Consider the following 111,185-nt stretch of genomic DNA (forward strand, 5'->3'; position numbering starts at 1 on the left):
GAGCTGCGCATAGACCTTTCCGGCGAGGCCGGGAATGCGCATCTTCAGGCCCTTGAAGTCCTCGACCTTCTCGATCGGCTTGCGGAACCAGCCCGACATCTGCACGCCGGTATTGCCGAGCGGCATCGGCACGAGATTGAACGGGGCGTAGAGCTCCTCCCAGAGCTGGAGGCCGCCGCCATGGTAGATCCACGCGTTCTGGCCCTGGAAATTCAGGCCGAACGGCACGCAGGTGAAGAACTGCGCGGCCGGCACCTTGCCGGCCCAGAAATAGGAATTGGCCGCGTTCATCTCGACCGTGCCGGCGGACACCGCGTCGAAGCCTTCCAGCGCCGGGATCAGCTCGCCGGCGGCGAAATGCTGGATGTTCAGCCGCCCGCCGGACATCTTGCCGACCAGCTCGCAGAAATAGGTCGGGCTGCCGGGACCCGCGACGTAGAACGGCGCGCCGGGGCCATAGGCGTTGGTCATCTTCCAGTTGAAGGTCTGCTGGGCGCGGGCGACATGCGGCGCGGCGAGAGTGGCGACGGCGGCCGTGCCGGCGAGGCCGGCCCCCAGAAATCCACGACGATCCATGATGTTCCCCTTTGTTCGGACGGGTGGCCGCTGGCCTGCGGCGCGCCCTGTTGGGGCTAGATATTCCGCCGCCGCGCGGCGGGGGCAATGCCTTCTATGGGGCAATGGACCGGAAACCGGCGGTGTCGTTGAGGGGCGTTCATCGATAAAAATTGTTACAAATCAAGTTATTATATATGATTGACGCGAATTTGTGCGCCTCTTGCGGCAAAGGTCGCGACAAGTTTTTGTGCGCCGTTCGTCAAAGTGCTTCACTGGCGCGGACCGGCCGTCGGGGCCTAGAGCAGCGTCATGATGAACCGAACCGTTCCCATCTCGATCAACGCCTTTCCCGCGAGCAAGCAGGAAGCGGCCTGGCGCGAGACTCTGGCCTCGCTCGCGCTGTCCGCGCGGCTGCCGAAAGCGGTCGATTTCCATTTCGGCGAGGTGTCGATCAAGCGCTCGCCGACGCTGGCGACCTTCGCGCTGCTGCGCTCCAGCGCACAGGATCTCTCGGCGCTGGCGGGCACGGAGCCGCACATACTGATCGGCTTCGTGAATTACGGGCGCGGCCATCTCACCGATTCCGGCCGGCGCGCCGCGGAGTTCGCCGATGGCGACCTTTGGGTGTGCGACCCGGCCGCGCCGTTCTCGGTGCAGTTCCGCAACGATTTCGAGCTGCTGCTGCTGCGCCTGCCCCGCGAGCGGCTGGTGGGGCGGCTGGGCCGGGCCTCCTGCGTGCCGACGCTGGTGCTGGGCGAATCGGTCTCCGCCTCCGCCGCGCGGCCGATGATGCGGGCTTTGGCGGCGAATTTCGCGGCGATGGAGGATGGCGACGTCATGGCCGCCGAGCCGGCGATCACCGAGCTGGTGCTCTCCGCGCTGCTGGCCGAGGCGCGGCCTGAGGAAGACAACGCCACGCAGGTGCAGGCCGCGCATTTCGCCCGCGTCTGCGCGCAGATCGAGGCGCGGCTGCGCGAGCCCGAACTGTCCGTCGCCGACATCGCCAAGGCCGAAGGGCTGTCGGCGCGCTACATACAGCGCCTGTTCGAGGGACAGGACCGCTCGTTCTCGGACTATGTGCGCCACCGGCGGCTGGAGCAGTGCCGGCTGGATCTGGTGAACCCGCAGCATGCCGACCGCTCCATCGCCGAGATCGGCTTTCGCTGGGGCTTCGCCGACCAGGCGCATTTCAGCCGGGTGTTCAGCGCCGCCTATGCCATTTCTCCGCGCGACTACCGCAAATCCTCCGGCCCGACGGTCGAGACGCGCTGGACCCGCGGGCGGCCCATGCATTCGGGCTCGCGCCCGGCGCGGCCGGCCCCGGCCCCGGCGGTCTCGCTGCCCGACAAGCGGGAGGTCGTCGCGCCGGAGGCGAGAGCGGCGGAGGCGGGGGAGGGGGCGCTGCTGGAGCCCGGCCACCACCATTTGCCGGTGTCGCGCGACACGGTGCACTGGGGCTATCTCTCGCGCACCATCGCGCCGGCGTTGCGCGTGCGCTCCGGGGCGCGCGTCACCATCGAGACGCTGACCCAGCACGCCTATGACGACCATGAGCGCATGATCGCGGGCGATGCCGGCGCCGAGAGCGTGTTCCACTGGACGCGCGACTACAAGGCGGTCGACCGGCGCGGCGCCGGGCCGGTGAACGCCACCATCTTCGGGCGCGGGGCGGGCGAGGGCTTCGGCGTGCATATCTGCACCGGGCCGATCTTCGTCCATGGCGCGGAGCCCGGCGACGTGCTGGAGGTCGAAATCCTCGACCTGAAGCCGCGCCCCTGCGCCAATCCGGCCCATGCCGGCTCGGCCTTCGGATCCAACGCGGCGGCGGCCTGGGGCTTCCACCATGACGACATTCTCGACGAGCCGCGCAAGCGCGAGGTCATCACCATCTACCGCACCGATGCGGCGGGCGAGAGCGGCGTGGCGGAGGCGGTCTATTCCTATCGCTGGGTGCCGCAGACCGACCCGTTCGGCGTGGTGCACGAGACCATCGATTATCCCGGCGTGCCGGTCGATCATTCCCGCCTCGAAAAGCGCGAGGGCATATTGAAGGGCGCGCGCATTCCGGTACGCCCGCATTTCGGCTTCATCGCGGTGGCGCCGCGCGAGACCGACATCGTGGATTCGGTGCCGCCGGGCTATTTCGGCGGCAATATCGACAATTGGCGCGCCGGGCGCGGCGCCTCGGTCTATCTGCCGGTCGCGGTGCCGGGGGCGCTGCTCTCGGTCGGCGATCCGCATCTGGCGCAGGGCGACGGCGAAATCAGCGGCACGGCGCTGGAATGCTCGCTCACCGGCGAGGTGCGCCTCGTGCTGCACAAGCGCGGCGAGACGCAGAAGACCTACCTCAACGGCCTCGGCGCGCCGCTGATCGAGACGCCGGATGCTTGGCTGCTGCACGGCTTCAGCTACACCAACTATCTGCGCGAGCTGGGCCGCAATGCGCAGTCGGAAGTGTTCAAGCGCTCCTCGCTCAGCCGCGCGCTGCGCAGCGCCTTCCGTGCCGCGCGCAAGTTCCTGATGGAGCGCTACGAGCTGGACGAGGACGAGGCGATCTCGCTCACCTCGGTGGCGGTGGATTTCGGCGTGACGCAGGTGGCGGACGGCAATTGGGGCGTCCATGCCAGGATCGCCAAGTCGATCTTCGAGCCGCGCCCCTAAGCGCGCCAGCTCCGGCTTTTCTCGATAGCGGAGGCGAAGCGCGCGTGATCGGTCGCGGTCACCGAGCCGTCGGGCGTGAACAGGGCGGCGTCGGCGCGGATGGCGCCGACCTCGGCGCCGCAGAACTCGGCGAGGCCGAGCGCGGTCATCTCGTGCAGCGCCGGCACCTTCACCGTGCACCCGCTGGCATTGGCGAGGAACTGCGCGAAATAGCGGCTCTGCGACAGCCCGCCATCGATGGCGATCGTCTCGATCGGCCCGACGATCGCGGCGGCCTCCTGGATCAGCCGGACCGTGAGCAGGGCGATGCCTTCCAGCGCGGCGCGCACCATGTCGGCGCGCCCGGTCGCGGCGTCCATGCCGATGAACAGCGGGGCCGCCTGCCGGTCCCAATAGGGCGCGGCAAGGCCGGACAGCGCCGGCACGAACACCAGCCCGCGCCGCAGCGCCGAAGGGCCTTCGAAGCCGTCCAGTTCGTCATCGGTGCCGAACAGGCCGAGCCGGCGCAGCCACTCCAGCGCCGCGCCGGCATCATAGACCCCGCCCTCGATCGCGAAGGCCGGGGGCTCGCCCTGCCGCTGCCAGCCAATGGTCGGCAACAGGCCGGAGCCACCGCGCGCCACATCCTTCGCCACGGCCAGCAGGAAGGCGCCGGTGCCGAAGGTGATCTTGGCGTCGCCCGGAGCGCGGCAGCCATGGCCGTAGAGCGCGGCCTGCTGGTCGACGATCGAGGCCTTGACCGGGATGCCGTCGATGCAGCCGAAGCCGGCATCCACCGCCACGATCTGCGGCAGGCACTCCAGCGGCACGCCGTGCAGCGCGCACAGCTCCGCGCTCCATGTGCCTGTTGCGAGATCGATGAGCCCGGTGCGCGAGGCGGTGGCGAGGTCGGTGCGGAATTCGCCGGTGAGCCGGTCGAGGAAGAAGGCGTCGGTGGTGCCGAGCCGAAGCCGTCCGGCTTTCAGCGCCTGCGCCACGACCGGAAGGTTGCGCAGCGTCCAGGCGAGCTTGCTGGCGGAGAAATAGGGATCGAGCGGCAGGCCGCAGATCGCCTTCGAGCGCGCCTCCGCCGCCGGTCCCAGCGCGGCCAGCGTGCCGGCGGTGCGGGCATCCTGCCAGACGATGACGGCGGAGAGAGCCTCGCCGGTTTCCGCATCCCAGGCGAGGCAGCTTTCGCCCTGATTGGCGATCGCGATGGCATCGACCGGGCCGGCCGCCGCCAGCACGTCGCGGATATTGGCGAGAAGTTCCTCGGGGTCATGTTCGACCCGGCCCGGAGCGGGGTGAAACTGCGCGTGGCGGCGGCTGGCGACAACACGCGCCCCGGCGCCGCTTTCGACGACGAGGCAGCGGGTCGAGGTCGTGCCCTGATCGATGGCGGCGACGCGCATCATTCACCCTCGCGGAAGCGGAAATGGACGTGTTCCGCGTGGAAGGCCGCGGGCGGAATCGGCACGAGGATACGCCGTTCCGGCCGCCAGTCGCCGCGCTTGTGCCAGACCTCGCGGCCGTCGAGTTCCAGTGAGAGCCGGCCCTGTGCGAGCCGCGTGAAGCGGAGCTGGAAGTCGGGAAAGGCCGGCGCATGGGCCGATCGGCGCAGCAGGCTCGGCACGGCGAGCTTGAGCGGCGCATCGAAGGTGACCGGCACCGCCTCGCTCGCCCCCTCGTCATGCGCCAGGTCCCGCGCGATAGCGCGGCCGACCGCGCGGCCCTCGCGAAACGCCCAGCCGCCGGTTTCCACCGCGCGCAGCACATTGCCGCCGGCGAAGAAGATCGGGTTGGCGCAGCGCCCATCCTGATCGATGGCCGGGCCGCCGCTGCCGGCGTCGACGCCAAGCGCGGATTGCCGGCACAGCGCGGATTCCGGCACGAAGCGCCCGGTGAGCAGCACCCCGTCGCAGGCGACGGTTTCCACCCCGCTATCGGCGCGGCGGAAGCTGACCTCCTCGACGCGCTGGACGCCGCGAATATCGACGATGTCCGCGCCGCGATGGAACGGCACGCCGACCAGCGCCGGGAACCAGCGGAACGGGGCGCGGGCGAGCGGCTCCGGGGCGCTCTCGATCATCGCGACCGGGCGGGCGCCATGGGTCAGGCAGGTGAAGGCGGCGGACAGGCTCACCAGCTCCGAGCCGACGATGAGCGGGCGGCGGAACGGCATCAGCCCGTGAAAGGCGACATAGGTCTGCAGCGTGCCGGTGGTGACCACGCCGAGCGGGCGGTCGCCGGAAATCAACCGGGCCGAGCGCGGCATCTCGCGGGCGCCGGTGGCGAGCAGGACGCGGCGGGCGGTCAGCGTTTCCACCCCGCGTGCGCTGGAGACGGCAATCTCGCCATCGGCCCCGATCTGCGTGACCGAATGGCCCAGCCGCACGTCGACGCCGGCATGGCCGGCCTCGCGTTCGAGCCGCTTTCCATAGGCGGCGCCGAGATAGACCCGGCCGAATTCGCGTATGCCGAAGGGCGAGTGGCTGCAATGGCGGGTCGCCCCGCCCAGATGCGGCTCGCGCTCCAGCAGCACGACGCGGGCGACGCCCTGCCGGCGCAGTTCGACCGCCGCCGCGACCCCGGACGGCCCGCCGCCGATGATGATCACGTCCGCGCGCGTGCTCATGCGTCCTCGGGCTCCTCGATCCCGTCGACGGCGAGCGGCTCGCTGAGCCGACCGCGCGTCATTTCGGCGAGGCGTGCGTTGCAGTAGAAGCCCTGGCAGCGGCCCATGCCGGCGCGGGTGCGGCGCTTCAACCCGCCGAAATCGCCGGGCGGAATGGGGCTCTCAAACGCGGCCTCGATCTCGCGGCGCGTCACCAGTTCGCAATGGCAGACGATCTCGCCATGGTCCGGGCGCTGCCAGTCTCGCTCGCGGGTTTCGGTGAGGTTCGGCATGGAGAGGCCCGGAGCCGTGGGTGCCGGGGTGGCGGGCAGGCCGAAGCCGGCATGGAGGCTGAGCGCGTGCTGGGCGAGGCCGAGCGCGGCCGACAGGCCGGTGGAGCGGATGCCGCCGAGCGTGATGGCGCGCATCTCGGGCCGCGCAAAGATGCGGTAGGCCTTGCTGTCGCTCGCCGGCCGCAGCCCGGCATAGACCGCGGTGACCGGAATGCCTGCCAGCGCCGGCACGATTTCGGCGCCGCGCGCGAGCAGCGCCTTCAGCGTGTCGGTCTCCACCGTCGCCCGCACCCGGTCGTCCTGCTCCTCGGCCGTGGGGCCGATCAGCACATTGCCGAAGGCGGTGGGGCAGACCACGACGCCCTTGGTGATCTCGGTGGGCACCGGCAGCACGATGCGCGGCACATGGGGACAGGCCGCCTTGTCGAGCACCACGAACTGGCCCTTGCGGGGGCGGATGGAGAATTCCGGTGCGAAGCCGAGCCGCTGGTCGACGATGTCGCCGTAAAGGCCGGCGGCGTTGACCACGGCGCGGGCGCGCAGGTCGCCCCTGCGGGTGGAGAGCGTCCAGTCGCCGTCGAAGCGGCCGGCCAGCATTTCGGCCTCGCGGAAAAACGACGCCCCGAGCGCGACCGCCTGAGTGAGATAGGCCAGCGGGGCCGACCACGGATCGATGATGTGCTCGCCCATCACCTCGATGGCGGCGACAAGGTGACCGGACAGGCCGGGCATGGAGCGGCGCGCCTCTTCGCCCGAGACAAGGCGCAGTTCGGCGATGCCGTTCGCGCGGCCCTGCGCGGCGATGTCCTCAAGCTTGCCCGCTTCCAGCGCGCTCCACGCGCAGACCAGCGCGCCGGTTTCCACCAGCGACAGGCCGAGGCCGGCATGGATGTCGAGATATTCGGACCGGCCGGCCTTGATGAGCTCAAGTTCCAGGCTGCCGGGCGGCGCGTCGAAGCCGGTGTGGAGGATGGCGCTGTTGGCCTTGGAGGCGCCGGAGAGGAGGTCGCTGCCCTTCTCGATCACGGCGACCCGCGCCCCGGCCAGCGCGAAGCGGCGGGCAACGGCGCAGCCGACGACGCCGGCGCCGATCACGGCGACGTCGAAAGTTTCGCGAATGTCGGGGGCAGGGTCGTGGAGCATCACCGCTCCTTTCCAATAAATCGTCTCACGCGGCCGGCGCACCGGCCGCGGCACCATGGTCCGGCCCGGCGCGCGGCCGGACCCTCAGGAGGGGCCCCGCCGCCGCGCGGCGGGGAGGCCGACGTCGATGCGCGGCTCAGCGATAGGGGTAGCCGGCCTTCTGCATGGTCTCGTCGTACTTCTTGAAGGCTTCGACCACGCGGGCGGCACGCGGGCTGGCGGCGGCGGTCTCGTCCCAGAAGCCCTTGGAATCGGCGACCACCTTCGCCCATTCCTCGGGCGGAAGCTGGGTCAATTCCATCTTCTGGCCCTCGACGCGCAGCTTGGCCTCGCCGCCCCAGTACCAGACGTCGCGGTAATAATGCGACTGGTCGATGCTCATCAGGAACAGTTCCTTGAGGTGCGGCGGCACCTTGGCCCAGCTCGGCGAATTGGCGAAGTAGCTGCCGAACCACGCGCCGGTGACCGAGTTGGAGAGCGCGTAGTTGCACACATCCGCCCAGCCCACCTCATAGGCCTCGGTGAAGCCGCACCAGGCGACGCCGTCGAGCTCGCCGGTCTGCAGCGCGACTTCGACGTTGTCCCACGGGATCGTCACCGGCACGAGGCCGTACTTGGAGAGGAACTTGCCGGCGGTCGGCACCCCGAACACGCGCAGGCCGCTCATGTCGGCGAGGCTCTTGATCGGCTTGTTGACGGTGAAGATGTGCAGCGGGTCCCAGGCGCCGGTGGAGAGCCAGGTGACGTTCGGCACGTCGGCATAGGCCTCTTCCCAGATTTCCTTGAGGCCGTAATAGCGGAACAGCGCGGGCACATCGAGGCTGTAGCGGGTGGCGAAGGGGAAGTAGCCGCCAAACACCGCGATATCGACCGGGGAGGCCATGGTGGCCTCGTCCGACTGCACCGCGTCGAGCGTGCCGGACTGGAGGGCGCGGAACAGGTCCGAGGTCGGGACGAGCTGGTCGGCGTAGTAGAGTTCGATCACCATCTCGCCATTGGCGGCGGCGTTGAAGGCGTCGATCTGCGGCTTGATGACATGGGCGCCGAGCGGGGCGCCGGAATAGGTCTGCAGGCGCCACTTGATCGGGCCGGTCTGCGCGAGGACCGCCGGGGCGGCCAGCGTGGTGCTCGCCAGCGCCGCGCCCGCGCCCAGACCCGCCTTGCTGAGGAAGTTGCGGCGGGTGGCGAGGATCTTGTCCGCGGCGGGATCCAGCTTTTTCGGAACCGGCTTCTTGGTATCGGTCATTGGTCTCTCCTCTGGTTTTTATGGAAAGGTCGGGAAAGCGGATGCACGTCAGCCCTTGACGTTCATGTGGGCCGGCAGCCAGAGCGCGATCTGCGGGAAGACCATCAGTATGATGATGGTGAAAAACATGATCGCGGCGAAGGGCCAGATCGACTTGTAGATGTCGATCAGCGTGATTTCCTTCGGCGCCAGCGAGCGCATCAGGAACAGGTTGTAGCCGAAGGGTGGGGTTATATAGGCGATCTGGCAGGTAATCGTGTACAGGATGCCGTACCAGATGAGCTGGTGGTCGAAGCCCAGATCGAGCGCCTTCACCAGCGGGATGTAGAGCGGCGCGACGATGACCAGCATCGCGGTGTCGTCGAGGAACATCCCCATCACCAGGAAGCTGAGCTGCATCATGATGATGATGGTCCAGGGATTGAGGTCCCACTGTTTCACGAACAGGAACTCGATCGCCTTCACCGCGCCCAGCCCGTCGAACACGGTGCCGAAGGCCAGCGCCGCGAGGATCAGCCACATGAACATGCAGGACACGTTCAGCGTCTTCATCGAGGAATCGCGCACCACCGCCCAGCTGAACCGCCCCTTGGCGATGGCCGCCAGCGTGGCCGTGGTGGCGCCGACCGCCGAGCTTTCGACGAGGCTGGTGACGCCGAACACGAACAGGCCGGTCATGAAGAAGAAGATGGCGAAGGGAATGATGCCCGCCCGCGCCAGCGCCAGCTTCTCGCGCAGCGGCATGTTCAGCTCTTCGTCCGTCAGCGCGGGCGCGAGCTTCGGATTCAGCTTCACCCGGATGTAGATGTAGAGAATGAACAGCGCGGCCATGAGCAGGCCGGGAAACACGCCGGCGAACCACAGCTTGGAGACCGGCTGGCGCGCGATCATGCCGTAGAGCACCAGCACGACCGACGGCGGAATGAGGATACCGAGCGAGGAGCCGCCCTGCACCACGCCGGAGATCAGCACCTTGTCGTAGCCGCGGCGGATCATCTCCGGCAGGGCGATGGTAGCGCCGATTGCCATGCCGGCGACCGAAAGGCCGTTCATCGCCGAGATGATGACCATCAGGAAGATGGTGCCGATGGCGAGGCCGCCGGTGAAGCGCCCGAACCAGACATGCAGCGCGCGGTACAAATCCTCCGCGATCCCGGATTCCGCCAGGATGTAGCCCATGTAGATGAACATGGGCAGGGTCAGCATGGCGTACCAGTTGAAGAGCTTGAACACCTGGTTGAACGGCAGGTCCATGGCGCCGGGGCCATAGAGCAGCAGCGCGGCGGCCGAGGCGACAAAGCCGATGGCGGCGAAGACGAGCTGCCCGCTGATGAGCGCCACCACCATGGAGGCGAACATCAGCAGCGCGATCATTTCATAGCTCATGCCAGCGTCTCCCCGCGCAGCGTGGCGATGTGCTTGAACACGAGCGAGAAGGCCTGAAGCAGCATCAGTACGAGGCAGACCATCAGCAACGCCTTGATCGGGATCACCGAGGGGTTCCAGATCGAGAAGCGCTTCTCATTGGTGGCGATGGCGTATTGCAGGCTGGAGATCGACCCGGCAAGCATGACCCCGAGATAGAAGATCAGGCACCAGACCGTCGCGAGGTCGACCTTCGCCTTCCCCCGAACCGACAGCGTCGAGTACCAGAGGTCCATGCGCACATGCTCGTTGTTGCGCAGGGTGAACGGCCCGCCCATGAAATAATAGGCGGCGAGGGTGAACTGGGTCAGCTCCACCGCCCAGTGCACCGGCATCTTGAGCAGGTTGCGGGTGACCGCATCGAACATCAGCACGCCGCCCATCATGAAGATGAGCGAGGCGGCGAGGTAACCGACATAGTCCGATATCCGGTCGATGATGCGCACATAGCAGGCAATCCAGCTCCAGGCGCCGGATCGTCCGGGTTCCGCCGTTTCATCCACGTTCAAGCCCTTGCTCCCTGTCCTGCAGCCTGCCGCCCGCCGCGCGCGGCCGCTCCATCCCGGTGCCGCCCCGCCCGCGCCTGCATGGCATTTGAGCCTGCCGAATTTGTTCGCACGGCAGGCACTTTACCGAACCTCAAACGAAAGAGAAGCCCGTTTTTTGACAAATTTGACCATATGAACGGCACAATGACCGTTAGAAATACGAAACGGGCAAATTTCATCGGACAATATTGCCCGAACGGGCATTTCGTGGCAAAAGTGCCGCTGTCATGCCCCGCTCGCTGTCCGATCGTGCAAGCGGCATGCCGGCTGGCCGCCGGGCTTGGCCGTCTGCGCCGAAAGGAGTAGGCGGACGGGCTCAGCGCCGGGTTCCGCCTGATGATGGACGGCGTGAGACTATTGACTTAACCGGACCGGTCCGGGCCTCCGGCCTCCCGGTCCAGCGAGGACGATGCGTGGCCCCCAGCTCGCGACATGACGAGATCGTCGCCCTGCTCGCCCGCTCCGGCGAGCTGAGCGTGGACGCCATTGCCGAGCGGCTCGGCGTCTCGCGCGAGACCGTGCGGCGCGACCTTGCCCGCCTCGATGCCGCCGGCCGGGTCAAGCGGCACCACGGCGGCGCCCGCGCGCTGGCTCAGCCGGGCGCGACGCTGGAGACCGAATGGCCGTTCGCGCAGCGCATGGCGCAGAATGCGGCGGCCAAGCGCGCCATTGCGGTCGCGGCCAGCCGGCGATTCCAGCCCGAGGATTCGCTGTTCATCGACACCGGCAGCACCACCATCGCCTTCGCCGAGGCGCTGACATCGCGCCATTCGCTGGTGATCGTCACCAATGCCCCGCGCATCGCCGCGACGCTGGCGGGCGACCACACCCACAAGGTGTTCCTCATCGGCGGCGCCTATGGGGTGGATGCCGGCGAGAGCCTCGGCCCGCTGGCGCTGGAGCAGATCGCCAAGTTCCGCGTGCGGCACGCGGTGCTGACCGTCGGCGCCATCGACCAGGCGAGCGTGATGGATTTCGACCTCCAGGAGGCCGAAGTCGCCAAGGCGATGATCGAGCGCGCCGATTTCGTCACCGTGCTGGCCGACCATTCCAAGTTCGACCGCCGCGCCGTGTTCGAGGTCGCGCCGCTGTCGCGCGTCCACACGCTGGTCACCGACCTAGCCCCCGGCGAGACCATGGCGCGCGCGATCGCCGCCGCGGGCATCGATCTGGTGATCGCCGGCCCGGGCTGACGGCGGGCTGCGCCCAAAATGCCGCCCGGTGCGCGGTGTCGCATTCGGGGAGGCGCGGCATCCGGCTGAGCGGAACGGGCCCGGTATCGCGCGGGCTGCGCACCGGGCCGGAGGAACCGTCCCAGCGTCGTCCGCGTTGCCCCGCGACAATCGTGGGAGCAGGTGATGGATCAGCGAGAACAGGAAATCCGCGAAAGGGCCTACCGGCTGTGGGAGCAGGAGGGCCGGCCGGACGGGCGCGCAGACCAGCATTGGCGCATGGCGCAGGCCGATGACGAGCCGGCCGCGGCGGGCGCAGCCTCATGGAGCCCGGTCGCGGCGGCGGAAGTGCCGCCGAGCGCGCCGGACGCGCTGGTCTCGCACGACCCCGTCGCCAGGGATCCGGCGGCCGTCATCGAGACCGACCTTGCCATCGAGCGCGGGGATCATGGTCCGGTGAGCGAAATCGACACCATCCGCCGCACGCTTGAGACCTCCGGCAGGCAGGCGGACGGCGCGTCCCCTCTTGGCGCGGCGCAGAGCGCGCTGGGCGGCAATGCCGGCCGACGCGATGACTGAGGCGGCACCCGGCGTCACGACCAAGCGGGCCACTGTCCCGAAGACGATGCCCGGCAGGCAAAGGCGCGGCATGACGGCAGCGATCGCGGCGGACCTGTCCCCGCGACGGTTGCCACCGTCGACCGACCGCTTCGTCGATGCGATACGGAGCCTCTCGCAGTCCATCGGCGCCAATGCCTCCGCCCTCGATCATGACGGTGCCTTTCCGGCGGACGAGGTCGCACGGCTGGCCACCATCGGGGCGCTGACCGCGCCGTTTCCGCTCGATCAGGGCGGGCTGGGCATGACCCGTGGCCCGTTGCTGCGGGAGACGCTCAGTGCGATCGGCCATGGCAGTCTGGTGCTCGGCCGGTTGTTTGAGGGCCATGTCAACGCCATCGCCCTGATCGAGCGCTATGGCACCGCAAGCCAGCTGGCGCGAGCCGCCCGCGACGCCGGCAAGGGCCGGCTGTTCGGAGTCTGGAACACCGAAGCCCCGCCCGGGCTGCGGTTGCTGCGCGGTGCCGATGGCTGGAGGCTGGAGGGAGGCAAGACCTTCGCCTCCGGTGCCGGCTTCGTCGCGCGCCCGCTGGTCACCGCAATGGACGGCGAGCGGCAGTTCATGGTGCTGCCGCGCCTTGAGCCGGAGGATCAGCGCCGGGCTGACCTTTCCAGCTGGCAGGCGCACGGCATGCGGGCCTCCGCTACCGGGAGCTTCGACTTTAGTGGCCTCGCCGTGGACCAGGACGACCTGATCGGTGACGCCGGCGACTACCACCGCCAGCCCGCCTTTTCCGCTGGGGCATGGCGTTTCGCGGCCGTTCAGCTCGGCGGCATCGAGCGGATCGTGGATGAGTTGCGCGGGCATCTGGCGAAAACCGGCAGGGGCGCCGATCCGCACCAGAGGGCCCGCGTCGGGGCGGCGGTGATCGCGGCGCAGTCCGCCCGGCTCTGGGTCGAGCGGGCCTGCGAGATCGCGGAGGAGGATGGCGAGCCCGAGCGGGGTATCGCCTATGTGAACCTGACCCGCCTCGCCGTGGAGCGCGCCGGGCTCGACGTGCTCGAACTCGCCCAGCGTTCCATCGGCCTCGCCGGATTCCACCGCGCGCACCCGATCGAGCAGCTCTATCGCGACCTCGCGACCTATCTGCGCCAGCCGGCGCCGGACCGGGCGCTCGATGAAGCGGCCGGGCATGTGCTCGCGCAAGACGCGCCGCTGGGAGAACTCTGGTGATGATCCGCGTCGCCGACGCCCTGCACGCCATGGAGCACCTGCCGCTTGTCCGCTTCGACCAGATCGGCATGCGCGGTCTCGTGGTGGTGGCGCCTCACCCTGACGATGAAAGCCTGGGCTGCGCCGGGCTGCTGGCCAGCGCGCGCGCGGCGGCGATAGAGACGCGGGTCGTGTTCGTCAGCGATGGCGCGGCCTCGCATCCCCGCTCCCGCATCTTCCCGCGCGACCGGCTGCGCGCGCTTCGCGAGCGCGAGGCGCTGACCGCGCTGGCGCGGATCGGCATCCAGCCGGACGCTGCCCGCTTCCTGCGCCTGCCGGATGCGGCGGTTCCGGAGACGGGGCCGGCGGCGGACGCGGCCATTGCCGCTCTTGTCGACGCACTCGATGCCTGTCACGCCTCGCATATGGCGGTGACCTGGCGCCATGATCCGCATTGCGACCATCGCGCCAGTTTCGCGCTCGCCGCCGCCGCTTGCCGCGAGCGTCCGGAGGTCCGCCTGCTGGCCTACCCGATATGGGGATTCGAACTGCCGCCTCAGGAGGTCATCGACGATGGGCGTCCCGACGGTTTTCGGCTCGACATTGCCGCGCACCTTCCCGCCAAGCGCGCGGCCATCGCGGCGCACGCCTCCCAGGTCACCCGGCTGATCGATGACGATCCGCAGGGCTTCGTGCTGAGCGCCGAACAGCTGGCGCGGTTCGATCGGCCCTTTGAAATCTTCCTGGACGTGCAGCCATGACGCAGCGCGCGAACAACAGCCTGCCCCCGACCTATTTCGACGCGCTGTACGCCGCCGATGCCGACCCCTGGCGGTTCGAGACCAGCGCGTATGAGCGGGCGAAGTATGAGGCGACGCTCGCGGCCCTGCCAATGCCCCGCAGCACCAGCGCGCTGGAGATAGGCTGCTCCATCGGCGTGCTGACGGCGCGGCTGGCGCCGCGCTGCGACCGGCTGCGGGCGGTGGACGTGTCCAGCCGGGCGCTCGACATCGCCCGGCGCCGGTGCGGGGAACTGCCCCAGGTGTCTTTCGAGGAGGTTCGCGTTCCGCAGCAATGGCCGGACGGGACATTCGACCTCATCCTGCTGTCCGAGGTGCTTTATTATCTCGACAGGGACGATCTTGCCCGGCTCGCCGCCCAGGTCAGCGGCGCGCTGCAACCCGGCGGGGCGGTGATGATGGTGCACTGGCTGGGGGAGACCGACTATCCGCTGTCCGGCGATGCCGCCGTGGAGCATTTCATGCGTGAGCTGACACGGCAGCGAAGCGCGCGGGTCGTTCGCCGGAGTCGCGAGGCCGAGTATCGGCTCGATTGCCTGGTTCTGGGGTAAGGGCCGCCTGATCGAACGCGCGCAACATCCGCCGCGCGGCGCGTGCATGTTCCAGCATCGCGCTTGGCGGCAGCGCCTGGCGCACAAGCTGCGGGCTTAACGCCTCGATACGCTGCCAGAAGGCGCCGAAGCACGGCTCCACCTCATCCGCGACACAGGGCGACAGGCCGAGAGGCAGGCTCCAGTGCGGCCGGCTGCCCTCCGGGCGGCCGAGCGTTCCCAGCCGGTGCCAGTGCCGCAGCCGGGCGCGCCAGAGGAAACGGTGCAAGGCGTGCGGCAGTGCCTCCAGCCGGTCGTCGCCCGGCAGGTCCGGCTCCTGCGCCCGCCGGCGCAGCGCCTCGGCGACGCCTCCCGGCGCGCGGCCGGTGAGGCGGGCGGAGGTGGTGACAATGAGCGCGGGATCGTGGCGGATCGCGATATCATGGCGATGGAGCGTCTCGGCCAGCGCGCGATCCTCGCTGCTCGCCACCATCGGCAACCCGCCAATGGCGCGGTAAGCGGCAAGGGACAGCGCGTAACTGGCGCCGGAGGCGGTCCAGTGGTTCGGCCATGGATCGTGAGGCAGCGGATCGATGAGGGCCTGCAGGCGCAGCAATGCCGCCTCATAACCGCTCTCCAGTCGCCCGCGCTGCTTCAGCGCCGGGCTCAGAAGTCGCATTTCGCGGGGTTCAAGGCGCACGCGCCCCGCCACCGCGCCGCAGCCCGCCTCGATCGCCGCGAGGCTTCGGGCCACCCAGTCGGGCGGGACGCGGCTATCGGCATCGGTCGTCAGCAGAACGCCGCTGTCGGGCGAGCGGCGTTCCAGCCAGCGGGCACCAAGCTCAAGCGCCACGCCACGCGCGAAGCCGACATTGGCCAGAGGCGGCGCCAGCCGGGTCTCGACGATGAGCGCCGGAAGTTCAGTCCCGCGCAGAGCGCTTTCCGCCAGCGCGGCTTTAGCGAGGCGGACGGTATCGTCCGTGCAATTATTGGCCAGCAGCACCAGGCCGATGCTTCCCGCCGGCAAGGGCTGCCCCGCCAGCGTGCGCTGACGGCTCAAGGCCCGGAGGCAGGCCGCGATGCGTTCCGCCTCGTTGCGCATCGGAATGGCGACCACGCAGCTCGGCGCGCCGCCGAACGAGGCGGGCAGCCGGCCGATATGGGTCTCGACCATCCGTTCGCGTGCCAGACGACAGTTCGGCATGTCCGCTTTCCGATTTGAAGCGCCGGATCCGCTCATGCGGACGGCGCGCGCAGCTTGAGAACGATGAGGGTCGCGAGCAGCGCCGAGCTTGCGCTGTTGGCGAGGAGGACCACGATGTCGGCCCTCAGCACCCCGTACAGCACCCACAGCAGAAGCCCGGCGAGCAGGAGACAGAGCATCGTCAGCGAAAGATCCCCGGTCTGGCCGGTTCGCCATGCCTTGGTGAGTTGCGGCAGATAGGACATCGTCGTGAGCACCGATGCCACAACGCCGATCAGGGTTGTCAGCACAGCGTTCCCTCGACACGTCAGCCAGCCGTTTCATCAACCGTGAGCAGGGCGTTTCAGTTCCTTGCCGATGCGTCGCGGCGCAATCGAGCTTCGCGCCGACCCGACGAAACGATTGTCGGCCGGGCGGGTTAAGCCATCGACTGCCGGCCGAACACCGCCGGCCTGCGAGGGAGCGCACGCAGATGGCACGGACCACCAAACACAAGAGCTCGACCGCCGCGATCCACGATCAGACCCTGCATCGCGGCGCGGGCGGCGAACTTCACCAGATTGCGGAAGGCGATACGCCGGTGATGACCACGGCACAGGGCGGGCCGGTTTCGGACGACCAGAACACGCTGAAGGCGGGCGCCCGCGGGCCCAGCCTGATCGAGGATTTCCACTTCCGCGAGAAGATCTTCCATTTCGACCATGAGCGCATTCCCGAGCGCGTGGTCCATGCGCGCGGCTATGGCGCGCACGGCTATTTCGAGACCTATGAATCGCTCGCCAAATACACCCGCGCCGACCTGTTCCAGCGCGCCGGGGAGAAGACGCCGGCTTTCGTGCGCTTTTCCACCGTGGCCGGCTCCAAGGGCTCGTTCGACCTTGCCCGCGACGTGCGCGGCTTTGCGGTGAAGATCTACACCAAGGAAGGCAACTGGGACCTCGTGGGCAACAATATCCCGGTGTTCTTCATCCAGGACGCCATCAAGTTTCCCGACCTTATCCACTCGGTGAAGCCGGAACCTGACCGGGCCTTCCCGCAGGCTCAATCGGCGCATGACAATTTCTGGGATTTCATCTCGCTGACCCCGGAATCGATGCACATGATCATGTGGGTCATGTCGGACCGGGCGATCCCGCGCTCCTTCCGCTTCATGGAGGGTTTCGGCGTCCACACCTTCCGCTTCCTGAACGCCAAGGATGAATCCACCTTCGTGAAGTTCATCTGGAAGCCGAAGCTCGGCCTGCAATCGGTGGTGTGGAACGAGGCGGTGAAGATCAACGGCGCCGACCCGGACTTCCATCGCCGCGACCTGTGGGACGCCATCCAGTCCGGCAATTTCCCGGAATGGGAATTGTGCGTGCAACTGTTCGACCAGGACTTCGCCGACAGCTTCGATTTTGACGTGCTCGACCCCACCAAGCTGATCCCCGAGGAGGTGATCAAGCCGGTGCCGGTCGGTCGGCTGGTGCTGGACCGCATGCCGGACAATTTCTTCGCGGAGACCGAGCAGGTCGCCTTCATGACGCAGAACGTGCCGCCGGGCATCGACTTCTCCAATGACCCGCTGCTGCAGGGGCGCAACTTCTCCTATCTCGACACCCAGCTGAAGCGGCTCGGCAGCCCGAACTTCACCCACATCCCGATCAACGCGCCGAAATGCCCGTTCGCGCATTTCCAGCAGGACGGGCATATGGCGATGCGCAACCCGGTGGGGCGCACCAATTACCAGCCAAACTCGCGGGGGGAGGGGCCGCGCGAAGACCCGACGCGCGGCTTCCGTTCCTTCGCCGAGGAGATCGAGGCGCCGAAGGTGCGCCTGCGGGCGGAGAGCTTCGCCGACCACTACAGCCAGGCCCGGCAGTTCTTCAACAGCCAGACGGTGACGGAACAGACGCACATCGCCATGGCGCTGACCTTCGAGCTCAGCAAGGTCGAGGAGCCGGTGATCCGCGAGCGGATGGTGGCGCATCTGCTCAACATCGACGAGGCGCTGGGCGCGGCCGTGGCCGACAAGCTCGGTCTTGAGAAACTGCCGAAACCCGCCGATGCCGCGATTGCCCCGCGCGACGACCTGCCGGCATCGCCCGCGCTCAGCATCATCGAGAATGGCCCGATGAGCTTCGCCGGTCGCAAGCTGGGCGTGCTGGTGAGCGATGGCTGCGACGCGGCCCTGCTGAAGAAGCTTCAGGCCGCCATCGGGAAGGAAGGCGCGACGGTGGAGCTGGTTGCGCCGAAGGTGGGCGGCGTGACCGCCGCCGACGGCACCCGGCTCCCCGCCCACAACATGATCGACGGCGGTCCATCCGTGCTGTTCGACGCGGTGGCGCTGCTGCTGTCGCCCGAAGGCGCCGGGCAGCTTACCGGCGAGGCCGCGGCGCGTGACTTCGTGGCGGACGCCTTTGCCCATTGCAAGTTCATCGGGTTCACCGCGGAAGCGATGCCGCTGCTCGCCAAGGCGGGTGTCGAGGTCGACGAAGGCGTGATGCCGCTCGACGACGCGGGCGCGATTGCCGGTTTCGTCCAGAGCTGCCGGAAACTGAGGCTGTGGGCTCGGGAGCCGAGCGTGAAGAACTGAGGGAGCGCGCCATGGCCGCCCGAGGCCTCGTGCACGGACCGTTGGGCGCGAAGTCTCTTCATCTGTGCGTCGACATGCAGCGGCTGTTCGGGCCCGGCTATCCGTGGGCGGTGCCGTGGATGGAGAAGGTTCAGCCGGCGATCGAGGCGCTGTGCGCTCACCGCCCGTCGCGGACGTTGTTCACCCGGTTCATTCCGGCGGAACGGGCGGGCGAGGGGCACGGCAGCTGGGCGCGCTACTATCACCGCTGGGCGCGCGCCACGCTGGAGGAGATCGGCGCCGATGCCGTCCGGCTGGTGCCGGCGCTGGAACGCTTCGTGCCGCCGGCGCAGCAGCTGGACAAGACGACCTACTCACCCTGGACGGAAGGGCGGCTGGACCGATGGCTGGCGGCGGCCGAGGTCGACGCCATCGTGATCACCGGCGGCGAGACCGATGTCTGCGTGCTGGCGACCGCGCTCGGTGCCATCGACCGGGGCTATCGCGTCGTGCTGGTGGCCGATGCGCTGTGCAGTTCGTCGGACCAGACCCATGACGCGCTCATGGAGCTGTATCTCACCCGCTTCAGCGAGCAGATCGAAGTGGCGACGACCGATGACGTTCTGGAGCACTGGCGCTGACATCTGCACACCGCGCCGACCATGGACGGCGCCCCTTTGCGCGCGCCGCCGCGGAGGGGACGGCCTCCGGCGCTCGTGCGGGAGGCGATGGCACGCCTCCTCGCCCCGCCGCGCCTCTTGGCCGCCGTCGCCTCTTGGCCTGCCGCGCCTCTCGGCCGCCCGTCGCCTCACGCGCTCTGGCTGTGCTCGCCTCCGGGCCGGGAGATGCCGCTGAGGGCCTTGCCGGCGGAGCCGTTGGTGGTGACCAGCGCAATATCGCCCAGAGACAGGATGCCGACGAGCCGCTTGTCGCGGTCCACAACCGGAAGCCGGCGCAACTGCACGTCGCCCATATTGCGCGTCACCTCCTCGATCTCCTGATCATCGAAGCAGTATTTGACGTCCGAGGTCATCACTTCATGAACCTTGGTCTGCGGCCCCTTGCCCTCGCCGATGGCACGCAGGGCGATATCGCGGTCGGTGATCATGCCGACGAGACGGTTGTTATCGCCCACGGGCAGCGCCCCGGCGTCGAGGCCCGCCATCAGCTTGGCAGCCTGTTCGATGGTCTCATGCGCGTTGGCAACGCGCACGTCGCGGGTCATCGCATCACGTACCTGCATGTCGACATCCTTCATGTGAGTTTCAACGGAGCGGAGACGGCCGGCTTCATCGGCCATCAATGCCGGTAGGGCAACGAAGAGAGCGGCGCCGGGTTCCGGGAGCCTTGATGTCGATCGGCTTGCCCAAGCCCCGAACTCGCCGCCATCAGGCGGCGGAGGAGCATTTCGTGCTTCTCAGAAGGGATGACAGCCGCTGTGCGGGAGACCGGTGCGCGCCCATGCTGCCGAGGTCCCCGCGCTCGAACGCGGTGACGATGCTGTCATGGACATAGCTGCTGCGGCAGACGGCAAGGGTGTTGGCGAGTTCATCGGCGAGCGGGGCGACTGCTTCCCGGATCTGCCGGTTGCGCCCTCGCGCGCTGGCTTCGGGCGTGAGGCGTTCGAGGCGATGCAGCACGCCGAGCGAGGCGGTCAGCGTGCGGAAGTCCTTCAGCGAAATGGGCTGGCCGCTGATTTCCTTGAGGAAACCGTTCACCTCGGCGGTGCGCACCGGGTGGATCGTGCCCGTCGGGTCGCGATATTTGAAGAGCCGGCGTCCGGGCAGATCCTTGAGCCGCGCGAGCGCGCCGGCGAGGCGGGCATCCCGCACCTGCTTGCGTATGGCCTTGCCGCCCTTGCCGGTGAAGGCGAGGAGGATCGTGTCGTTCTCGATCCTCACATGGGACTTGAGCAGGGTGGTTGCTCCGCGCGTGCCGTTCTGCTCGGCATATTGCTCGCTGCCGGCCCGGATGGCGGTCGACGCCACCAGTTCCACCGCCGCCGCCAGCGCGAAGCGCCGGTCGCAGGCCGGACGGGCGAGAAGCCGCCGCACCGCGCGCCGGATCGTGGGCAGCGCTTCGGCAAGTGCCGACAGGCGCCGCGCCTTCAGCATCTCGCGTACCCGCGTCCAGTCGGGATGGTAGCGATACTGGAGGCGGCCGGCATCGTCCGTGCCGACGGCCTGAAGATGGGCCCTGGCATCGGCGGCCAGCCGCACATGACTATAGGCAGGAGGGACCGCGAGCGAGGCGAGGCGGGCGAGCGTTTCGGGATCGCGCACGCGCGCGCCCTCGCTGGTCTCATAGACGAAGCCCCGCCCGCGCCGCTTGCGGCAGAGGGTCAACTCGGCACGGCTGGCGATCCGCAGCCCGACACCGCGCGCCAGACGCCTGAGTTCCCTGCTGTCCGTCATCGGCTCCACTCCCTGCAGCGTGCCTCAACGCCGCCGTGCCGGCCTGCGTTCCCGCGAGGAACGGCAGCCTCGCCCCGGCGTTGTTTCGGCAACCAAGGAGGAAGCGATGAACCCTGACGAGACCGCCATCCGCGAACGCGCCTATCGCCTCTGGGAACAGGAGGGGCGGCCCGAAGGGCGCGCCGAGAGCCATTGGTCACAGGCCAAGGAGATGATTGCTATCGAAGAGGGATTGCCCGAGACGCTGAAGCCGGTGAAGGCACGGGGTGAGCCGGTCGAACCGATCGAGGCGCTCACCAATGCCGGCGAATTCCCGACCCTGACCGATGAGGGCGAGATGACGATACCCGGCAAGGCGGATGCGGGAGGGGTGCCCCCGAGGAAGGCCGGCTAGGTCGCGTGGCGGATCACATCACGGGTCGCGCCGGTCCGCCGCAGGGCGCTGGCGGGAATAGAATTCCGCCACGGCCTCTATGGCTTCCTCCGGGAGTCGGGACGCGATGGTGTGCATCACGCGCGCGGCCGGCAGGGGGGCGGTGCCTTCCTTCATGAGACGGAGCCGCGCGGCGATATAGCCGGCATCCTGCCCGGCGAGGACCGGGTAGGTGTCCCGCCGCCTGGCGGAATCGCCATGGCAGCTCTCGCAGGCGGGCACGTCGCTGGCGGGGATCCCGTGAAAAGCGATCCGGCTGCCGTCGCTGTCGTCCGGTTCGCTGTGTCGGCCGAGGCCGGGCCGGGAGGCGTAGTAGGCGGCGAGGCGTTGGAGTTCCGAGGCGGGGACGGCATTTGCCGCGAACTGCATGAAGCCGCTCGGCCGCAATCCTTTCGCGTAGGCGTCGAGCGTGGCGCGGAGATAGGCTTCGCTCTGTCCGCCGATGACCGGGAAGGCGCCGCCGGCGGAATTGCCGTCGAGGCCATGGCAGCGGGCGCAGCTTTCTAGCGGGTTGTTCCGGAGCGGCCGGTTTTCCGCGTGATCATCGCCGAAGGCGAGGCGACGATAGTCGTCGGCCGACATGTCCGGCAGGGCGCGCAGGAACGCGACCATGGCCCACACCTCATCGTCCCGCTCCGGCGCGATCCAGGCCGGCATGCCGGTATATTTGACCCCGTGCCTCACGATGCGCGCGAGCTGGCGCGGTGTCCATTTCGACGCCGCGCCGTCCAGCGCCGGAGGCACGGGGGTCATGACGGTGGCGAGGATGGGCGCGGGATGGCTCGGCGAGCCATGGCAGAACGCACAGGCGGTCTCGAAATGCCCGGCGGCGCGCCGGATATGGGCGGGGCTGTCGAGATCGGCCGGCGGAGGCGGCTCGAACAGCGCGTAGGTGCGGACCGAGTTCTGCATCACCGCGTGCAGCGCCCAGGCCGTGACGCGCCAATGGCCGGCGCTGGCGCCGATATTGACGAGGCCCGACCACGCGACCAGAAGGCCGAGCAGGCCGACTCCGGCAAGGAGATAAAGCAGGCGGCGGCCGGTGATGCGGAAGGACAGCTTCATGGCGACGCCTCCCTGGCCGGCGGCGCCAGCACCACCCGCGCCATCAGGCCGAGGCCGCCCACGAGATAGACCAGCCCGCCGGCCAGCAGCATGATGACGCCGCCAAGCTGCTGGTCGGCCACGGCCGAGGCCGGGTCGGCACCGCAGATCGGCACGCCGTTCTGGACATAGAGCGGCCGGTTGGCAAAGGCGATCAGCGCGCCGAGCAGCGTCATGTGCATGGAGGTGAGCAGCAGGCCGAGCGTGCCGAGCATCGCCCCCGCCGCCGCGCCGCCGGCCGCACGGCCGAGGCAGGACAGCCAGAGCAGCAGCCCGCCAACGAGGAAGCTCGCCTGTTCGGCCATGGTGACGAGGCCGCTCTGCCGGGCTGCGACATGCAGCAGCGGCAGGTGCCAGCCCCAGACGATGGCGAATTCCAGCATGGCGGCGAGCACCGGCGAGAACAGCCAGGGCAGATGCGCGGAAGGGTCGAGCCGTGTGCCGGAGAGGCCGATGGCGATCAGCGGCGCGGCGAGCGCGACCACGCTCATATGCATGACCATATGCGCGCTGAACGAGATGGCCGCGATGCCGGGCAGCGGCCCGCCCCACGCCAGCACCAGCACAACGAGACCGGCGATCAGGCAGGCCGCCTTCATCGCACGCACTCCGCGATGAACAGCGCCGGCATGGCGCCGAACAGCACCGCCACCGCACTCAGCGCGCAGAGCAGCAGCGTGGCGAAGCCGAGGAAATGCTGCTGGTCGTCTTCGGTCGGCTCATTATGCGGCGGCAGGTCGGAGCCGAAGCCCCAGTGCCGGTAGGCCTGCGCGCCGGCCGCCAGGATCAGGCCGAGCGCGAGCACGGTGCCGGCGGCGATGGACAGGCGCAATTCACCGAGCGCGCCGGGATATCTGGCGCAGATGATCGCCCCGGCGACATAGCAGAACAGGAAATGCAGCGCCCACACCGTGGGCGGGGTGATCAGGGTCCAGAGGTTCGGCGTTGCGCGGCGGAACAGCATGGGCGCCTCACATCGCAAGCGGTGCGAGGGCGAGCACGGCGAGCGTGGTCGCCGCGGTGAGCGCCGCGAAGTGCCAGTACAGCACCACGTTGCGCAGATCGATGTCGTGGGTCGCTGTCAGCCGGCCGGCAAGGCTGCCGGCGAGGCAATAGCCCTGCATGAGCACGCCGACCGCCAGATGCACCGCCGTCCAGATCACGATCACCCATACGGTCGCGGGATAGACATGGGTGGTGGGCGCCAGCCCGGCCTGCCACGGCGACAGCACCAGCAGCGCGCCGCCGGCCAGCGCCAGCACCGCCGCGCCGGCGAGAGTGGCGCGGACCTGCTGCGGCCGGTCTGCCCCGTTCGCGCGGCGGGCGAGCAGCATCAGGCCCCATGAAGCCAGCGCGGCCATGCCGCCGGTCACCATCAGCGCGGTGTCGGGTGCGGGATCGCCCGCGGGCGGGAAGGCCGGATGGATGGTCCAGTAGTAGAAATAGGCGAAGATCAGGCTGAGGAAGGCGGTGCCATCACCGACCATGGTGATGAACATCGCCCACCAGCCGACCGAGGCGGAGCCGGAGGCATAGAGTGGCAGCGTCACACCCATGCCGGCATCGGTCTCCGGCTTCTCGGGAATCCGCGCCGTGCCGGTCCACAGCCACACCATGATCGCGGCGATGCCGAGTGCGCCGGACAGGGCGGCCGCGACCCACCAGTGGAAGGTGGTGGCGATGAAACTGCCGCCGATGAGAACCGCGGCTACCATCGGCTTGAAGCTGTTGCCGGGAACGCGCAGCACCTGCTGGGGCTCGGCATCCAGCACGCCGGTCACCAGCGTCTCACGTTTTCCTTCCGGCGCGCCGGGCAGGAAGAACCGGCCGGCATCGATATCCGCCATCAGGTTCTTCTGGTCCCAGAGCGGGTAGCGGCTGGTGACGGGCGGCACGGAACGGATACCCCAGGGCTCGGACGGATCGCCCGCCACCCATTCCAGCGTGCCCGCGTTCCACGGGTTGCGCGGCGCGCGCTCCTTGCCGGGGCGCAGCACGTCCCACACCAGCACGACGACGCCGGCCGCCATGGTGAAGGCGCCGAAGGTGGAGACGAGGTTCAGCTCGTCCCAGCCATGGTCGGCCGGATAGGTAAACACCCGGCGCGGCATGCCGCGAAGCCCGGTGATGTGCATCGGCAGGAAGGCGATGTTGAAGCCGGCGAACATCAGCCAGAACGACCAGCGTCCCAGCCGTGCGGAGAGCATTTTCCCCGTGACGAAGGGGTGGAAATAATACACCCCGGCGATCAGCGGGAAGAACATGCCGCCGATCAGCGTGTAGTGCAGGTGGGCGACCACGAAATAGCTGTCATGGGCCTGCCAGTCGAACGGCGCCAGCGCCACCATCACGCCGGTCAACCCACCGAAGACGAAGATGGCCAGCGCCCCGGTGGCGAACAGCATCGGGATCGAGAAGATCACCCTTCCCGCCAGCAGCGTCGCCACGAAGACGAAGATCTGCACGCCGGTGGGGATCGCCACCGCCTCGGAAGCCGCCGAGAAGAAGCCGATCGACAGCGACGGCAGGCCGATGGTGAACATGTGGTGCGCCCACAGCCCGAAGCTGAGGAAGCCGGTGCCCACCGCCGCCAGCACGATCCAGCCATAACCCAGGATCGGGCGCTGCGCGAAGGTCGGCACGATCATCGCGAGCAGCGCGATGGAGGGCAGGAAGATGATGTAGACCTCCGGGTGGCCGAAGATCCAGAACAGGTGCTGCCATAGCACCGGATCGCCGCCGCGCGCGGCATCGAAGAACGGCCAGTCGAACAGCCGCTGCATCTCGAACAGGATGTCGCCGGCGATCAGCGGCGGGAAGGCGAACAGGATCATGCCGCCCACGATCAGCACGTACCAGCAATAGAGCGGCATCATGTGGATGCGCATGCCGGGCGGCCGGCATTTCAGCACGCCGACGATCAGCTCCACCGCCGCCGCGATCGACGCGACCTCGATGAAGGAGAGGCCGAGCAGCCAGATGTCGGCGCCGATGCCGGTCTGGGTGGTGTCGGTGGCGAGCGGCGGGTACATGAACCAGCCGCTATCCGGCGCGGCATCAAAGAATATCGACCCGCCGACGAACACGCCGCCGATCAGGAAGCACCAGAAGCCGAAGGCGGACAGGCGCGGGAAAGGCAGGTCCCGCGCGGCCAGCATCTGCGGCAGGATGAGGATCGCCACCGCCTCGAAGATCGGGACGGCGAACAGGAACATCATCATCGTGCCGTGCAGCGTGTAGAGCTGGTTGTAGGTGCCGGCCGAGACCAGATCATTGTCGGGCACGGCAAGCTGGGTGCGCATGATGAGGGCGAGCACGCCAGCGAACAAAAAGAAGACGAACGCCGTGCCGGTATACCAGAGGCCGACGACCTGGTTGTTGCAGTTCGACAGGTAGCGCCAGCCTCGGGGGATTTCCCAGACCCGCCTGAGTTCGGCTTCCTGGCGGCGCCGGCGCTCGGTATCGTCCTCGCTCATCGCAGGCTCCCGAGATAGGCGGTGATGGCGTCGAGATCCTGCGGCGGGAGCATGCCGAAGGACGGCATGCGGGAGCCGGGCTTCACCTCCTCCGCTTCAGCGACGAAACGACGGAGGTTCTCGGGCGTGTTGGCGAAGAGGCCGGCGCCCAGCATCGCCCGGTCGGCAAGATGGGTCAGGTCGGGGCCGATGGTGCCCGTGGCCGGCGTGCCGCGCACGCTGTGGCACCCCCCGCAGCCATTGGCGAGAAAGGCTCCCTCGTCGGCGGCCGTAGCAGCCGGCGCCGCCTGACGCGCCAGCCATGCCTCGAACGCCGCCGGCTCCATGACGATCACCGTGAAGGCCATGAAGGTATGAGAGCGGCCGCAGAATTCGGCGCAGACGCCGCGATAGGTGCCGATGCGTTCGGGATGCAGCACCAGCCGGTTGGTTCGTCCGGGGATCATGTCGAGTTTGCCGGCCAGCGAGGGAATCCAGAAGGAATGGATGACATCGGCGCTGGTGAGCAGGATTTCGGCGGCGTGTCCGGCCGGCAGCCTCAGCTCATTCCCGCTCTCGATGGCCGCGCCGTCCGGACCCCGATAACTCACGCGCCACCAATATTGCTCGCCCGTCACCTCGACGGTCAGCGCCGGTTCACCCGCCCGCAGCGCCGGCATCAGACGCAGCCCGTAGGCGAGGAGCGCGGCGAGAACCAAGGTGGGCACGATGGCGCCGCCCCACAGCACCAGCCGGAGGCCGGCGCGCTCGCTGACCGGGCGTCCCTGCCAGCGGCTGGCGAACACCGCCGTGCCAATGACGGCGAGCCAGATGACCGCAGCCCCGACCAGCATCACCCAGAACAGCGTCGCGACCTCGCCGGCTTCCCGCCCGGCGGGGTCGAGAGCCGATTGGGTGCCCGAGCAGGCGCCAAGCATCATGCCGGCGCCCGCGAGCCCGGCGGTGCGGGGAAACGCCCGAAATCCGGGCCGGCTGCCGCGCATCGCGGGGCCGTGGGTCAAGGCAGACGGCTGAGAGGCACGCTGTCGTCGCTGTCGACGCCGTGATCGGTATCCTCGACACCCAGCATCGTGCTGGAGGCGCCGGGCACCACGATCACCACATCATAGCCGTCGCGAATGGCGTTGGACGCGGCCGAGACCGCGCTCTCGAATGCGGCTTCCTTGCTGGCATAGGCCATGCCGGCCCGCTCGTCGGTCTCGACCCGCCATTGCCCTTCGGTGCCGCGCAGGCGGTAGGTGACGGATCGTGTGGAGGTTTCGGTCTGCATCATGTCCTCCTGCCTCATGGGTCGGTGACGACGCGTCGCTCCGAGGTCCGCGAACGGAAGCGTCTACTGCAAACCGCCGGGCTCCGGCTTGGTTCCGAGAAGAACCGCGCCATGGCACCGCGCCGACACTCCCGGATTGGCGATCGGAGCCGATGCGATCCGGCGCCTCAGGGGATCGAGGGGCCGAGGCGCGGCCCTGCGGCCAGCAGCGCTTTGACCGCGGATCAGGGTCTGCGTCGGAGCGGCGCGGCGGCGCTCGCGCGCGTTTCGTCGTCAAGGGCGCGGCTCGATGGAACGGTATATGCGCCTGCGCGATTATCGCAGCGCCGGCGAGGCGGTCGGACGTTCCGCGGCCGGATATGCCGCGACCAGTGGCGGGCGACCATCTCGATGTTTCGGAGGGCGGAATGGCTCCGCGTGCGACCTGGAAAGGCTATCTCAAGCTCGGCGAGTTGGTGTGCGGCGTCGCGCTTCACACCGCCGTCTCCGCCAGCGAGCGCGTCAGCCTCTCCATGGTGAACCGGAAAACCGGCCATCGCCTGCTGCGCCGTTTCATCGACCCGGAAACCGGCGAGGAGGTGGAGCGCGAGGCGCAGGTGAAGGGCTACGAGGTCGGCTCCGACGACTACGTGGTGCTCGAACCGGACGAGGTCGCGGCAGCGGTCCCGGAGGGCGACAAGACGCTGCATGTCGACGCCTTCATCGCCTGCCGCGAGGTCGACGACCTGTATTTCGATCGCTCCTATTTCCTGCGTCCGGTCGACGAGGTGTCTCAGCCCACCTTCGCGGTGATCCGCGAGGGCATGCGCCGCGGCAAGGTCGCCGCCGTTGCGTCCGCCGTGCTGTTCCGCCGACCGCGCAGCCTGCTGATCCGCGCTTATGACGAGGGCATCGTCGCCACGACGCTCAACTATGATTACGAGGTCCGTTCAGCGGCGGAGGCGTTTGAGGACGTGCCCAGTATGACCATCAAGGGCGAGATGCTCGACCTTGCGCGGCACATCATCGAGACCAAATCCGGCACGTTCCAGCCCGAGACCTTCGACGACGCATATGACAATGCGCTGGCGGAACTGGTGCGCGCCAAGATCGAGGGCCGCAAGATCAAGCCTCCGAAGGAACCGGCGCGCGCCAAGGTGGTCGACCTGATGGATGTCCTGCGCCGCAGCGCGGGGCAGGGGGCGCCCGCGTCGAAGGACGGCGGCAAGGCCCGCCCGAGGACAGGTTCAAGGGCGGGCTCGAAGGGGCGCCGCAAGGCGGCTCCCGCGCGCAAGGCGGGGTAGCGCGCCATGCCGCTCGACCTGTACCGCCGCAAGCGCGACTTCTCCCGCACCTCCGAGCCCAGCGGCGAGACCGCCGGCGCCGCCGGCCATGCCTATCTCATCCAGAAACACGCCGCGCGGCGGCTTCACTATGACCTGCGGCTGGAAATGGACGGCGTGCTGAAAAGCTGGGCGGTCACGCGCGGCCCGAGCCTCGTGCCGGGCGAAAAACGCCTCGCGGTTCATGTCGAGGATCACCCGCTGGACTATGGCAGCTTCGAGGGCACGATCCCCAAGGGCCAGTATGGCGGCGGCACGGTGATGCTCTGGGACACCGGAAGCTGGACGCCGGTCGGCGATCCCCATCATGGCTATGAAAAGGGACATCTGGAGTTCGATCTGCACGGCGAGAAGCTCTCCGGACGCTGGCATCTGGTGCGCATGCAGCGGCGGCGTGGCGAGAAGGCCGACAACTGGCTGCTGATCAAGGGCGAGGATGACGCCGCGCGGCCGGAAGGCGGCGACGATATTCTCGACGAGCGGCCGGAGTCGGTGAAGACCGGGCGCTCACTGGACGAAATCGCGGCAGGCGCGCCCACGCGGACGGGCCCGACGCCCAAGCCCCGCAAACCGGTGGCGAAGACGGCGTCCGACGAGCCGATGCCGGATTTCGTGCCCCCGCAACTGGCGAGCCTTGCCCGCAAGGCTCCGGGTGGCAAGGGGTGGCTGCATGAGATCAAGTTCGACGGCTACCGCCTTCAGGCTCGCCTCGACTCCAAGGCCGCGCCGACATCGCGGGTCCGGCTGCTCACGCGTTCCGGGCTGGACTGGACCGGGCGCTTTGGCAAGGCTCTCGCCGAAGCGCTCGCGACACTCCCGGCCGAGACCGCGCTGATCGACGGCGAGGTGGTGGTCGAGGACGGAAACGGCGCCTCGAATTACTCCCTGCTCCAGCAGGACCTTGCCGAGGAGCGACGCGATCGCTTCGTTTTCTACCTGTTCGATCTGCTCTATCTCGACGGCCGCGACCTGCGCGGATTGCCGCTCAAGGCCCGCAAGGCCGAGCTGGTCCGGCTGGCCGAAAAGGCGGTGCCGCCGCTGCGGCTCAGCGAGCCGTTCGACGTGGATGGCGCCACCCTGCTGCGCCATGCCTGTCGGCTGAGCCTTGAAGGCTTGGTCTCGAAACGCGCCTCCGCACCCTATCGCTCCGGCCGCAACAAGGACTGGATCAAGTCGAAATGCGCGCTTCGGCAGGAATTCGTGATCGGCGGCTTCGTGCCCTCCACCGCGATAAAGGGCGCCATCGGCTCGCTGCTGCTTGGCGTCTATGAGGGCGGAAAACTGCGCCATGTCGGGCGCGTCGGCACCGGCTTCTCGCAGCGCGTGGCGCGCGATCTGCACCAGCGTCTCGACGCGCTTGAGCGCAAGACCAGTCCGTTCTCCGGCACGCTGTCCGCCGAGGAGCGGCGGGGTGCCCGCTTCGTTACTCCCGAACGGGTCGCGGAAGTCGAGTTCCGAGGCTGGACCGGCGACCAGCATGTGCGCCATGCCGCATTTCGCGGCCTGCGCGAGGACAAGCCGGCGCTGGAGATCGTCCGCGAGGACGTGGCCACGCAGGACGCCGTTCGGGCGCCGCGCAGCGATGTGAGGCTCACCCATCCCGACCGGCTGTACTGGCCGGAAGACGGCATCACCAAGCAGGGGCTGGTCGATTATTACGCCGAGGCGTGGCGCTTCATCGCGCCCTTCATCGTCGCCCGCCCGCTGGCGCTGCTGCGCTGCCCGGACGGCATCGCCAAGGCCTGCTTCTTCCAGAAACATGCCTGGCGCGGCATCAACCGCGCCATCAGGGTCCAGCGTGACGCCGATGGCGAGGAACTGCTGGCGGTGGAGGAATTCGACGGCCTCGTCGCCCTCGCGCAGGCCGGGGCACTGGAGATCCATCCGTGGGGCGCGCCGCTGGCGGATATCGACCGGCCGGACACGCTGATCTTCGACCTCGACCCCGGCGAGGACGTGTCATGGACGGATGTGGTCGCCGGGGCGCGCGAGGTGCGGGCGCGGCTTGAGGCGGTGGGGCTGCCCGCCTTCGTGAAGACCTCCGGCGGCAAGGGGCTCCATGTCGTGGTGCCGCTGGCGCCGAAGGCCGGCTGGGCAGAGGCCAAGGCTTTCGCCAAGGAGATCGCCAACGCCATGGCCGCCGACGCGCCGGAACGCTTCATCGCGGTGGCCACCAAGGCGCGGCGCAGGGGAAGGATTTTCATCGACTATTTGCGCAACGGGCGCGGCGCCACCGCGATTGCCGCCTACGGCACCCGTGCCCGGCCCGGAGCGGCGGTTTCCATGCCGGTCGGCTGGGAGGAACTCGACCAGATCTCCAGCGCCGCACAGTTCACCATCGATAATGCGCCGGTGCGCCTCGCCAATCTCGCCGCCGATCCCTGGGAGGGTTTTCGCGCGGCCGCGACGCCGCTGCCCGCCGCGCCGCGCCGGGAACGCAAACGTGGTCGCGCGGCGGCCGATGGCGCCGGGAGGTAACGATGTGGGACATTCTCTCGCCGGATGATCGCGAGGCGTTGCTGCGCCTGTGCGCGGCCGTCGCCTGCGGCATGCTGATCGGGATCAATCGCGACCTGCGCGGCAAGCCCACCGGCATGCGCACGCTCGGTCTGGTCTGCATGGGCGCGGCGCTGATTTCGCTCACCGCGATGCGGGTCGATGGCATTGCCGGCCATCCGGACGCCACCAGCCGCGTGGTGCAGGGCATCGTGCAGGGCGTGATGACCGGCATCGGCTTTCTCGGCGCCGGCGTCGTGCTGCGCAACCATCGCGCGCTCGAAGTGCACGGCCTGACTACAGCCGCCACGGTCTGGGTGACGGCGGCGCTCGGGGTCGCCTGCGCCATCGCGTCCTGGCACCTCATCGTTCTGGCGCTGCTGGTCACGCTGATCCTGCTCGCGCTCGCCTTGCCGCTTGAGCGGCTGGTCGAGGGCTATGGCGAGGATGCGGGCCCGCGTCTGAACGGGCATCGGCCGGCCGATGCCGAGACATCGCAGGACAGCGAGCCTCCCCGGTGATCAGCGGCGCGGGCGCGCCGGCTTTTCTTCCGCCGCAAGGCTCTTCTTCAGCGCGTCCATAATGTTCACGACGTTGGTCGGCTCGTCCTTCGCGGCCCGCTTGCGCGTCGGGGGCGGCCGTTTCTTCTTCTTGGCCTCGATGAGTTTGCGCAGATTGGCCTGCATCGGGTCCCGGACCAGTTCGTCGTCCCATTTGCGGGTGCGCTTCTCGATCAACTGGCCGATCATCTTCAGCAGCGCCGGATCGGCCGCGCCGTCGATCTCCTCGAAATAGCGCTCGGCCGGGCGCACCTCGTCGGCATAATGCAGGGTCCACAGCACAATGCCGCGTCCGCGCGGCTCCAGCATCACCGGCCGCTCGCGCCGATAGAGCACGAGGCGCGACAGCCCTACCGTCCCGGTCGCGGCCATGGCCTCCCGGATCACCGCGAACGCCTCTTCGCCCACCGGATCGTTCGGCGTCAGGAAATGCGGCGTGTCGTACCACAGCCACCCGACACTATCGGCGGGGACGAAACTTTCGATCTCGATGGTGCGCGTGCTTTTCAGCGCCACCGCGCGCAGATCGTCGTCCTCCAGCACGACAAAGCTGCCGGTCTCCTTCTCATAGCCGCGCGCCTGATCGTCGTCCTCGACCTTCCGGCCGGTTTCGGCGTCGACATACACCGCCTCGACCCGATTTCCGGTTGCCTTGTTGAGCGTGTGGAAACGGATCTTTTCGGCCTCGCTCGTTGCCGGGGCCATCGCCACCGGGCAGGTGACGAGCGACAGCTTCAGATATCCCTTCCAGAAACTGCGCGCGGCCATGGCCCGGCCCTTCCTCTCGTTGCGTTCGGCGTTCTGGAACAATCGGCGCGGCGCCGGCGTGTTCCCTCGGCACCGAGAAATCGACGAACCATCCGGCGGGCCGCGCGTTCACCCACTGTCATCGCTTTTGAGCATCGCACTGCCGCCCACGGGGCCGGAACGCCGGTCCGCGTGGCCCTACCTCCCTGCGGAAGGAAACTGCCATGTCGATCTGTTCACGGCACCGATCCCGCTGCTGGTTCGCCTTGCCCTGCGCCCTGCTGCTCTCCGTATCGCTTGCCGGCTGCGACCGAGCCCCGGAATTGCCCGAGAATGCGGGCTATGGCCCCGACCCGCAACTCCCTGAGCCGGCACCTTCCTGGATTCCTACGCTGAAGATCGCGAAAGCGGTCGGCTGGCCGGAGGGCGCCAGCCCGAAGCCGGCGGCGGGCATGCAGGTGACGGCGTTCGCCTCCGGCCTGGCCCATCCGCGCTGGCTCTACGAACTGCCGAACGGCGACATCCTCGTGGCCGAGTCCGACGCGCCGCCGAAGCCTGAGGACGCCTCGGGCGGGGTGCGCGGCTGGGTGCAGGGACTGTTCATGAAGCGTGCCGGCTCCCGCACCGAAAGTGCCAATCGCATCACGCTGCTGCGCGATGCCGACAATGACGGCGTGGCCGAGACCCGGAGCGCCTTTCTGGAGCAACTGAACTCGCCGTTCGGGATGGCGTTGATCGGCGACCGTCTCTATGTCGCCAATGCCGATGCGATCATGAGCTTTCCCTATGAGGAAGGGGCGACCCGCATCACGGCCGAGGGCGTGAAGCTCACCGATCTGCCGGCGGGGCGCAACCATCACTGGACCAAGAGCCTGCTCGCCAGCCCCGACGGGACCAAGCTTTATGTCGGCGTCGGCTCCAATTCCAATGTCGGCGAGAACGGCATGGAAGAAGAGGAGAACCGCGCCGCCGTGCTGGAAGTGGACGTGGCGAGCGGTGCCTCGCGCGTCTTCGCCTCGGGTCTGCGCAATCCGGTCGGCATCGACTGGAACCCCGCGAACGGCGAATTGTGGGTCTCGGTGAATGAGCGCGACGAGATCGGCGACGATCTGGTGCCGGACTACATGACCTCGGTGAAGGAGGGCGGCTTCTATGGCTGGCCCTATTCCTATTACGGCCAGCATGTCGACACGCGCATCGAGCCGCAGCGGCCGGAACTCGTGGCGAAGGCGATCAGGCCGGACTATGCGCTGGGATCGCACAGCGCTTCGCTGGGCCTGACCTTCGTCAACGGCACGGGCCTTGGCGAGCGCTTCGAGAATGGCGCGGTTATCGGCCAGCACGGCTCCTGGAACCGCAGCCGCCCGGTCGGCTATCGCGTGATCTTCGTGCCGTTTGCCGACGGCCGCCCCGCCGGGCCGCCCGAGGTGCTGCTTGGGGGCTTCCTGAACGCGGATGGCGAAGCGCAGGGGCGTCCGGTCGGTGTCCGGGTGGACCAGCACGGCGGCCTCCTGGTGGCCGATGACGTCGGCAATGTGGTCTGGCGGGTCAGTCCTGTCGAGGCGCGCTCGTCCCTTCCCGGCGACACGGGCGGCGAAGGGGGCTGAGATGGCCGCCGATCGCCGAGGATGAGGCCGCGGTGAGGCGCCGACGCGGGGCGGACGTCGGTGCCGGTGCCGATCTTGCGCGCTCAGATCTTTACGGCGATAGTCACCGGGCTCAGAGCGACGGTTGAAGCCCTAGCGGAGTACATTCCTATTTCAGAGCGCCTCCCGTGGTCACGCTCATGCGCATGGCGGCCGAGCCGTGGCGGTTGATGTGACGAGCCTCATGTCGAAGCCATCACCCTCGTTGGCTTCCGTCGCGTGAGATGCCCCGCAGGCCGGCGCCCGCTAAGTCGAAGGCAGTTATACCAATGACATCCAGGAACGGCCCCCTCCGCGTCGGCATTGGCGGCCCTGTCGGCTCGGGCAAGACGGCGCTGACGGAAAAGCTCTGCAAGGCGATGCGCGATCACTACTCCCTCGCGGTCGTCACCAATGACATCTACACCAAGGAGGACGCCATGATGCTGGCGCGCCTCCAGGCGTTGCCGGAGGACCGCATCGTCGGCGTCGAAACCGGCGGCTGCCCGCACACCGCCATTCGCGAGGATGCCTCGATCAATCTGCAGGCCATTGCCGAGATCAGTCGGCGGATTCCGGATCTGGATGTCGTCTTCATCGAATCCGGCGGCGACAATCTGGCGGCAACCTTCTCGCCAGACCTCGCGGACCTGACGCTCTACGTCATCTCCGTCTGCCAGGGCGAGGAAATCCCCCGCAAAGGCGGGCCGGGCATTACCCGGTCGGACTTTCTGATCATCAACAAGACCGACCTCGCGCCTTACGTGAATGTCGATCTTGGCGTGATGCAGAAAGACGCCGCACGGATGCGCGGGGCGCGCCCCTTCGGTTTCACCGATGTCTCGCGCGGTCGGGGGGTCGACAGCGTCGTCGATTTCATCGTCACGCAGGGCGGGCTGCTTGAACGCCGCTCCCCCGATATGTCCACGGCCAAGGCGTGAGGATGGCCGTCCCCCCGATGCCGCCTCATCCAATCTCAGCTCACGATTGAGCCCGACACCCTCCAACGCCGACCGAGGGGCTCATTGAGCCGAAAGGTCGGCGTCGTTTGAGCGCCGCTTTTTCCGGCCTCCGGGCGGCACGGGAGCTTTGCTTTCCTTGCGTGGGCACGCCGCCGCTTTCCGGTCAGGCCTCATTTGACGCGCTGCCATTCGATCCTGATTTCGGTGCCTTCCGGTCGCCGAAAGTTCTCGGTCATCCGGTCGTCGGCGACGATCAGCGTGAGATCATCACGGGTCCGAACGCTGCCAATCCAGTTCGGAAATGTCGCCCCTTCCACGCGATTTCCGCTGAATTCGCCCTTCCCATCGACGGTGTAGGTGCCGAAGAACCCGATATTTCGTGACATCGCCATGCGATTTTCGTCATCGGTTCCCTCGCCGCGCGCGTTGGACGCAAATCGCGGAACGTCGGCGTCGGTCAGAACTTCGACGAAATGCATGTCGGGCGTGAAGACGAGAAGACCATTGGGTTTCTCGCCATAGGCGGGGATGTTCTTTCCGCCGGGGTCGATCGTCGCCGAAATCATCCGCCAGGTGCCCACGATCTGGTTAGGTGCGGCGGGCTGCGCCATGGCGGAAGACGAGATGCTGAAGGCGAGAGCCAATATAATGGGCCGAATAGACATGGAGTTTCCTTTCCTCTTCATGAGGCTGCTGTGTCCAAACCGCTGCCACGGCTCACGGATTCTGCCGGTCCGCGGAATGGGCCACGTCCCGCTGCGCCTCAAGGGCGGACAGGCGTGCGGAAAGCGCCTGTGAGATCGAGGAATAGGCCGTGCTGCCCAGCGTCAGTCGCAAGGGCGGGCTCTTGCTCCCGGCGGCCGAGATGATGGCGGCCACGGTGCGCGCCGCATCGCCCTTGATTTCGAAACTTCCGTCGCCGATCGCGCGGCGAACAGTGCCGGCAGGTGTTTCCTCGTAGGCAGCCAAGGGTTCGGCTCGGTCGAGGTTGGCGCCGAAATTCGTGGCCGTCGGACCCGGCTGGGCTATGATGACGTCGATGCCGAAAGGTGCCACCTCCTGCGCGACGGCTTCGACGAAGCCCTCGATGCCCCATTTGGTCGCGTGATAGAGGCTGAAGCCCGGATAGGCGATCTGGCCGCCTTCGGACGACACCTGGACGATCCGTCCGCCGCCCTGCCTGCGAAGAAAGGGTAGTGCGGTACGGATCAGATGAATGGACCCGGCAAGGTTGATGGCGATCTGCCGGTCGATCTGCGCCTTGCTCAGTTCTTCCGCCGCTCCGAACAGGCCATAGCCCGCATTGCTGACGATCACGTCTATCCGTTCGTGTCGCCCGAAAGCTTTCTCGACAGCCGGGGCAATGCTGTCCGGCGCCATCAGATCGAGTTCAATGACCTCGAGGCGCGCCGGGTGATCCTGCACCAGCTTTGCCAGGGCCTCCGGACGGCGGGCTGTCGCGATCACTGTGTGACCTTCGGCAAGCAGTTGCTGCGCCATCTCAAGGCCGAGGCCCGAGGTGGCGCCGGTAATGAACCATGTCTTCGGCATAGGAACCTCCGTCTGAACATCCTGCGATGTAGAGGGCGGAGATTGGTGATATAAGGCTCTCAAAATGGGATGAGCTGGTGAGGAAAGATCACGAATGGTCCGTCCGAGCCTGAACGATCTGGCCGCTTTTGCAGCCGTGGCCAGCCACCTGAGTTTCCGTCGCGCCGCCGATGTGATGGGCGTTTCACGCTCCGCACTCAGCCACGCGATCATCGGGCTGGAAGAAAAGCTGGGCGTCCGGCTGTTCAACCGAACGACGCGAAGCGTGTCGCTCACCCAGGCCGGCGCACGCCTGCTCGCACGCCTCGACCCGGTTCTGCAGGATCTCGATCAGGCGCTCGATACCCTCTCAGAAGACCGTGGTTCTCCCAGCGGTGCGCTGCGGATCAATGCGAACAAGAGCGGGGCCCGCATCCTGCTCGCAGACGTGGTGCCGCGATTTCTCGATCTCTATCCCGACGTCGAGCTCGATCTGGTGTCGGAGGGGCGGCTCGTCGATATCGTGGAACAGGGTTTCGATGCCGGCGTGCGCCTGCTGGAGGCCGTGCCGCGCGACATGATCGCGATCAAGTTCGGGGGCGAAGTCCGTTTCATCGCCGTGGCCGCTCCGGCCTATCTGGAGGGCGGCGCGACACCGAAGACGCCCGACGACCTGCAGGCGCATCGCTGCATCCGTCAGCGTTTGCCCAGCGGGAAGCGCTATCGCTGGGAATTTGCCAAGCGCGGCGCCGAGATCGCGGTCGATGTGCCCGGTAACCTCACACTCGACGACAATGATCTGCTCGTGCAGGCAGCGGCGGCCGGGCGTGGCATCGCTTATGTCCCCGAGCATTTCGCCCGGCCATTCCTGAAATCGGGTCAGCTTGTGACCGTTCTTGAGGACTGGTGCCCACTGATGCCGGGCCTTGCGCTCTACTATCCGCGCAGCCGGCACATGCCGTCGCCGCTCCGGGCCTTCATCGACCTGCTGAAGCAATGGGACAGGGCGGGATGACGCCGCGAGGGCGCGCCGCCGCTGCCCATCGAGGCTTCACGGCGTTGTGGGGGGACCCATCCGACGGCGCAACACCATCCCGCCGTGATGCAAGGTGTGGGCGTCCACGAAGTCGCCATCGGCGGTAAAGCCGGTGTCGTCCCAATAGTCGATATGCGTGCCGGTCACTTCGTAGCGGCCTTCATAGGCGCGCTCGCGTGTGCCGCGCGCCTCGACATAGCGACCGTTGGGCAGGAGTTCGTGGCGGACGCGGCCATCGTCGGTGACCCACATGCCGGCATAGGGATGGTTGGGCTGCAATGCGGGCTCCTCGGCATGTGCGGGCTGGCTCAAGAGTGTGGCGGTCATCAGGACCGCAAAGGCATGACGCATGATGGGGCTCCTCAACATCGGCGGGGGCTGTCGGCCGCGAAGGCCGAACGGGGCGCTGCAGGGGTTCAGGGACCGGCGGCCCCGCGCGCACGGCGCGAGGCTTGTCGTGGCAGGGCCAGACGCTGCCGGCTATTGCGGGCGCGGCTCGTTGTTTTCGACCACCTGCTGGTAGGCCGCGAGATCCAGAAACGCCTCAGCCTCGATGACCAACCCGTCCTTCATCCGGAACATCCAGAGGAACCGGTTGCGATAGGGCGCGCCCGAGGTCGTCGTCGCCGCACCGTCGAAGCGGATGAGGACGGTGTCTCCAACGGCGTAGATGCTGCGAACCTCCGGCACGACCGGGGTGGCGAGACGGCTGGTCAGGGGGCGCGATGCCCGTTCGACGAAGTCGTCCTGGCTGCGATACGTGCCGGCGACCGGGCCGGAGCCGTGGATCGTCCAGACGACATCGGGGGCGAGAAGCGCGGCGAAGACGTAGGTTCCTTCGCGCCATTTCTCGAAAGCCCCATAGACGATGGCCCTGTTACGACTTTCGATGGCCGTGTCATGGGTTTCCGCGCCCGGGTCGGATGCCGTGATCTCGGCATGTGCCGGAGCGATGACGGTGAGGAAGGCGGACGCGATGAGCAGCCTGTGGCCCGCGCCTGCAAGGCGGGCGCTCAATGAAAAGCGTGTCATGGGATCGTTCCTTTCGTTGGCATGCGGGGGGCAGGGAAGTCTTGTCTCGTCGGCGCGCCGTTGTGTTCGCGGAGGATCTTTCAGACGCCGCCGGCGACATGAGCGGCGCCGCGAATTCCGGCGTCGACGTCGCCAGGTCGCCCCCGGCGATCGTCTCCGGGCCGTTCAGGTGCGGCCGGCCACGGCAGCTCCGCCGAAGATGAGCTGCTGGACCAAGGGGCGCTCCACAAAACGGGCCGGGAATATCGGATCGGGGGCGCTGGCCCGGTTCAGGCGATCGAGCTGCTCCGGCGACAGGGCCACGTCCAGCGCGCCCAGATTCTCCTCCGCCTGGGCGAGGGTGCGCGCGCCCATGACGGGCGAGACGACCGCCGGGTTCGCGAGCGTCCATGCCAGCGCGATCTGGGACGGTGTCGATCCCACTTCCTCGGCCACGGCGCGAACTTCCTGCGCGATCTCGATCGAGCGCTGGTTGAGATGCCCCGACGAGGCGATCACGCCCTTGCGGCTGGCAGACACAGCGGCATCGCGTGAATCCTGGACGTCGGCCCTGCCGTATTTGCCGGCCAGCACGCCGCCGCCCAGCGGCGACCACGGGAGCACGCCGAGCCCCATCGCTGCGGCCATCGGCATGAGTTCGTGCTCGACGGTGCGCTCCACCAGGCTGTATTCGATCTGGAGCGCGACGAAGGGCGACCATCCCCGCATGTCCGCGAGGGTCTGCATTTCGGCGATCCGCCAGGCGGGTGTATTGCAGATGCCGAGATAGATGATCTTGCCGGACCGGACGAGGTCGTCGAGCGCCCGCATCACTTCATCCGGCCGGGTCGTCATGTCCCACGCGTGGAGATAGAAGAGGTCGATCCGGTCGGTGGCGAGCTGCCTCAGGCTTTGCTCGACGGAACGCACCATGTTGAGGCGGTGGTTGCCGCCCGAATTGGGGTTGCCGGGCTCACGGGCCATCGTGAACTTCGTGGCGAGGACGAGCCGCTCCCGCTTGTCACCCGTGAACGCGCCGAGGAAGCGTTCGGCTGCCCCGTTGGTGTAGTTCACCGCGGTATCGATGAAATTTCCGCCACGATCGATGTAAAGATCGAAGATGCGTCGAGACTCGTTACTATCCGCGCCCCAGCCCCAATCTGATCCGAACGTCATGGTGCCTAGGCTCAACGGTGAAACACGCAAACCCGAGCGTCCCAGAAGCTTGTAGTCGGTGAGCGTCATTTTTCCGCACCTCTCGTTTCACTGACCGAAAACTAGAGGTCACCGACCAAACGGACAACTTGCCCAATCGTAACCAGGCTGGTAACGTCAGATTACCAATGGCTGTCGATCTCACTGGAATTTCTGTCTTTCTCGCCGTCGCGGAGATGCGGAGCTTCCGCGCGGCCGCCGATCATCTGGGCGTGACGCGGCCGGCGGTAAGCCAGACCATCCGTCGGCTGGAAGATCGCCTCGGCGTCGCGCTGGTGCAGCGCACGACGCGAAGCGTCAGCCTGACGGAGGCCGGCGAGCAGCTTTTCCAGCGCGTGGCGCCGGCCATCGCCGAGGTCGGCCTCGCCCTGGACGCCGCAGCGGATCGGGACATGGCGCCGAGCGGGCTTTTGCGGCTGGCGGTGTCCTCGATCGCGGAACGGTTCATCTCAGGGCCGCTGCTTGCGGGCTTCGCGGACGCCTATCCGGCCGTTCAGATCGACGTGACCGTCACCGATGAGGAATTCGACATCGTGGCGGAGGGCTATGATGCCGGGGTGCGGCTTGGCGAGGTGATCGACCAGGACATGATCGCTATTCCCGTCTCGGGCGAGCAGCGCCAAACCGTGGTCGCGGCGCCAGCCTATATCGAGCGCTTCGGCAAGCCTTCGCATCCGTCCGAGCTGGCGCAGCATCGCTGCATCGGCTGGCGTCTCGCACCCCAGACGGCGCCTTACCGCTGGGAATTCGGCGAAGAAGGGCGCGAGTACGACGTCGCCGTCGATCCTGAGATCACCACCAATGACATGTGGCTGATGATCCGCACGGCCTGCGCGGGGGGCGGGATAACCTTTGGCATGGAGGAGACCTTCAGGCCCTATGTTGCTTCCGGCCAGCTGGTGCCTCTCCTCGAAGATTATTGCCCGCCCTTTGCGGGCTTCTTCCTGTATTTCCCCAATCGTCGGAATCTCGCCCCAAAGCTTCGGGCGCTGGTCGACTACGTCAAGCGGTCGCGCTAGCGCCACGTATCGCCCAGGGGCGGGGCTTGCCTACCACTGCGGTGCAGAAGCGTTGCGTTGATGGATCGTGCATATTTCTTTTATTTTTCAATTACTTGATCGAATCTCTAGCTCCGCCATCCTGGATAAAATAGGTCCCGATCAATCCGGAGCCCTCGGCGAGACCTATTGGCGTGATGTGCGTGGACGTTTTTATTCGCCGATCTTTTGAGCCAGCTCTGCGAGCTTTTTCGAGAAATGTTGCGTCACCGCGTCGAAGCGCGCGCTGTCGCGATGAACGATGGTGAGCGTCTGCGCTCCAACATCGGCGTCGCGAAGAGGGATGAAGGCGAGAGTGCCGCGCAGCCTTTCGAGTTCGACGTCCGCACGCGTGAGAACGGTGATGGTATCGGTCAGCATCACGTTGCGCTTCAGGAGGTCGATCGAGTTCGTCTCCATAAGCGGCTCGATGGAGACACGCGCCTTGCGGGCTATGCGATCAAAGAGCAGCCTGAGCGTCACGTCCTCGGTCGGCAGAACGAACGGATAGTCGAGACATTCGCTCAGCCGCAGACTGGCCCGGCCCGCAAGCGGGTGCGACGGACGCACGACAATTCCGACGCGGCAAGAGACTTGAGCGTGGATGGTCAGCCCCGTCTCGGTCGGAAAATCGAAGCCGAGCCCGAAATCGGCATCGCCGCCCGCTACTGCTGCCACGATGCTGTCCGCCGGCATCGCGCGCACGATGATCTTGGTGAGCGGGTATGTCTGCTGGAAGTCGCTGACCACATGAGCGAGCACGTCCGCGGTGAGGGCCTCAAGTGTGGCGATGCTTATCCGCGTACGGCGCAGCGTCTTCACGTCGGCGATGCGCAGCATCGCACGGCCATGATCCTTCATCGTGTTGCGGATATGCTCGACCAGGATCTCGCCGGTGGTGGTCAGTCGTACGCCGCGCGGCAGGCGCTCGAACACCGGCAGGCCAAGCTCTTCCTCGAAGGCGATAATCTGACGGTTGATCGCAGTAGACGCGACATTGAGCCGTTCAGCCGCCTGCCGGATCGAGCCGGCGCGGGCCACCTCGTCGATGTAGCGAATGAGGCGGGAGTGCAGCATGGGTCGGTACCTCGGGGAGCAGTGCCGAAAACGCACCGCTATGCTTCCAAATCTGTGCTTCTCAAGCCGCACTATAATGCAAGAACGTGCTCCGTGCAGATGAACGGGACGGGCGCCCGACACGGATTGGCCGCCGCCTTCTGAAACGGTGAAACTGAGGAGTTGACGATGAGCCTGTTCGGCCTGATCGGTCGCGCGACCTGTGTAACCTTGTTCGTGGCGGCGCTGGGTGCGAGCCAGGCGGCCGCGCTTGAAAAGGTGACCGTTGCCACGGAAGCCGACTTCCCGCCCTTCAACAAGACGGAAGCCGATGGCAGCTTCAGCGGTTTCGAGATCGATCTGGGAAAAGCCATTTGCCAGCGCGCCCAGCTCGACTGCACGTGGGTGAAGCAGGACTTCTCCGGCATGATCCCGGCGCTTCAGGCGAAGAAGTACGACTTCATATTCTCCTACATGTCGATCAACGACGACCGTTCGAAGGTCGGCCTGTTCTCGATCCCCTACATCACCGATCAGTTCCGCTTCTACGGCCCCAAAGGCGCCGCGGTCACGCTACCGGGAGGCCTTGACGGCAAGAATGTCGGCGTGCTCGCCGGCTCCACCGGAGAGCGTTTCGTCAAGGAGAAGTGGGGCAACAAGGTCGAGGTTCGCAGCTACGAGAATCTCGATCAGGTGAATGCCGATCTCGAAGCCGGCCGCATCGATTTCGGCTTCAACGCACAGCTTCCCGTCAGCGTCTTCCTGGCCTCGCCGGCCGGGGCGGGTTTTGACTGGGTCGGCCCGGCCTACAGCGACCCGATCCTCGGGCGAGGGGCGGGCGCCATGTTCCGCAAGGACGAGACCGCGCTGCGCGATAAGGTCGACGCCGCCATCCGCAGCGTCTATGCCGACGGCACGTTCAAGGCGATTGCCGCCCGCTATTTCAAGCCGGGCGTGGATGTGAGCGCCGAGCCGCTCTGGAAGTGAGCCGCTGAAGGCCCGGCCGGGGAGAGACCATGGACTTGTCCATTCTGGCCTTCGGGTCCGGTTGGGGAAATGCGCTGGCGCGGGGGTTATTCGTGACCCTCGCACTGGCCGCGGCGTCGGTCGTTCTCGGCACAGGGCTGGGTCTGGTGGGCGCCCTGGTGGCGACCTCGCGCTTTCGCATCGCTGCCGTGATCGTCGGTGGCTATGAAGTGGTGATGCGAAGCGTGCCCGAACTGCTGGTGATCTTCGCGGTCTATTACGGTTTCTCCTTCGCCCTCCAACCCTTTTTGCAGATGGTCGGCATCGAGGGCTTCGTCGCCATCAATGCCTTCTGGTCGGGCGTGCTCGCGATCGGCATGGTGCACGGCTCCTATTGTTCGGAAGTGTTCCGCGGGGCGTTCCTGGCGGTTCCCGCCGGACCGCTGGAGGCGGCGCGCGCGCTCGGGCTGCGGCCCTTTCCGGTTTTCATCGCCGTCAAGCTGCCGCTCGCCCTGCGCTTTGCCCTGCCGGGGCTCATCAATCTCGTGGTGGTGACGCTGAAGGCGACGCCGCTGGTCGCCGCCGTCGGCCTTCAGGACCTGCTGCGCGTGGCGGGCGATGCCGGCAAGAACACCAAGCAATATCTCACCTTCTACCTCGTAGCGCTGGCGATCTATCTGGTCCTCGCGGTTCTCATCTGGGTGGTGGAAAGCCGCATCGAGCGGCGGGCCTCCCGGTTTCTCGGGGCGTAACCCATGATCGAGGCCTTCGCTTCCCTTGGCCCCTATGTGCCGCTGCTCATGGAAGGCGCAGGCACGACGCTGCTGCTGTTCGTGCTGACCCTGCCGATCGGCCTGCTCATCGCGCTGCCCTTCGCCTTCGCGCGCAATGCGAGCCTGCCTGTGCTGCGCGGCGTGGGGCACGGATTCGTTCTCTTGTTCCGGGGAGCGCCGCTGCTGGTGATCCTGTTTCTGGTCTATTACGGCCTGCCGCAGGTGCCTGGCATTCGCCAGAGCGCGATCTGGTTTCTGCTGCGCGATCCGTTTCCGGTGGCGCTGGTCGCGCTGTCGCTGAATTCGGCGGGCTTCCAGACGCACATCATCGCCGGGGCGCTGCGCAATGTTCCCGCCAATGAGATCGAGGCGGCGCGCGCGGCGGGGTTCTCGCGGATGCAGCTCTTGCGGTTCATCATCGTGCCCCATGCCATTCGGCTCGGCATACGCAGCTTCGGCAATGAGGCCGTGTTTGTGCTGAAGGGAACGGCCGTGGTAAGCTTCATCACGGTGCGCGACCTGATGAGCGCGGCGAACCAGGTCTATTTCCGCACCTTCGAGCCGGTGCCCCCGCTGCTGGTCGCCGCGCTGGTCTATCTCGTGATCGTCCTCGCGGTGTCGCGCATCGTCCGCAGGGTGGAGTTGCGGCTGACGCCCGAACTCAGGATGACGCGCTCGCGCCGAGAAATGCCGCAAGCCGCGCGCTGACAGGATTGGCGATCATCGCCTTCGGCGCTCCCTGCTCGACGATCTGGCCCTCGCACAGGAAGACAAGACGGTCGGCGTGCTCGCGGGCAAAGCCGAGTTCGTGTGTCACCGTCACGGTGGTGATGCCTTTGGCCGTTGCCTCGACGATCGCCGCCATGACGCTGCGGACGAGTTCGGGATCGAGCGCGGATGTCGGCTCGTCGAGCAGCAGGATGTCCGGCCCCTTGGCCAGCGCCCGGGCGAGCGCGACGCGCTGTTGCTGCCCCCCGGAAAGCTCGAACGGATAACGCGCCGCGAAGCGGTCCATTTCCAAGGCGGCAAGGTGCTCCAACGCCTTCTGACGCGCCGTCGAGGCTGGAAGCTTGAGAACGTGACGCAGCGCCAGCATCACATTCTCCAGTACGGTCATCTGGGAATAGAGATTGAATGACTGAAAGATCATATCGGTGCGCTGGCGGCATTCGGCGAGGCCGACAGCGCTGGAAATGTCTTCGCCGAGCACGATGATGCGCCCGCTTTGCGGCTGCGCGAGGCCGTTCATGCAGCGTATCAGGCTCGATTTGCCGGAGCCCGACGGCCCGATGATCGCGACGCGCTCGCCGCAATGGATGGTCAGGTCAATGCCGCGCAGAATGTCGGTCGAACCGAAGGCCAGCCGCACCCCGGTCATCTCGATCACCGGCATTCCCGGGCTGAAGCGCTTCATCCCTCAATTCCGCGCGCGGAGGACCCGGCCCGCTCGATGAGGAACTGGACCAGCAGCCGCGTGCCGCTCGCGGTCGGCCCTTTCGGCAAATGCGGATGCTCCGCCTCGTTCCAGGCCGTGTTGTAGATGTCGAGATGGACCCATGGCTCGGTGCCGATGAAGGCGTGCAGAAAGCTGGCGGCGGTCATCATGCTGCCTTGCTGCACCGTGGTCGAGATGTTGCGCAGATCCGCGACATGGCTGCGCAGCAGATCGCGATATTCCGGCCACAGCGGCAGCCGCCACACCCGCTCGCCCGCCGTCGCCTCGGCGTGGCCGAACGCATCGGCAAGAGCGGTGTCGGTGGCAAACATGCCGATCCCGACGGGGCCGAACACGATGGAGCTCGCGCCGGTGAGGGTTGCGAGATCAATGATCGCGCACGGGTTGAGCGAACGCGCATAGCTAAGCGCATCGGCAAGGATCAGGCGGCCCTCGGCATCGGTGTTCAGGATTTCCACCGTCTGGCCGGAGCGGGTGCTGACCACATCGCCCGGCCGGGTAGCGCCGCCGCCGGGCATGTTTTCGACAATCGGAAACAGCGCCGTGACCGCAAGCGGCAGATCGAGCGCCAGCAGCGCGGTGAGCGCGCCGAACACCGCCGCGCCGCCGCCCATGTCGGCCTTCTGGCGCTCCATGTCGAGCGCCGGCTTCAGCGAGATGCCGCCGGTATCGAAGGTCACGGACTTGCCGACAAGAACCAGCGGCGGCGCGTCCTTCGCCACCCCGGCGGGACGATAATCGGCGCGCACGAAGCGCGGCTCGGCATGGGAGCCCTGCGCCACGGCGAGCAGCGCTCCCATGCCTTCCGCGGCGATGGCCGCACGATCGAGAGTGGTGACGGTCAGGCGCCGATCAGATGCCAGCGCCTCGATGCGCGCGGCGAAATCCACTGGCGTCAGGCGATTGGGCGGCTCGTTGCACAGGTCGCGTGCCGCGTTCACCGCCTGCGCCACAGCCCTGCCCCGCCGGGCGGCCGTCGTCGCGACCGCCGAAAGCCCTGGCGGAGCGACAAGGCGGAGTTGAGCCAGCGGCGTGTGGCGCGCCCGCCGCGTCCGGTAGCGGTCGAAATCGTAATCGGCGGAAAGGGCGCCCTCGACGAGCGCCTGGACCTGGGCCGCCAGCATGTCGTCCGTCGGGCTTGAAAGGCCGGACGCATCGACGACGAGACGGCCGACCTCCCGCTCCCGCACCGCCTTGACCGCAGCACCTGCCGCGCGGCGGCAGGTTTCCGCATCGACCGGCCCGTCACCCAGGCCGGCGAGAACCAGCCAGCGCGCCGCCACGAGGCCATGACCGGCAAGCAGCGTGACCGCCTCCCGGCGCCACGCGTCTTCAGCCAGGATCGAGGTTCGCGACAACAGGTCAGGGATTTGTTTCGAGCCCACGAGCAGCAGGAGCGCGTCGCCCTCCTGCGCAGTAGCGGCCCCTTCGACGACGTCCAGCTCCATCATGCCGGCTGGCCCGCGAGAAAAACGCCGTCGCGCCCGGCGCCGATCACGGCGATGGCCTCGATCTCGACAAGCAGGCCATATTGCCCGAGCGGCGCTCCGACCACGGTACGCGCGGGGTAGTGCCCGGTGAAGCAGCCAGCGTAGGCGGCATCGAATTCGTCAAACAACCGCATGTCGGAAAGCGTGACGGTGGTGCGCACGACATCCGCAAGGCTCGCCCCCAGCGCCTCGAGCGACATGCGCACATTCTCCATAGTCTGCACGGTCTGCGCGGCGATATCGCCGGGGCCGACCAGCCGATCCTGCGCATCGTAGGGGCACTCACCGGCGATGAAGACCATCTCTCCGACGCGTGCGCCGTGGGAATGGGGGCCTTTGCATGGCCCGAGCTCCGGCAGATAGACGGTGTCTTCCCGGCGCTGGAAGCCGGTCCGCCCGACGCCGCTCTGGGTCGAATCCACGAAACGATAAGGCCCGCCGCGCGCCGCGACCGCCTCCACCTCGATGAGCGCCAGCGGGTGCTCCAGCATGCCGCCCACCGAACAGCGGGCCGCGTTGGCGCCCGTCAGGCGCTCATTATAGACGGCGTTATAGAGCGCGTAATTGTGCCAGCAGGCGGCGGTATTGTTGATCTTCAGCACATCCGCCGGTCCGGCGCCATAAGGGGCCAGCGCCGCGAGAATACCGTCGAGCACATGTTGCGCCTGCACGGTGAGATCGCCCGCGCCGGCAAGGCTGCCGCTCAGGCCTGGGCGCGCACCGTCCGCGAACAGAAGGTCGCCGATAATCGTCACGCCAATGCCGCCGCCGCCCGCCTGGCGAACGGGCTCCACACCCGTGCCGGCAATCACCTCGATCACGGCTTCCACCCCGTCCGGCAGCATGGCACCAACCATGGAGGTCGCCGCCGGCCCGTCCGGCAACTGGCGACGCAGGGACGGGGCGCGGCGGATGTCCGACAGATAAGCCTTGAGCTTTGCCGCCAGCGGGAGTCCGGTTCCCACCGCCTTGAGCACGGCCTCAATCGGCGCGAGCGCGAGGCCGCTTGTGAAGACGAGGCCTCCGGCCTGCACCGCAAGACTCGCCGATCCACGGACCGGCAGCGGAAGATGACGTATCTCGGCCACGACCCGGCTCCCTCAGACCTGTTCCGGCGGGAATATCTCGACCCGCAGCGGCGTCAGCTTGTAGCCGTTGCAAGGCCCCTGATCGGACGGGCAGTTCGAGATGCCGACGATGAGGTCCATATCGGCGCGCAACTCCACGAAATCACCGGCCCTGGAGGTCGGCGTGGTCGTCCTGATCGAGCCGTCCGCCTGCAGATCGACATTCATGAACACGTTGAAACTGTAGGGGATTTCTTTCATCGGCAGGGCGTAGGGGCGCAGGGCGGCTTCCAGATTGCAGCGGCAGTTCGGCGTGTGGCGCAGGCCGTAGCGCTTGAAGTTGGCGCCCTCATTGCAGGAGCCGGCGAGCAGGTCATGGACGCCGCACGTATCCTCGATCAACGTCATGAGGCTGTTGCAGTCATTGGACAGCAGGCTCTTGCCTTTCTTCATGTAGATGGAGCCCTGATCCATCATCGTCACGTGCACCGAGAGCTTCTCCGATGTCTTGTCACGGTTGAAGCAAACAAGATCGGCAACCTGTTGCCCCTCAACGTCGGTGATACGAAGAACCTCGCCAGTGCTCATCTCGAAGCCGATATAGGCTCGAGGCGCCAATATCTGGTCGATTCTCGCCACGCCGCGCGCGGAAGTTTTTGCCGGTGCATCCATGACCGCTGACTCCCCACTCTCCAGTCGACGCACTTGTGCGAGGTGGAGCGCAGACTGAGAAGCATCATTTTCGTCCCGATACGGTGCCTGAAGGGCACCGCTCCTCCGCGAACGGCGCGTGATTTTGAGGGATCACCGTGACGCTCGCAGACGAGCGGACGGCATCATCTCAGCAATGCCGCTTGTCCCCTCGCGCGTCGCAAAGCTTCAGTTCGGGCGCCTCATCCGCGGCGACGACGGCGACATTGGAGCCTCATCGATCAGGAAAGCTGCGGCTGCTTACTCCCCCGTCCCCGATCTGCTGAATGACATCGGCGAGCTTCTCGGCAAAGCGCATGGTGAGACCAGAGAGTTGGGCGGTGTTTCTATGTAAGATGACGAGCGTCTGCCAGCTGATCTCCTCCGAGATGATCGGAACGAACGTCAATGTGCCGCCAAGGCGTTCCAGTTCCACATCCGCGCGGGTCAGCACGGTGGCGAGGCCGCTCAGGCGGGCGAGGCGCTTGAGAAGGTCGATCGAATTGCTCTCGACCATCGGCTCGATGGCGAGGCGCGAGCGCCGCGTCAGCCGGTCGAAGATGGTCCGCAAGGTGAGGCCCGGTGCCGGCAGGGCGAAGGGGTGGCCGGCGAGATCGCTGGCTCGCACGCTGCTGCGGCTGGCAAGCGGATGATCCGGGCCGACCACGAGGCCGACGCTGCAGCGGGTGGAACTGTAGACCTTGAGGTTCGGTTGCGGCGGCAGGTCGAAACCCAGGCCGAACTGCGCCTCGCCCCCACCCACCGCCAGCGCGATGCTGTCCGCCGGCATCGCCATCAGCGTGATGTGCGTTAGCGGATAGGCCATGTGCCAGGCGCTCACGACGGGCGCCAGCACATCCGCGGTCAGTGCCTCCAGCGTCGCGACGTTGATGCGCGTGCGCCGCAGCGTCTTCAGGTCGCTGATGCGGCTGATCGTGCGCGAATGGTCCTTCATCGTCGCCCGGATGTGCTCGACCAGCAACTCGCCGGCGGCGGTGAGGCGCACTCCGTTCGACAGGCGCTCGAACACGGCGACACCCAGCTCCTCCTCGAAGGCGAGGATCTGGCGGTTGATAGCCGAGGAGGCAATGCCAAGCCGCTCGGCCGCCTGCCGCATCGAGCCCGCGCGGGCGACCTCGTCGATGTAGCGCATGAGACGGGAATGCAGCATCGGCGCCTCCAGTAGCCGCTGCCAAAAAGGCAGCGCTTGATTGAGTTAATGATGCTAGCGGGCGGACGCACGCGCTCCTAGCCTGTTCGCACCTGCACAATTCACGACGGGCCCAAAGGAGACTGGGATGATCAAAAGGAGCTGCTGGCGGCTGGCCAGCGTCACCGCGCTTGCCCTCACCGCCCTGTGCTCGGGCTGGTCGGCGAAGGCGGATACGCTGGCGACCATTCTGGCGCAGAAGAAGGTGACCGTCGGGACCGAAGCGGCCTTCCCGCCGTTCGAATTCATCGAGGACGGCAAGATCGTCGGTTATGGCAAGGATATTCTCGACGTGGTGATCGCCGATCTCGGCGTCGAGCTGGTCCAGCTCGACGTACCCTTCCAGGGCATTCTTCCGGGCCTCGACGCGAAGAAGTTCGACTTCGTGGCCACCTCCGTCGGCATCACCCCGGAGCGCGCGGCAAAATACGCCTTCACCATGCCAATCGCGGTGAGCAGCGAAGTCATCCTCAAGCGGGCGGACAGCCCGATCTCAAGCATCAAGGACCTTGAAGGCAAGGTGGTGGGCACCCAGCTCGGCACCACCACCGAGCAGGAGGCCCGCAAGGCCGATGCCGCGCTCAAGGCCGCGGGCGGCAAGGGTTTCAAGGAACTGAAGCTCTACCCCTCCTTCCCGGAAGTCTATGTCGCCCTCGCCAGCGGCGAGCTGGACGCCGTGGTTCAGAGCGGGCCGAATGTCGCCACGCTCATCAAGGAAAAGCCGGGCGTCTTTGCCGTCGGCGAAACCATCAGCCAGACACCGCGCTACATCGCTTGGGTCACGCGCCCGGCCGATCCTGACCTGCGGGCGCGGATTTCCGCGGTCATCAAGAAACTGCGCGACAGCGGCAAGCTCGCCGAACTCCAGAAGAAGTGGTTCGGCTTCACGATGGAGATTCCCGATACCGGCTACCTTCCCCCCGGCGCGCTGTGACGCCACGGTGACGGTACGGGTCGGGTGAGAGGAGCGAGCGATGGGGTTCGACGGGACCGCCTATGTCGACGCGCTGCCAAGGCTGCTCGCCGTCAGCTGGATCAGTCTCGCCATCGCCAGCTTCGCCATGGTGGCGGCGCTTATCGGCGCGGTCGGGCTGCTGTTGCTGCGCGTGCTGAAATGGCGCCCGCTCAGCCTCCTGCTCGCCGCGCTGCGCAGCATCGTCTTCGGCGTACCGGTGCTGTTGCTCATCCTCTTTGCCTATTACGTGCTGCCGGCGGCGGGGGTGAACCTGTCGCCGGCCGTTGCCGGAACGCTGGCTCTGGCGCTGTGCAGCGCGTTCTTCATGAACGAGATCTTCGCGGGGGCGCTGAGTGCCATCCCTCCCGGCCAGATCGAGGCCAGCGCCGCGCTGGGGCTGCGCCCCTTCTGCGTGTGGACGCGGGTGCTGCTTCCGCAGATCCTGCGCGTCAGTATCGGGCCCCTCGTGAACGAGTTCACCATCCTGCTGAAGGCGACGGCGCTGCTCTCGGTCATCACCGTCACCGACATGATGCGGACCGCCCAGCAGATCTACGCGGTGAACTACCGTCCCTTCGAGACCCTGCTGGCTGCGGCGACCATCTATGTCGCGCTCAACCTGCTCGCCAGCCGCGTCGGCGGCGCGCTCCAGTCGCTGGCGCGCGAAGGGAGCCGTTGAGCCTTGGCGACGTTTGATCTCGCGCTCCGCTACTGGCCGCTGCTGGCAGACGGACTGCTGCTCACCGTGTGGGTGTCGCTCGCCGGCATCGCGCTCGCGCTCGTGGCCGCGATTCCGCTGGCGGCGTGCAAGCATTCCCGCCGGAGGCTGCGGCGGCTGCCGGCCGCCGGGCTTATCGAGGCGCTGCGCAATGCGCCCTTCATCGTGGTGCTCTTCCTGGTTCATTTCGGCCTGCCGAGGCTAGGGGTGCGCCTCGCCGCCTGGGAGAGCGGCATTCTCGCGCTCGCGCTTTACGGCTCGGCCTATTTCGCGGAAGTGCTGCTCGCCGCCTACCGCTCGGTGCCGATTGGCCAGACCGAAGCCGCCCGAAGCCTCGGATTGTCGCAATGGGCCGTTCTGCGCCTCGTCGTGGGCCCGCAGATGATGGGGGTAGGTCTGCCGCCCGCGCGGGTCATCGCGATCATGCTGCTCAAGGATTCCGCGATCCTGTCCGTTATCGCCGTCCCGGAACTGACCCATGCGACACTGCGCATCCAAGCCGAGACCTTCGACACGCTCGGCACCTTCATCATTACCGCGGCGCTCTACTGGCTGCTGGCAACAGCGCTCGGCGGCCTGCTTGGCCGGTTTGATCTCGGCGCGAGCGAGCGTCGCCGGAACACACTTCGCGGCAGCGCCGTGGCGCGCCGTTACCTCGCGCTCGATGGCTTCCGGCGCTGACCGCCAGCAAGCCCACACTTCAACAAGAAAGGAACAAACGCCATGGAACAGTCGCTCGACGCGCCCGGCAGCCTCTCCGAGCTAAGTGGCCTTCCCGGCGAGCCCGGCGCGCGCCGGTGGGAGCGCGTTCTGGAGCCGAAGGGGCGGATCGCTTTCGAGCTCGATCGGGGCGATACGCTGCGCATCGTCGACCTCGACGGGCAGCAGGTGGCGGATTTCATCTGCTTTAACCGCCACAACCTCGTCGAGAAGATCTCCCACAGCACCACCGTCATGGTGAAGGGCAACATCCACCTCACCACCGGCGACTATATCCGTTCGGTCGACGCCTATCCCATGCTGAAGATCACGCAGGACACGGTGGGCCGGCACGACATCCTCGCCGGCTCCTGCTGCCCCGGCCTCAACCGGCTGCGTTATGGCGACAAGGCGGCGCATCAGCCCAACTGCCGTGAGAACCTCGCTGCCGTCATGGAGCCCTATGGCGTTCGGCTGAGCGAAATTCCTTACACCTTCAACATCTTCATGAATGTTCCCGTAAGCCCCACCGGCGACATCGAGGTGATCGCGCCGATCTCGAAGCCCGGCGACTTCATCGATCTGCGGGCCGAGATGGATCTGGTCGTGGCGATCTCGAACTGCCCGCAGGAGCGCAATATCTGTAACGGGTTCAAGGCGACCCGGCTCGGCCTCGTCATTTACGACACCCGGGCCGCGTCATGAGCAACCCGGCGCTGGACGATCTGTTTCGCGGTCTCGTTTTCTACGGCACCGGCGGCGGAGGGCGCGCCGAGCCCGGCCTTGCGCTGCTGCGCGCCCATTTCGGCACGGGCTGGACTCCGCGCTTCGCCGCGCCCGCGGATCTGCCGGCGGACGCCTATGCCTGCGCGACCATCGTGATCGGCGGACGCGACCCCGCCGATGACATGCCGGCCGCCCTGCGCACCGCGCTGGGTAGGCCCGAGGCCGACCTGTCCATGCCGCTGCGTTTCGCGCGCGCCATTCAGGCGCTTGAACGGGCGACAGGCACGGAGATCGCTGCCCTGGCGGTCGTGGAACTGGGCAGCCTCGCCATGGCCGCGACCCTGGTGGCGGCGGACCTTCTCGGCAAAGCCGTACTCGACTGCGATGGAACCGGCCGTTCCATTCCCGAACTCGGTCTCGCCAAGCTCGATCTCGCCGGCCTCGCGCCCGCGCCGGCGGCGCTTGTCGACCGCTTCGGCAACGAGACCGTGCTACTGAAAACGCAGGGCGCGGCCATGACCGATCGGCTGGCGCGGCAGATCAATGCCGCCGTCTACGGCCGAGGCCTCGCTTGCGCCGCCTATTTCGCGCCCATCCGCTCATTCGCCGCCGGGCTCGTGCCGGGCAGCGTCGCCCTGGCGCAGGAGGTGGGGGCGATCCTCGGCGGAACCGGCCCCGTGGCGGAACGGCTCGCGACCCTGCTCGCGCGAACGGGGGGACGCCAGCTCTTCACCGGTTGCACGACGGAAGTGCGCTGGCGCAGCGCCGAGCCCTACCGTTTCCGCGATCTTGATTACTACTTTGCGGGCACGGAAATGGAGGCCGGCGAGACGTTCCGCATCTGGGTGAAGAACGAGCACCACCTTGTCTGGCAGGGAGACCGGATCGTCGCCTCCAGCCCCGACCCGATCGCCGTGCTGGATGCGCGCACTCTCGAACCTCTAACAACCCTCGGGGATGTCGAGCCGGGCCGGGAGGTGGTGGCTGTCGCTGTGCCTGCGCTTGATCCGATCTGGCGGACACCGCCCGGGCTCGAACTGCTCAGCCCCGCCCGTCTCGGTTTCGACGCGAAGTAGCGCCAGATGCCGGCGAATTCTGGCAAGGGCGCATCCACGGTCGTGACGAGGTCATTTTGCGCCTGTATTCGGCAGTGACGTCGCACCAGGGAGCACGATCGGCGACGATGGCGCGCCGACCAGGGTGGAAGTGCGAACACTTATGTCGTTGAAATTGCCTTCAATTAGACGAGTGGCGACCTGATCTTCTGCGAAGGGATGATGCATAAACGCCGCAGGGTGCCGTCTTGGAGCGGCCGGTTTGCGTCACCGCTGTAGATGACCGACTACAGCACGTCCTCTCCTCGGAGCGACTGTTTGTCCAAGGAGTGATTTTCACCGGCCTCTGAATGTCTGCTCGGCGATCCCCACGAAGCCCGTTTGCAACGCGAAAAGCGAGCCGGAGAGCGGGGCCGCTTCCAGCAGCGGAGCCGTAAGGTCCAGCCGCGCACTGGTCGCGAAAAGAACAGACAGGTCCTGCCCTCCAAAGGCGATGCTCGTAAGGCGCGGTACCGGGAAAGGTATCACAAGCACGCGCTCCCCCTCCGACGAGAAGCGGGTGACCCGCCAGCCATCCCAGTGCGCCACCCAGACGCCCCCGTCGGCGTCGACGGTCAGTCCGTCAGGATATCCCTCGTCGATCGCCATTTCAGCGAAAACCCGGCGATTGCGGACACCGACGACATCGGGCGCGAGATCATAGGCGAGGATCCGCCGTCCAACACTGTCGCTGAGATAGAGCACATCGCCATCCGGCGAGAAGGCCGGTCCGTTGACCACGGTGAAGCCGCTGTCCGCCAAAACGGGAGGCGATCCCGGTGCCCAGCACCACAGTGCCCCTCTCGGGTCGCGTTCGGCGAGATCGCTCGTACCGATCCACAGGCGCCCCCACCGGTCGACCTTGGCATCATTATAGGCAATGCCGCCGCGTCCTGCCTCGGGATGGCAGAGCGGTTCCATGCCGCCACGCTCCCAGTCATACAGCCACAGGCCGTCGGAGGCGCTCAATACGAGGCGGCCGGGCCCGTTCCCGGCGACGATTGCGCCCAGTGGCGGCGGACGATCGATCCGGCGGGTCTCGACCCTCCCTTCGTCGTCCATGCGGTGCAGCCGTGCAAGGGCTAGGTCCAGCCAGTAGAGGTGGGAATCCATGGGATGCCAGAGCGGGGCCTCGCCGAGTGCGTCCCCGGTTTCAGCGGCGACCCGACAGGTCGGGCGCGACGAGATCGGTCTGCGGGTCATCGTCCGCCCCTTTCCAGGCCTCAGGACGCCACGTCCATCGCCGTCATACCGGCCGAGCCGGCATCGTCTCCGGCGCGCGAGGCAAACAGGACCCGGCCCCCGACGGAGATTTCCACCTCAACCCGGTATCGCTCCAGGGCGGCAGGGTCGATCTCGACCCCCAAGCCCGGCGCCTCGGGTGCCGCGATCTCGCCATTGCTGTCGCGCTCGATGTGGTTGGCCGTCAGTTCCACCGCGAGCGGCTGCAGCGCCACCGGAAACTCGCAGAGCGTCGCCTCGGCCACGCCGGCGAAGGGCTGGAGCGAGGCGCTCAGCGCCAGGTTCGACGTGAAGGTATGGTTCACATAGGTGACGCCCTTGGCCCGCGCATGGTCGGCCACCCGCTTGGCCGGGCCGATGCCGCCGATGCGCCCGCAATCGATCTGCACATAGCCGATGCCGCCGAAATCGATGAGGTTGCGGGCCATGTGGAAATTATGGGCGCCTTCGCCGCCGGCCATCTTCACCGTGCTGCGCGCAGCGAGCGCCGCGTATTCGCCATAGGCACTGGCGGCGAACGGCTCTTCCAGCCACGTGGCGCGCGCCGCCTCGAGGGCCGGAAGGCGCTCCGAGGCGCGCTCGACGTCCTCGCCGAAGATCTGGCCGACATCGACGAGGAGGATTCCATCGGCGCCAAGCCCCTCGCGAGCGGCGACGAAATGATCGACATCCACCGCCAGCGCGCCGCGCCCGATCGGCCCCCAGCCGAACTTCACCGCGCGGAATCCCTCGGCGCGCGAGCGCCGGCCGCGCTCCAGCGTCTCCTGCGGCGTGTCGCCGAAAAGTTGCGAGGCGTAAGGCGTCTTGCGGCAGGAACGGTCATAGCCGAGCAACTTCCAGACCGGCTCGCCGCGCACCTTGCCGAGCAGGTCCCACAGCGCCATCTCGATGCCCGACCAGGTGTGCGCGGCCTGCAGCAGGTCCATGCTGTCATATTCGACCTGCGCGGCCATGCGGGCGATGTCCTGCGGCCCGTCGAGCCACTGGCCGAGCACCGCGCTTTGTACCGGCTGGCAGGCGCCATGCGACATCGGGCAGACGAACGCGGCGATGGCGGGCAACGGAGCCGCTTCGCACTCGCCCCAGCCGACATGGCCGGCGGCCGTGACGCGCACGACGAGCGCGTCCTGGCTGCCATCGGCCGCGGTGGTGATCTCGGGCATGGCCAGATAGAAAAAATCGACGGCTTCGATCTTCATGGGACGCGTCTTCTCTCAAAAAAAAGCAGGTGTTGGGTCGGGCGGCGTGGCGTGTCAGACACGCTCGCCGGCGCGTTGCATCAGTCCGATGGCGAAGGTGATGGCGGCGGTGCACAGAAAGATCAGCGTCGCCAGGGCGTTGATCTCCGGGACGAAGCCGACCCGCATCATCGCCCACAGCCGGATTGGCAGCGTGGTCTCGGAGCCGGCGACGAAGAGGGTGATCAGCGTCTCGTCGAAGGAGATGGCGAAGGCCAGCAGCGCGCCGGAAATCAGTGCCGGCCGCATCTGCGGCAGGACCACGTAGCGCAGCGTCTGCACGCGCGAGGCGCCGAGATCGAGCGAGGCCTCAGTGAGGCTGCTGCCCAGCAGTTGCAGGCGCACCAGCACCGTGCGGTACACCACCGGCACGATGAATACGACGTGGGCGATGATGATCGTCACCAGCCCGCGGCCGAGATCGATCTCGCGAAAGGCGATCAGCAGCGAGAGGCCGGTGATGATCGGTGGCAGCAGGAACGGCAGGAACACCATGATCTGCATGGCGATGCCGAGGCCGCGCCGTGCCGAGACGAAATAGAAGGCGAACATCAACGCCAGCACCAGCGCCAGAAGGCTCGACACCGTCGCCACGACGAGCGATGTCGAGAGCGCCGAGAGAATTTCGCCATTGGCGAGCAGGGCGACATAGGGATCGAGCGAGAAGGGCGCAAAGCCGAGCGTGCCGCGCACCCTAACGATCTGGAAGAAGGAGAGCGCGGCCGTCGCCAGCAGCGGCGCATAGAGCGCGATGAGACCGAGGCCGGCGACGAGGCCGAGCAGCGCATCGAGACATGGCGCCTTCTGCTTCATCGCACATGCTCCCGCCGGAGGCTCAGGCCGGCAAGCGCCACCGCAAGCAGCGTGGTGGCGAGCAGGATAACGGCGAGGGCCGAGCCGAGCGGCCAGTTGAGCGCGAGGCCGAACTGGCTGAACACGATGCGCCCGAAGGTGAAGCCCTGGGTGCCGCCCACCATTTGCGGCGTGACGAAATCGCCGAAGGTGAGGATGAAGGTGAACACCGCGCCAGCGGCGATGCCCGGCCGCCCGAGGGGCAGGACGACGTCGCGCAGCGTCTGCAGCGGCGTGGCGCCGAGGTCGGCGCAGGCGGCGAGGTAGTTCGCCGGGATACGATCCAATGCCAGATAGATCGGCAGGATCGCATAGGGCAGATACAGCACCGCGAGAGCGATGAAGATGGCGGTGCGCGAGAACAGCAGCGCCTCGATCGGCTGGTCGATCAGCCCGAGCCCCAGCATGGCCTCGTTCAGCAACCCGCGCTGTCCCAGAATGGAGCGGATCGAATAGACCTTGATGATGTAGCTCATGAACAGCGGCAGCATGAAGCTCATCAGGATCAGGAAGCGCATGCGCGGGGTACGCCGGAAGATGAACAGCGCGATGGCGGTGGAGAGGGCCACATTCACCAGGGTGACCTGCAGCGACAGCCCAACCGTCTGCAGATAGACGGGCAGATAGCTGCCCTCGGTGAAGAAGGCGCGGTAGTTGGCGAGCGTCGGGATGAGAAGGATCTGCCCGTCCTGCAGCGTCCAGAAGCTTACCGCCACGAAGGAGAGTATCGGGATCACCACGAAGAGCAGCGGCAGGCCGAGATTCAGCGCATGGCCAAGGCCGGCGCGCAGGAGGTCCTGGTGATCGCGGCGAGGGGAGATGTTCATCGCCCCCCTCCTCACGGTGCTGCCTGCAGCAGAGCGGCGTCATCGGCCGCCCAGCCAAGCCTGACGGATGCCCCCGGCCGAAGCCCGGCGACCGAGCCATCGGCGAGGCGGCGCACCTTGATCACCGCAGCCGGCAGCGCGGGAGTGAGCAGTTCGATCATCACATTGGCCCTCGGCGCCGACGTGATGTGCGACGAGGCGAACGATGCGCTCGCCGTCAGCGGGCAAGAGCCGCTCACCCGTGGCGGACAGTCCCTCCGAGAGCCGGTCGATCCACAACCGCCCGTCCGGGTTCAGCATCACCTCGACGACGGCCGGGTCTTCCAGATGCCGGGTGATCACCGGACGCAGCGCCGTGCACAGCATCCGTGTGCTGCGGGCAAAACCCTGATGATGTTGTGCTGCCATGCGAACCCCGACGTGCCGGGGTCATGACAATCTCATCCCGGGTGGGGATGATTAAAAGAGCCCGATATTGGGCCGGTTCAACAGGATTCCCTACGCGTCGCAGCGTGGCGTGCAATGACAGGCGAACGGCGGAACTGCTGTGCAGTGATCGGAAGCTTCACAGGAAGCCTCCGCTTCACGGCTTGAAACAAGGCTCCCTGTGCCCGCACAGGAAATAGGATGGAGCCGCTCGATCAGCCTAGGGTGAGCGATGGCGTGGCTCTGCCGTGAGCGATAGGATGGCCATCTATCAATCACGCATATGCTATTGTATGAGCTATAGAAAGGGAGTCTATCGCTCATGGCGTGGAACTGGACGCAGCACGGCTGGCCGCATTTTGCGTATGATCCGGTTGCCCTCGAACCGCTGGAGCGGCGGTTTCTGCTGCTCACCGGCGAGGTGATCGGCGCGGTCCGCCATGTGAGCGAGGACGAGCGGGACCTGCTGCGGATCGAACTCCTGAGCGACGAGGCCGTCAAGACCAGCGCGATCGAAGGGGAGACGCTGGATCGCCTGAGCGTGCAATCCTCCCTGCGCCGTCAACTCGGCCTCGACACCGACAATCGCACCGTGAAGCCGAAGGAGCGGGGCATCGCGGAGATGATGGTCGATCTCTACCGGAGCTGGGCCGATCCCCTCGACGCCGACACGCTATTCCGCTGGCACCGCATGTTGATGGCCGACAGTCGGCATCTGGAGACGATCGGCGGCTACCGTCGCCATGAAGACGCGATGCAGATCGTGTCCGGCCGCCAGGATCGGCCGACCGTGCATTTCGAGGCGCCGCCATCCTCCCGGGTTCCGGACGAGATGGCCGCCTATCTCGCCTGGTTCAATGGCTCGGCCGCCGACGGCGAAACGCCCTTGCCGGCACTCACCCGGGCCGGGATCGGACATCTCTATTTCGAGAGCATCCATCCCTTCGAGGACGGCAACGGCCGCATCGGGCGAACGCTCGCGGAAAAATCCCTCGCCCAGAACATCGGGCAGCCGACGTTGATTGCGCTCGCCCATACCATCGAGCAGCATCGCAAGGCCTATTACGACCAGCTCGAGATCCATCAGCGGACGCTCGATGTCACGGACTGGCTGGTCTATTTCGCGCAAACGATCATCGCGGCCCAGCAGACGACGCTCGGCCGCGTCGCCTTCCACATTGACAAGGCACATTTTTATGGTCGCTTCCGCGACAAGATCAACGAACGACAGGAGAAGGTGATCGCCCGCCTGTTCCGCGAGGGCCCCGGTGGCTTCACGGGCGGCCTGAGCGCGGAGAACTACCTCGCGATCACCGCCACCTCACGCCCCACTGCCACTCGCGACCTGCACGATCTGGTGGAGAAGGGCGCCCTGACGCGAACCGGCGAGCGCCGGTACACGCGCTACTACCTGAACTTGAAGGGTGCGGTTGGATAGTTGTGGGCGGCAATGTCAGTGACGCAAGCGTTCTGTCCTTTCGATCGCCCTCGGGGCATCCGCTTCAAACTGCAGGATGCGCCAGAAGCAGACCCTTGCTGCGCCTCGCAATCCGAACAGTAGCCGAAGGTCAGAGCGCCGCCTTGCCGATCGAGGCACCTCCGTCGACATGCAGCGTCTGTCCGGTGATGAAGGCCGCATCGTCTGACATCAGGAACGCGACGGCGTTGGCGATCTCCTGCGGCGTTCCGAACCGCCCCATCGGCACGCCGGAGAGGTAGCGCGCCTCGCCCGTGCTGCCCGGCGCGTTATTGGCGCGGAACAGCTCGGTCTCGGTCGGCCCGGGCGCAACCGCATTGACCGTGATACCGGTGGTCGCGAGCTCCAGAGCCCAGCTGCGGGTGAAGCTCACCAGCGCCGCCTTCGCCGCGGCATAGGACGTACGCTCCAGAGCGCCGAGGATGGTGAGGCTGGAGATGTTGACGACGCGACCCCAGCTGCGCGCCTTCATGGTCGGTAAGGCGGCCTGGACGGCGGCGAGAGCGGGGTGGAGATTGGTCCGCAGCACCTCGTCGAGCGTCGCGGCCTCGATCGCCCCGAGCGGGGCGGCGCGCACGAGCCCGACATTGTTGACGACGCCGTCGACCGGATGGGTGTTGACGATCTGCGCCAGTCGCCGGCTCGCTTCGGTGGCGCCGAGATCGAGTGTGTGGAGCTCTCCGGGGAAGTCGTCGCTCCGATGTCGCGCGATGCCGATGATGCGATGACCTTGCGCCGCGAGGCGCTGCGAGAGGGCGAGGCCGATGCCCTTGCTGGCGCCGGTGATGAGGAAGGTCCGTTGCATGTGCGTTCTCCGCCCCGCCCGCATCGGACGGGGCATGTCCGGATGGGTCAGGCGGTCGTCGCGCTCCGGGCGCGGAGAAGCGCGGGCAGCATGTCTTCCGGCTCGGGCCGGCGCGTATAGTCGGGATTGACCTCGGCATAGAGGATCGTGCCGTCCTCGCCGACCACGAAGCGGGCCGGCATCGGTAGGGTCCAGCTCGGGTCGCCGTTGAAGGCGGGAAGGTCGTTCTTCAGGGATTTGTAGAGATCGACCAGATAGTCCGGCAGGGCGAAGCGCAGACCGAACGCCGCGGCGACTTCGTTACCGGGGTCCGACAGGATCGGGAACGACAGGTTGTTCTGGCGGATCGATTTGCGGCTGTTGACCGGGTTCTGCGGCGAGATCGCAATGAGGCTCGCGCCCAGTGCCTGGAACTGCGGCAGAACCTCCTGCAGCGCCTGCAGTTCCATGTTGCAATAAGGGCACCAGACGCCGCGATAGAAGGTGATAACCAGCGGCCCTCTGGCGAGAAGGTCGGCCGAGGCAACCGCCTTCCCGTCGGGATCGGCCAGGGTGAAGGCCGGGACCCTGTCGCCGGCCTTGAGCGCCCGCTGCGCTGCGCCGGACGCGATGAGCTCAGCGGTGGCGCGGTGCATCGTCTCGATGACCGAACGGGGCACGTTGTAGGGCGGCCTGCCGGCTTGGAAATCAGCCTTGAAGGCGTCGAGCTTTGCCTGGAGAGACACGGGATTCTCCTTGATGAAGTTTGATGTCGGGTTGGTAGGGGGCTGCGGTCAGCCGGCTGCCGCCATCGAGCGGGCAACCTCGGCGGCGCTGATGCCTTCGAGCGCCAGGCCATAGCCGGCACCCTCGTCGATGATCCGGCGCAGTTTCTGCGTCAGCGCGATGCGGGTGTAGCGGCTGGTGAGCGGGGGCAGGGCGGCGATGCCCTCGGCAATCTCATGGGCGCGGGCGAGCAGTCGGCCGGCGGGGACGATCTCATTGACGACCCCCCACTCCCTCGCTGTTGCGGCGTCGAGCACCTGCCGGGTGAGGATGAAATAGCGGCCGCGGACGCTGCCGATCACTTCCGGCCAGAGCAGGTTGACGCCGTCGCCCGGTACGACGCCGAAGTCGAAATGCGGCTTGTCCTGGAACACGGTTTCCGGCGTCGCGAGGATGATGTCGGTCAGCAGCGCATATTCGCTGTGCAGCAGCACGGGGCCGTTGAGGGCGGTGATCATGGGCACCTCGATGTCGAGGATGTTCATGAGCACCTTCTTGCCCTCGCGATAAATCTTGTCGTAGCCGCGCGGCGAGAAGAAATCGAACCCTTCGGGGCTGATCGCATCCATGAAGGCGTCGTCCGATCCGGTGAGTATGACGACCCGGTTGTCCGGATCCGCGCCGATCTGGTGGAACAGCTCGACGAACTGCTCGTGGGTGTGGCCGTTGAAAACCAGCTTCTGACCATCGGTATGGAGGCGGACCTCAAGCACGCCGTTGTCCGAGCGCGTGAGTTGGGCGTTGGCGAAGGTGGTCTTGTAGGTGTCGAAGTGGGACATGGGATAGCTCCTTCGTGCGTGCGCACGGTTGAGGGGATGGGGAAAGGTCAGGCCGCCGGGACGAGGGCCTCGACGCGGGCGATGGCGCGTTGCACGGCGGGACGGGCGGCAATCGTCTCGTACCAGCGGGAGAGGTTGGGGCGGGCGTCCAACGTCACGCCGGGAAAGGCGCGCCGCCACAGCCAGCCGAAATGGGCGATGTCGGCGATGGTGAAATCGTCGCCGGCGGTGAAGCGCTGGCTGGCCAGCTTTTCCTCGAGAAGACTGAGGATGCGTTCCGCCTCGGTGGAAAAGCGGGCCTCGGCGATGGGCTGTGGCTCTGGCGACGAGCGCTTGAAGAAGCCGGCATTGCCGAAGGTCGGACTCAGGGCGGAGGCGTGGAAGAACAGCTGTTCGAAGACGCGGGCCCGTCCGGGCCCCTGCGTCGGCAGCAGCTGGCCGGTCGTCTCCGCGAGATGGACCAGGATCGCCGCGCTCTCGGTCAGCACGAACGAGGCGTCGCCGTCGCGCTCGACCAGCACCGGAACCTTGCCATTGGGGTTCAGGACCAGGAAGGCGGCGGCCTTCTGCTCGCCGGCGCGGACGTTTACCGACTTCATCTCATAGGCGAGGCCCATTTCCTCCAGCGCGATCGAAACCTTGACGCTGTTGGGCGTGGCGAAGGCGTAGACGTCGATCATGTTCAGCTCCTGAACCGTATTGGCGTGTCGTGAAGCTGTTATCGTCATTCCCCGATTGTTGCGGCAGCCCGCTTGAGGAGATAATGCTCATTCTCAGGAGGAATGAGCATGGATCGTCTTCAGGCCATGCAGGTGTTCGTGACCGTGGTGGAGGCGGGATCGTTCTCCGCTGCAGCGCGGCAGATCGGCGTCGGCCAGCCGGCCATCTCCAAGACCATCGCCCAGCTCGAGGAGCGCCTTCAGGTGCGACTGCTCGTCCGCTCGACGCACAGTCTCGCGCCGACCGATGCGGGGCTTCGGTTCTTCGAGCGGGCGCGATCGGCCATCCGCGAGGCGGATGAGGCCGAACTCGACGCGCGGGGCGCCGGCGCAGGCCTGTCGGGACGCCTGCGCGTCTCGGCGGCGACAACTTTCGCGCGCTTGCTCATCGTTCCACGCCTGCCGGAATTCCTCGCCCGCCATCCCGACATCGAAATCGACGTGCTGCTCGATGACCGCGTCATCGATCTGGTGTCAGAGGGTATCGATCTTGCGCTTCGGATGGGGGAACTAACCGATTCCACCGCCGTTGCCCGGCGGATCGCCCGCGGCCGCCGCTCTGTGATCGCGACCCCGGCCTATCTGTCCCGCGCCGGCACACCGCAGGGCCCCGCCGATCTCGCGATCCACGAGGCGATCGTTTACAGCCAGCTCGGCGACAGCTGGACTTTCCGCCGGAACGGCACGCAGGCCTCCGTCGCCGTCAAGGGTCGCGTGCGCCTGAGTGCGGCGGAGGGGATCCGCGCGGCTGTGCTCGCCGATATGGGGCTGACCGTTAACTCTGACTGGATGTTCGCACCGGAACTCGAGAGCGGCGCGGTGCGGCGCGTGCTGAAGGACTGGGAGTTGCCGCCGGTCGATCTGTGGGCCGTATTCCCGACCGGGCGCCTCGCCAGCGCAAAGGCGCGCACATTTGCCGATTATGTGGAAAGCATCCTGGCCCAATAGAGCTCTTCGCGATGTACCGCGACGCGCCAAAAGCGGATGTTCGCTGCCCGTCGCAAAGCTGACATTGCCAAGGTGAAAACGTTCGTGCTCGGTCAGCTAAGGCGGGCCGTATGGGGCCGCAAAGAGTGGCGTCGCCCTCGGCCGAGTGCCAGTCCGAGAGCCTCCTCTCGGCTCAAAAGTCGTCGGAATATCTGTCCCTCTGCTCGCGAACTGCCCAGAATTGCGGCTGAACGCCGCCTGATTATGCGCACGTTTTATGCAAAATATTAAATTCTATTTTTGAAAATTGTTATTGAAATCAATATGATAATGAGTTGGCATATCGTGCTTTTATCCCTTTGCAATTTCTTACATTCGCAACAGGGGAACAAGCGCATGCCCAACGAAACAGTGCCCACGTTCAGCCCGACGCGTCGCTCCATCCTCAAGGCCGCCTCGGGCCTGGCCGTTCTCGGAACGGGTATCGCGGGCTTTCCGTCCATCGTCCGCGCGCAGACCAAGGAGATGATCATCGGCTGCGCCGGTGGCCATGTCGGCTGGATGAACGAGACCGTCGTCCCGCTTTTCGAGAAGAAGTACGACTGCAAGATCGCGCTCGAAGGCACCCGCTCCAGCGTCAACCTGGAGAAGATGCGCCAGAACAGGGACAAGCCCTATCTGTCGGTCGTGATGATGGACGACCCCGTGCTGATCCAGGCGGTCGGCGAAGGCGTGATCGAGAAGCTCACGCCGGCCGGGGTGCCGAACCTGTCCAGCCTCAAGCCGGGCACCGTCCACATGGATGGCATGTGGGCCAACTACCAGCAGCCCTGGTGCGGCATCGGCTTCAACACCGACAGCGCGAAGGCGGTCGCCAGCTGGGCTGACCTCTGGGACAAGAACCTGCAGGGCAAAGTGATCATCCCCTCGCTGCAGAACACGGAAGGGGTGTGGCCGCTGATCTTCGCCGCGGCGCTCGCCACCGGCAAGCCGCTCGCCGAGGCGCAATACGACATCGATGCGGCCTTCGCCAAGCTCAAGCAGCTGAAGCCGAACATCCTCAACATCTACACCCAGATGCCGGCGAGCTTTAACCTGCTCGAACAGGGCGAGGCGTCGATGCTGGCCGGTGCCTTCTCCGAATTCGCCATTCCGCGCGAGAAGGCGGGCGCCCCGGTTGCGCTCGCCGCGCCGAAGGAAGGGGTCGGCGCCATGCCCTCGGGCATAGCTCGCGTCAAGGGCGGGCCGCAGGACGAGCTCGCGCTCGCCTTCATCAACGAGATGCTCGGGCCGCAATTCCAGGAAGCGATGATCACCAAGACCTTCGCTCTGCCGACCAGCACCAAGGCGCCGCCCAGCGACATCGTGCCCGCCGACATTCCGGTATTCGCGCCGGATTGGGGCAATGTCGCCAAGAACCGCCAGGCCTGGATCGAGCGCTTCGACCGGGAGATCGCGGCATGACCTCGCTGTCTCTCGTCGAAAATGGAAGAGGCGCCCGCGCGCCCTCGCCCGCCGGACATATGCCGGATGCTTATCTGGCGGTCGAGCGGGTCACCAAGTCCTATCGCGGGGTCGACGTGCTCTCGAACCTCGACCTCGCCGTTGGACAGGGAGAATTCGTCTCGCTACTCGGCCCTTCCGGTTGCGGCAAGACCACCTTGCTGCGCCTCATCGCCGGGCTGATCGGCATCGATGGCGGCCAGGTCCTGCTCGGCGGACGGGAGCTGACGCGGCTGCCGGCCCACAGGCGCAATGTCGGGGTGGTGTTCCAGAACTACGCGCCGTTTCCCCATCTCAGCGTGTTCGACAATGTGGCCTTCGGGCTCAGGGCGCAGCGCGCGGCAAGCGAGACCATCCGGCCGACCGTCGAGCGGTTTCTCTCGCTGGTCCAGCTCTCCCACCTTGTCGACCGCAGCGCGAAAGCGTTGTCCGGCGGCCAGCAGCAGCGCGTGGCGGTGGCAAGGGCGCTCGCGGTGAAGCCGGGCCTGCTCCTGCTCGACGAGCCGTTCTCGGCACTCGACCGCAAGCTGCGCGAATCCATGCAGATCGACCTTCGGATGCTGCTGCGCGAGCTCGGCATCACCGCGATCTTCGTGACCCACGATCAGGACGAGGCGCTGGTCATGTCCGACCGGATCGCGGTGATGAATGCCGGCCGGATCGAGCAGTTTGCGGACCCGGCGACGATCTATCGGCGGCCGGCGACCCCTTTCGTGCTCGATTTCGTCGGCTCGTCGACGCGCTTCCCTGGAAAGGTGGTGGATGCGAAGGAAGGCGAAGTCGTCGTCGAGACCGCCCGCGGCCGCTTCCGCGCCCCAGCGAACTTCATCACCGGCGCGTCGGTGTTCGTGGCGGTTCGGCCGGAGAACATCCGCCTCGCGCCGCCCGGCGAGGATGACAGTGGGCTGGAATTGACGCTCGTGGAGCGGATCTTCCTGGGTCCGCGCTCCGTGCTCCAGCTCGCCTTCACCGATGGTGAGCGCCTGTCCATCGATGTGCCCGCCCGGCTCGCCGAACCGCTGGCCATCGGCGGGCCCGTGCCTCTCGCCTGGGCGGTCTCCGACACTCTGGCCCTTCCGGTGCAGTGATGAGCAAGGCGACCCTCGATCCCCACACTGCCGCCGTTGCCCGGCCAGGGCATCGCGGTTTCAAGATCGATCCGACGGCGGCGCTGGCGCTGCCGGCGGTGCTCTATCTCGTCGCGGCCTATGCCATACCGCTCGCCATCCTGCTGTTCGCGGCATTTCGCACGCCCGAAGGGCTCTCGCTGGCGAACTTCGCCGGCTTCTTCGCCGATGCCTATAACTGGCAGGTGACTTACAACACGCTGTGGTCGGCGGGCATGTCGACGCTGGCGTGCCTCGTGATCGGCTATCCGACCGCGGTGGCGCTCGCCCGCTCGCGCGGCGTCGTGCAGATGGCGCTGCTCGTTTCGCTCATCCTGCCGTTGTCGGTCGGCGTGGTCGTCAAGGCCTTCGCCTGGACGATCATGCTGCGCACCAACGGCATCCTTAACCAGGCGCTGCTCGGCATCGGCCTCATCGACGCGCCGCTGCGGCTGCTGTTCACGCCGACCGGCCTCGTCATCGGCGCCGTCAACGTGTTCCTGCCCTTCATGATCCTGCCGATCTACTCGGTACTGCGGCTCGTCGACGCCCGACTGCCGGAGGCTGCCGCGACGCTGGGAGCCGGGCCGGTCTACCGGTTCTTCCACGTGCTGCTGCCGCTCACCTTGCCCGGCATCATCGCCGGGGTGGCCTTCGTCTTCTCGCTCACCGTGTCGATGTATGTCGTGCCCAACCTGCTGATGGGCGAACAGTTCATGACGCTGCCGAGGCTCGTCGCACGCTCCTATCTCTACTTCCGCAACGAGGCGCTCGGCTCGACGATCGCCGTCATCCTGCTCGTCATCGCCGTCGCGGTGGTCATGGGCAGCCAGTATCTCATCCGGTTGACGAGGCACGAGACATGACAGCCATCGAGCGCCTGACCACGATTATCATCTGGACTGTCGCCTGCGCGGTCGCCCTGTTCATGATGGCGCCGCTTGTCGTCGCCGTCATCGTCTCCTTCTCGGCCTCGCCGGTGTTCAACCTGCCGCCGCCCTCCTGGTCGCTGCGCTGGTACACGATCCTCGCCAGCAAGCCGGAACTCCTCGACGCCGTGTCGCTCTCGGTGCAGATCGCTCTCATCTCCACGGCGATCTCGCTGATACTGGGCACGCTCTGCGCCATTGCGGTGGCCCAGGGGCGCTTTCCCGGCCGTGAGGCGATCTCGACCTTCATGATCTCGCCGCTGATGATGCCGGGACTGGTGCTCGGCGTCGCCCTGCTGCAGTTCCTGCGCGGCTACGGCCTGCGCGACGCCTATCTCGGCCTGCTCATCGGCCACGTGGTGATCACCCTGCCGCTGGTCATGCGCAACGTCCAGGCAGCGCTCAGCCTGTTCGACTTCTCGCTGCTGGAAGCGGCGCGCACCCTCGGCATGGCGCCGCCGAAAGCCATCCTGAAGGTGCTCGTGCCGCTGCTGGCGCCCGCCTATCTTACTTCCGGCCTGTTCGCCTTCCTGTCCTCGATCGACAACTACCCGATCTCGATGTTCCTGGTGGACGCGCACCACAAGACGTTACCGATCCAGCTGCTGGTCTATCTGGAATCCTCGCCCGATCCGACGATCGCGGCGATATCGACCTGCCTCATCGTGTTGACCGTCCTGTTCCTCCTGATCGCCGACCGGCTCGTTGGCCTGCGCAGACTGGCGGAGTTCTGATGCCGCGTTCACAGATACCGGTGACGTCGTCCCCTTCCGCGACCGAGATCGCCACCGCGGTCGTGAAAGGGCGCAGGACGGCGGTCGAGATCGCTGAGGCCGCCATCGCGCGGATCGAGACGCTCAATCCTGCGCTTAACGCCATCGTCACTTTCGACCCGGACCGAATGCGGGACGAGGCCCGCACGGTCGACCGGCGCGTCGCTGCGGGCGAGCGACTGCCGCTGGCGGGAGTTCCGGTCGCGGTGAAGGACAATATCTGGGTCGCAGGGCGGCGGGTGACGCAAGGCTCCCGCCTGTTCGCCGATTTCATCGCTCCCGAGGACGCCGTGGCGGTGAAGCGGCTGCGGGAGGCCGGCGCTGTCATCGCCGGCATGGCCAACACCTCCGAATTCGCCGCCAAGGGCGTTACGACCAATCTTCTCTTCGGCCCGACCCGCCATCCGATGGACCCGCGCCTGACGCCGGGCGGCTCGTCCGGCGGGCCGGCCGTCGCCGTCGCTGCGGGGCTGGTGCCGCTGGCGCTCGGCACCGATGCTGGCGGATCGAGCCGGCGCCCGCCGGCTCATGTCGGCATTATCGGCTTCAAGCCGAGCTTCGGGGCCATTCCCTATGGCCCCGGCTTTGCCGAGCCTTTCGTCGGGCTGTCGGTCATGGCGCCCATGGCACGCACGGTTGCCGACGCGGCCCTCATGTTCGAGGTGCTCGCCGGCCGGCCGCCGCGACGGCCGCCGAAGCCGCTTTCGGATCTGCGTATCGCCTTCAGTCCGCGCCTCGGCCTCGAGGTGCCGGTGGACGACGATGTCGCCGAGGCCATCGGGCAGGCCGTCGGGCATCTCGACCGCGCCGGCGCGCGGATCGAGAGGCGCGATCCGCTCTGGCCGGCCGATGCGAGCGAGACTGCGCTCATGGCGCTCCAGCATGCCGGCCTTGCCGCGATCCATGGCGAGACGTGGCGGCGTGATCCCGCCCTGTTCGATCCCGATATCGGGCGTCAGATCGAGCGCGGCCTGTCGTTGTCGGGTGTCGAGGTCGCCCATGCCCTCCAGCTCAGCAGCGCGATCGAGCGGTCGGCGGCGGCGTTCTTCTCGGAGGTCGACCTGCTGATAGGTCCCACGACGCCGTGCGTCTCCTGGCCCTTGACGCAGCTCGGCCCCGAGCGCATCGGCGGCATCGAGGTCGAGCCACGGGCTCATGCGGTATTCACGCCGCTGTTCAACCACGCCAAGGTACCGGCGCTGTCGCTCCCCATCGGGAACGGGCGGGACGACCTGCCTGTCGGGCTGCAAATCATCGGTGCGCGCGGGAGCGATCTCGATGTCCTCGCCTTCGCCGCCTTCGCCGAACATGCGATGGATGGGGAAGATGACGCCCTCGTTGATGAAAGGCTCGGTCGATGACAGCGCCGGACGATATGTCGACCGCCACGACGGACGGCGCGGACACGAAGCCGGGAGAAACGCGGCAGCGTGCGCGCCGGCCCGTGCCGCTGCACAAGGTGCATCGGCCTTCCCTCACCGACATTGCGGTCGAGCAGATCCGGCGCATGATTGTGCGTGGTCACGTCCAGCCCGGGGCCCGTATCGGCGAGCCGGAAATCTGCGAGGCGCTCGGCATTTCGCGGACACCCGTGCGGGAGGCGATCAAGCTGCTCGCCGCCGAGGGGCTCGTGGAGCTCAGGCGCAACCGCAACCCGGTGGTCTCGTTGATCGACGCCCGTGAGCTCGCCCATCTCTTCGAGGTCGAGAGCGGCATCGAGAGCCTCGGCGCGCGGCTTGCCGCGAGGCGGATGACCACCGCCGATATAAGGCGGCTGGAAGCGCTGCAGGTCCGCATGGAGCGCCATCGCACGCGCCGCGAGCTGGAGGATTATTTCGACATCAACCAGCAGATTCACCGGCTGGTCGTCGCCGGAGCGAAGAACCCGGTTCTCATCGAAACTCACGACTGGCTGCTCGGCCGGCTGGAGCGCGCCCGCTTCATGGCGCTGAGCGCGGAAGGCCGGTGGGAGCAATCGGTGATGGAGCACCGGGAAATCCTCGCCGCCCTGAAGGCGGGCGATGCCGAGAACGCCGGAATATTGTTCGCCAAACATGTCGAGCGGACCGGTGCCATTGTCGCCCAGACGGCAACCACGAAGGCGGCTCGCGGCAGCGTCGTCCAGGAGCAGCCCGATGACGACCTTGAGACCAGATCACAGGCAAACTGATGCGTATCCTGATCCTCAATCCCAACACGACCGAAGCCATAACAGCATTGCTGGAGCATGCCGCGGCCGGCGCCGCCGCTCCCGGTACGGAATTCATCACCGCCACCGCGCCGCGGGGATTTCCCTACATCTCGACCAAGGCCGAGGCCCAGATCAGCGGCGCCATCGCTCTCGAAGTATTGGCCGAATGCCATCGCGAGGTTGATGCCGCGATCATTGCCGCTTTCGGCGACCCCGGCCTCTTCGCCGCAAGGGAACTGTTCGACATCCCGGTGGTCGGCATGTCGGAGGCGGCGATGCTCACCGCCTGCATGCTCGGCCAGCGCTTCGCCATCGTCACCTTCGCGGAGGCCCTCGGCAGCTGGTATCGCGACTGCGTCGCCATGCACGGCATGGCAGAACGCTGCGCCGGCATCCGCTTCTCGGACCAGCCGTTCTCCACCCTCGCCACGGTGCAGGAAGAGAAGGAAGAACGTCTGGTCGCTCTGGCCCTCCAGGCCGTGGAGGAGGACGGCGCCGAGGTGGTCATCCTCTCGGGTGCGCCGCTCGCCGGCCTCGCACCCAAGGTGGCGGACCGCATCCCGGTGCCCGTGATCGATCCGATTGCCGCCGCCGTGAAGCAGGTGGAGACCCTGGTCGCGCTCGCGCCGCGCAAGCCGACCGTCGGCGCCTTCCGCCGGCCGGCCGCCAAGTCGACGCTGGGGCTCGATCCGGCGCTGGCGATGCTGTTCGAACATCGTGACGTGCCGCGGGCCGCCGAATGACACGCTCAAGCCGGGAGCCGAGCCGATGCAGCTGGATACCCTCATTCGCGGCGGCACCGTCGCGACAGCGTCGGACACCTTCGCCTGCGATATCGGCATCCGCGATGGCCGCATCGTCGCGCTTGGACATGAGCTCGGCGACGCCCCCGAGGTGACCGACGCCACCGGCCGTCTGGTATTGTCGGGCGGCATCGACAGCCATGTTCATTTCGCCCAGCCTTCCGGGCCGGGCGTGGTGATGGCCGATGATTCCGAGAGCGGCACGCGCTCGGCCGCCTTCGGCGGCAACACCACGGTGCTTCCGTTCTCCTGCAGGAGAAGGGGCAGTCGCTGCGCGAGGCGGTGCTGCTCTATCACGCCAGAGCGGAAGGGCGCTGCTACATCGACGTCGCCTTCCATCTCATCGTCGCCGATCCGACGCCGCAGGTGCTCGGGCAGGAGCTACCGGCCCTCATCAAGGACGGCTATTCTTCCTTCAAGGTGTTCATGACCTATGAGGGGCTCGCGCTTTCGGACCGCGAGATCCTGGAGGTGATGGCGGTCGCCCGCGAGACGGGGGCGATCGTCATGGTGCATGCCGAGAATTACGACGCGATCCGCTTCCTCACCGACCGTCTGGAGCGGCTCGGCCAGACGGCGCCACGCTTCCACGCCACCTCGCGTCCCATCCCCGTCGAGCGCGAGGGGACGCATCGCGCCATCTCGCTGGCCGAGCTCGTCGATGTGCCGGTGGTGATCGTCCATGTATCCAATCGCGAGGCGATGGAGGAGATCCGCCGCGCTCAGGCGAAGGGGCTGAAGGTCCATGCCGAGACCTGCCCACAATATTTCATGCTCACTGAGAGCGATCTCGCGGGCTGGGGATGGAAGGCGCGAAGTATGTCTGCTCTCCGCCCCACGAGATGCGGCGAGCCAGCAGGCCTGCTGGGAGGGGCTGCAGCAGGGCGTGTTCTCGCTGTTCTCCTCCGACCACTGTCCATTCCGCTACAACGATCCGGCGGGTAAGCCCACGCCGAAGGGGCGCACCGGCTTCCGCTGGGTGCCGAACGGCATTCCCGGCGTCTCCACCCGCCTGCCGATCCTGTTCTCGGAAGGCACGGTGAAGGGGCGGATTGATCTCAATCGCTTCGTCGCGCTCACCTTGACAAATCACGCCAGGACCTATGGCCTCTATCCCCGCAACGCACGATCGCCATCGGCGCGGATGCCGATATCGCCATCTGGGATCCGCAGTGAAAGGTCACGATCACCCATGACCTGCTGCATGACGGGTCCGACTACACCCCATATGAGGGACTAGAGGTGACCGGCTGGCCGACACTCACCATGGTGCGCGGACGTACTGTGATGTGCGATAGCGAACTGCTTGGCTCACCGCAGCATGGCGAGTTCCTGCGACGATAGAATTGTAAGCGCTATCCAGAGCCCGCATGGACACTAGCGACCGATCGAGCCCCAGCGGCCTATGCAATAGCGCGACAAAACAGAAGCGCAAAAAGGTCGTGGGGGCATTGCGCCAGGAACAGACATTCCCGTCTTGCCTGGCAGCGGACATTCGACGTGGTGGGCGGCGCATTTTTGCGCCGCTGCTCCCAGATCCAAGAAAGCCATGCCAGTGATGTCTTGTGCGCTTGAAGGGTTTTTGCTGTGCTGCGGCAATACTTGATCGGCACTTTGCTGGCGCGTGCCTAGCGCTTAAATGTGCTTACCAATCCGGCATTCCTGAGCTAGGTCGCGATGATGCTTGGGGTGTGTCTACGTAACACCCTTTTTGCGCGATATGGCCTCCCAAGGAATGTATGCAAGAAGCCGTTCGGGATAAGTCGACTCCCAGTCTCCAGCGTCACAAGCCGGAAGTAACTCGTCGTTCGGAACCGAACGTTATGCGTTTCCTCATTTGCCCGGTCGTTCGAGTATCGCACACAGTTAGTGCATGCGATTTAATCATTCCGCGCATTCTCAATGCACCCGGCGATCTCATTGTCCAGATGCCTCAACGCATAATCCGTTGCATTTGTTAGCCTCAGTGAAAATCGGACTGTTGGCACGCGCCTTGCTTTTCATATCGCATGCAATTGATGCATGCGATATAGTCCAGAAGCAGGAACAGACCCGATGCGCACACCCTTCCTTTCGGGCGACATCAGTCGCCGCTCCTTCCTCAAGGCCGGCGTCGCCGCCGGCGCCCTCACTGCCACCTCGCGCTGGTCGTCGGCCCAGGCTGACGATCCCAAGGTGCTGAACTATCTCTCCTGGCCGGGCAATGCCGATCCCTATCTCGTCGAGCAGTTCGAGAAGGAGAACGGCGTCAAGATCCGCATCAAGGAATATGTCGGCGGCGACCAGATGCTTGCCGTCATCAACCAGTCGCCGCCCGGCTCGTTCGACGTGGTGCTCGCCGATGCCGAGTACATGCACTTACTGCATGCAGCCGACTTCATCGAAGAGATGGACCCGGCGGACTACCCGCTGAAGGACTACTGGCCGGAGTTCCAGAAATTCCCGCTGCACTGGTTCGACGGCAAGCTCTACGGCGTGATGACCGATTTCGGCTATCTCGGCCTGTCCTACAACACCAAGGAATTCACCCCGAAGGAAGTCGCCTCCTACGCCGCGCTGTGGAGCGAGAAGGCCAAAGGCAAGGTCGGCTTCTTCGACTGGTACCTGCCCTCCATGGGCTCGATCAGCCTGTCCAACGGCAACCGCCCGCCCTTCGATATCGACGAGGCGCATTTCGAGGCGGTGAAGGAGAAGCTGTTCTCGCTGAAGCAGCAGGCCTCCGGCTTCTACACCATCGCCGACATCTTCTCCTCGCTCACCAATGGCCGCGCCCAGCTGGTGCCGGGCATCGGCGAATGGATCACGCTCGGCCTGCGCATGAACGGCGTGCCGGTCGACACCATCATCCCCGAGGAAGGCGGTCTGCAGTGGACGGAATCGCTCTCCATCGTGAAGGGCACGCCCAAGCGCGACCTTGCTCGCAAGTTCATCCAGTACACCACCTCGCCCGAGGGCCAGGTGAAGATGGCGACCAAGGTCGATAACAAGAAGTCGATCCCCTCGATTCCCGGCTGGAAGCTGCTCAACGAGACCATGACGAAGGAAGCCGAGATCCTGCGCATGACGCTGACCGGCCCCAACGTGATGGACGAGTACAAGGCGAAGAAGATCCAGTTCCGCCAACTGCCCAATCAGCAGGAAATCGCCGACTGGAACGACGTCTGGAGCGAGTTCAAGAGCCTCTGATTCAACGCGAACAAAGGGGTTCCGCCATAATGGCCGCCTCCATGACGACGCGTGCCAGCGCGCCCCGGCGCTGGTTCTGGATGCCGAGGCCACGCATGGCAGGCTCTCCCAGAGTGCTGCCCGCCGTGCTCGGCATTCCCGTGGTACTCTGGCAGGCGGTGTTCTTTGCGGCGCCGCTGATCTTTCTTGTCGTCGTCACCTTCTGGCAGGTGAAGTCGTTCCGGCTGGAACCGGCCTTCGTGCTGGATAACTGGACGCGCATCCTGTTCTCGACGACGTTCCAGCGTGCGCTGGTGCACACCTTTACGGTGGCAGGCACGACGACGGTGCTCGCCGTCGCCATCGCCTTTCCCGCCGCCTACACCATCGCGTTCCGCTTGAGCACGAGGGCGCGCGATCTTGCGGTCGCCTTCCTCGTGGTGCCGGTGTTCTCCAGCTACATGCTGCGCATCTATGCTTGGCAGATCGTGCTGAGCCCGGAGGGCATCACCAATGCGCTGTTAGGTTCGATCGGCATCGGGCCGCTGCCGCTGCTGGGCGGGGCGTTCTCGCTACAGGTCGGACTGCTCACGCTGACCTTGCCGATCGCGGTACTGACCCTCGTCTTCGCCATGGCCGGCATCGACCGGACGCTGATCGAGGCGGCGGAAAATCTCGGCTGCCGCCGCGCGCGGGTGATCGCTCATGTGATCATCCCCTCGCTGCGCCCGGCCATCGCGCTGACGGCTACCACCAGCTTTCTGCTGGCGTTCGGCGACTATATCAGCCCGCTATTCATGACCGGCTCCAAACCGCCGACGCTCTCCATCCTCATCGTCGACACCGTGAAATCCGGTTCGCAATGGCCGCGCGCCTCGGTGATCGGGGTCTCCATGCTGGTGATGCTGGCGCTGGTGCTGGGCCTCGGCCAGTTCCTGTCGCGCGGCCGCGCGGCACGAAAGGAGGCGACGCGATGAACACGAGCCTTGCCACCCGCCTGTCGCGCCTCGCCCAATACGGCTTTCTCGGCCTGCTGTTCGGCTTCATCGCCACGCCGATGCTGGTCATCGTGGTGTTCTCCTTCGACGCCAACCGCTTCCCGACCATTCCGTGGGGCGGTTTCAGCCTGGAATGGCACCGCGCGATTCTCGACGATGCGATGATCCGCGATGCGTTCCTCAACAGCGTGCTGGTCGGGCTCGGCACGGCGATGCTGTCGACCCTGCTCGGCTTTGCGGCGGCCTATATCGACTTCCGCTATCGCTTCCGCCTCAAGCTGCCCTTCGTGCTGCTGGTGGCGGTGCCGCCCGCGGTTCCGGCGACCATCCTCGGCATGGCGATGCTGGCCTTTCTCTCCCGCATCGGCCTGTTCGGTCGGCTGGAGACGGTTATGGCGTGCCATGTCGCTATCGCCACCTCTTTCGCCATGGCGATCATCCGGCTGCGGCTGAACGATCTCAGTCGCGATCTGGAGCCGGCGGCGTGGAACCTTGGCGCCTCGCCGGCAGCCGCGCTGATCCATGTCGTGCTGCCCTTCTGCAAGCCGGCGCTGGTCGCCTCGTTCTTCCTGTCGGCGGCGGTGTCGTTCGACGAATTCCTGATCGCCTGGTTCGTCGGCGGCGTGCACGAGACACTGCCGGTTCGCATCCTCAACCTCCTGCAGGGGCAGGTGAACCCGAAGATCAATGCCATCGGCACCGTGGTGCTGGTGATCAGCGTGGCGCTGGTGCTGATCGCCCAGCGCTTCACCGGCGTGCGCGCCGGACGTCGCCCCAAACCCGAAGGAGAGTGACATGAAGACCCCGTTCATCGCGCTCGATCAGCTCGACAAGCGCTATCCCGACCACCATGCCGTCAAGTCGATCAATCTCGACATCGATGCCGGCGAGTTCATCGCCATCATGGGTCCTTCCGGCTGCGGCAAGTCGACGACGCTACGGCTGATCGCCGGGCTCGACGAGCCGACCGGCGGCGAGATCCGCATCGGCGGCGACAGCATGCGCGGCGTGCCGGCCTTCCAGCGCAACACGCCGATGGTGTGGCAGAGCCTCGCGCTGTTCCCGTTTCTCACCGTCGCCGAGAATGTCGCCTTTCCCCTACGCATGCAGAAGGTCGGCGCGGCAGAGCGGCGCAAGCGTTCGCTCGAATGGCTGGACCGGCTGGGCCTCGCCAGCATGGCCGAGCGCAACATTGCCCAGCTTTCCGGCGGCCAGCGCCAGCGCGTGGCGATCGCCCGGGCGCTGGTGACCGAACCTTCCGTGCTGCTGCTCGATGAGCCGCTTTCGGCGCTCGACGCACATCTGCGGGTGCGGATGCAGACCGAGCTGTCGCGCCTGCACCGCGAACTCGGCATCACCTTCGTCTATGTGACGCATGCCCAGTCCGAAGCCTTTGCGCTGGCCGACCGTATCGTCATCATGAGCGAGGGGCACATTCAGCAGGTCGGCCGCCCGCAGGATGTCTACCGCGCGCCGGCCAACGCCTTCGTCGCGGAGTTCATGGGGATGAACAATCTGGTACGCGGCGAAGTGCGCAGCACACGCGACGGCGTGCTCGATATTGCCGGCGCGCTCGGCGACTTCCGCGTGCCGTCGGCGACACCGCGCCCGCAGGGCAGCAAGGGCGATTTCGTGATCGCCGCCGACCGCATCGCGCTCAAGCCTGAGGCCGATGGCGAAGGCCTCTCCGGCACCGTTCTCGGGCTGGAATTCGTCGGCTCGACCCAGACCGTGTTCGTCGAAATCGAGGGCGGTGCGGAATTCCGCGTGCAGAAGCAACAGCACGAGATCGAGGCGCTGAACCTCGTGCCGGGCCGTAAGGTCAAGCTGAGCTGGAACCCTGAACACGCCTGGCTGCTGCCGCAAGCCGCCTGACCACATTCAAGGAGGAAACTATGTACCGAGAGAACTTCATGCGCCGCGCCATCGAAATATCGCGGCAGGCGCTCGACACGCCGGGCACCGAGCCGTTCGGCTGCGTGATCGTCAAAGACGATGCCATTGTCGGCGAGGGGCTGAACCACTCGCTCGCCCATTACGACCCGACCTCGCATGGCGAGGTGGAGGCGATCCGCGATGCCTGCCGGCGGCTGGAATGCGTCGATCTCACCGGTTGCGAGCTCTACACATCGTGCGAGCCCTGCGCGATGTGCGTGGCGACCATGGAAGTCGCGGGCATCTCCAAGCTTTATTACGCCGCATCGATGAATCAGGCCGGCGTCGCCTTTGCCTCGCTGAACCGCCGAGAGCGCCATCCGATCGATGTCGACCGATTGCGTGCAGAAGCCGGCGCCCTCGTCGAGGACCGCGCCATGCCCTCGCAACAGGCGATGGAAGGTGAGGCGGTCGCCATCCTCGACAGCTGGGTGAAAGCGCGTAAGGCTGCCACCGCCTCGGCTGGCTGATTCAGTGCATACGAAACACAGAGCACTCGCATGAACATCACGCGCGTAAAGAAGGGCGCCTCGCGCTCGGTCAACGACCCGACCGCGAAGGGGAAAGGTCCTCCTGCCGCCGGCGAAAACGGGGCGATCTCCCGCACCGAGGCGGTTCAGGACGCGCTTCGCCAAGCCATTATCGAGCAGCGCCTCCAGCCGGGGGCCAAGCTCCCGGAGGACGCCATCGGCGACGCCTTCGGTACCAGCCGCACCATTGCGCGCGAGGCGCTCGGGCGGCTCGCCGTGGAAGGACTGGTCGAGTTGAAACAAAATCGGGGCGCCTTCGTCGCCAATCCCAGCCTCGATGAGGGGCGCGATGTGTTCGTCGTCCGCCGAGGCCTTGAGCGGATCGTGACCGAATGCTTGTCGGGCAAGCTGAAGGCTGACGAGATCGCGGTGCTGCGCAACCACGTGGCCCGCGAACGTGAAGTGTCCGGCCATAACGAGGTGGAATCCATCCGCCTAGCCGGCGAGTTCCATCTGCTTCTCGCACGACTGACCGGCAATCATGTGCTGGTGCGCTATGTCACCGAAGTGGTGTCGCGCTGCTCGCTCATCCTCGCCATGTATGGCCGACCGCACTCGTCGGATTGCGGTGTGAGCGAGCATGGCGAGATCGTCGACGCGCTGATCGTGGGCAATGGCGCGCGGGCCGTCGAACTCATGGACCATCATCTCGAAGCCGTCGCTAGCCGCGCCCTGCTCCAGCAGAAGGCGGAACGCGACATTCGCGACGTTCTCGCGCCCTATGCCGCGCGGATCAAAGGGCTTGAGGCATGAGCCTGCACCACGAACCCGACACCGATTCCGTCGCCTTTGACTTCCGCGAGCTTGGCGAGCGCGAGCGCTACAAGCTGATGATCGGCACCATCGTGCCGCGCCCGATCGCGCTGGTGACCACAGTTGACCCAAAAGGCCGGGTGAATGCGGCGCCGTTCAGCTTCTTCAACTGCCTCTCGGCCGATCCGCCGATCGTGGCGCTGGGGGTTGAGAACCATGCCGACATGTCGTTCAAGGACACGGCGCTGAACATCCGGCTCACCGAAGTGTTCACGGTCAACATCGTTTCGCACACCATCGCCGAGGGCATGCATCTGTGCGCGGCGGATTTCCCGCCGGACATGGATGAACTTGCCGCAGCAGGTTTCACCGCCGTCCCGGGCGTGAAGGTGGCCTCGCCCTGGATCAGGGAGGCGCCAGCGGCCTTTGAGTGCCGTCGGCATCTCACGCTGGAACTGGGCAAGTCCCGCCAGATCATTCTCGGCGAGATTGTCTATGCGCACTACCGCTCGGATGTTGTGGACACTGAGCGCCTACGCATTGATCCGGCTCGGCTCGACGCCATCGCTCGGCTTGGTGGCAGCACATGTTCAACGATCCGCGATCGGTTCGACATGCCGACCCCGAGTTTCGCCGAGTGGTCGGTGCAAGCCCAGCAAAGCGAGACTGTCGCGTAGTTCGCCGCATCGACTAGGCGAAAACCGGTCAGGTAGGGGCCAGCGGCACTGGCAATTTCGAGATTTGCCAGTGCCAAACGTTAGATCTCGGTCTGCTCCGATAGGCTCAAGGCGTCATCCACCTCGATCCCGAGATATCGCACGGTGCTTTCGAGCTTCGTGTGACCGAGCAGGAGTTGGCAGGCACGCAGATTTCCGGTCCGCTTGTAAAGGATGGAGACTTTTGTTCGCCGCAGGCTGTGCGTCCCGTAATCCGCAGGGTTAAAGCCGATCAGGCCGACCCATTGGTCGACGAGACGTCCGTACTGCCTGGTGGTTACGTGTCCTCCGCTGTGGCTGCGGCTCGGCCAAAGCCAGTCGCTTCCCTTTGCTCGCCGCACGGCAAGCCAAGCAGCGAGAGCATCCTTCGTCGGTTCGGTGATTTCGAAGGGAACCGGCTGGCCGGTCTTGTGCTGGACGACCACCGATCTCGCGCGAATGCCGTTGCCGGAGAATACGTCGCCGACCTTGAGCGTGACCAGGTCGCAGCCACGCAGCTTGCTGTCGATAGCTAGGTCGAACATGGCGAGGTCGCGCACCCGGTCGGCAATCTGCAGCCGCGTGCGCAAGGCCCATATGTGCTTGGGCTTCAGGGGAGGCTTCGCGCCGACGATCCGGCCGGCGTTCCAAGGCTCGTGCTGTGGATGGCTCTCTTGATTGGCATGCATGGCATCCTCCTTCCGAGGAGCAGCCCCAATAAAGCTAATGCCGTAAGAGCCGGTCGAGAAGAGGTCAGTGTTGCATGCCGGCGGTAGGAGTTGACCTTCGCTACGCGCCAGGAGTGGCCATTCACCCCATGCCGGAAATCGGACATTTGGTGCTCCGATTTCGCCCAAGTGGGACGCGAGCAAGTGGGATGCGAGGGTGTCATCAAGCGGGCCCTGGGTCCGCTTTCCAGCTAGGTGGCAGGCGTCCGAGCGATCTGAACTCGTCGTCGAACCAATGAAGTGTACCCGATCTAGCAAAAAAATACCTTCAGCATAGTATTAAAATGTATGTGATAAGTATTATTTCAGAATAGGTGGAGCCAAAAATAGGCCAACGCTTTCAAGGCGCTATATGGATTGCGTTGGATTCCAGTGAGACGCTATGCGTTCTTGGGTGGAGCGCAAGGATTAATTCGGGCGGCCGGCCCGTCGTAAAGATGGCCCCGTCGGCCCGCTGGGTCGGCGAAGGCGCCGTCAGTTCGACTCGGAGGGCTTCCGAAAGCGCACGCCAACGCCGCCCCCATTCTCCGGAATAAACTCGATGCCGGCGGCCTCAAAGGCGGCACGGATGGTTTCCATCGTACCAGCCCGAAGACGCTCACCGCGCTCCAAACGCGCGATGGTGTCAGGCGAAACGTTCGCCTTTTGCGCCAAGTCGCGGGTACCCCAGCCGAGCGCCACACGTGCCATTTTCGACTGGATGGGCGTCATTTCGTAACGGTGATACGATTATTCATTGAAGGCTGCCGTCGCGAGAGTTATCGTACCAAGGTTACGATTATCGTTTAGGCGGCCGTTCAGAGCGTTGGCCCGCTCAGAACGGCCTGACCACAACCTAAGCTGTCTGGAGCTCGGATCATGGCTGATTCTGAGATTAGCACGACTCTGTCCCGGCCATCGCGGAGAGACATTCTCTCCGCCGCCCTGCTGACGGTCGGCGGCGCTTCCTTTGACAGTTCGTCTGCGGCCGCGCCGCGTGATGGCGGCACGACAGATGCCGCTATTATTGCATGGAAAGCCTGGCGCACCGCGCATCGGCGCACGCTCGCTTTATGCCGGAAACAGCAACGCTTGGAGTCCGAACTTGCGCGGATGATCGGTTTTCCGCAGGTGGTTCTTGCTGCAGCCCAGCTGCCGTCACCAATGCGCATCGGCTCGCTGTGGCAGTTCGATGAGCTTGCGGCGGATCTGCCGTCGCTCTGCTCACAGCGCGAAGAAGTCGCTGCCGCGCTGCGCGCACATCAGCAGCGTTGGGACGAGGCGGATGGCACTATCGGCTACTCCGTCACCCGAGAGGAGGAGGCGGCGGCGTGCACCGACGAAGAGCGTCTGATCGTGAGGCTCTTTGCAGCGGATACCTCCTCTCTGCGCGGTCTCTCCGCGAAGCTCGACGTTCTGATCGCCGTCGGAGCCGAGGGCGCAGAGGGCGACATTTCCCGTGGCCGGAGCTGCGGCGCATCCGTAAGGATGTTGCGCGCTTGATGCAATTGCAGCGTCACGATGCTGTCGGCTTGACTGCTTGGCGCAGTGCTCCCGATGCCGATGCGGAAGCACGGGTGCGGGGGGCTTGAATGCCATCAGGGCAATGGCACATCTGTTCCCGGCCCGGACGCCATCGGGACTGTGGCTGAGAGCTCTAAGAGGTCGAGTTAGTCGATGTAGCGGCGCGGCAGGGTCTTTCCGATCGCGGGAAACAGGTCGTGCGTCGACATCCGCCACTGGTCCGCCAGGTCCTCAAGCTGGATGGCGACATCGCCCGAACGGCCAAGGAGGACCACCTCGTCGCCGACCTGCGCGTCCGGCACATCCGTCAGGTCCACGCGCAGCAGTTCTGAATGCGAGGGGCCGAGCAGCGACACCCGCTTTCCGCGGATCAGCACTGTTGCGTTCTGCGGCATGGATCTCGGGAAGCCATCGCTCCAGCCGAAGGGGATGAGACCGAGGCGCATGTTCGGGCGGAGCGTCAGAAACGGTGCCCGAATGATGTCATCCGTCGGCGCGAGCGCGCGCACCATGACAAGGCGGCTCTTCAATCCCACCAGCGCAGGCCTCCAGCTCGCCTGCCGCTCGGCGACCGACTGGAACGACATGCCGACGACGAGCCGGCCCGGATCCACCGCGTTCAGATCCGCCTCCGGGTGGCCGAGGACGATCGCCGAGCTGGAGACCATGCGGATCGGCACGTCGATGCCCTCCGCTTCGATGGCGGCAAGCGCCCGCTGGATCGCCTCCAGCTGGGCGAGTGTGTAGGGCTCGTCCTCGAAGCCGTAGCTCGTCATCGGGTGGCCATAGACCCCCGCCAGGCGAAGATGACGGCTCTCGGTGATCGCGCGCGCGATCGCCGCCGCCTCATGCGGGAAGGCGCCGGCCCGGAAGCCCCCGCCGTCGATCTTCAGGAAAACCGGCAGGCGGTGGCGGGCCGCGCGATCCCAGAGCGCGACGTCCTCCAGCGTGGAGAGCGTGGGCATCAGTTCTGCCTGTTCCAGCAAGGGCGCGCTGTCGGGCAGGCAGGTGGGATAGAGCAGGATCGGGCGTGTGACGCCGGCGGCGCGGCAGGCGAGGGCGCTGTCGATGTTGCCGAAGGCGAAGCCGTCGACGCCTTCCGCCTCGGCCCGCCGCGCGACTTCCGTGGCGCCGCAGCCGCTCGCGTCGCCCTTCAGGCACATATAGATCGCGACCGCCGGCCCGATGAGGTGGCGAAGCTGGCGCACATTGTGAGCGACGGCGCCGAGATCGATTTCGCACCAGGTCGGGCGCAGGGGGGCGGACATTGACGTGAAATCCCGGATGGATGAGGGCGCGGTCACAGCTGGTTCCCCGCGCGGTAGCGCTGCATGAAGCTGCGCAGACGTTCGTGATCCGGCGCTTCGAAAATGGCCTCGGGCGCGCCGCTTTCGATCAGCCGGCCATCCGCCATGAAGGCGACCGAGGTCGACACCTCGCGTGCGAACGCCATTTCATGGGTCACGATCATCATCGTGATGCCGTCGGCGGCCAGCGAGGTGATGACATCGAGCACCTCGCCCACCAATTCCGGGTCGAGGGCGGAGGTCACCTCGTCGAGCAGAAGCAGGCGCGGCTGCATGGTCAGCGCACGGGCAATCGCCACACGCTGCTGCTGGCCGCCTGAAAGCTCGGAGGGATAGCGGTGACGCTTGTCGGCAAGGCCCACCTGCTCCAGCAGTGCGAGCGCCCGCTCGCGCACCGGACCCGGCGCCTCGCCATGGACGCGGCACGGCGCCACGGTGAGGTTCTCCAGCACATCCAGATGCGGGAACAGGTTGTAATGCTGGAAAACCATGCCGACCTGCGCCCGCAGCGCGGCGATCTGCCTATCCGACTTGCGGCGGCGCCGGCCATCGGGCAGCGGCTCGATGCCGACGGTTTCGCCGGCGATGGTGATCAGGCCCCGCTCATAGGTTTCCAGGTAGTTCACGCAACGCAGCAGCGTCGTCTTGCCCGAGCCGCTGGGGCCGATGAGCGAGAGCACGTCCCCGGCGGCGACGGTGAGGCTGACCTCTTTGAGGACGTCGACAGCGCCAAACGACTTGCCCACCCGGTCGATGACGACCAGCGGCTCGGAGGTGGCGGGGGAGGTGAGATCAGACATAGCGCATCTTCTTTTCGACATGGCGCCCGATCTGCGAGATTGAGAAGCAGATCACGAAATAGAACGCGGCGACGGCGAGATAGGCGGGGAGTATCTCCATGGTCCGCTCGCCGATTTCCCGACCCGCAGCCACCAGTTCCCAGCCGCCGATGGCGGACACCAGAGAGGTGTTCTTCACCGCGACCAGAGCGACGTTCAGGTAGGGCGGGAGGCTGAGACGCCGCGCCTGCGGCAGGATCACGATGGTGAACAGCTGGACGCGCCGCATGCCCAGAGCCCGGCCAGCATCCCACTGCGTGCGCGGGACCGCGGCCAGTGCCGCCCGGAACACCTCCGCCACATAGGCCCCGAAGTACAGGCCGCCAACCAGCACGACGACCAGCCAGAGCGGCAGGTCGAGCCCCAGATAAGGCAGGCTGAAATAGCTACCGATCAGAAGCACCAGCAGCGGCACGCCGCGCGCAACCAGCCCATAGGCTGCGGCCAGGAGGCCAAGAGGCTTCCAGCTGTAAAGTCGGAGCAGGGCCAGCAGCATGCCGGCGACGGTGGCGACGGCGATGATCCCCAGTGACAGGCCGATCGTCACCAGCGCGCCCTGCGCGAGGTACATCCCGGAGGACATCAGCATGGCGGTGGTCATCACGAGGCCCTCACCGGATAGCGCCATTCGGCGAGCTTCAGCACGCCGGCGACGCCGGCGCTGATGGCGAGGTAGATCAGGGCCACCGTCAGGAAGGTCTCGTAGGGCGCGGCGCTGCGATCCAGCAGCAGCTTGCTGGCCTGGGTCAGTTCGGCGACCGCGATGGTCGAGGCGACCGAGGTGTCCTTGATGATGATGATCAACTGGTTGCCCAGCGGCGGCAGGACACGGCGAAGTGCCTGCGGCAGCAGGATGACCCTGAGCGCCATGCCGGGCATCATGCCCAGCGCCAGCGCCGCCTCCCGCTGGCGCGGATGGATCGAGACCAGCCCCGCGCGGTAGATCTCGCCGATATAGGCGCTGTTCTGCAGCGACATCGCCAGCACGGCGGAAGTGAAGGCCGACATGTGCACGCCCAGCGTCGGCAGGCCGAAATACAGCACGAAGATCTGCACGAGGATGGGCGTGTTGCGCATGATCTCGACGAAGCCGGTGGCAACATAGCGGAGCGGCGCATGGCGGCTCATGCGCAGGAAGGCCACCACACCGCCGCCGAGCGTGGCGCCGAGCAGGGCGCCGATGGCGAGGGCGACGGTCATCGCCGCCCCCTCCATCAGCAGGGGTGCGTTGTTGAGGATGAAGGCGAGATTCATGGACGGACGCTCGGGCCGTCAGTTCTGGTTGAACGGCCGCTGCGGCGGCGGCTCCTTGCCGAACCACGTCTTGTAGAGCGCCGCATATTCGCCGTAGCGCGAGCCGTTGACGTATTCCCGCACGATGGTGTCGAGCGCCAGCCAGAGCGGGAAGTCGCCGGGCTTCATGAAGATGGCGTTGTTGTTGATGGTGCCGAGCGAGCCGTCGAGCACCACGAATTCATCGCCATTGTGCCCGACGAAGAAATTGACCGCCGCCGAATCCGCCTGCCAGGCGGTCGAGCGGCCGCTCTTCAGCGCCAGCGCGGCTGCGCTGTCGGTGTCGAAGAAGATGGCATTGGCCTTCGGGGCGTATTTCTTGGCGCGGTCGACCATGGCCGCGCTGTTGGTCGAGCCGAACACCACATTCTCATTGTCGAGGTCCGCCAGCGTCTTGATCGGCGAGCCCTTGGGCACCACGACCAGCGTGCTGGAATCGATGTAGGGCCGGGTGAAGGCGAGGCGCACCGCGCGGTCGGGATAGATGGTGGCGGTGGAGATGCCGAAATCCGCCTTGCCGGACAGCACGGCGGGGAAGCGGCCATCGACGGTGGTGGTCATCAGCTCGATCTTGTCGGGATCGCCGAGCAGCGCCTTGGCCATCAGCCGCGCGACCTCGACCTCGAAGCCGGTCAGCTTGCCATTCTCGTCGATGAAGCCGTTCGGTCGGGCCGTGGACGAGACGGCGACGATCACCTTATCGCGCTTGACGATGGTATCGAGCCGGGATTCCTGCGCGGAGGCGGCGTTGAGGCCAAGGCTCATGGCGAGCGCGACCAGACCTCCCGCGAGGCGGGACATACGATGAAACATGGTTTTTCCCTCTGGTTATGGGGAAAGAAGACCATGTTGCAGTGCGATCGGAAAACGAATAATCCCGTCGCTAAGCATCGACAATTTCGATGCTCGGAATAGTCCTACGGGAGGCGTCAAAGATGCTGCGCGAAATCGAGACCTTCCTGGCGGCCGTTCGCTACGGCACCTTCACCGAGGCCGGCGAGCGCATCGGGCTCACGCAGTCGGCGGTCAGCGAGCAGATCCGCCGGCTGGAGGGCTTTGTCGGCTATCGCCTGTTCTTCCGGACGGGCCGCTCCGCGACGCTGAACGCCGAGGGGCAGGATCTGGTGCCGCTGGCCGATCAGGTCGTGTCGCTGGTCGCGGAGATGCGCCGGCGCCATGCGGTTTCCGAAATCCGCACCACCTTGCGCGTGGGCACAGTCGCCTCGCTGCATAGCGGGCTCGTCGCGCGCAGCATGCTGGCGTTCCATCGGGTATTCCCCAATGTGACCCTGCGCTCCATGCGCGGCGAGGACGACCTGCTCGGGCAGGTCGAGCGCGAGGAGCTGGATTTGGCGGTGATGATCCAGCCTTCCGGTGAGTTGCCCGGCAACGTCGTGTGGCACCATTTGCTGACGAAGCCCTTCGTGCTCATCGCGCCGGCGGCGGTGGAGGCCGCCGACTGGCGCGAGGCGATGGTGGGGCGGCCGCTGCTGCGCTACGACCGATCGACCATCAGTGGTCGCCGGATCGACGCCTTTCTGGAGCGGACGGGCACCGTTGTCGCCGACAATATCTGGATCAACTATCTCGATACGATGATCGCGCTTGTCAGCGAGGGCATGGGAGTCGCGCTCATCCCCCATTCCGATCTTGGTGCGGCGTCAGAGCGTATCCGGGTCTTCTCCCTCGGGGAGGAGGCGTTCCACCGGCACATCGGCGCCTTCACCCGGCGCAGCGGCGCCTCGCGGGAGGCGGACGCCTTCCTCGCCTTGTTGCGGGAGGAGGCGGGGCGGGAGGTCGGTGCGTTGCGTTGACCCCGTCCGCGGCGGAGGAGCAGCAAAGCTGCGCGCCAACTCGTCCGCGAGAAACTGCTGGCGCTCGTTCAGCTTATAGCCGCGCCGCCAGAACACGACGTAATGATAGACCGCGCTCGGCTCGAATGGTCGCGTGATCAGGCCGAAGCGGCGATACTCTCGCGCGATGACCTCATTGGTGACCGACACGCCGATGCCGGCGGCCACAAAACCGGCATCGTGCCCGGTTGCGTCGAACTCCACGGCGATGTTGGGCTCGACGCCCATGTAGCGCAGCGAGTTGACGTTCATCTGATGGGCCGAGAACTGCGGATCGATGTCGATAAGCGCCTCGGAGACCAGATCCTCCGCGACCACCAAGTCCTTCTGCTCGAAGCGATGTCCGGGATAGATCAGGCAGACGTTGCGGGCGGTCGCGACCGGGCGCCACTCGAACACATTTCCGTCGAGCGGGAGGCGGGAGAGGCCGAGATCGGCGCGCCCGTTGAGGACATGCTCGGCGGTCTGCGGATAGCTGCCCGAATGCAGGCGCACCGAGCAGCCGGGATAGTGCGCGCGCAGGGCGCCAAGTGCGCGTGGGAGCAGTTCGAAGCAAAAGATGCCCGGCGCCGCAAGCCCCACCGCCGTGGGTTCTTCGCCCTTCAGAGCCGCAATCGACTTGCCGACCTTGTCTAGGCTGGCAAAGGCGACCTCGATGTCGCGGAGCAGCTCCCATGCCTGATGGGTGGGGATCAGCCGGTTCTTCTCGCGTAGGAACAGCGGAAAGCCCAGCGTCGCTTCCAGCTGCTTGATGTGCTGGCTGACGGCCGGCTGGCTGACCTTCAACAGCCGCGCGGCATAGCGGGCCGATCCGGTCCGCAGAACCTCCCGCAGGATTTGCAACTGACGCAGTTTGACGTCGGCGCTGGGCTGATCCGGCACGTTTGCGACTTTCGCGAGGGACGATTGAAGGCATAATCGTGACTTAAGCAAAAAGCGCAACAAGGCGGCGCTCTGCTGGGCGCGATTTAGGCCTGTCCAGCATTTCCAAGACGCGCGCGCTGTGAGCTGGGCGACGGTTGATAAGCAGCACTTATGGAAATTATTCTCAGCTTATAAATTGACGCCGATATAGGCAGGGTTGTTTTCTGACCACGCCGGCTGCTCACGGGCCTCGTGCCGGCCGCCTCGATCCTTGAGGTGAGCGAACTCGATGCCCGGGCCGGACCCAAGATGCAGACAGCGATCGACATTCATTCGGAAGACGGGCGTCACGGGCGAGGGGCCGCGACCGCCTCCCTGCGCGCCGAGAATGTGCACAAGACGCTGGGGACGCACCCGGTGCTGCGTGGGGTGAGTCTCGCGGCCTATCCCCATGAGGTCATCTCGGTGCTGGGTGCCAGCGGCTCGGGCAAGAGCACCTTGCTGCGCTGTCTCAACCTGCTCGAAGTGCCGGACAGCGGCGAGATCTGGTTCCGCGATGAGAAGCTCGATATCCGGCCGCCGATCGGCCAGAACGGCGCGCGCATCGGCGATGCGCGGCAGGCGCGTCGCGTGCGGGCGTCGCTCGGCATGGTGTTCCAGAGCTTCAATCTCTGGCCGCACAAGACCGCGCTGGAGAACGTCACGGAAGGGCCGGTCCATGTGCGCGGACTGACGCGCCGGGCCGCCACCGAGCGTGCCGAAAACTATCTGCGCAAGGTTGGGCTGATCGAGCGGCGCGACCATTATCCCCGCCACCTGTCCGGCGGCCAGCAGCAACGCGTCGCCATTGCCCGCGCGCTCGCCATGGAGCCGGAGGTGCTGCTGTTCGACGAGCCGACCTCCTCGCTCGACCCGGAGCTGACCGGCGAGGTGCTGCGCACGATCCGCGCGCTGGCGGAAGAAGGGCGGACCATGATCCTCGTCACCCACGAGCTTTCCTTCGCCCGCGAGGTGTCCAGCCGCGTCGCCTTCATGCAGGGCGGGAGGATCGAGGAGGAGGGCCCTCCCGATGAGGTGCTGTCGCGGCCGGCCTCGGCGGGGCTGCGCCGTTTTCTCGATCCGGCCTGCTGAGGAGGCGGAGATGGGCGGTTTTCAGGAACAGTTCCTGCGCGGGTTGGAGACGACGGTGCTGGTGGCGGCCATCAGCGGCACTTTAGGCATGCTGGTGGGGCTTGCCGGCGCGGCGGCGAAGCTGTCGCGCTTCCGGGTGCTGCGGATGATCGCGGATGCCTACACCACCATCGTGCGCGGCGTGCCGGAGCTGCTGGTCATTCTTCTGGTCTATTTCGGGGGCACCGCCGCGCTCACCGCGCTGGTCGGCTCCTATGTCGAGGTCAGTGCGCTCTGGGCGGGGGTCTTCAGCCTCACGGTGGTGTTCGGCGCCTACGCCACGGAGATTTTTCGGGGTGCGATACAGGCCATTCCACGCGGACAGACCGAAGCTGCGCTGTCGATCGGCTTGGCGCCCTGGCAGACATGGCTGCTGGTGATCCTGCCGCAGATGGCGCGGATCGCACTTCCGGCCCTCTGCAATCTCTGGATTTCACTGCTCAAGGACACGTCGCTCATCTCGATCGTCGGCCTCTCCGACATTATGCGCGTCGCGGTCGTCGGTGCCGGGTCGATGCGCGATCCGCTGACCTTCTATCTCGCGGCGTCGGCGCTCTACCTGATGCTCACCAGCGTCTCGCTGCTGACGTTCCGCCTTGTCGAGCGCCGCATGCTCGCCCCGCTGCATTGAGGGTTACGCCATGGATATCGCCCTCATCATCGAGAGTATCCAGACCCTGCTGGGCGGCGTCGTACTGACGCTGGAGCTGACCATCCTGTCGCTCCTCATCGGCTTCGTACTGTCCGTGCCGCTGGCCTTCATGCGGGCCTCGCGCTCGCCATGGCTGTCGTGGCCGGTGCTCGCCTACACCTATGTCTTTCGCGGCACGCCGCTGCTGGTGCAGCTGTTCCTGATCTATTACGGGCTCGGCCAGCTCGCTTTCGTGCGCGAAAGCTTCCTGTGGCTGCTGTTCCGCGATCCGTTCTATTGCGCGCTGCTGGCGTTCTCGCTGAACAGCGCGGCGTACACGATCGAAGTGTTCCGGGGCGGCATCCAGTCCGTGCCGCCGGGCCTCGTCGAGGCGGCGCAGGCAATCGGCCTGTCGCCCACCAAGATCAGCCTGCGGATCGTGTTCCCGCTCGCCTTCCGCACCGTGCTGCCCTCCTATGCCAACGAAGTGGTCGGCATGATCAAGGCAAGCTCCCTCGCCAGCACGGTGACGCTGCTGGAGATCACCGGACTGGCGCGAAAGCTGGTGTCGGAGACCTTCGCGCCCTACGAGGTCTTCATCGCCGCTGGCGCGATCTATCTCGGCCTGACTTTCCTGGCCTCGCGGCTGTTCAACCTCATCGAGCTTCATCTCTCGGGCGCGCCTCCGGACAAGGCGCGCCGTCCGTGGCTGCTGAAGCTGCGGCAGGCACTCTGACCGGCTACGCCGTCGCTGCCACCATCCACCGACACCCACCGCCGCGCGCTCGGCGGCACGCCCCCGCATGCCTTTCCAGAGGAGACACAGATGCAAAAGCTCATGCTTGCCCTTGCCCTTCCCTTTGCCCTCGCCGCCACGATGGGGCTGGCGCCCGCCTTCGCGCAGGAACCGATGAAGGTCACCATTGCGACCGAGGGCTCCTCGCCGCCCTGGAACTCCACCGACTCCACCGGCAAGCTGATCGGTTTCGATGTCGATCTCGGCTATGAGCTGTGCCGCCGCATGGGCGCGACCTGCACCTTCGTCGCGCAGGACTGGGACGGCATCATTCCCGCCCTCACGGTCGGCAAGTACGACGCCATCATGGGCGGCATGTCGATCACCGAGAAACGAAAGAAGACGATCGATTTCTCCATGCCCTATGCGGTGGGCTTCAACCAGATCGTGATGCGCAAGGGTCTCGGCCTGCCGCCGACCGATGCCAAGGCGAAGCTGAACCTCACCCAGATGGCCGCGTCCAAGCAGGCGACCATCGACACGCTGCGCACCGCGCTGAGCGGGCGGACTCTGGGCGTGCTGCGGTCGTCCAACTCCGAGGTCGTGGTGAACGAGTTGTTCGGCAAGGTGGCGACCATACGCAGCTACGACACCAACGAGAACATGACCATGGACGTCGCTGCCGGCCGGGTCGACGGCACGCTGGCGGACTTCTTCGTCCTAAAGACCTTCCTTGAGAGCAAGGATGGCGACGTGGCCGAATTCTACGGACCCATGCTCAATGGTGGCCCGTGGGGGCCTGGTGCCGGCATCGGCATCCGCAAGACCGATCCGCAGTTGAAGGCCGCTTTCGACAAGGCGATCGCGAGTGCCAATGAGGACGGAGCCATCAAGGCCCTGACCGAGAAGTGGTTCGGCATGGACATGTCGCCGCCGAAGTAGCCCTCCGCGGACGAGCGGCGATGCGTCTGCCGGCGGCGCCGCCTTCCTCCCCGCCGTCCTCCTTTGAAAGAACACCGTGTCATGTCCAAGCCGTTCACCCTCGCCGTGACGGGCCAGTCGCTCATCCATCACGATGTGCGGGAAGCTGCCGAGCCCGGTTTCGTCCGCGTGGTCGAAACCCTGCGGCGCGCCGATGTCGCCTTCACCAATTTCGAGGGCTGCATCTACGGCCGGCACCAGGGCTGGCCGCTCAAGGGGTTCTATTTCGGCTCGTCCGGCCCCGACGTGCTCGATGCGTTGAAGGCCATCGGCTTCAACGTGCTGTCGTTGTCGAACAATCACGCCTTCGATCTCGGCCCTTCCGGCATCCTGTCGACGCTGGAAGAGGTCGGCTCGCGCGGATTCCTGCACGCGGGGATCGGCATCAACCGGGCCGACGCCGAGAGCGCCGGCATCGCGCAACTAGGCGGGCGCGAGGTCGCGCTGGTGGCGATGGATGCGGGCCCCGGTCCGGACAACATGTATGCCGACGACGCGGACAGGGATCGCCCGGCGCGCCCCGGCGTGAACCGGCTGCGCGTGAAGCGGATTTTCGAGCTGGACCCCGCCCGGATCGAACCCCTGCGGGAGATCCAGCGCCTGTTCGAGAGTTCATCGCTGGAACGGGCGAATTACGCGCAGCCCAATGACCGTCCCTCGGTCGCGGCGGATGAGATCGACTTCTGGGGCACGATCTTCGGCGAGGCCGCCGCGCCGTGCCGCCGCATCGTCGTGGACGAGGACAGTGCCTGCCTTCAGCTCGACGCGATACGCCGCGCTGCGGCCGGGGGCGCCTTCGTGATCGCCTATCTGCACCAGCATCACTGGGAGCCGAGCTGGCAGAACGTGCCGGCGTGGGTCGTCGATTTCGCGCATCGCTGCGTCGATGCGGGCGCCGGCGCCTTCGTCGGCCATGGCGCTCCCGTGCTGCAGGCGATCGAGATCTACAAGGGCGCGCCGCTGTTCTACGGCCTCGGAAATTTCCTGTTCCACCTGAAGGAGGGGCAGACAGAATGGAGCCCGCCCGAGGTCTGGAAAAGCGTGGTCGCGACCTGCCATTTCGACGGCGATGGGAGGGTAGCGGCCATTGATCTTCTCCCCGTGGTCCTCGGCGGGGAGCAGCGGCTCGGCGCGGACGACTATCACAACCGAGTGCTGCCGATCGCGGCGCAGGGAGATGTTGCGCAATCGATCTTGAACGATCTTAAGCAGCGCTCGGCCCCCTACGGCACCGAGGTCGACGCCAAACGCAGACGGATCATGGCCGCTGCTGCTCTGTCAGCAATATGACCGATGTGGCCTTCACTGGTCCGCTGCCGCGAAACAAGAAACGTCGATCTCGCGCCAAGAGCGGCCGTTAGACCCGGCCCGGGATGGGGACATTGCAACCAGGTTTTGACGCCGGCACTTGCTAGCCAAGTGCCGGCCCAAACAAAATTTCCCGTGCCAGCGATCTCCGCCGGGTTAGGCAATGCCGTCGGCTTCAATCGAGCCGAGCACGCCATCGAGAACATCGAGCGCGTGCGACATCTGTTGAAGCGTGCAATCGAGCGGCGGCTTGACCTTGATCAGGTTGCCGAGCCCCGCATATCGGCTCTCGCCATACAGCACGCCCCTTTTGAGGCCGCGCTTGTAGACCTCGCCGGCCGCCCGGCAGGCCGGCTCCTTGGTGGCGCGGTCTTTGACCAGTTCGAAGGAGACGAACAGTCCCGGCCCGCGGATGTCGCCGATGAGGGGATGGCGGGCGGCCAGCTCGTGCAGGCGCTGGGTGGCGTAGTTGCCGAGCTTTCGCGCATTGTCGCAAAGATTGTCGGAGATGATCGCATCGAGCGTGGCGACCGCCGCGGCCATCGCGACCGGGAACTGGCCGAAGGTCAGCGCATCCTCGCCCGACTGGAAGCCCGCGAGCTTCTCGCTCGCCATGATGCCGGCAAGCGGAAAACCGCCGCCCACGCCCTTACCGAAGGTCATGATGTCGGGAACGATGCCGTAATAATCGGAGGCGAACATGGCGCCGGTCCGGCCGAAGCAGCTCTGGATTTCATCCCAGATCAGCACGATGTCGTAGCGATCGCAAATGTCGCGGATGCCGGCCAGAAAGCTGCGGGGCAGCACGATGTGCCCGCCATTGCCCATGATCGGCTCCAGCATAATGGCCGCGACGCCGCCATCGACGCCGCGCTGGATCGTGTCCTCCAGAAGCTGGAGGCAGAGTTTCGAATCCGTCTCGACATCGAAGTCCAGCCGCGGACGATAGGGATCGGGATGCGGGACACGCACGAAGCGCGGCTGGATCGACAGAAACGGGTTGTTCGGATGCGGCCAGCTTGCCGCCATCGTGGTGATGGACCGGCCGTGATAGGCATCCTGCAGCACGATGAGATTGTGCCGCCCGGGCTTGTTCCGGAAGGCAAGCTTGATCGCCATCTCGACCGCAAGGCTGCCGTGAAGACAGTAGCCGATGCGCGTCAGATCGCCGGGCGCGATGTCACGCAGGCGCGCCGTCAGTTCGAGCAGCGGGAGCGTGTTGAAGTTCGGACGCGCATGGGTGATCTCGCGCATCTGCGCGATGGCCGCGTCGATCACGCGCGGATCGTTGGCGCCGAGATTGTTGGACCATGCCTGCGATGTGCAGTCGAGATATTCCTTCCCCTTATCATCCCAGACGAGGGAGCCGAGGGCACGGACGAGGGTGATTTTGGTATCGTCGCCCTCTACTGGATCGTGAACAAGGGATTTCCTGCCGACATCTATATAATTGCTTTCGTCAGCTACTTTTTGGCGGCCGATGTTCATGGATCACCTCAACGAATTCGAATGAGGCGATTATTCATGCAATGCGATTGACAACAATGACGAATGGCCGAAGGATTAATTCGGCCAGATTATGAATATCCAGTTCCGCCATATCCGCGCCTTTGTCACGGTTGCGATCGAGAAAAGCTTCGCGCGAGCGGCCGCGAGGCTGAACGTCTCGCAGCCTGCCCTTTCGCAGACCATCATTCAGCTGGAGCAGGATGTCGGCTTCCCCCTCTTCGCCCGCACGACCCGCCGGGTCGAGTTGACGGAAGAAGGGCAGCGCCTGTTCGACAAGGCGCGGCGAATCCAGCGCGCGGTCGAGGATTTTGCGGGCGAAGCTCATTCGCTGCAGCTCTCGCTGAAGAACGAGCTGCGGGTCGGCTTCCTGATAGGCACCGCGGTCGAGTACATACCGACGATCGTGCGCGAGTTCGAGCGCCTGCATCCCAATGCGCATCTCGCGCTCAGCGAATTCGACTTCTCCGACCCGACCGCCGGTTTGCGCGACCACAAGGTCGACTGCGGCATCATAAGACCTCCCATCGCGATCGACGACATCCACGTCGTGGAACTGGCGCGGGAGCCCTGCGTGGTCTGTCTGCCGGTCGGTCATCCCCTGGCCGCCCGCACCTCCGTCGTTCTTGCCGATATCCTCGACGAGCCGATCATCAGCGCGCCCGGCGACAGCGTCTGGCGCGACTACTGGCTCGCGATGGAACATCGCGGCGGGCGCATGCCGAAGGTCGTGCTGGAAGCGGCGACGGTCGAATCCGAGCTTCAGGCCGTCGCGACCGGGAAAGGCATCAGCATTTCCGCCGAGAGCACGGCGAAGTTCTATTCGCGGCCCGGTGTCGAGTTCAGGATCATCGATGACATGCCGGCCTGCCGCATCGGCATCGGCTACCGGGACACGTCGCACAGACTGCTCGCGGACTTCATCGCGATCGTGCGCAGCGTGCCATCGCCTTTCTCGGGCGCCGAGAAGGGCTGAGCCCCCGCCCTCTCCGGGCCCGGCCGCGCCGGTTTTATTCATAATCCCAGCGAATGAATGCTTCCAAACATCGTCATTGTTGCCGCGTGCCTGCCATGGGCTAATCGGGAGGAAATCAACCAATAATGGGGAACTGGAATGAAACGTGACGTGCTGGATCGCGGTCTTCTCGCCTCGCGCAAGACGGTCCTCGCCCTGTCGATGGTCCTGATCTCATCGGTCGCGCAGGCGGATACGGTCACGGGGACGCTGAACGTCTACAGCGTCAACGAAGAACCCTTCCTCGCCGAGTTCATGCCGGTGTTCAAGGCCAAGTACCCCGAGCTCAAAGTCAATGTGATCCACGGCTCCGGCGGCCCGGTGCTTGCCCGTGTCCTGGCGGAGAAATCCAATCCGCAAGCGGATGTCATCCTTTCCCTTCCGGGCAGTTCGCTGGTCATTCTGCAGAAGCAGGGCTTGCTCGACACCTACAAGACCACTGAGGCGGAGCATCTCAAGCCTCACATGACGGATCGCGAACCCGGCGGCCCGCAGTGGACGCCCGTCGACGCTTTCGGCAGCGCGATCTGCTTCAACAAGGCGGAAGCCGAGGCGCGGAACGCGCCGACACCGACCAAATGGTCGGACCTGACGTCGCCGGCCTATAAGGGCCAGATCGTCATGCCCAACCCGGCCTCGTCGGGCACCGGCCTCCTGATGGTCGCCAACTGGTTCCAGCTGCTGGGCGAAGAAGGCGCCTGGAGCTACATGGACAAGCTGCACGAGAACGTGGCGCAGTATCTCCATTCCGGCTCGGCGCCGTGCCGGATGGCGGCCAGCGGCGAGGCCATTATCGGTTTATCCTATCCCAATATCGGCGTGCAGTCGATCAACGCAGGCGCGCCGCTGGCGGTGATCCTGCCCGAGGAAGGCAATGGAGCGGAGATCGAGGGCAACGCCATTCTCAAGGGCGCCAAGAACGTCAAGGCGGCCAAGCTTCTGATCGACTTCATGGCGACCGAGGACGCCCAGAAGATCGCGGGAAAATACTATGCGGTGCTCGCCCGCAAGGGGGTGGCCAGCACGACGGCGGCCAACTATCCCACCAACGAAGAAGAGAAGATGAACTTCTTCGACTATAACTGGCTCGCGGCCAACAAGGACCGCATCCTTGCCGAATGGCAGAAGCGCTACGGTGGCAAAAGCGCCCCGAAGAAGTGAACCCGCACGGTCAGTCGCTCGTGGCCCCTGCAGAGCTTTGAATCCGCAGGGGTCCCGCCATATGCCGCCTCAAGGAGTCGGCACTGAACGCTCCACGCCCGATCCCAGAGAGCCTCATGAGCCGATTGAAACCGCCCGATGGGGAAGCGCCCTATCTCACCCTCGCCGGTGTTTCCAAGAATTATGGCGCTATCCGTGTTCTCGACGAGGTCTCCTTTTCGATCCGGAAAGGCGAGTTCGTCTGCTTCCTGGGGCCATCCGGTTGCGGAAAGACCACATTGCTGCGGGTCATTGCCGGGCTTGAGTCCCAGAGCGCCGGCGACATTCAACAGGACGGGCGCGAGATCGCCCGCCTGCCCGCGTCGGAGCGGGACTTCGGCATCGTGTTTCAATCCTATGCCCTGTTTCCCAACCTGACCGCGACCGAGAATGTCGGCTTCGGCCTCAAGGGGCGGGGCCTGAGCCGGACCGATATCGCCCGGCGTTGCGCGGAACTGCTCGAACTGGTCGGGATCGCCGAGCATGCGGCCAAATATCCCTCGCAGCTCTCGGGCGGGCAGCAGCAGCGTGTCGCCATCGCCCGTGCCATCGCCATGCAGCCCGGACTGCTGCTGCTCGACGAACCTCTCTCCGCCCTCGATGCCCGCGTGCGGGCCCGGTTGCGCGAGGAAATGCGCGATCTGCAGCGCAAGCTCGGCATCACCACGATCATGGTGACCCATGACCAGGACGAGGCGCTCTCGATGGCCGACCGCGTGATCGTCATGAACCGGGGGCGCGTCGAGCAATTCGACACGCCGTCCACCATCTACCGCGACCCGAGCACCGCCTTCGTCGCGCATTTCGTCGGCGACATCAACACCACGCAAGCCGTGTTCCAGGACCGCGGGCAGGTGCAAGTCGGCGACCGGCTGATCGCCTGCCGATCCGACCGGAGCTATCTCGCCTCGACCACGGTTCTGGTGTCGATACGGCCGGAAGAGGTCGTGCTGCGCCCTCGGGCGGCGTCGGGCGGCAATGTTTTTTCCGCGACGGTCGAGACCGTTGAGTTCTCCGGCATCCTGTCGCGGATCCGGCTGTCGGTGCCCGATTTTTCGCAGCGGCCGATCCACGCCTGCGTGCTCGGGAACCAGATCGAAGCGCTGAACATCCGGGAAGGCGAAGAATTATCCGTCGCGCTTCCCGCGGAAAAGCTCATGCTGTTTTCCGTCGAGGGAGATGCGGCATGCTGAACTCCCTTACCGGGCACGCTCCCTCACATATCGTGCAGAAATCGGCGCGGGACGAGCGATCCCTGACCCTGCTGCTCGGTGCGATCTTTCTTTTCCAGATCGTCACCATCGTTCTCCCTCTGTGCTTCCTGCTCATCCGCAGCGTGCAAGACAATGATGGCGGCTTCGTCGGTCTCGCCAATTTCCGGCGTTTCATGACCGAGGCCGGACTGGCGCAGGCGGCGATCAACAGCGTCTTTATCTCGTCGATCTCGACGGTCATCACGGTCAGCCTCGGCTTCGCCTTCGCCTACCTTCTGACGCGCACACGGACGCCGTTCCGTTCCACCTTCCGGGCGCTTTCCATGATCCCGCTGCTTGCGCCGTCGCTGCTGCCGGCACTGGCGCTGATCTATCTGTTCGGTCAGAAAGGCGTGCTGCGCGATCTGATGTTCGGGCACAGCATCTATGGTCCCATTGGCATCGTCATGGCGGAGGTGATCTTCGCCTTTCCCCAGGCGGTGCTCATCCTCTCCACCTCCCTCCTGATGGCGGACCAGCGACTTTACGATGCCGCCCTCGCCATGCGCGCCGGGCCGGTACGCAGCTTCCTTGCGATCACCCTGCCGAGTTGCCGCTATGGCCTTGTCAGCGCGACGCTCGCGGTATTCGTGAAGGTATTCACCGATTTCGGCGCGCCGGCCGTGATCGGCGGCTCCTACCCCGTGCTGGCCACGGAAATCTTCAAACAGGTCATCGGCCTGTTCGATTTCAGCATGGGCGCGGTTGTCGGCCTGTGCCTGCTGGTGCCGGCGCTATTGTCCTTCATCATCGAACGCCGGGTGCTCCGGGGCAATGTGTCGATGGTCTCCGCACAGTCGGTTCCGCTGACAATAAAGCCGAACCGGGCTCGCGACCTTGCCTTCCTGATTTTTGGCGGTGTCGTCGGAATCTGCTTCGTGGCCCTCGTTGGCATCACGGCGTTCGGCTCGGTCGTGCGGTACTGGCCATATAATTTGAGCCTGACATGGGCCCACTATAATTTCGAGGCAGTCGATAATACCGGCCTCTCGGTTTACGCCCACAGCATTCTGCTCGCGCTGCTCACCAGTCTCTTTGGCACCGCGCTCGTCTTCCTCGGGGCGTTTCTGGTCGAGACGGTGCGTGGCGCCGCGCAATTGCGGGCGGCGGTTCACTTTCTCAGCATGGTGCCGCTGGCAATCCCCGGACTTGTGCTGGGCCTCTCCTATATTTTCTTCTTCAACAACCCCGACAACCCTCTCAATGTCGTCTACGGGACGATGACCATACTCGTCCTGTCGACAATCGTTCATTTCTACACGGTCCCCCATCTCATCGCGCTGACGGCACTGAAGCAGATCGATAGGGAGTTCAACGCGGTCTGCGCCTCGCTGCGCGTGTCGCGCTACCGCATGCTGCGGAGCATCGTCGCGCCGATCTGCCTGCCAGCCATCGTCGATATCTGGGGCTATCTGTTCGTGAACGCGATGACGACGGTCTCCGCCGTGATCTTCCTGTTCTCGGCCGATACTCAGCTGGCCTCCATCACCATCGTGCGCTGGAACGATGCCGGCAAGATCGCGCCGGCCTCGGCGATGTCCATCGTCATCTTCGTCACCATTGCGGTCTTCATGCTGCTCAAGAACCTGCTGCTCGCGCGCTCTATCCACAGCACGCAGCAATGGCGATCACGGTGAGGCGCCGACATGCGTGATCCCATGGCTTGCGACCCGCGCTATCTGGAAGCCGCTGCCTGCTTTGCCGATGCCGCCCGGGCGACGGCAATGAAATACTTCCGCCAGAACCCCGGCATAACCAGAAAGCCCGACGCCTCGCTGGTGACGGAGGCCGACCTCGCGGTGGAGACCCATCTGCGGGGGATGATTTCGGCCGCCTTCCCGACGCACGACATCATAGGAGAGGAGTTCGAGGCGCTTGGCACCTCCTCGGCCTTACAATGGGTGGTCGATCCGATCGACGGCACCTCACGTTTCGCCGCAGCCCATCCTCAGTTCGCGGTTCTCATTTCCCTCCTGTTCGAAGGCAGTCCCATTCTGGGCCTGCTCGATGCGCCCGCGACGGATGAACGATGGATCGGGGCCCGTGGCCATCCCACCATGTTCTTCGACAAGGAGGGAGGGCACCTTGCCCGGGTTCGTGAATGTGCATCGCTTGGCGACGCTACGGTGTTCCTGGGTGGTGGAATGATGCGCCTGCAAGACCCGATGGCAGTCTGGAATGCCCTGCCGGGTAAGAACCGCCTCATGGAGGGAGAAGCCTATGGTTATGGCCTCCTCGCCTCCGGCTATGCCGATATCGTCACGGACTGCGGCATGAAGATCTGGGACTATCTACCTCTCGTTCCGATCGTCGAAGGTGCGGGCGGCGTTATCACCGACTGGTCGGGGCGCGGACTCCTTCGCGAGCAGAACGTCAACATTATTGCCACCGGCTCCAGTGAGCTTCACCGTGTTTCCATAGCTCGACTGGAAGGGCTGGTCTGACGGCGTCGAATTCATTGGCGGACGAGCCGGCGGCTACACCAGCTGGAGCAGGAGAAGGAGAAGGTGACGCGGCTTCGAGAAAGCGCATGTGGCCCGATCCACTCCCCATCGGAATAGGTGGAAGCTTTGAAACAGTCGATCCGAAGCGGATCGTGTTCTCAGTCATCGCGCGCGCGGCGATCCCTCGGGTGGACGTTGGAGCAGCCTCTCGATCTCGAGCATGACGGGCTCGGGGAGCGGGCCTAACGCCATAGCTCCTGCGTTCTCGGTTGCCTGGGCCGCGGACTTGGCTCCGGGAATTGGCAGAATTCCCGGTCCCTTGGCCAGCAGCCAACACAGCGCGCCCTGCGCCAGCGTCCGGCCGCCGACCGTGAGCAGCTCTCGAACCGCCGCCATCTGCCGTGCCAGATCCGGGCGCGGACGCCCGGCATCGAAATAGCCCTGCCAGTCCGGGGGGCCGACGCGCACGTCTCCTTCTGGCACGACGCGGCCGTCATCGAACTTTCCGGTCAGCACGCCCATGCCGAGCGGCGAGCGAATGAGTTGGGTTAGGCCATGCTCCATCGCCACCCGGCACATGGAAGGCGCATCGAAGAATAGGTTCATGGAATGCTGCACGGTGGAGAAGCCGAGCCGGCGCGCCATGGCCCCGGCGCTCGCCGGGAAATCCGTGCTCCAGCCATAGCTGCCGATGGCGCCGGCCGCCACGAAGGCTTCCAGTGTCTCGAAAGCCGGTTCGGCGTCCGCGACCGGGAGATCGTTCAGATGAAGTAGCATGACGTCGATATGATCCCGCCCGAGGCGCCGCAGGCTCTGCTCGACCGACTCGCGCACATAGGCGGGATCGAAGCGCGGCCCCGTCAACTGCCGGGTCTCGGCATCGATCGAATGGCCGAATTTCGAGACGATCACCGCCTCGCCCCGCCGCGCTAATGCCTCGCCGAGAAGGCGCTCGGAATGGCCGGCGCCATAGACCGCCGAGGTGTCGAATACCCTTATTCCATGATCCCAGGCGGCGTGGATGGCGCGCAGGGACTCGTCGTCGGCGGCCCCCGAATAGCCAGCGGCGATATCGCCGAACCAGAACGGGCCGCCTATAGCCCAGCAGCCCATGCCGATGCGCGGCGCCGTGTGCAGTCTTGATGTCATCTTTCCCGAAGCTCCATTCTGGATCGACCGGGAAAGTGCGATGTTGACGACGATCCGTGCAGTCGCTGGAAATGAAAGGCCGCATTCATGGATGAAACGACGCTCGACTGGTCCGACCTCAGGATCTTTCTGACGGTCGCGCGGGCGGGCGGGCTGGCGGCGGCGGCAAAAGCGATGGGACAGAGCCCGGCGACGCTCGGCCGCCATATCGTCGCTCTGGAGCGTGCCCTCGGCGAGGAGCTCTTCCGCCGCCTGCCGGGCGGCTATGAGCTCACCGAGGCCGGGAAACGACGCCTCTTCCAGGTCGAGGCGGTGGAAGGGCGCATCATCGATATCGTGCGAGCTCCGTCCGAGCGGGACGCAGGATTGCCGATCCGCATTTCAGCCGGAACCTGGATGACTTGGTTCCTGACGAGGCACATTGCCGAACTCGGCACAGCCGGACGGTTTCTCGTCTTCAGCGCCACCGAGGAGCGGCACAATATCGGCCGGCGTGAAACCCTGATCGGCATCCGCAACCAGCGCCCGACCACAGCTGGGCTGGCGGTGCGCCGGACGGCAAAAGTGAGCTTTGCACCCTATGCCTCGAATGACGGATCGGCAGGAGACGGCTGGATCGCCTGCACCGTCGACACGCCGTCGGCCCGGTGGGTTCGCGACCATCGACGGGCGCAGATCCGCATGGAGGTGTCCCATCCGCGCACGCTTCTCGATCTGGCTCTGGCCGGTGCGGGGCAGGTAGTGCTGCCCTGCTTTGTCGGCGCGGCGCACGAAGGTCTGGTCAGGACCGGCCCTGTCATTGAGGAGCTGTCACACGAACAATGGCTGGTCGTTCATGGTGAGGATCGAAACCGGAGTGGCGTCCGCGAGACGATCGACGCCATCTCTAGCCTCATTGTCGCAAATCGATCGATGTTCGCTGCGATGGAAGAGGCGTGACGGTAGAGGCGCGCCAGAAGCCGAAGTTCGCTGCGGCGGCGACGAATGGCCGGTATGGGGCCGGAAGCTGTCTGTCCGCTGTTGGCTGCCGCTAAGCGGATAGCCGCCATCCTGCAGCCGCCCCCAGCCGGTCAAGCGATAAGTCTGCAAGCGTCGCTTACCGCAACCTATTGCATAAATGTTGTTCAACAATAATGAATGTCGGGGAAGCTGCCCTCTGGTAGGGAGCGGATTCGTCAAATCCACGTTTGGGACGAAACGCCCTGATCAAACAGTCGCCATTTGCTTCTCAGCGTGCCGAGGATTTGAGCTTTCCAAATCATTTTGTTCAACAATAATGGCACTTGAACACGGTGGCTGCGCCATACCGAGTGAACAGGAGTCGAACGTGTCGTCTGAAAACCTCGATGCGGTTGAGGCTGCAGCTCTTCGGGTTGCGGACAGCCTGAGAGAGGGCATTCTCTCGGGACAGATGCCTTCCGGCACGCCGCTGAGGGAGGCTGCGCTTTCCACGACGCTTAACGTGTCGCGCAACACGCTGCGAGAGGCGCTGCGTGAGCTGGCATCGGAAGGGCTTATCGAGCAGGAACTCTACAAGGGCGCCAAGGTCCGTGCGATGACCAGCGAGGATGTGCTCGACATCTTCGTCGTCCGCCGTGCCCTCCAGTTCCGCGCTGTGGAGCAGAGCGCCTATGCCTCCCGGGAGAGGCTCGACATGCTCGCCACCCTCGTTGATGTCGCCGAACGGGCGGCGGAGGCGGGAGACTGGCAACAGGTCGGCACGGCAAGCCTGCGCTTCCATCACGGCATTGTCGGCCTCATCGGCAGCCGCCGACTGGATCGCTTCTTCGAGGTAATCATGGCGCAGCTCAGTCTTGCGCTCGCCGATGCTCGTAACGACGAGAACTTCCAGTCACACTGGATCCTCGCCAACCACGAGATTGCCGATCACCTGCTTTCGGGGCGCCGCAAGGAGGCAGCCCATGCACTCGGCGACTTCATCGACGAATCCGAGCGGCTGGTTCTCGACATTGTTCGCAACACGTGGGCGAGCCGGTCGACGGCTCCGCGCAAATGGTCTCCCAAACGCCAATGAACAACGGCCGATCCAAACGGCCGATCGATATCAAGCAACCAAACCAGATTGGGAACGGAGTTGTAGAATGAAGCGCGTTCATATTCCGGCCGCGGCGGCGGTTCTCGCGACCCTCAGTGCCCTTTGCCTGACCTCCGTGGCGGAAGCCGCGCCGGCCTGCGAGCCGGCCAAGCTGGCGGAAAAATATCCGGGCCTCGCCGGCCGGACCATCAAGATCGGCGTCGATCCGCAGACCCCGCCCTATGTCATGCGCCCCGCCAATGATTTCGCGAAGCTGATCGGCGTGGATGCCGATGTGGCACGCGCCGTATTCGACTGCGCCGGCGTGAAGTACGAATTCGTCGCGGGAGCCTGGTCGGGCCTACTGCCGGCGGTGCGAGCCGGCCAGCTCGATGTGCTGTGGGACAACCTCTATTATAACCCGGAGCGCGGCAAGATCCTTGATTTCGTGATCTACATGGAGGCCGGAACCGGCGCGATGACGCAGGCGGGTAATCCGAAGAAGATCATCAGCAAAGACGCCATGTGCGGCGCAGTCGCTGCCGTCACGCTCGGGGGCTTCGAGGAGTCGATCGTCAAGGAGGCGGATGCGACCTGCAAGGCGGCGGGCAAGCCGGGCGTCGAAATGATGTCGTTCCAGGACGTTGCCGCCGGCATCCGCCTCATCGACAACAAGCGCGCAGACATCATGATGTGGGACGCCGGGCTCATCGACACCCTGGTCGCCGAAAACCCCGGCAAGTACGACCGCGCCTTCATGACGCTCAGCGGTATCCAGATCGGACCGGCGGTCCGCAAGGACGATCAGGACCTGCTCAAGGCGATCTTCGACGGCATGACCGTGCTGCAGGCGAAGAAGGAGCAAGCCGCTATCTTCAAGAAGTACAATGTTGACCCGTCTTCGCAGGTCACCGCCGTCATCAAGAACGAGAAGTGACCGTGTCTCATCGGTTTCGGAAGGGGCTCGTTCGGCTCTCTGTTCCCCTGTCGGCGGCTTTGCTGCCGGCAGGTGCTGCGGTCGCGCAGACCGATAGCGCGGTCCCGGGCTCGGCCGTCCTCACCGGCCTGGCCGAACTGTGGGGCTATGCGACTTCAGGCTTCCTGTGGAATGGCGCGCTGATCGCCATCGAGATCACGGCGCTGGCCATGGTGCTCGGGCTGGCCTTCGGGCTTGGCCTCGCCCTCATGCGCCTGTCGGGCATCGCCGCTCTGCGGGGAGCATCGGCTTTTTACATCTGGGTCATGCGCGGCACGCCGCTGCTGCTGCAACTGGTGTTCATCTATGACGCGCTGCCATTGATCGGCGTGCGCTTCGACAGTTTCACCACGGCGGTGATCGGCTTCGCGCTGAACGAGGCCGCCTTCTGCGCCGAAATCATCCGCGGGGGCATCCTCTCGGTGAACAAGAACCAGTCGGTGGCGGCAAGCTCTCTTGGAATGGGGCATTTCCTGTCCCTGCGCCGCATCGTACTGCCGCAAGCTATGCGGGCGATCCTGCCGGGCGTTGGCAATGACGTCATCAACATGCTGAAGATGACCTCGCTCGCGTCGGTCATCTTCGTCTCCGAGCTGACCTACCGCTCGCAGCAGATCGTCGGGCAGAATTTCAAGTTCTTCACAGTGTTCGGCGCGACCGCGCTGATCTACCTGATCATCACCACCCTCATCGCCGTGATGCAGGAGCGGCTGGAGCGCCGGTTCAACTACGAACTGCCGAAGGATTCCGACGGTGGTGCGTTCTCGCGCATGCTGGGGTTCTCACACCGCGCCCAGTCTCCCGCTGTGCCATCAGCTCCGACAGAGGTTAGGGCTCCAGCGAGCGAGGCCGACGGCCGCGAGGAGATGCGGGACTGGCTGCGTACGTTAGTCGACGCCGATCCGCTTCCGGCGGACCAGCCCTTCGTCACCTGTTCCAACGTGCAGAAAGCCTATGGCGAGCGCACCGTGCTGGCCGGCATAGACCTGACCGTGAAGCCAGGCGAAGTGGTCGCCATTCTCGGGCCGAGCGGCTCCGGCAAATCCACCCTGCTGCGCACCGTCAATCATCTCGAAGCGATCGACTGGGGAGAAATCCTGGTTGGCGGAGGGCTTGTGGGCTATCGCCGGTTGCCGGGCGGCGGCCTCGCACCCGAGCGCAACCTCGCTCAGGCGAGGGCGAAGGCGCGCATCGCCATGGTCTTCCAGCACTTCAACCTGTTCAACCACATGACGGCGCTGGAAAACGTGATGGAGGCCCCGGTGCGTGTCCTGGGCGAAAGCCGTCACGAGGCGGAAGCGACCGGCCGGCGACTTCTCGCCGCCGTCGGGCTTGGTGATCATGCCGACCACCTGCCGCACCGGCTTTCCGGCGGGCAGCAGCAGCGCGTCGCCATCGCCCGGGCGCTCGCCATGAAGCCGAAGCTGATGCTCTTCGACGAGCCGACCTCGGCACTCGATCCGGAGCTCGTCGGCGAGGTGCTGCTGGTCATGCGCAAGCTTGCCGAAACCGGCATGACTATGATGGTGGTCACCCACGAGATCCGTTTCGCCCGCGAAGTCGCCGACCGCGTGATCTTCATGGACGAAGGCCGCGTCATCGAGGACGGCCCGCCTTCGCAGGTAATCGACAATCCCCGCAACGAACGCACGCGGCGCTTCCTGCGCCTCGTCGAGAATGCACCGACCGAGACGACGTCGTCCTGAGACGCACGCCGGCGACCCGACATGAAAGGACAGAGAATGCAGTCGCTTAACACCCAGCACGCGTCAGAAGACGCTGGGCAGCTCGGCCGGCACGGCCATTTGTCGGCCAAGGAGAAGCAGGAATTCGACGATGCCGCCCGGCTCATCCCGGGCGGTGTGCTCGGCGGCAACAGCTTTCCGAAGGGCACCGAATTCGTGTTCAGCCATGGCGCGGGGCCGCGGTTCTGGGATACGTCGGGCAACGAGTACATTGACTATGTGCTCGGCTCGGGCGCGATCTTCACCGGCCATGCCCATCCGCGACTCCAGCAGGCGGTAACGGAGCAGGTCGCGCGCGGCACGCACTTCTTCTCCTATCTAAACGAAGGTGCGGTGGAGCTGACGCGGCGTCTGAACGCCATCGTCCCCTGTGCCGAGCGTATCCGGTTGACGACCTCGGGTTCGGAATCCACCTTCCACGCCATGCGGCTCGCCCGTGCCTTCACCGGGCGTGACAAGATCCTCAAATTCGAAGGCGCCTATCACGGCAACCACGACTACACGCAACTCTCCACCACGCCGAAGAAGCTCGCCAACTTCCCGACCCCGGTGGCCGATACCGACGGGATTCCGGAGGTCGTACGCGACCTGATGCTGGTGGCGCCCTACAACGATCCGGACACGCTGGCCTCGATCCTCGCCGAGCACGGCAAGGATATCGCCGCGGTGATCGTCGAGCCGATCCAGCGCATCATCTCGCCGAAGCCCGGCTTCCTGCAGGCTGTGCGTGAACTCACGACGAAGCACGGCATCGTCATGATCATGGACGAGGTGGTGACGGGTTTCCGGTATGGGCTTTCTGGCGCGCAGGGCTATTTCGGTGTGACGCCCGACATGGCGACCTTTGGCAAGATCATCGGTGGCGGCCTCCCGGTCGGTGCGGTTACGGGCCGGGCCGACATCATGGATCAGGCCGATCCGACCCGTAAGGGGTACGCCACCTATGTGTACCAGAACGGCACGCTACAAGGGCATCCGCTCGGCTGCGCCACCGCGCTGGCGACGCTCGACATTCTGGAGGAGCCCGGCATCTACGACCGCACGTTCGCCATGGCCGACAAGCTGCGCGCGGGCATGCAGAAGGTGATGGACAGCCACGATATGGGGCTTCTCGTGTTCGGCGACGGCCCGATGTGGCACATGCTGCTCACCGAGAAGGCGCCGACCAACTGGCGCGACATCGTTGCTACCGATCTGGCCAAGCTCGCGAGCATCGAGGTGGAGCTGATCAACGAGGGGATATTTATCCTGCCGGGCAATCGGCGGTTCATCTCGACGGTTCACACTGACGCCGATCTCGACGCCACCTTTGCGGCGGCCGATCGCGCCTGCGTGGCCTGGAAGAAGAAGTTCGCGGCGTGATGTCGAAAGGGGCGGCAGGAGGGCCACCCCCTTCTCGAAAAGCCCGATTGCTGGAAAGATCATGTTATGCCAAACGTCAGATACTCGCTCGTTTAGCCCGAGCGCGCTAACTAAAGGCTAAAGCTGGGGAATGCCCGCAACGAGCAGCGCGCGGATCCTGGTGATGTTGGCGGCTCGGACGGCGCGGCAGGACCGGATCGCTGACATCCTTTTCTACTGACCGCGGCTCAGGTGCCCGGCGTGAGCCCGCTGAGCGTTTCGGATATCCGCGACCTCGATCGTCCCGAGTGAGGATCTTTTCGCACTAGAATAGACAGATCATGGCGTTAGCGTAACGTTCGCACGCAACTGATCGCTCGTCCGCTTTCAGGCGGAACAGAAGTTACGCCGAACGGCCAAAATCGCGGCGCTTTGCTGACAGACGGCTCCGGGGCCAAGAGTTGACCGGCAGCTTTCGGCGGTACGCAAGTGGAAGCGGTCGTCCGCCACTCCCAATGCGTCGTCTCAGTTTGCCCCTTAGGCGATGGAATGTCCGTTTTCCGGTAGTATGGCGCGGCCCAAAGTGCACCATCTGGAGTTCGCCGGCCGCCACAGTTGGCTCATTGGTGGAGACGTAACCGCATCGGGCGTTGGCAAGCAGCCCGCGCATCGATTCACCCTGCGCGAATGATCGCATCCCATGGCGGGTCGCTCGGGAAGATTTCAGCAAGAAAGCCGACGAAGGCTTTGACATTGGGATTGGCGCGCCGGCTTTCCGGCCACAGTGCTGTGATGGCTGAGCGCGCCACGAAATAGTCCCGCAGAAGCGGCATGAGCAGGCCGCGTTCGACATAAGGGGCGGCGACGAAGGTCGGCGAGATGCCGATGCCTCCTCCCGCCGCCATGGCTGCGGCGACGGCGTCGCTGACATCGGTGGTAATGCCGGCGTCCGGCACGAGTTCTAGCGTGCGATCGCCGAGCCGAAACGACCAGCGCAGCGCCTGCCCGGAACTCTGAAAGCGGAAATTCACGCAGTCGTGCGCGTTCAGCTCGCCGGGATGCCCCGGCACGCCGCGCCGGGCCAGATAGGCCGGCGAGGCGAAGGCGCAGATATTGTGGGGCGCCAAAGTACGTGAGATGAGGCGGGAATCGGCGAGATCGCCCACGCGGATCGCGACATCGATGCCCTCCTCGATCAGGTCGACGAAGCGGTCGCCCAGCCTCAGATCGATCGCCAGCTTCGGATAAAGCTCGCGGAAGCGCGGCAGCGCTGGCGCAAGAATATGTACGCCGATCGGCAGCGGTGCGGCGATCTTCAGCACGCCTGCAGGCTCCGATCGCGCGGCCGCTGCTGCCTGCTCGATGGCTTCGGCTTCCCGCAGCAGGCGCAGCGCCCGCTCGTGCAGATCGCGCCCCTCAGGCGTGAGGGTCAGGGAGCGCGTGGTGCGGCTGAACAACCGGATGCCGAGATTCTGCTCGAGCCGTTGCACGCTCTTGCTGATGGCAGAGGGAGAGACTCCGAGCGCCCGGGCGGCGGCCGTATAGCTGCCGAGCGAGCCGGCGCGCGCGAAGGCGATGAGGCCGGTAAGCCGATCAAGACTGATATGTTCCATCATGGAATAACAAAGCCGAATGTTGGCCTCATTATCAAGACCAACTCTTCTCACTAGGTTCCTCGCAACAGGCCCAAGAGTTCGTGCGGGCCCTTTGAAAGGAACCGTCAAATGATTGATACTCTTACGGATCAGTCGGTTGTGATCTTCGGCGGCACATCGGGCATCGGTCTCGCTGCTGCCCGGCAGGCCAATGCGGCAGGCGCCAGGGTCACAGTGATCGGATTTGATGCCGCCGGCGCCGAGCGCGTTGCCATCGAGAACGGCTTCGCCGGCTGGCGTGCCGCCGATGTCACCAAACCCGAGACCATCGCGACGGCGCTCGCGGATATCGACCATGTCGATCATCTCGTGCTGCTCGCCGGGACCTTTGTCGCCGGCAAAATTTTGGATGCCGATGTCGGCTATCTGCACCGGGCGTTCGACGAGCGCATCTGGGCGGCGGTGCATGCGCTGCGCGCCCTTGGCGACCGACTCGCTGCCGATGGTTCGGTGACCTTCATCTCCGGCGCCCTGTCGGATCGTCCGAGCGCCTTCGGCACGGCTGTGCTCGCCGCCGCCTCCGCCGCGATGGAGGCCTTCGCCCGCGGCCTCGCACTGGAGCTTGCGCCGCGCCGCTTCAATACCGTCTCGCCCGGCACGACCGATACCCCGCTGCTCGCGCGTACCCTGGGCGAAGGCCGCGAGGCCTATGTGGCGGCCCTGAAGGAAAAGCTGCCGCTGCACCGCCTCGGCACGGCCGAAGAGGTGGGGGCCGCCGTCCTGTTCCTCATGAGCAACGGCTTCACCAATGGCGAGACGCTTCATGTCGACGGCGGCGCGCGCCTCGTTTGATGGCCGGGGAAATGACCATGCCCACGCTCTTCGACCCGATCCGGCTCGGGGCCATCATGGCGCCGAACCGCATTCTGATGGCGCCGATGACCCGCGCGCGCGGCACCCGCGACCATCTGCCGACGCCGATCATGGCCACCTATTACGCCCAGCACGCCTCCGCGGGGCTCATCATCAGCGAAGCCATCGGCATCTCGCGTCAGGGTCTCGGCTGGCCCTATGCAACCGGCCTGTGGAGCCGAGAGCAGGTCGCCGGCTGGCGCAAGGTGACCGACGCCGTGCACGAGGCGGGCGGCCGTATCATCGCCCAGCTTTGGCACATGGGCCGCGTGGTCCATCCGAGCTTCCTCGACGGTGCGCAGCCGGTCTCGGCCTCGGTAACCACCGCCCCGGGGCATGCCCACACGTATGGCGGCAAACAGCCCTATGCGGCGGCACGTAGCCTCAGGGCGGATGAGATCCCCGGCATCGTCGCTGACTACGCCGCCGCCGCCCGCAATGCGCGGGAGGCCGGGTTCGACGGGGTGCAGCTTCACGCCTCGAACGGCTATCTGATCGACCAGTTCCTGCGCGACAGCTCCAATTTCCGCGGCGATGCCTATGGCGGCTCGATTGCCAATCGCCTCCTGCTGCTGAGCGAGGCAACACAGGCGGTAGCGGACGCGATCGGCGCGGATCGTACCGGGGTCCGGCTGTCGCCAAATGGCGAAACCCAAGGCGTTCGCGACAGTGACCCGCTGCCACTGTTCATCGCGGCGGCGCAAGCGCTCTCGACGATTGGGATCGCGCATCTCGAACTGCGCGAGCCACCACTCGACGGCACCTTCGGCGTCGGATACCTCGATCCCTTGGCGGCGCAGATCCGCCCCTACTTCGACGGGCCGCTGCTGTTGAACTCGGATTTCGGCCTGGCACGCGCCAACGCCGCGCTGGCGGCCGGCACAGGCGATGCCGTCACCTTCGGCCGGCCCTTCATTGCCAATCCTGACCTGCCGAAACGCCTGGCGGAAGGGCTTCCTCTCGCGCCAGATAACCCTGAGACATGGTTCGCCCAAGGGGCGGAAGGCTATATCGATTACCGACCCTAAAGAGCCCCCTTGAGCCACAGATGGCAGACACGAACTGTGAGACTAGAATGGAAGAGGCAAATGTCGACGACTGAACCTGATTACGACCACCTGCTGCATGCCAACCTTGCGCGCGTGTTCAATGAGCGCGACGACGCGAAGCGCGCGGCGGCGGTTGGCGAGCTCTTCGTCGCCGATCCGGTGATGTACGAGCCGGACAATGTCGTGAACGGCCGGGCGGCGATTGCCGCCGTCGCCGGCCAACTCCTGAAGCAATTCGGCCCTACCTTCCGCTTCACTCCGGCCGGACCGGCCGTTGGGCATCACGGGTTGGCAGTGCTCCGATGGGAGGCGGGTCCCGAGGGTGGCCCCGTCGCTGTCACCGGGTCGGATGCTGCTCAGATCGTGGATGGCCGAATCGCACGCCTCTGGGTGCTATTGAACCCAATGGACGTCTGAAATAACTGGGACCGCGAAGAGACCCTGCCGATTCTGCGTATAAACGGAAGTCAGAGCTTGTTACTGGGGCGGGACGGCATCGCCGACTTCCAAGGCATTATCCGCAAGAAGGCTGTTACCTATCGCTGTTCCTGGCTGGAACGCGCCGGCCCGAGCCTCGTGGCTGCGTTCGGGTTCGGGCGCAACTGCGACCAGCAGCTTAGAGTTCGCAATGTCGGCTTTCAGAGCCCGCAGTGCCACCTTTGGTGACTGAATCGGCGG

General features: G+C 66.0%; 108 protein-coding genes and 3 pseudogenes (1 of these 111 cut by a window edge). 61 read left to right on the plus strand and 50 right to left on the minus strand.

All coding sequences use genetic code 11. The annotated features are described in order from the left end of the window. Window positions 1–576: the 5' portion of a TRAP transporter substrate-binding protein gene (locus MKI84_RS04805; RefSeq protein ID WP_241616963.1), read on the minus strand. 519 nt of this gene lie to the left of the window's left edge; only the first 576 of its 1,095 coding nucleotides appear in the window; it begins with the start codon at window positions 574–576; its stop codon lies off the left edge, out of view. 294 nt (window positions 577–870) lie between these two features. Here MKI84_RS04805 and MKI84_RS04810 point away from each other — a divergent pair, with 294 nt between their 5' ends. Beyond that, window positions 871–3,219, plus strand: a complete 2,349-nt coding sequence (locus MKI84_RS04810; protein ID WP_425353803.1) for an acetamidase/formamidase family protein — start codon at window positions 871–873, stop codon at window positions 3,217–3,219. On the opposite strand, the gene MKI84_RS04815 is transcribed toward MKI84_RS04810, so the two are convergent. From MKI84_RS04815 to MKI84_RS04840, 6 genes are all read right to left on the minus strand, one after another. Further along, on the minus strand, window positions 3,216–4,610 hold the full coding sequence (locus tag MKI84_RS04815; protein WP_241617561.1) for an FGGY family carbohydrate kinase: 1,395 nt from the start codon (window positions 4,608–4,610) through the stop codon (window positions 3,216–3,218). The two genes, MKI84_RS04810 and MKI84_RS04815, sit on opposite strands and share 4 nt — an antisense overlap. Next, window positions 4,610–5,833, minus strand: coding sequence for an NAD(P)/FAD-dependent oxidoreductase (locus tag MKI84_RS04820; RefSeq protein ID WP_241616967.1), 1,224 nt, complete (start codon window positions 5,831–5,833; stop codon window positions 4,610–4,612). The genes MKI84_RS04815 and MKI84_RS04820 overlap by 1 nt, the downstream gene beginning before the upstream one ends. After that, complete coding sequence (locus MKI84_RS04825; protein WP_241616969.1) at window positions 5,830–7,248, minus strand: NAD(P)/FAD-dependent oxidoreductase; 1,419 nt, start codon at window positions 7,246–7,248, stop codon at window positions 5,830–5,832. Before MKI84_RS04825 ends, MKI84_RS04820 begins: the two co-directional genes overlap by 4 nt. Window positions 7,249–7,384: 136 nt before the next feature. Next, window positions 7,385–8,494 (minus strand): type 2 periplasmic-binding domain-containing protein, encoded by a 1,110-nt coding sequence (locus MKI84_RS04830; protein WP_241616971.1) that lies wholly within the window; start codon window positions 8,492–8,494, stop codon window positions 7,385–7,387. A 48-nt stretch (window positions 8,495–8,542) separates the two neighbouring features. Further along, a complete protein-coding gene (locus tag MKI84_RS04835; protein WP_241616973.1) occupies window positions 8,543–9,880 on the minus strand; it encodes a TRAP transporter large permease in 1,338 nt (445 codons plus the stop codon). Further along, entirely contained in the window at window positions 9,877–10,422 is a 546-nt protein-coding gene (locus MKI84_RS04840) for a TRAP transporter small permease subunit (RefSeq protein ID WP_241617563.1), read from the minus strand. The genes MKI84_RS04835 and MKI84_RS04840 overlap by 4 nt, the downstream gene beginning before the upstream one ends. 458 nt (window positions 10,423–10,880) lie before the next feature. Between MKI84_RS04840 and MKI84_RS04845 the strand changes: the two genes are divergently transcribed. The 5 genes from MKI84_RS04845 to MKI84_RS04865 all read left to right on the plus strand — a co-directional run bounded on the left by MKI84_RS04845 (window position 10,881) and on the right by MKI84_RS04865 (window position 14,761). Further along, window positions 10,881–11,660 (plus strand): DeoR/GlpR family DNA-binding transcription regulator, encoded by a 780-nt coding sequence (locus MKI84_RS04845; protein ID WP_241616975.1) that lies wholly within the window; start codon window positions 10,881–10,883, stop codon window positions 11,658–11,660. 165 nt (window positions 11,661–11,825) lie between these two features. Then, window positions 11,826–12,218, plus strand: coding sequence for a DUF2934 domain-containing protein (locus MKI84_RS04850; RefSeq protein WP_241616977.1), 393 nt, complete (start codon window positions 11,826–11,828; stop codon window positions 12,216–12,218). A 70-nt stretch (window positions 12,219–12,288) separates the two neighbouring features. Further along, the gene (locus tag MKI84_RS04855) at window positions 12,289–13,431 is read left to right on the plus strand and encodes an acyl-CoA dehydrogenase family protein (protein ID WP_241616979.1); all 1,143 of its coding nucleotides are present in this window, start codon (window positions 12,289–12,291) and stop codon (window positions 13,429–13,431) included. After that, window positions 13,431–14,171: a PIG-L deacetylase family protein gene (locus tag MKI84_RS04860; RefSeq protein WP_241616981.1), complete on the plus strand. Its 741-nt coding sequence runs from the start codon at window positions 13,431–13,433 to the stop codon at window positions 14,169–14,171. Before MKI84_RS04855 ends, MKI84_RS04860 begins: the two co-directional genes overlap by 1 nt. After that, the gene (locus MKI84_RS04865; RefSeq protein ID WP_241616983.1) at window positions 14,168–14,761 is read left to right on the plus strand and encodes a class I SAM-dependent DNA methyltransferase; all 594 of its coding nucleotides are present in this window, start codon (window positions 14,168–14,170) and stop codon (window positions 14,759–14,761) included. The genes MKI84_RS04860 and MKI84_RS04865 overlap by 4 nt, the downstream gene beginning before the upstream one ends. Here the strand turns inward: MKI84_RS04865 and MKI84_RS04870 are convergent. Next, window positions 14,670–15,944, minus strand: a complete 1,275-nt coding sequence (locus tag MKI84_RS04870; protein ID WP_241616986.1) for a glycosyltransferase family 2 protein — start codon at window positions 15,942–15,944, stop codon at window positions 14,670–14,672. The two genes, MKI84_RS04865 and MKI84_RS04870, sit on opposite strands and share 92 nt — an antisense overlap. Before the next feature lie 32 nt (window positions 15,945–15,976). Next, a complete protein-coding gene (locus tag MKI84_RS04875) occupies window positions 15,977–16,234 on the minus strand; it encodes a SemiSWEET family sugar transporter (RefSeq protein WP_241616989.1) in 258 nt (85 codons plus the stop codon). A 182-nt stretch (window positions 16,235–16,416) separates the two neighbouring features. Here MKI84_RS04875 and katE point away from each other — a divergent pair, with 182 nt between their 5' ends. After that, window positions 16,417–18,519: a catalase gene (katE, locus tag MKI84_RS04880; protein ID WP_241616991.1), complete on the plus strand. Its 2,103-nt coding sequence runs from the start codon at window positions 16,417–16,419 to the stop codon at window positions 18,517–18,519. An 11-nt stretch (window positions 18,520–18,530) separates the two neighbouring features. Beyond that, the gene (locus MKI84_RS04885) at window positions 18,531–19,139 is read left to right on the plus strand and encodes a cysteine hydrolase family protein (protein ID WP_241616993.1); all 609 of its coding nucleotides are present in this window, start codon (window positions 18,531–18,533) and stop codon (window positions 19,137–19,139) included. 167 nt (window positions 19,140–19,306) lie between these two features. On the opposite strand, the gene MKI84_RS04890 is transcribed toward MKI84_RS04885, so the two are convergent. Beyond that, a complete protein-coding gene (locus MKI84_RS04890; protein WP_241617565.1) occupies window positions 19,307–19,741 on the minus strand; it encodes a CBS domain-containing protein in 435 nt (144 codons plus the stop codon). A gap of 145 nt (window positions 19,742–19,886) precedes the next feature. Next, window positions 19,887–20,912 carry a DNA topoisomerase IB gene (locus MKI84_RS04895; RefSeq protein ID WP_241616995.1) on the minus strand — a complete coding sequence of 342 codons (1,026 nt, stop codon included), beginning with the start codon at window positions 20,910–20,912 and terminating at the stop codon, window positions 19,887–19,889. A 106-nt stretch (window positions 20,913–21,018) separates the two neighbouring features. Between MKI84_RS04895 and MKI84_RS04900 the strand changes: the two genes are divergently transcribed. Further along, the gene (locus tag MKI84_RS04900; protein ID WP_241616996.1) at window positions 21,019–21,306 is read left to right on the plus strand and encodes a DUF2934 domain-containing protein; all 288 of its coding nucleotides are present in this window, start codon (window positions 21,019–21,021) and stop codon (window positions 21,304–21,306) included. 18 nt (window positions 21,307–21,324) lie between these two features. On the opposite strand, the gene MKI84_RS04905 is transcribed toward MKI84_RS04900, so the two are convergent. The 6 genes from MKI84_RS04905 to MKI84_RS04930 form a co-directional block, all read right to left on the minus strand. Further along, window positions 21,325–22,410 (minus strand): c-type cytochrome, encoded by a 1,086-nt coding sequence (locus tag MKI84_RS04905; RefSeq protein WP_241616999.1) that lies wholly within the window; start codon window positions 22,408–22,410, stop codon window positions 21,325–21,327. After that, a complete protein-coding gene (locus tag MKI84_RS04910; protein WP_241617004.1) occupies window positions 22,407–23,048 on the minus strand; it encodes a cytochrome c oxidase assembly protein in 642 nt (213 codons plus the stop codon). Before MKI84_RS04910 ends, MKI84_RS04905 begins: the two co-directional genes overlap by 4 nt. Further along, window positions 23,045–23,413: a hypothetical protein gene (locus tag MKI84_RS04915; protein WP_241617006.1), complete on the minus strand. Its 369-nt coding sequence runs from the start codon at window positions 23,411–23,413 to the stop codon at window positions 23,045–23,047. Before MKI84_RS04915 ends, MKI84_RS04910 begins: the two co-directional genes overlap by 4 nt. A 7-nt stretch (window positions 23,414–23,420) precedes the next feature. Continuing rightward, window positions 23,421–25,925, minus strand: coding sequence for a cytochrome c oxidase subunit I (gene ctaD, locus MKI84_RS04920; protein ID WP_241617008.1), 2,505 nt, complete (start codon window positions 25,923–25,925; stop codon window positions 23,421–23,423). Continuing rightward, window positions 25,922–26,845 (minus strand): cytochrome c oxidase subunit II, encoded by a 924-nt coding sequence (coxB, locus tag MKI84_RS04925; protein WP_241617010.1) that lies wholly within the window; start codon window positions 26,843–26,845, stop codon window positions 25,922–25,924. The genes ctaD and coxB overlap by 4 nt, the downstream gene beginning before the upstream one ends. Before the next feature lie 77 nt (window positions 26,846–26,922). Continuing rightward, on the minus strand, window positions 26,923–27,195 hold the full coding sequence (locus MKI84_RS04930; RefSeq protein ID WP_241617012.1) for a hypothetical protein: 273 nt from the start codon (window positions 27,193–27,195) through the stop codon (window positions 26,923–26,925). 407 nt (window positions 27,196–27,602) lie between these two features. Between MKI84_RS04930 and ku (MKI84_RS04935) the strand changes: the two genes are divergently transcribed. From ku (MKI84_RS04935) to MKI84_RS04945, 3 genes are read left to right on the plus strand one after another with little or no spacing between them, the layout of a single operon-like run. Further along, on the plus strand, window positions 27,603–28,478 hold the full coding sequence (gene ku, locus MKI84_RS04935; protein ID WP_241617014.1) for a non-homologous end joining protein Ku: 876 nt from the start codon (window positions 27,603–27,605) through the stop codon (window positions 28,476–28,478). Window positions 28,479–28,484: 6 nt separating this feature from the next. After that, on the plus strand, window positions 28,485–30,995 hold the full coding sequence (gene ligD, locus MKI84_RS04940) for a DNA ligase D (protein ID WP_241617015.1): 2,511 nt from the start codon (window positions 28,485–28,487) through the stop codon (window positions 30,993–30,995). Between the two features lie 2 nt (window positions 30,996–30,997). Beyond that, window positions 30,998–31,534 (plus strand): MgtC/SapB family protein, encoded by a 537-nt coding sequence (locus MKI84_RS04945; RefSeq protein WP_241617016.1) that lies wholly within the window; start codon window positions 30,998–31,000, stop codon window positions 31,532–31,534. Here the strand turns inward: MKI84_RS04945 and ku (MKI84_RS04950) are convergent, their stop codons facing one another. Beyond that, a complete protein-coding gene (gene ku / locus MKI84_RS04950) occupies window positions 31,535–32,341 on the minus strand; it encodes a non-homologous end joining protein Ku (RefSeq protein ID WP_241617018.1) in 807 nt (268 codons plus the stop codon). A 203-nt stretch (window positions 32,342–32,544) separates the two neighbouring features. Between ku (MKI84_RS04950) and MKI84_RS04955 the strand changes: the two genes are divergently transcribed. Then, window positions 32,545–33,927 (plus strand): PQQ-dependent sugar dehydrogenase, encoded by a 1,383-nt coding sequence (locus MKI84_RS04955; RefSeq protein WP_241617020.1) that lies wholly within the window; start codon window positions 32,545–32,547, stop codon window positions 33,925–33,927. A 308-nt stretch (window positions 33,928–34,235) separates the two neighbouring features. Next, on the plus strand, window positions 34,236–34,886 hold the full coding sequence (ureG, locus tag MKI84_RS04960; protein WP_241617022.1) for an urease accessory protein UreG: 651 nt from the start codon (window positions 34,236–34,238) through the stop codon (window positions 34,884–34,886). A gap of 191 nt (window positions 34,887–35,077) precedes the next feature. Here ureG and MKI84_RS04965 read toward each other — a convergent pair whose 3' ends face one another. Both MKI84_RS04965 and MKI84_RS04970 read right to left on the minus strand, forming a co-directional pair. After that, window positions 35,078–35,572: a lipocalin-like domain-containing protein gene (locus tag MKI84_RS04965; protein ID WP_241617024.1), complete on the minus strand. Its 495-nt coding sequence runs from the start codon at window positions 35,570–35,572 to the stop codon at window positions 35,078–35,080. Window positions 35,573–35,624: 52 nt separating this feature from the next. Then, entirely contained in the window at window positions 35,625–36,458 is an 834-nt protein-coding gene (locus MKI84_RS04970; protein WP_241617026.1) for an SDR family oxidoreductase, read from the minus strand. A 94-nt stretch (window positions 36,459–36,552) separates the two neighbouring features. Here MKI84_RS04970 and MKI84_RS04975 point away from each other — a divergent pair, with 94 nt between their 5' ends. Next, the gene (locus MKI84_RS04975; RefSeq protein WP_241617027.1) at window positions 36,553–37,452 is read left to right on the plus strand and encodes a LysR family transcriptional regulator; all 900 of its coding nucleotides are present in this window, start codon (window positions 36,553–36,555) and stop codon (window positions 37,450–37,452) included. Window positions 37,453–37,488: 36 nt separating this feature from the next. Here the strand turns inward: MKI84_RS04975 and MKI84_RS04980 are convergent, their stop codons facing one another. The 3 genes from MKI84_RS04980 to MKI84_RS04990 all read right to left on the minus strand — a co-directional run bounded on the left by MKI84_RS04980 (window position 37,489) and on the right by MKI84_RS04990 (window position 39,729). Then, entirely contained in the window at window positions 37,489–37,824 is a 336-nt protein-coding gene (locus tag MKI84_RS04980; RefSeq protein ID WP_241617029.1) for an Atu4866 domain-containing protein, read from the minus strand. A 129-nt stretch (window positions 37,825–37,953) separates the two neighbouring features. Continuing rightward, on the minus strand, window positions 37,954–38,505 hold the full coding sequence (locus MKI84_RS04985) for a nuclear transport factor 2 family protein (protein ID WP_241617031.1): 552 nt from the start codon (window positions 38,503–38,505) through the stop codon (window positions 37,954–37,956). A gap of 165 nt (window positions 38,506–38,670) precedes the next feature. Beyond that, window positions 38,671–39,729, minus strand: coding sequence for an aldo/keto reductase (locus MKI84_RS04990; protein WP_241617033.1), 1,059 nt, complete (start codon window positions 39,727–39,729; stop codon window positions 38,671–38,673). A gap of 98 nt (window positions 39,730–39,827) precedes the next feature. On the opposite strand from MKI84_RS04990, the gene MKI84_RS04995 reads away from it, so the two are divergent. Then, window positions 39,828–40,718: a LysR family transcriptional regulator gene (locus MKI84_RS04995; protein WP_241617036.1), complete on the plus strand. Its 891-nt coding sequence runs from the start codon at window positions 39,828–39,830 to the stop codon at window positions 40,716–40,718. Window positions 40,719–40,910: 192 nt separating this feature from the next. On the opposite strand, the gene MKI84_RS05000 is transcribed toward MKI84_RS04995, so the two are convergent. After that, complete coding sequence (locus tag MKI84_RS05000) at window positions 40,911–41,813, minus strand: LysR family transcriptional regulator (RefSeq protein ID WP_241617039.1); 903 nt, start codon at window positions 41,811–41,813, stop codon at window positions 40,911–40,913. A 168-nt stretch (window positions 41,814–41,981) separates the two neighbouring features. Here MKI84_RS05000 and MKI84_RS05005 point away from each other — a divergent pair, with 168 nt between their 5' ends. The 3 genes from MKI84_RS05005 to MKI84_RS05015 are packed head-to-tail and all read left to right on the plus strand — an operon-like array spanning window position 41,982 to window position 44,239. Next, a complete protein-coding gene (locus tag MKI84_RS05005) occupies window positions 41,982–42,779 on the plus strand; it encodes a transporter substrate-binding domain-containing protein (RefSeq protein WP_241617040.1) in 798 nt (265 codons plus the stop codon). A gap of 29 nt (window positions 42,780–42,808) precedes the next feature. Then, entirely contained in the window at window positions 42,809–43,510 is a 702-nt protein-coding gene (locus MKI84_RS05010) for an ABC transporter permease (protein WP_241617042.1), read from the plus strand. 3 nt (window positions 43,511–43,513) lie between these two features. Then, window positions 43,514–44,239 (plus strand): ABC transporter permease, encoded by a 726-nt coding sequence (locus MKI84_RS05015; protein ID WP_241617044.1) that lies wholly within the window; start codon window positions 43,514–43,516, stop codon window positions 44,237–44,239. Here MKI84_RS05015 and MKI84_RS05020 read toward each other — a convergent pair. From MKI84_RS05020 to MKI84_RS05040, 5 genes are all read right to left on the minus strand, one after another. Next, window positions 44,193–44,945 (minus strand): amino acid ABC transporter ATP-binding protein, encoded by a 753-nt coding sequence (locus MKI84_RS05020; RefSeq protein ID WP_241617046.1) that lies wholly within the window; start codon window positions 44,943–44,945, stop codon window positions 44,193–44,195. The genes MKI84_RS05015 and MKI84_RS05020 overlap by 47 nt on opposite strands. Then, on the minus strand, window positions 44,942–46,438 hold the full coding sequence (locus tag MKI84_RS05025; RefSeq protein WP_241617048.1) for a leucyl aminopeptidase family protein: 1,497 nt from the start codon (window positions 46,436–46,438) through the stop codon (window positions 44,942–44,944). The genes MKI84_RS05020 and MKI84_RS05025 overlap by 4 nt, the downstream gene beginning before the upstream one ends. Next, entirely contained in the window at window positions 46,435–47,565 is a 1,131-nt protein-coding gene (locus tag MKI84_RS05030) for a Rid family hydrolase (protein WP_241617050.1), read from the minus strand. The genes MKI84_RS05025 and MKI84_RS05030 overlap by 4 nt, the downstream gene beginning before the upstream one ends. Window positions 47,566–47,577: 12 nt before the next feature. Next, complete coding sequence (locus MKI84_RS05035) at window positions 47,578–48,216, minus strand: DUF1989 domain-containing protein (RefSeq protein ID WP_241617052.1); 639 nt, start codon at window positions 48,214–48,216, stop codon at window positions 47,578–47,580. A 253-nt stretch (window positions 48,217–48,469) separates the two neighbouring features. Further along, window positions 48,470–49,405, minus strand: a complete 936-nt coding sequence (locus MKI84_RS05040) for a LysR family transcriptional regulator (protein ID WP_241617055.1) — start codon at window positions 49,403–49,405, stop codon at window positions 48,470–48,472. 127 nt (window positions 49,406–49,532) lie between these two features. Between MKI84_RS05040 and MKI84_RS05045 the strand changes: the two genes are divergently transcribed. Genes MKI84_RS05045 through MKI84_RS05065 form a run of 5 tightly spaced genes read left to right on the plus strand, consistent with a single transcriptional unit; the run spans window position 49,533 to window position 53,618 of the window. After that, window positions 49,533–50,378 (plus strand): transporter substrate-binding domain-containing protein, encoded by an 846-nt coding sequence (locus tag MKI84_RS05045; protein WP_241617057.1) that lies wholly within the window; start codon window positions 49,533–49,535, stop codon window positions 50,376–50,378. Window positions 50,379–50,418: 40 nt separating this feature from the next. Beyond that, window positions 50,419–51,078 carry an amino acid ABC transporter permease gene (locus tag MKI84_RS05050; protein ID WP_241617059.1) on the plus strand — a complete coding sequence of 220 codons (660 nt, stop codon included), beginning with the start codon at window positions 50,419–50,421 and terminating at the stop codon, window positions 51,076–51,078. Window positions 51,079–51,081: 3 nt separating this feature from the next. Next, window positions 51,082–51,798, plus strand: a complete 717-nt coding sequence (locus MKI84_RS05055; RefSeq protein WP_241617061.1) for an amino acid ABC transporter permease — start codon at window positions 51,082–51,084, stop codon at window positions 51,796–51,798. A gap of 42 nt (window positions 51,799–51,840) precedes the next feature. Beyond that, window positions 51,841–52,521 (plus strand): DUF1989 domain-containing protein, encoded by a 681-nt coding sequence (locus MKI84_RS05060; RefSeq protein WP_241617063.1) that lies wholly within the window; start codon window positions 51,841–51,843, stop codon window positions 52,519–52,521. Then, window positions 52,518–53,618, plus strand: a complete 1,101-nt coding sequence (locus MKI84_RS05065) for a DUF917 domain-containing protein (protein WP_241617064.1) — start codon at window positions 52,518–52,520, stop codon at window positions 53,616–53,618. Before MKI84_RS05060 ends, MKI84_RS05065 begins: the two co-directional genes overlap by 4 nt. 315 nt (window positions 53,619–53,933) lie before the next feature. Here the strand turns inward: MKI84_RS05065 and MKI84_RS05070 are convergent, their stop codons facing one another. The 6 genes and pseudogenes from MKI84_RS05070 to MKI84_RS05095 form a co-directional block, all read right to left on the minus strand. Then, window positions 53,934–54,839: an SMP-30/gluconolactonase/LRE family protein gene (locus MKI84_RS05070; protein ID WP_241617066.1), complete on the minus strand. Its 906-nt coding sequence runs from the start codon at window positions 54,837–54,839 to the stop codon at window positions 53,934–53,936. Window positions 54,840–54,859: 20 nt separating this feature from the next. After that, window positions 54,860–56,077 carry a mandelate racemase/muconate lactonizing enzyme family protein gene (locus MKI84_RS05075; RefSeq protein ID WP_241617068.1) on the minus strand — a complete coding sequence of 406 codons (1,218 nt, stop codon included), beginning with the start codon at window positions 56,075–56,077 and terminating at the stop codon, window positions 54,860–54,862. A gap of 54 nt (window positions 56,078–56,131) precedes the next feature. Beyond that, window positions 56,132–56,929 carry an ABC transporter permease gene (locus tag MKI84_RS05080; RefSeq protein ID WP_241617070.1) on the minus strand — a complete coding sequence of 266 codons (798 nt, stop codon included), beginning with the start codon at window positions 56,927–56,929 and terminating at the stop codon, window positions 56,132–56,134. Next, complete coding sequence (locus tag MKI84_RS05085; protein WP_241617072.1) at window positions 56,926–57,795, minus strand: ABC transporter permease; 870 nt, start codon at window positions 57,793–57,795, stop codon at window positions 56,926–56,928. Before MKI84_RS05085 ends, MKI84_RS05080 begins: the two co-directional genes overlap by 4 nt. 11 nt (window positions 57,796–57,806) lie before the next feature. Continuing rightward, window positions 57,807–57,956: a hypothetical protein gene (locus MKI84_RS05090; RefSeq protein WP_241617588.1), complete on the minus strand. Its 150-nt coding sequence runs from the start codon at window positions 57,954–57,956 to the stop codon at window positions 57,807–57,809. Between the two features lie 10 nt (window positions 57,957–57,966). After that, window positions 57,967–58,203, minus strand: a pseudogene (locus MKI84_RS05095) (P-type conjugative transfer ATPase TrbB); the annotation flags it as partial. A gap of 340 nt (window positions 58,204–58,543) precedes the next feature. Here MKI84_RS05095 and MKI84_RS05100 point away from each other — a divergent pair. Next, a complete protein-coding gene (locus tag MKI84_RS05100) occupies window positions 58,544–59,659 on the plus strand; it encodes a Fic family protein (protein ID WP_241617074.1) in 1,116 nt (371 codons plus the stop codon). Window positions 59,660–59,789: 130 nt separating this feature from the next. On the opposite strand, the gene MKI84_RS05105 is transcribed toward MKI84_RS05100, so the two are convergent. The 4 genes from MKI84_RS05105 to MKI84_RS05120 are packed head-to-tail and all read right to left on the minus strand — an operon-like array spanning window position 59,790 to window position 62,727. Next, window positions 59,790–60,503: an SDR family oxidoreductase gene (locus MKI84_RS05105; RefSeq protein WP_241617076.1), complete on the minus strand. Its 714-nt coding sequence runs from the start codon at window positions 60,501–60,503 to the stop codon at window positions 59,790–59,792. Between the two features lie 47 nt (window positions 60,504–60,550). After that, window positions 60,551–61,228 (minus strand): peroxiredoxin-like family protein, encoded by a 678-nt coding sequence (locus tag MKI84_RS05110; protein WP_241617078.1) that lies wholly within the window; start codon window positions 61,226–61,228, stop codon window positions 60,551–60,553. A 48-nt stretch (window positions 61,229–61,276) separates the two neighbouring features. Beyond that, window positions 61,277–62,047 carry an enoyl-CoA hydratase/isomerase family protein gene (locus tag MKI84_RS05115; protein ID WP_241617080.1) on the minus strand — a complete coding sequence of 257 codons (771 nt, stop codon included), beginning with the start codon at window positions 62,045–62,047 and terminating at the stop codon, window positions 61,277–61,279. A 47-nt stretch (window positions 62,048–62,094) separates the two neighbouring features. Continuing rightward, window positions 62,095–62,727 (minus strand): glutathione S-transferase family protein, encoded by a 633-nt coding sequence (locus tag MKI84_RS05120; RefSeq protein WP_241617082.1) that lies wholly within the window; start codon window positions 62,725–62,727, stop codon window positions 62,095–62,097. Between the two features lie 108 nt (window positions 62,728–62,835). Here MKI84_RS05120 and MKI84_RS05125 point away from each other — a divergent pair, with 108 nt between their 5' ends. The 16 genes and pseudogenes from MKI84_RS05125 to MKI84_RS05200 all read left to right on the plus strand — a co-directional run bounded on the left by MKI84_RS05125 (window position 62,836) and on the right by MKI84_RS05200 (window position 79,056). Next, window positions 62,836–63,714 (plus strand): LysR family transcriptional regulator, encoded by an 879-nt coding sequence (locus MKI84_RS05125; protein WP_241617085.1) that lies wholly within the window; start codon window positions 62,836–62,838, stop codon window positions 63,712–63,714. Between the two features lie 375 nt (window positions 63,715–64,089). Next, window positions 64,090–65,157 carry an extracellular solute-binding protein gene (locus MKI84_RS05130; RefSeq protein WP_241617087.1) on the plus strand — a complete coding sequence of 356 codons (1,068 nt, stop codon included), beginning with the start codon at window positions 64,090–64,092 and terminating at the stop codon, window positions 65,155–65,157. After that, complete coding sequence (locus MKI84_RS05135; protein ID WP_241617090.1) at window positions 65,154–66,284, plus strand: ABC transporter ATP-binding protein; 1,131 nt, start codon at window positions 65,154–65,156, stop codon at window positions 66,282–66,284. Before MKI84_RS05130 ends, MKI84_RS05135 begins: the two co-directional genes overlap by 4 nt. Further along, a complete protein-coding gene (locus MKI84_RS05140) occupies window positions 66,284–67,168 on the plus strand; it encodes an ABC transporter permease (RefSeq protein WP_241617092.1) in 885 nt (294 codons plus the stop codon). The genes MKI84_RS05135 and MKI84_RS05140 overlap by 1 nt, the downstream gene beginning before the upstream one ends. Further along, the gene (locus tag MKI84_RS05145) at window positions 67,165–67,965 is read left to right on the plus strand and encodes an ABC transporter permease (RefSeq protein WP_241617094.1); all 801 of its coding nucleotides are present in this window, start codon (window positions 67,165–67,167) and stop codon (window positions 67,963–67,965) included. Before MKI84_RS05140 ends, MKI84_RS05145 begins: the two co-directional genes overlap by 4 nt. Beyond that, on the plus strand, window positions 67,965–69,365 hold the full coding sequence (locus tag MKI84_RS05150; RefSeq protein ID WP_241617096.1) for an amidase: 1,401 nt from the start codon (window positions 67,965–67,967) through the stop codon (window positions 69,363–69,365). Before MKI84_RS05145 ends, MKI84_RS05150 begins: the two co-directional genes overlap by 1 nt. Further along, complete coding sequence (locus tag MKI84_RS05155; protein ID WP_241617098.1) at window positions 69,362–70,174, plus strand: GntR family transcriptional regulator; 813 nt, start codon at window positions 69,362–69,364, stop codon at window positions 70,172–70,174. The genes MKI84_RS05150 and MKI84_RS05155 overlap by 4 nt, the downstream gene beginning before the upstream one ends. Further along, window positions 70,174–70,938, plus strand: a complete 765-nt coding sequence (locus MKI84_RS05160; protein WP_241617099.1) for an aspartate/glutamate racemase family protein — start codon at window positions 70,174–70,176, stop codon at window positions 70,936–70,938. The genes MKI84_RS05155 and MKI84_RS05160 overlap by 1 nt, the downstream gene beginning before the upstream one ends. Window positions 70,939–70,963: 25 nt before the next feature. Next, window positions 70,964–72,342: pseudogene (hydA, locus tag MKI84_RS05165) on the plus strand (dihydropyrimidinase). A 711-nt stretch (window positions 72,343–73,053) separates the two neighbouring features. After that, window positions 73,054–74,184 (plus strand): ABC transporter substrate-binding protein, encoded by a 1,131-nt coding sequence (locus MKI84_RS05170; RefSeq protein WP_241617102.1) that lies wholly within the window; start codon window positions 73,054–73,056, stop codon window positions 74,182–74,184. 95 nt (window positions 74,185–74,279) lie between these two features. Then, entirely contained in the window at window positions 74,280–75,140 is an 861-nt protein-coding gene (locus tag MKI84_RS05175; RefSeq protein WP_241617105.1) for an ABC transporter permease, read from the plus strand. Continuing rightward, a complete protein-coding gene (locus MKI84_RS05180; protein WP_241617107.1) occupies window positions 75,137–75,955 on the plus strand; it encodes an ABC transporter permease in 819 nt (272 codons plus the stop codon). The genes MKI84_RS05175 and MKI84_RS05180 overlap by 4 nt, the downstream gene beginning before the upstream one ends. A gap of 1 nt (window position 75,956) precedes the next feature. After that, the gene (locus MKI84_RS05185; RefSeq protein ID WP_241617109.1) at window positions 75,957–77,036 is read left to right on the plus strand and encodes an ABC transporter ATP-binding protein; all 1,080 of its coding nucleotides are present in this window, start codon (window positions 75,957–75,959) and stop codon (window positions 77,034–77,036) included. 20 nt (window positions 77,037–77,056) lie between these two features. Next, a complete protein-coding gene (locus MKI84_RS05190) occupies window positions 77,057–77,566 on the plus strand; it encodes a nucleoside deaminase (RefSeq protein WP_241617111.1) in 510 nt (169 codons plus the stop codon). 30 nt (window positions 77,567–77,596) lie between these two features. Beyond that, entirely contained in the window at window positions 77,597–78,379 is a 783-nt protein-coding gene (locus tag MKI84_RS05195; protein ID WP_241617113.1) for a GntR family transcriptional regulator, read from the plus strand. Next, window positions 78,376–79,056: a flavin reductase family protein gene (locus tag MKI84_RS05200; protein WP_241617116.1), complete on the plus strand. Its 681-nt coding sequence runs from the start codon at window positions 78,376–78,378 to the stop codon at window positions 79,054–79,056. Before MKI84_RS05195 ends, MKI84_RS05200 begins: the two co-directional genes overlap by 4 nt. 80 nt (window positions 79,057–79,136) lie before the next feature. On the opposite strand, the gene MKI84_RS05205 is transcribed toward MKI84_RS05200, so the two are convergent. Further along, entirely contained in the window at window positions 79,137–79,763 is a 627-nt protein-coding gene (locus MKI84_RS05205) for a tyrosine-type recombinase/integrase (RefSeq protein ID WP_241617118.1), read from the minus strand. A gap of 513 nt (window positions 79,764–80,276) precedes the next feature. Next, window positions 80,277–80,513, minus strand: a complete 237-nt coding sequence (locus MKI84_RS05210) for a helix-turn-helix domain-containing protein (RefSeq protein WP_241617120.1) — start codon at window positions 80,511–80,513, stop codon at window positions 80,277–80,279. Between the two features lie 147 nt (window positions 80,514–80,660). On the opposite strand from MKI84_RS05210, the gene MKI84_RS05215 reads away from it, so the two are divergent. Then, window positions 80,661–81,284, plus strand: a complete 624-nt coding sequence (locus MKI84_RS05215; protein WP_241617121.1) for a hypothetical protein — start codon at window positions 80,661–80,663, stop codon at window positions 81,282–81,284. Window positions 81,285–81,451: 167 nt separating this feature from the next. On the opposite strand, the gene alr is transcribed toward MKI84_RS05215, so the two are convergent. From alr to MKI84_RS05240, 5 genes are read right to left on the minus strand one after another with little or no spacing between them, the layout of a single operon-like run. Then, a complete protein-coding gene (alr, locus tag MKI84_RS05220) occupies window positions 81,452–82,573 on the minus strand; it encodes an alanine racemase (RefSeq protein WP_241617124.1) in 1,122 nt (373 codons plus the stop codon). A gap of 32 nt (window positions 82,574–82,605) precedes the next feature. Next, window positions 82,606–83,412: an amino acid ABC transporter ATP-binding protein gene (locus tag MKI84_RS05225; RefSeq protein ID WP_241617126.1), complete on the minus strand. Its 807-nt coding sequence runs from the start codon at window positions 83,410–83,412 to the stop codon at window positions 82,606–82,608. Beyond that, entirely contained in the window at window positions 83,405–84,079 is a 675-nt protein-coding gene (locus MKI84_RS05230) for an amino acid ABC transporter permease (protein WP_241617128.1), read from the minus strand. The genes MKI84_RS05225 and MKI84_RS05230 overlap by 8 nt, the downstream gene beginning before the upstream one ends. Beyond that, the gene (locus tag MKI84_RS05235; protein WP_241617130.1) at window positions 84,052–84,705 is read right to left on the minus strand and encodes an amino acid ABC transporter permease; all 654 of its coding nucleotides are present in this window, start codon (window positions 84,703–84,705) and stop codon (window positions 84,052–84,054) included. The genes MKI84_RS05230 and MKI84_RS05235 overlap by 28 nt, the downstream gene beginning before the upstream one ends. 18 nt (window positions 84,706–84,723) lie before the next feature. Continuing rightward, entirely contained in the window at window positions 84,724–85,557 is an 834-nt protein-coding gene (locus tag MKI84_RS05240) for a substrate-binding periplasmic protein (protein ID WP_241617132.1), read from the minus strand. Between the two features lie 122 nt (window positions 85,558–85,679). Between MKI84_RS05240 and MKI84_RS05245 the strand changes: the two genes are divergently transcribed. Next, window positions 85,680–86,558, plus strand: coding sequence for a LysR family transcriptional regulator (locus MKI84_RS05245; RefSeq protein WP_241617135.1), 879 nt, complete (start codon window positions 85,680–85,682; stop codon window positions 86,556–86,558). Between the two features lie 39 nt (window positions 86,559–86,597). Here MKI84_RS05245 and MKI84_RS05250 read toward each other — a convergent pair. Beyond that, window positions 86,598–87,479, minus strand: a pseudogene (locus MKI84_RS05250) (LysR family transcriptional regulator); the annotation flags it as partial. A 291-nt stretch (window positions 87,480–87,770) separates the two neighbouring features. Between MKI84_RS05250 and MKI84_RS05255 the strand changes: the two are divergent. From MKI84_RS05255 to MKI84_RS05275, 5 genes are all read left to right on the plus strand, one after another. Continuing rightward, window positions 87,771–88,592, plus strand: coding sequence for an ATP-binding cassette domain-containing protein (locus tag MKI84_RS05255; RefSeq protein WP_241617138.1), 822 nt, complete (start codon window positions 87,771–87,773; stop codon window positions 88,590–88,592). A 10-nt stretch (window positions 88,593–88,602) separates the two neighbouring features. Beyond that, window positions 88,603–89,262 (plus strand): ABC transporter permease, encoded by a 660-nt coding sequence (locus tag MKI84_RS05260; RefSeq protein ID WP_241617139.1) that lies wholly within the window; start codon window positions 88,603–88,605, stop codon window positions 89,260–89,262. A 10-nt stretch (window positions 89,263–89,272) separates the two neighbouring features. Then, on the plus strand, window positions 89,273–89,998 hold the full coding sequence (locus tag MKI84_RS05265; RefSeq protein WP_241617141.1) for an ABC transporter permease: 726 nt from the start codon (window positions 89,273–89,275) through the stop codon (window positions 89,996–89,998). A gap of 90 nt (window positions 89,999–90,088) precedes the next feature. Beyond that, a complete protein-coding gene (locus MKI84_RS05270; protein ID WP_425353793.1) occupies window positions 90,089–90,940 on the plus strand; it encodes a transporter substrate-binding domain-containing protein in 852 nt (283 codons plus the stop codon). Between the two features lie 81 nt (window positions 90,941–91,021). Beyond that, window positions 91,022–92,269, plus strand: coding sequence for a CapA family protein (locus MKI84_RS05275; RefSeq protein WP_241617143.1), 1,248 nt, complete (start codon window positions 91,022–91,024; stop codon window positions 92,267–92,269). A 174-nt stretch (window positions 92,270–92,443) separates the two neighbouring features. On the opposite strand, the gene MKI84_RS05280 is transcribed toward MKI84_RS05275, so the two are convergent. After that, complete coding sequence (locus MKI84_RS05280) at window positions 92,444–93,775, minus strand: aspartate aminotransferase family protein (protein ID WP_241617145.1); 1,332 nt, start codon at window positions 93,773–93,775, stop codon at window positions 92,444–92,446. Window positions 93,776–93,866: 91 nt separating this feature from the next. Here MKI84_RS05280 and MKI84_RS05285 point away from each other — a divergent pair, with 91 nt between their 5' ends. The 5 genes from MKI84_RS05285 to MKI84_RS05305 all read left to right on the plus strand — a co-directional run bounded on the left by MKI84_RS05285 (window position 93,867) and on the right by MKI84_RS05305 (window position 99,705). Further along, entirely contained in the window at window positions 93,867–94,769 is a 903-nt protein-coding gene (locus tag MKI84_RS05285) for a LysR family transcriptional regulator (protein WP_241617147.1), read from the plus strand. Window positions 94,770–94,907: 138 nt separating this feature from the next. Next, complete coding sequence (locus tag MKI84_RS05290; RefSeq protein WP_241617149.1) at window positions 94,908–95,969, plus strand: extracellular solute-binding protein; 1,062 nt, start codon at window positions 94,908–94,910, stop codon at window positions 95,967–95,969. A gap of 116 nt (window positions 95,970–96,085) precedes the next feature. Next, on the plus strand, window positions 96,086–97,201 hold the full coding sequence (locus MKI84_RS05295) for a putative 2-aminoethylphosphonate ABC transporter ATP-binding protein (protein WP_241617153.1): 1,116 nt from the start codon (window positions 96,086–96,088) through the stop codon (window positions 97,199–97,201). Beyond that, window positions 97,195–98,898: a putative 2-aminoethylphosphonate ABC transporter permease subunit gene (locus MKI84_RS05300; protein ID WP_241617156.1), complete on the plus strand. Its 1,704-nt coding sequence runs from the start codon at window positions 97,195–97,197 to the stop codon at window positions 98,896–98,898. Before MKI84_RS05295 ends, MKI84_RS05300 begins: the two co-directional genes overlap by 7 nt. A 9-nt stretch (window positions 98,899–98,907) precedes the next feature. After that, complete coding sequence (locus tag MKI84_RS05305) at window positions 98,908–99,705, plus strand: inositol monophosphatase family protein (protein WP_241617158.1); 798 nt, start codon at window positions 98,908–98,910, stop codon at window positions 99,703–99,705. A 162-nt stretch (window positions 99,706–99,867) separates the two neighbouring features. Here the strand turns inward: MKI84_RS05305 and MKI84_RS05310 are convergent, their stop codons facing one another. Then, window positions 99,868–100,818, minus strand: a complete 951-nt coding sequence (locus tag MKI84_RS05310) for an aldo/keto reductase (protein ID WP_241617569.1) — start codon at window positions 100,816–100,818, stop codon at window positions 99,868–99,870. 123 nt (window positions 100,819–100,941) lie between these two features. Between MKI84_RS05310 and MKI84_RS05315 the strand changes: the two genes are divergently transcribed. From MKI84_RS05315 to MKI84_RS05340, 5 genes are all read left to right on the plus strand, one after another. Next, window positions 100,942–101,793: a LysR family transcriptional regulator gene (locus tag MKI84_RS05315; protein ID WP_241617160.1), complete on the plus strand. Its 852-nt coding sequence runs from the start codon at window positions 100,942–100,944 to the stop codon at window positions 101,791–101,793. Window positions 101,794–102,181: 388 nt separating this feature from the next. After that, window positions 102,182–102,889 (plus strand): GntR family transcriptional regulator, encoded by a 708-nt coding sequence (locus MKI84_RS05320; RefSeq protein ID WP_241617162.1) that lies wholly within the window; start codon window positions 102,182–102,184, stop codon window positions 102,887–102,889. Further along, window positions 102,777–103,826: an ABC transporter substrate-binding protein gene (locus tag MKI84_RS05325; protein ID WP_241617164.1), complete on the plus strand. Its 1,050-nt coding sequence runs from the start codon at window positions 102,777–102,779 to the stop codon at window positions 103,824–103,826. Before MKI84_RS05320 ends, MKI84_RS05325 begins: the two co-directional genes overlap by 113 nt. After that, window positions 103,823–105,571, plus strand: a complete 1,749-nt coding sequence (locus MKI84_RS20635; RefSeq protein ID WP_342593615.1) for an amino acid ABC transporter permease/ATP-binding protein — start codon at window positions 103,823–103,825, stop codon at window positions 105,569–105,571. Before MKI84_RS05325 ends, MKI84_RS20635 begins: the two co-directional genes overlap by 4 nt. A 36-nt stretch (window positions 105,572–105,607) precedes the next feature. Continuing rightward, window positions 105,608–106,972 (plus strand): aspartate aminotransferase family protein, encoded by a 1,365-nt coding sequence (locus MKI84_RS05340; RefSeq protein ID WP_241617166.1) that lies wholly within the window; start codon window positions 105,608–105,610, stop codon window positions 106,970–106,972. A 653-nt stretch (window positions 106,973–107,625) separates the two neighbouring features. Here the strand turns inward: MKI84_RS05340 and MKI84_RS05345 are convergent. Then, a complete protein-coding gene (locus MKI84_RS05345; RefSeq protein WP_241617574.1) occupies window positions 107,626–108,564 on the minus strand; it encodes a LysR family transcriptional regulator in 939 nt (312 codons plus the stop codon). Between the two features lie 111 nt (window positions 108,565–108,675). Here MKI84_RS05345 and MKI84_RS05350 point away from each other — a divergent pair, with 111 nt between their 5' ends. The 3 genes from MKI84_RS05350 to MKI84_RS05360 are packed head-to-tail and all read left to right on the plus strand — an operon-like array spanning window position 108,676 to window position 110,924. Beyond that, window positions 108,676–109,398 carry an SDR family oxidoreductase gene (locus MKI84_RS05350; RefSeq protein ID WP_241617168.1) on the plus strand — a complete coding sequence of 241 codons (723 nt, stop codon included), beginning with the start codon at window positions 108,676–108,678 and terminating at the stop codon, window positions 109,396–109,398. Between the two features lie 17 nt (window positions 109,399–109,415). Continuing rightward, window positions 109,416–110,486, plus strand: coding sequence for an alkene reductase (locus MKI84_RS05355; protein ID WP_241617171.1), 1,071 nt, complete (start codon window positions 109,416–109,418; stop codon window positions 110,484–110,486). Between the two features lie 60 nt (window positions 110,487–110,546). Then, window positions 110,547–110,924: a nuclear transport factor 2 family protein gene (locus MKI84_RS05360; RefSeq protein WP_241617174.1), complete on the plus strand. Its 378-nt coding sequence runs from the start codon at window positions 110,547–110,549 to the stop codon at window positions 110,922–110,924. Window positions 110,925–111,185 lie beyond the last annotated feature (261 nt).

Source organism: Ancylobacter gelatini, from assembly GCF_022601675.1.
In the GTDB taxonomy this organism is placed as follows: Bacteria; Pseudomonadota; Alphaproteobacteria; order Rhizobiales; family Xanthobacteraceae; genus Ancylobacter; species Ancylobacter gelatini.

What these genes read in the sequence shown, in the direction of transcription:
- MKI84_RS05180 (WP_241617107.1), top strand. Translation starts at nt 75,137, where the DNA reads ATGAACACGAGCCTTGCCACCCGCCTGTCGCGCCTCGCCCAATACGGC.
- MKI84_RS05070 (WP_241617066.1), bottom strand. Translation starts at nt 54,839, where the DNA reads ATGACCCGCAGACCGATCTCGTCGCGCCCGACCTGTCGGGTCGCCGCT.
- MKI84_RS04975 (WP_241617027.1), top strand. Translation starts at nt 36,553, where the DNA reads ATGGTCCGTCCGAGCCTGAACGATCTGGCCGCTTTTGCAGCCGTGGCC.
- ku (WP_241617018.1), bottom strand. Translation starts at nt 32,341, where the DNA reads ATGGCCGCGCGCAGTTTCTGGAAGGGATATCTGAAGCTGTCGCTCGTC.
- MKI84_RS05295 (WP_241617153.1), top strand. Translation starts at nt 96,086, where the DNA reads ATGAGCCGATTGAAACCGCCCGATGGGGAAGCGCCCTATCTCACCCTC.
- MKI84_RS05195 (WP_241617113.1), top strand. Translation starts at nt 77,597, where the DNA reads ATGAACATCACGCGCGTAAAGAAGGGCGCCTCGCGCTCGGTCAACGAC.
- MKI84_RS05230 (WP_241617128.1), bottom strand. Translation starts at nt 84,079, where the DNA reads ATGGCGCTATCCGGTGAGGGCCTCGTGATGACCACCGCCATGCTGATG.
- MKI84_RS04970 (WP_241617026.1), bottom strand. Translation starts at nt 36,458, where the DNA reads ATGCCGAAGACATGGTTCATTACCGGCGCCACCTCGGGCCTCGGCCTT.
- MKI84_RS04990 (WP_241617033.1), bottom strand. Translation starts at nt 39,729, where the DNA reads ATGACGCTCACCGACTACAAGCTTCTGGGACGCTCGGGTTTGCGTGTT.
- MKI84_RS04895 (WP_241616995.1), bottom strand. Translation starts at nt 20,912, where the DNA reads ATGACGGACAGCAGGGAACTCAGGCGTCTGGCGCGCGGTGTCGGGCTG.
- MKI84_RS05265 (WP_241617141.1), top strand. Translation starts at nt 89,273, where the DNA reads ATGGATATCGCCCTCATCATCGAGAGTATCCAGACCCTGCTGGGCGGC.
- MKI84_RS05000 (WP_241617039.1), bottom strand. Translation starts at nt 41,813, where the DNA reads ATGCTGCACTCCCGCCTCATTCGCTACATCGACGAGGTGGCCCGCGCC.
- alr (WP_241617124.1), bottom strand. Translation starts at nt 82,573, where the DNA reads ATGTCCGCCCCCCTGCGCCCGACCTGGTGCGAAATCGATCTCGGCGCC.
- MKI84_RS05300 (WP_241617156.1), top strand. Translation starts at nt 97,195, where the DNA reads ATGCTGAACTCCCTTACCGGGCACGCTCCCTCACATATCGTGCAGAAA.
- MKI84_RS05025 (WP_241617048.1), bottom strand. Translation starts at nt 46,438, where the DNA reads ATGATGGAGCTGGACGTCGTCGAAGGGGCCGCTACTGCGCAGGAGGGC.
- MKI84_RS04945 (WP_241617016.1), top strand. Translation starts at nt 30,998, where the DNA reads ATGTGGGACATTCTCTCGCCGGATGATCGCGAGGCGTTGCTGCGCCTG.
- MKI84_RS04995 (WP_241617036.1), top strand. Translation starts at nt 39,828, where the DNA reads ATGGCTGTCGATCTCACTGGAATTTCTGTCTTTCTCGCCGTCGCGGAG.
- MKI84_RS04860 (WP_241616981.1), top strand. Translation starts at nt 13,431, where the DNA reads ATGATCCGCGTCGCCGACGCCCTGCACGCCATGGAGCACCTGCCGCTT.
- coxB (WP_241617010.1), bottom strand. Translation starts at nt 26,845, where the DNA reads ATGATGCTTGGCGCCTGCTCGGGCACCCAATCGGCTCTCGACCCCGCC.
- MKI84_RS05340 (WP_241617166.1), top strand. Translation starts at nt 105,608, where the DNA reads ATGCAGTCGCTTAACACCCAGCACGCGTCAGAAGACGCTGGGCAGCTC.
- MKI84_RS05125 (WP_241617085.1), top strand. Translation starts at nt 62,836, where the DNA reads ATGGATCGTCTTCAGGCCATGCAGGTGTTCGTGACCGTGGTGGAGGCG.
- MKI84_RS04855 (WP_241616979.1), top strand. Translation starts at nt 12,289, where the DNA reads ATGACGGCAGCGATCGCGGCGGACCTGTCCCCGCGACGGTTGCCACCG.
- MKI84_RS04955 (WP_241617020.1), top strand. Translation starts at nt 32,545, where the DNA reads ATGTCGATCTGTTCACGGCACCGATCCCGCTGCTGGTTCGCCTTGCCC.
- MKI84_RS05210 (WP_241617120.1), bottom strand. Translation starts at nt 80,513, where the DNA reads ATGACGCCCATCCAGTCGAAAATGGCACGTGTGGCGCTCGGCTGGGGT.
- MKI84_RS05115 (WP_241617080.1), bottom strand. Translation starts at nt 62,047, where the DNA reads ATGTCCCACTTCGACACCTACAAGACCACCTTCGCCAACGCCCAACTC.
- MKI84_RS04850 (WP_241616977.1), top strand. Translation starts at nt 11,826, where the DNA reads ATGGATCAGCGAGAACAGGAAATCCGCGAAAGGGCCTACCGGCTGTGG.
- MKI84_RS05020 (WP_241617046.1), bottom strand. Translation starts at nt 44,945, where the DNA reads ATGAAGCGCTTCAGCCCGGGAATGCCGGTGATCGAGATGACCGGGGTG.
- MKI84_RS05315 (WP_241617160.1), top strand. Translation starts at nt 100,942, where the DNA reads ATGGATGAAACGACGCTCGACTGGTCCGACCTCAGGATCTTTCTGACG.
- MKI84_RS05280 (WP_241617145.1), bottom strand. Translation starts at nt 93,775, where the DNA reads ATGAACATCGGCCGCCAAAAAGTAGCTGACGAAAGCAATTATATAGAT.
- MKI84_RS05190 (WP_241617111.1), top strand. Translation starts at nt 77,057, where the DNA reads ATGTACCGAGAGAACTTCATGCGCCGCGCCATCGAAATATCGCGGCAG.
- MKI84_RS04965 (WP_241617024.1), bottom strand. Translation starts at nt 35,572, where the DNA reads ATGTCTATTCGGCCCATTATATTGGCTCTCGCCTTCAGCATCTCGTCT.
- MKI84_RS05310 (WP_241617569.1), bottom strand. Translation starts at nt 100,818, where the DNA reads ATGGGCTGCTGGGCTATAGGCGGCCCGTTCTGGTTCGGCGATATCGCC.
- MKI84_RS04810 (WP_425353803.1), top strand. Translation starts at nt 871, where the DNA reads ATGAACCGAACCGTTCCCATCTCGATCAACGCCTTTCCCGCGAGCAAG.
- MKI84_RS04885 (WP_241616993.1), top strand. Translation starts at nt 18,531, where the DNA reads ATGGCCGCCCGAGGCCTCGTGCACGGACCGTTGGGCGCGAAGTCTCTT.
- MKI84_RS05045 (WP_241617057.1), top strand. Translation starts at nt 49,533, where the DNA reads ATGATCAAAAGGAGCTGCTGGCGGCTGGCCAGCGTCACCGCGCTTGCC.
- MKI84_RS04910 (WP_241617004.1), bottom strand. Translation starts at nt 23,048, where the DNA reads ATGAAGGCGGCCTGCCTGATCGCCGGTCTCGTTGTGCTGGTGCTGGCG.
- MKI84_RS05085 (WP_241617072.1), bottom strand. Translation starts at nt 57,795, where the DNA reads ATGAACATCTCCCCTCGCCGCGATCACCAGGACCTCCTGCGCGCCGGC.
- MKI84_RS05245 (WP_241617135.1), top strand. Translation starts at nt 85,680, where the DNA reads ATGCTGCGCGAAATCGAGACCTTCCTGGCGGCCGTTCGCTACGGCACC.
- MKI84_RS05035 (WP_241617052.1), bottom strand. Translation starts at nt 48,216, where the DNA reads ATGGATGCACCGGCAAAAACTTCCGCGCGCGGCGTGGCGAGAATCGAC.
- MKI84_RS04825 (WP_241616969.1), bottom strand. Translation starts at nt 7,248, where the DNA reads ATGCTCCACGACCCTGCCCCCGACATTCGCGAAACTTTCGACGTCGCC.
- MKI84_RS04835 (WP_241616973.1), bottom strand. Translation starts at nt 9,880, where the DNA reads ATGAGCTATGAAATGATCGCGCTGCTGATGTTCGCCTCCATGGTGGTG.
- MKI84_RS04930 (WP_241617012.1), bottom strand. Translation starts at nt 27,195, where the DNA reads ATGCAGACCGAAACCTCCACACGATCCGTCACCTACCGCCTGCGCGGC.
- MKI84_RS05130 (WP_241617087.1), top strand. Translation starts at nt 64,090, where the DNA reads ATGCCCAACGAAACAGTGCCCACGTTCAGCCCGACGCGTCGCTCCATC.
- MKI84_RS05345 (WP_241617574.1), bottom strand. Translation starts at nt 108,564, where the DNA reads ATGGAACATATCAGTCTTGATCGGCTTACCGGCCTCATCGCCTTCGCG.
- MKI84_RS05105 (WP_241617076.1), bottom strand. Translation starts at nt 60,503, where the DNA reads ATGCAACGGACCTTCCTCATCACCGGCGCCAGCAAGGGCATCGGCCTC.
- MKI84_RS04870 (WP_241616986.1), bottom strand. Translation starts at nt 15,944, where the DNA reads ATGCCGAACTGTCGTCTGGCACGCGAACGGATGGTCGAGACCCATATC.
- MKI84_RS05225 (WP_241617126.1), bottom strand. Translation starts at nt 83,412, where the DNA reads ATGTCTGATCTCACCTCCCCCGCCACCTCCGAGCCGCTGGTCGTCATC.
- ctaD (WP_241617008.1), bottom strand. Translation starts at nt 25,925, where the DNA reads ATGAGCGAGGACGATACCGAGCGCCGGCGCCGCCAGGAAGCCGAACTC.
- MKI84_RS05175 (WP_241617105.1), top strand. Translation starts at nt 74,280, where the DNA reads ATGGCAGGCTCTCCCAGAGTGCTGCCCGCCGTGCTCGGCATTCCCGTG.
- MKI84_RS05185 (WP_241617109.1), top strand. Translation starts at nt 75,957, where the DNA reads ATGAAGACCCCGTTCATCGCGCTCGATCAGCTCGACAAGCGCTATCCC.
- MKI84_RS05050 (WP_241617059.1), top strand. Translation starts at nt 50,419, where the DNA reads ATGGGGTTCGACGGGACCGCCTATGTCGACGCGCTGCCAAGGCTGCTC.
- MKI84_RS05145 (WP_241617094.1), top strand. Translation starts at nt 67,165, where the DNA reads ATGACAGCCATCGAGCGCCTGACCACGATTATCATCTGGACTGTCGCC.
- MKI84_RS05060 (WP_241617063.1), top strand. Translation starts at nt 51,841, where the DNA reads ATGGAACAGTCGCTCGACGCGCCCGGCAGCCTCTCCGAGCTAAGTGGC.
- MKI84_RS05355 (WP_241617171.1), top strand. Translation starts at nt 109,416, where the DNA reads ATGCCCACGCTCTTCGACCCGATCCGGCTCGGGGCCATCATGGCGCCG.
- MKI84_RS04905 (WP_241616999.1), bottom strand. Translation starts at nt 22,410, where the DNA reads ATGAAGCTGTCCTTCCGCATCACCGGCCGCCGCCTGCTTTATCTCCTT.
- MKI84_RS05240 (WP_241617132.1), bottom strand. Translation starts at nt 85,557, where the DNA reads ATGTTTCATCGTATGTCCCGCCTCGCGGGAGGTCTGGTCGCGCTCGCC.
- MKI84_RS05215 (WP_241617121.1), top strand. Translation starts at nt 80,661, where the DNA reads ATGGCTGATTCTGAGATTAGCACGACTCTGTCCCGGCCATCGCGGAGA.
- MKI84_RS05090 (WP_241617588.1), bottom strand. Translation starts at nt 57,956, where the DNA reads ATGATCGAACTGCTCACTCCCGCGCTGCCGGCTGCGGTGATCAAGGTG.
- MKI84_RS04980 (WP_241617029.1), bottom strand. Translation starts at nt 37,824, where the DNA reads ATGCGTCATGCCTTTGCGGTCCTGATGACCGCCACACTCTTGAGCCAG.
- katE (WP_241616991.1), top strand. Translation starts at nt 16,417, where the DNA reads ATGGCACGGACCACCAAACACAAGAGCTCGACCGCCGCGATCCACGAT.
- MKI84_RS05010 (WP_241617042.1), top strand. Translation starts at nt 42,809, where the DNA reads ATGGACTTGTCCATTCTGGCCTTCGGGTCCGGTTGGGGAAATGCGCTG.
- MKI84_RS05200 (WP_241617116.1), top strand. Translation starts at nt 78,376, where the DNA reads ATGAGCCTGCACCACGAACCCGACACCGATTCCGTCGCCTTTGACTTC.
- MKI84_RS04900 (WP_241616996.1), top strand. Translation starts at nt 21,019, where the DNA reads ATGAACCCTGACGAGACCGCCATCCGCGAACGCGCCTATCGCCTCTGG.
- ligD (WP_241617015.1), top strand. Translation starts at nt 28,485, where the DNA reads ATGCCGCTCGACCTGTACCGCCGCAAGCGCGACTTCTCCCGCACCTCC.
- ku (WP_241617014.1), top strand. Translation starts at nt 27,603, where the DNA reads ATGGCTCCGCGTGCGACCTGGAAAGGCTATCTCAAGCTCGGCGAGTTG.
- MKI84_RS05135 (WP_241617090.1), top strand. Translation starts at nt 65,154, where the DNA reads ATGACCTCGCTGTCTCTCGTCGAAAATGGAAGAGGCGCCCGCGCGCCC.
- MKI84_RS05015 (WP_241617044.1), top strand. Translation starts at nt 43,514, where the DNA reads ATGATCGAGGCCTTCGCTTCCCTTGGCCCCTATGTGCCGCTGCTCATG.
- MKI84_RS05040 (WP_241617055.1), bottom strand. Translation starts at nt 49,405, where the DNA reads ATGCTGCATTCCCGTCTCATGCGCTACATCGACGAGGTCGCCCGCGCG.
- MKI84_RS05065 (WP_241617064.1), top strand. Translation starts at nt 52,518, where the DNA reads ATGAGCAACCCGGCGCTGGACGATCTGTTTCGCGGTCTCGTTTTCTAC.
- MKI84_RS05160 (WP_241617099.1), top strand. Translation starts at nt 70,174, where the DNA reads ATGCGTATCCTGATCCTCAATCCCAACACGACCGAAGCCATAACAGCA.
- MKI84_RS05150 (WP_241617096.1), top strand. Translation starts at nt 67,965, where the DNA reads ATGCCGCGTTCACAGATACCGGTGACGTCGTCCCCTTCCGCGACCGAG.
- ureG (WP_241617022.1), top strand. Translation starts at nt 34,236, where the DNA reads ATGACATCCAGGAACGGCCCCCTCCGCGTCGGCATTGGCGGCCCTGTC.
- MKI84_RS05155 (WP_241617098.1), top strand. Translation starts at nt 69,362, where the DNA reads ATGACAGCGCCGGACGATATGTCGACCGCCACGACGGACGGCGCGGAC.
- MKI84_RS05305 (WP_241617158.1), top strand. Translation starts at nt 98,908, where the DNA reads ATGCGTGATCCCATGGCTTGCGACCCGCGCTATCTGGAAGCCGCTGCC.
- MKI84_RS05350 (WP_241617168.1), top strand. Translation starts at nt 108,676, where the DNA reads ATGATTGATACTCTTACGGATCAGTCGGTTGTGATCTTCGGCGGCACA.
- MKI84_RS05285 (WP_241617147.1), top strand. Translation starts at nt 93,867, where the DNA reads ATGAATATCCAGTTCCGCCATATCCGCGCCTTTGTCACGGTTGCGATC.
- MKI84_RS05120 (WP_241617082.1), bottom strand. Translation starts at nt 62,727, where the DNA reads ATGATCGACGTCTACGCCTTCGCCACGCCCAACAGCGTCAAGGTTTCG.
- MKI84_RS05080 (WP_241617070.1), bottom strand. Translation starts at nt 56,929, where the DNA reads ATGAAGCAGAAGGCGCCATGTCTCGATGCGCTGCTCGGCCTCGTCGCC.
- MKI84_RS05290 (WP_241617149.1), top strand. Translation starts at nt 94,908, where the DNA reads ATGAAACGTGACGTGCTGGATCGCGGTCTTCTCGCCTCGCGCAAGACG.
- MKI84_RS04865 (WP_241616983.1), top strand. Translation starts at nt 14,168, where the DNA reads ATGACGCAGCGCGCGAACAACAGCCTGCCCCCGACCTATTTCGACGCG.
- MKI84_RS04890 (WP_241617565.1), bottom strand. Translation starts at nt 19,741, where the DNA reads ATGCAGGTACGTGATGCGATGACCCGCGACGTGCGCGTTGCCAACGCG.
- MKI84_RS05235 (WP_241617130.1), bottom strand. Translation starts at nt 84,705, where the DNA reads ATGAATCTCGCCTTCATCCTCAACAACGCACCCCTGCTGATGGAGGGG.
- MKI84_RS05270 (WP_425353793.1), top strand. Translation starts at nt 90,089, where the DNA reads ATGCAAAAGCTCATGCTTGCCCTTGCCCTTCCCTTTGCCCTCGCCGCC.
- MKI84_RS05255 (WP_241617138.1), top strand. Translation starts at nt 87,771, where the DNA reads ATGCAGACAGCGATCGACATTCATTCGGAAGACGGGCGTCACGGGCGA.
- MKI84_RS05100 (WP_241617074.1), top strand. Translation starts at nt 58,544, where the DNA reads ATGGCGTGGAACTGGACGCAGCACGGCTGGCCGCATTTTGCGTATGAT.
- MKI84_RS05325 (WP_241617164.1), top strand. Translation starts at nt 102,777, where the DNA reads ATGCACTCGGCGACTTCATCGACGAATCCGAGCGGCTGGTTCTCGACA.
- MKI84_RS05205 (WP_241617118.1), bottom strand. Translation starts at nt 79,763, where the DNA reads ATGCATGCCAATCAAGAGAGCCATCCACAGCACGAGCCTTGGAACGCC.
- MKI84_RS04985 (WP_241617031.1), bottom strand. Translation starts at nt 38,505, where the DNA reads ATGACACGCTTTTCATTGAGCGCCCGCCTTGCAGGCGCGGGCCACAGG.
- MKI84_RS04830 (WP_241616971.1), bottom strand. Translation starts at nt 8,494, where the DNA reads ATGACCGATACCAAGAAGCCGGTTCCGAAAAAGCTGGATCCCGCCGCG.
- MKI84_RS05005 (WP_241617040.1), top strand. Translation starts at nt 41,982, where the DNA reads ATGAGCCTGTTCGGCCTGATCGGTCGCGCGACCTGTGTAACCTTGTTC.
- MKI84_RS05140 (WP_241617092.1), top strand. Translation starts at nt 66,284, where the DNA reads ATGAGCAAGGCGACCCTCGATCCCCACACTGCCGCCGTTGCCCGGCCA.
- MKI84_RS05260 (WP_241617139.1), top strand. Translation starts at nt 88,603, where the DNA reads ATGGGCGGTTTTCAGGAACAGTTCCTGCGCGGGTTGGAGACGACGGTG.
- MKI84_RS05360 (WP_241617174.1), top strand. Translation starts at nt 110,547, where the DNA reads ATGTCGACGACTGAACCTGATTACGACCACCTGCTGCATGCCAACCTT.
- MKI84_RS04915 (WP_241617006.1), bottom strand. Translation starts at nt 23,413, where the DNA reads ATGCTGTTCCGCCGCGCAACGCCGAACCTCTGGACCCTGATCACCCCG.
- MKI84_RS04820 (WP_241616967.1), bottom strand. Translation starts at nt 5,833, where the DNA reads ATGAGCACGCGCGCGGACGTGATCATCATCGGCGGCGGGCCGTCCGGG.
- MKI84_RS05075 (WP_241617068.1), bottom strand. Translation starts at nt 56,077, where the DNA reads ATGAAGATCGAAGCCGTCGATTTTTTCTATCTGGCCATGCCCGAGATC.
- MKI84_RS05170 (WP_241617102.1), top strand. Translation starts at nt 73,054, where the DNA reads ATGCGCACACCCTTCCTTTCGGGCGACATCAGTCGCCGCTCCTTCCTC.
- MKI84_RS05275 (WP_241617143.1), top strand. Translation starts at nt 91,022, where the DNA reads ATGTCCAAGCCGTTCACCCTCGCCGTGACGGGCCAGTCGCTCATCCAT.
- MKI84_RS04815 (WP_241617561.1), bottom strand. Translation starts at nt 4,610, where the DNA reads ATGCGCGTCGCCGCCATCGATCAGGGCACGACCTCGACCCGCTGCCTC.